The organism is Achromobacter sp. SLBN-14 (assembly GCF_006715415.1).
Lineage (GTDB): Bacteria > Pseudomonadota > Gammaproteobacteria > Burkholderiales > Burkholderiaceae_B > Achromobacter > Achromobacter mucicolens.
On the sequence record NZ_VFNE01000001.1, the window covers coordinates 5,796,001 to 5,906,997 of the forward strand.

A 110,997-nucleotide genomic window follows, 5' to 3' on the forward strand; every position below is an offset into this window, starting at 1 on the left:
GAGTGGCTGAAGGCGATCTGCTGGGCGCGGTCGGGCGAATAGCCCAGGTTGGCCGCCAGGATATCCACACGCCCTTCGTTCAGCTCGGGCACGCGCGCCGCCACCGACAGCAGCTTGTAGTTGACCTTGACGCCCAGCTTGTCGGCGACCAGCTTGCAAACGTCCACGTCATAGCCCACCAGTTGGCGCGTCGCGGCGTCCTGGAAGCTGAAGGGTTGCGACGTGCCCAACGTGCCGCAGACCAGCTCGCCGCGCGCCTTGATGTCGTCAAGCTGGTCGGCGTGGGCGATTCCGCCCGCGGCCAGCGTAGCCAGGCCCAGGCAGGCGGCAAAGAAAGTGTGACGCTTCATGGTTCATTCCCCTTGATTGGTTGTTTGGTGAACAGACTGAATAGGACGTTGAATCTCGGTCTAAGGTATCGAGTGCCGGGTATCAGGCCAGCTTGGCGCACGCCTCGCGGATCGCCGAGCAACCCTGCCGGATATCGTCCAGCGAGGCCGCGAACGACAGCCGGAACGTGCCCGGCGCGCCGTAGGCGTGACCGTCGATGACCGCCACGCCCGCTTCGCGCAGCAGGTAGTGCGTCAGGTCGGTATCGCTGGCGATCACGTCGCCGGCCGGCGTCTTCTTGCCCAAGAGCCCCGAGCAGTCCGGAAAGACGTAGAACGCGCCCTGCGGCACCACGATGTCCAGGCCCGGCGTGCCGGACAATTCGGCGATCGCCAGGTCGCGGCGCTCGCGAAACACCTTGGCAAACTCCACGACGCAGTCCTGCGGGCCCGTCAACGCTTGCAGCGCGGCCGCCTGGCTGACCGACGAGGCGCCCGACGTGCTTTGCGATTGCAGGATCGCCATTGCCTTGATGAGCTCATCGGGACCGGCGCCGTAGCCGATGCGCCAGCCCGTCATGGCGTAGGCCTTGGATACGCCGTTGACCACGAGGGTGCGTTCGGCCAGTTCCGGCGCCACCTGCAGCGGATGCACGGTGGGCTCGCCCGTGAAGTTCAGGCGCGCGTAGATGTCGTCGGTCATCAGCCAGACGTGCGGATGACGCGCAAGGACCTCGGTCAGGCCGCGCAGTTCTTCCGCGGTGTAGACCGATCCGGTCGGGTTGCTGGGCGCGTTCATCATCAGCCACTTGGTGCGCGGCGTGATGGCGCGTTCCAGGGCGTCGGGGGTGACCTTGTAGTCGCTTGCGGGCGACGTTTCCACCGTCACCGGCACGCCGCCGTTGACCAGGACCATGTCCGGATAGGACACCCAGAACGGCGCGGGAATCAGCACTTCGTCGCCATCGTTCAGCGTGGCGGCCAGGCCGTTGAAGATCACCTGTTTGGCGCCGGTGCTGACGATGACGCGCGAAGCCGGGTACGTCACGCCAGTCGCTTCCAGCAGGTGCGCGGCCGCGGCCTTGCGCAGGGCGAGCGTGCCCTGGGCCGGCGGATACTTGGTTTCGCCGCGGTTCATGGCGGCCGTCGCGGCCTGCCGGATGTGTTCGGGCGTCGAGAAATCGGGTTCGCCGATGGTCAGGTCGATGATGCGGCGGCCCTGTTCGCGCAGTTCGGCGATGATGGCGCGCGCGGCGACGCTGGGCGAAAGCTTGATGCGCTTGATGCGGTCGGCGACGATGCTCATTTGGCCGCTCCCATCTTTTCGGCCAGGGTCTTTTCCAGCCACGGCTTGGTGTACGTGCCGGCACGCAGCTTTTCCTTGGACACGGCTTCGTCGGCTTCCTTCTTGAGTGCCAGCGCCAGCACGGCGCCGGCATGCTCGGCCGGAATCACCACCACGCCATCGGCGTCGCCCACGACCACGTCGCCGGGGTTGACCACCTGGCCGCCCACCGACACGGGCACGTTGATCTCACCCGGACCGTCCTTGTAAGGCCCCTTGTGCGAAACATCACGCGCAAAGCAGCCGAATTCGCCCTGCGCGAATACGTCGGCATCGCGCACGGCGCCGTCGATCACGAATCCTTCGATCCCGCGCGACTGCGCGTCCATCATCATCAGTTCGCCCACCAGCGCGTTGCTGGTATCGCCCGCGCCGTCCACGACGATCACGTCGCCCGCCCCGCCCAGCGAAATCGCCTTGTGGATCATCAGGTTGTCGCCCGGACGAGTCTTGACGGTCAGCGCCACGCCGACCGTGCGGCGTGCGCCGTTATGCAGCGGACGCAGGCCCGACACGCCGTACAGACGATTCATGCAGTCGCTGATCTGGGCCGAGCCGATGGTGGCAAAGCCGGCCAGCACGTCGGCGGCGACGGCCGGCGCGGTACGGGAAAGAATGCGATATCCGATGGGATTCATAAGGAAAGTCAGTGTGAATGCAAGGAGCGTTGAAGCGAACCTGCATTACAAAGCCGCGCAAGCCTTTCCTCAAAACGATATAAATTCCCAGCGATCCACGAATATTTTTCGTGGATTACGCCGATTAAGGGTTATCCCTTATTCGTGCATCCGTGCTCAGTCGTCGCCGGCGCCCGACGCGCTGCGCGCCTCGGACAACGCCACCGTCAGGTGCATGACCTTCTTCTTGAGCTGGTCACGCTCGTCGGTCAGCTTGGCCAGCAACTGGCGCAGCCGAGCGATCTCGGCCGGCATGTCGGCGATGTTCTCGATGGGCTCCTCGGGCGGCGCCTCGCGGGGTGGCGGGGCCTTGGCCTGCCGCACTTCCCGGGCGGCCTGCTGCAATTCCTTGCGGCCGCCGGCAACCGCGGCAGCCTGCCGTTCCGCCGGCAGCGACGCGACGGCCGCCGCGGCGTTGATGGAGATGGCGCCTTCCTTGACCGCGCGCACCAATTCCGGCGCCGCGGACTTCTGGATCTTTTCGATCTGGCCCAGGGTGTTGCTGCTGATGCGGGCGGCGCGCGCCAGGGCCTGCCGGCTGGGCACGGCCGGCTTCCAGTCCGGATTGGCGTGGCCACGCATCGGCGCGGCAGCAGTCCCGGGCGCGTCTTCATCCCACGGCGGGGAGTCGTCGGGCGGCGATCCGTCGGGCGGCGATCCGTCGGAGCCAGCGCCTTCTGTCGCCCCCTCGCCAGACGCCGCGCCGGCCTCAGGCCCGGTGCGCGCCAGCAGGATCTCCTTCTTGCGCAGCGCCAGCACCCCCCGCTGGAAGTCCGACACGCTGCGCCGGCCCAGGTGGTTCTCGATCATCCACAGATGCACGTCCTCGATGGACTTGAAGTGCGGATGCTGGATGGTCTTGAAGGGAATGTCGTGCTTGACGCAGATGGCATAGCGGTTGTGGCCGTCGACCAGCAGATCGCCCCACAGCACGAGGGCGTCGCGGCACCCTTCGGCCAGCAGGCTGCGCTCCAGCGCGGCGTGTTCGTCCTCGGTCAGCGGGTCTATATAGGCGCGCAGGCCTTCGTCTACTCTGATTTCCATGGTGTCCAAATAAAGTCGGGCCGCGCGCTACGCCAGCCCCTGTCCGCGCAGCACGTCCTGGATCGCCGCCAGCCGCGAGACCGGATCGGTCAGCGCCAGCAGGGTCGCCTTGTCGTCCGGCGGCAAAGGCAAGAGTTCGCACCAGCGGTTCGCCACCCAGCCGCAGTCATCCAGCCGGAACGGCGGCGCAAGCGGCATACGTTCGGCGGGCACGCCGTCCCGCTGCCACTGCGCCACCAGCCGGCCCAGCGCATCGGCACTGGCCTGCATGGTTGCCGGCACGGGCGTGGGCGGATCGTCCGCGATGGGCTCGGCCTCGCCCATCCAAAGGCCGTATTTTGCCACCTCGCTGGACCGCAGCCGAAAGCGTTCCCCGCCGCGGCACCGGATTTCCAGCAAGGCCGGCATGGGCGCCTCCCAGCGTTCAACCCGGGCCATCGTGCCGACCGGCGACAGCGTCTCCTCGCCTTCCGGGGAACGGACCTCGCTACCGGCCAGCAGGCCCACGATGCCGAATTCGGTGTTCTCGGCGATGCTGCGGCGGATCATGTCCAGGTAGCGCACCTCGAAGATGCGCAGTTGCACCACGCCGTCGGGAAACAGCGCGTTGGACAATGGAAACAAGGGAATCAGCGACATGGCCGCCTCCTGTTCATGTCACGTGGAACGCTTCGTCCACCGGCACCTGCAGCGCCGTCGCCAGCGCGTTGGTCTGCGACGCCATCGCGATCACCGCCAGCAATTCCGCATGCTGGCCGTCGGTCATGCCCTTGGCGCGGGCCGAGGCCGTGTGGGAATGAACACAATACGAGCACCCATTGGCCGTGGACACCGCGATGTAGATCAGCTCGCGCACCAGCGGCGAGAGCTCGCCCTCGGTCATCATTACCGTCTTGAGCTGCTCCCAGACGCTGCGCATCCGCGGCGGATCGTTGGCCAGCGCCCGCCAGAAATTGTTGACGAAGTCCGATTTACGCGTGGCGCGGATGTCTTCCAACACCGCCCAGGCCTCGGGACTTCTACGGATCTCGTCATCGCTCAGCAGCCTTACCGTGCTCATTGCACCGCTCCATCGTGAAAAAATCGTGACGCCGCCGCCCTTTCGCGGCAGCCCTGTTCCGATCCGTCGGGGGCCGGGGCCGCCAATCAGGTATTGCGGCCATCGTAGGGAATGCGGGTCAGCGCATTCAAGTCCACATTTTCCAGGCAGCGCACGTTGACGGCCGCGGTCTCCTTGCCTTCGGCGCCCACGCCGAAACCGAATGGCGCGCAGCCGCAATTGGCGCAGAAATGGTGCGAAATCACGTGCTTGTTGAAGGTGTACGTGGATAGCGTCTGCGTCGAGGACGTGATGCGCAACGCGGCGCGCGGCACGAACCACAGCAGATAGCCCTTGCGGCTGCAGTGCGAGCAATTGCATTCCAGCACCTGGGACACATCGCCATCGACTTCATAGGCGATCTGTCCGCAGTGGCAGCTTCCTTGTTGCATGGATTGTCTCCCGGCCGTTATCGGATCAGACTCCCATCATAGGCCTGTGCCGCCCGCCTTGCCCATGCGGACCCGCCGCACTTCACCCCGCCCGGAGCCATCATGCCCCAGTTATCCGCCTATCTCAGTTTCGACGGCAATTGCGCCGAAGCCATGCGCTTTTACGAACGCGTGCTGGGAGGCCGCCTTGACGCGCTGGTCCGTTATGCCGATGCGCCCGCCGATGCCGTCATGCCCATTCTGTCCGACGAGGACGCCGGACGCGTCATGTACGCCCGCCTGACGCTGGATGAGCAGACCTTGCTGGGCAGCGACGCCACCGCCGGACACCCCTACCCCGGCAACCGGGGAGTGGCGCTGGCGCTCGTGTATCCCACCGTGTCGGACGCGCATCGGGTATTCGACCTTCTGGCCGAAGGCGGCAGCGTCACGATGCCGCTGCAAAAGACGTTCTGGGCAGAAGCCTACGGCGCGCTGGTCGACCGGTATGGCACGCGCTGGATGGTGAGCGGGGGCCGCATGACCCACTGATGGCCCGGACGGCTGTGCCCGGCGCCAGGTTCAACCGCCCGGCCGGTGCGCCGCCAGCACCTCGTGCAGCGACTGCGCCGCGCGCTGCAGCACCGGCACGGCGCGCAGCAGATCGTCCAGCATCACGCGCGCCGTGGGCGCATGGCAAGCCACCGCCGCGACCACGCGGTCTTCGCCGTCGCGCACCGGGACCGCCACCGCGCTCATGCCGCGCACGAATTCCTCGTTGTCGATGCCGATGCCGCGCACGGCCAGCCGCTCCAGCTCGGCCTCAAGCCGGGCCGGGTCGGTCAGCGTGCGCGGCGTGTTGCGCGTGAGCGGCAGGCGGGCCAGCACGCGGCTGCGCTCCAGACGGTTCATCGAGGCCAGGAACAGCTTGCCGCTTGCCGTGCAGTGCATGGGCACGTGGCTGCCCACCGCAAAAAAGAGCCGCAACGGCTCATTGGTCTCGACGCGCTCCATGTAGACGACGCGGTCGCCGTCGGGCGCGGTCAGGTTGCAGGTTTCGCCCAGCGTGCCCACCAGTTGGGTCAGCACGGCGCGGCACGCGCGGGTGAAGGCGCAGGCGCGCAGCGTGGCCAGCGCCAGCGAGGTGGCCTGCGGCCCCGGCACGAAACCGTTTTCGGTAGGCGTGGCGGCCACGAAGCCGGCGCGCTGCATGGCCGCCAAGAGGCGCATCAACGTGGTCTTGGGCATGTCGAGCCGCTGCGCAAGCTGCGCCAGCGTGGGCGGATGCTGCGCCCGCGCCAGATGATCCAGCACCAGCAACGCCCGCAACGAACGGGCGGCCTCCTGCTGTCCGCCCGCGTCATCGGACCGGCCATCGGCCGGCTCCTGCGATGCTGCACTGCGATTTTGAAACCGAAGCCGCATGTTCTGTTCCATTTCTCCGCCCCAGCGCGTGTTGTGCTTTGTTCTGTGCGCGCGCTTCCTAGAATCGCCTCAGATGCCGGCCTGGTCCGCATTGCGGAGCCTGCACCGGCCGGTCATGCCGAACAAATATAAGGGAGACCGCGCGGAAATGTCCGATACCGTCGATTACATCGTGGTGGGCGCCGGCTCGGCCGGATGCGTGATGGCCAACCGGTTGAGCGCGGACGGCGCGCATTCGGTCTGCCTGCTGGAGGCCGGTCCGAAGGACACCTATCCGTGGATCCATATTCCCATCGGCTACGGCAAGACGATGTTCCACAAGGTGGTGAACTGGGGCTACTACACCGACCCGGATCCCAACATGCTGGACCGGCGCATCTACTGGCCGCGCGGCCGCACGCTGGGCGGCTCCAGTTCCATCAATGGCCTGATCTACATCCGCGGCCAGCGCGACGACTACGACGCCTGGGCCGAAGCCGGCAACCCGGGCTGGGGCTGGGACGACTGCCTGCCCTGGTTCCGCAAGCTGGAAAACAACGATCTGGGCCCGGGCCCCACCCGCGGCACCGAGGGCCCGCTGAACGCCACGTCCATCAAGACGCCGCATCCGCTGGTGGAAGCGCTGATCGGCGCCGCCGGCAAGCTGGGGGTGCCGCGCGTCCGTGACTTCAATTCGGGCGACCAGGAAGGCGTGGGTTACTACCAGCTCACCACGCGCAACGGGCGACGATGCTCCACGGCCGTCGCCTACCTGCGGCCCGCGCAGGACCGCCCCAACCTGCGCATCGAAACCGATGCGCACGCGATGGCCGTGCTGTTCGAAGGCAGCCGCGCCTGCGGCGTGCGCTACCGCCGCGATGGCCAGATCCGAACGCTGCGCGCCCGGCGCGAGGTGGTGCTTTGCGCGGGCGCGCTGCAATCGCCGCAACTGCTTCAGCTGTCCGGCATCGGCCCGGCCAGCCTGCTGCGCGAGTTCGGCATCGGCATCGTGCGCGACCTGCCCGGCGTGGGCGAAAACCTGCAGGACCATCTGCAGATCCGCCTGATCTACCAGACCACGCGCCCGATCACCACCAACGACCAGTTGCGCACGCTGCACGGCCGCCTGCGCATGGGACTGCAATGGCTGCTGCTGCGCAGCGGTCCGCTGGCCGTGGGCATCAACCAGGGCGGCTTGTTCTGCCGGGTCGATCCGGCCAGCCGCACGCCCGACACCCAGTTCCATTTCGCCACGCTGTCGGCCGACATGGCGGGCGGCAAGGTGCATCCCTTCTCGGGTTGCACCTATTCGGTCTGCCAGCTGCGCCCCAGCTCGCGCGGCCGCGTGCGGCTGCGCAGCACGGACCCGTTCGAGGCGCCGTCCATGCTGCCGAATTACCTGTCGACGGAGCTGGACCGCCGCATGGCCGTGGCCGCTGTCCGGTACGCGCGCCGGGTCGCCGCGACCGAGCCGCTGGCCGGCCTGATGAAACGCGAATTCCGCCCCGGCCCGGACGTGCAGACAGACGACGAGATCCTGCACTTCTGCCGCGAGTACGGCGCCACCATCTTCCACCCTTCGGGCACCGCGAAGATGGGTCCGCGCAGCGACCCCATGGCCGTGGTCGACGAGCGCCTGCGCGTGCACGGCGTGTCGGCGCTGCGCGTGGTCGATTGCTCGATCATGCCCACGCTGGTCTCGGGCAACACCAACGCGCCGGTCGTGATGCTGGCCGAGCGCGCGGCGGATTTCATGCTGCAGGACGTGCGGCAGGCGCGCGCGCAGACCGTGCGCACGCCCGCGCGGATGGAGATGACGGACCCCGGTTAGGAAACGCATATCGCGGACAGACCCGGCCGCGGCAGCGCAGATTGTCCGGCCGACCCACCAAAGGAGACTGGACATGGCCAAGCAAAACGAAGCGGCGGTGCGCAAAGTCGTCACCGCCTCGCTGATCGGCGCCACCATCGAGTGGTACGACTTTTTCCTGTATGGCGTCGTCGCCGGCATCGTATTCAACAAGCTGTACTTTCCCACCGGCGATCCGCTGGTCTCGACCATGCTGGCCTACACGACGTTCGCCGTCGGCTTCGTGACCCGGCCGCTGGGCGGGCTGATCTTCGGTCACTTCGGTGATCGCATCGGCCGAAAGAGCATGCTGGTGATGACGCTGATGATCATGGGCATCGCCACCTTCCTGATCGGCCTGGTGCCCACGTACGAGATGATCGGCATCTGGGCGCCCATCCTGCTGCTGCTCTTGCGTGTGTTCCAGGGCATCGGGCTGGGCGGCGAATGGGGCGGCGCGGTGCTCATGGCCTATGAATATGCCCCGCCCGACAAGAAAGGCTTCTACGCGTCGCTGCCGCAGATCGGGCTGGCGATCGGACTTTGCCTGGCCTCGGGCACGGTGGCGCTGCTGTCCGTGCTGCTGACCGACGAGCAGTTCATGGCGTGGGGCTGGCGCGTCGCCTTCCTGGCGTCCGCCGCGATGGTGGCCGTGGGCATGTACATCCGGCTCAACATCAAGGAAACGCCGGAGTTCACGGCGGTCAAGGCCCAGAACGCCGAAAGCCGCATCCCGTTCATGGACATGATGCGCCGCTATCCGGGCAACGTCGTCAAGGGGATGGGCGCGCGCTATATCGACGGCGTGTTCTTTAACGTCTTTGGCGTGTTCTCGATCTCGTTCCTGACGCAATCGGTGCAGATTACCCGGACCGAGGCGCTGATCGGGGTGATGGCGGCGGCGCTGGTGATGTGCTTCTTCATCCCCTTCTTCGGCCGGCTGTCCGACCGCATCGGCCGCACGCGTGTGTACTTCTGGGGGTCGCTCATCACCGCCGCGGCGTCGTTCCCCGGCTTCTGGATGATGATCAACAGCGGCGGCAACGTGATGCTGATCTGGCTGGCCATCATCATTCCGTTCGGGATCCTGTACGCCGCCGTGTACGGTCCGGAGGCCGCACTGTTCTGCGAACTTTTCGATGCCAAGGTGCGCTACACCGGCATCTCGTTCGTCTACCAGTTCTCGGGCATCTTCGCGTCCGGTATCACGCCGATCATCGCCACCGCACTGCTCAAGACGGGCGGCGGGCAGCCGTGGCTGATCTGCCTGTACGTGATGTTTGCGGGGGTCGTGTCGGCCTTCTGCGCGTGGCTGATCGGGCGCGGCAGGCAGCCGGTGGAAGTGGCCGACGCAAGCCAGCCGTCCATGCAGCGGGCCGGGCTGCGCAAGGCGTAGGCGGCGGGCGGCCCGTGCGCAGCGGATCCGCACGGGTCACAACCGGGGGTCCGTACGGCGCCCCCCCGCCGCTCAGTCCCGTGCCGCCTGCGGCGGCTGCTGGGCCGGCCACCCGCCGCCCAGCGCCTTGAACAAGGTCGCCAGCGCCGCCTGGCGCTGCGCGCTAACGTCGATGTAAGCGATCTGGTCCGTGTAGGCGCTGCGCTGCGCATCCAGATAGCGCAGATGGCTGTCCACGCCGCCGCGGTAGCGCGCCTCGGACAGCTGCAGGGCCACCTGGCTGGACTGCGCCAGCGCAAGCCGGGACGCCTCTTCACGCCGCAGCGTCTCGGTGGCCACCAGCGCGTCCGACACCTCGCGGAACGCCGTCTGGATCGTGCGCTCGTACTGGGCCACGGCGATGTCCTTGCGCACGGTGGCCAGATCCAGGTTGGCCACGTTGCGCCCGCCGGCAAAGATCGGCAGCGTGATCTGCGGGGTGAACGACCAGGCGCGCTGGCCGGCTTCGAACAGGCCCGACAGGTCCGCGCTGGAACTGCCGAACAGGCCGGTCAGCGAAATGCTGGGAAAGAACGCGGCCCGCGCCGCGCCGATGCTGGCGTTGCGCGCCTGCAGCGCATGTTCGGCGGCCAGGATGTCCGGCCGGTTTTCCAGCAGCGCGGATGGCGCGCCCGCCGCGATCTCCTGCACCAGCATCGGGGCATCGGCCGTGCGCGCCGGCAGATACGGCGACAGGTCGCTGATGCCCACCAGCAGGCCGAGCGCGTTGCCGGCCTGGCGGACCTCGCGATCCGTGCGCTCGAGCTCGGCGCGTGACTGCTCGGTCAGGCCCAGCGCTTCCTGATAGTCGAGCGCGGTGGCCGCGCCCACCTGCCGGCGCTTGGCGGTCAGCGCCAGCGACGCCTCGCGGCTGGCCAACGTCTGGCGCGTCACATCCAGGCGCCGCTGCGCGCTATCGCGCGCCACATACGCCTGGATCACCTCGGCCACCAGGCTGATCTGCGCGCTGCGCGCGGTCGCCTCGGTCGCCAGGTACTCCTGCAAGGCGGCATCCGACAGGCTGCGCACGCGGCCGAACAGGTCCAGTTCGAAGGCGGTCAAGCCCAGGCCGGCCTGATAGCTGCTTTGGACCGACGAGGCGCCCGTGCTGCTCAGGTCTGCCGGCACACGCTGGCGCGTGCCCGTGCCCTGCGCGTCGATGCCGGGCAGCCGGTCCGCGCGGGTGATCTGGTACTGCGCCCGGGCCGCCTCGATGTCGAGCAGCGTCTGGCGCAGGTCGCGGTTGTTGGCCAGCGCCAATTCCACCAGCTTGCGCAAGGCGTCGTCGGTGATGAAGGACTGCCAGTCCAGCGTCGCCGCCGCCGACTCGCCGGGGCCGGACGCCGCCAGGCTCCAGTGGTCGCCCACGGGAGACGCCGGACGTTCATAGACAGGCGCGAGCGAGCAACCCGCCAGCGCCGCCGTCAGCAGCAAGGCGGACAGCCGCAAGGGAAACAAGGTCTGCATCATGGCGTTACTCCTGCACGGTGCGCGGCGCGGCGTTGGCGGCGGGCGAGGACTTGCCCCGCTTGCGCTGCACCAGCGACAGTACCCACACGAAGAAGATGGGAACGAAGATCACGCCCAGCAGCGTGGCGGTCAGCATGCCGCCGATCACCCCCACGCCCAGCGCGCGCTGGCTGGCCGCGCCCGCACCGGAGGCCAACGCCAGCGGCACCACTCCCAGGATGAACGCCAGCGACGTCATCACGATGGGACGGAAGCGCAGCTTGGCGGCCTGGATGGCGGCGTCGGCAAGGCTGTGGCCCTGTTCGCGCAGGCTCTTGGCAAACTCCACGATCAGGATGGCGTTCTTGGCCGCAAGGCCGATGATGGTGATGAGGCCAACCTTGAAGTACACGTCGTTCGGCATGCCCAGCACCGTCACCGCCAGCACCGACCCCAGCGCGCCAATCGGCACGATCAGCATCACGGACGCCGGAATCGACCAGCTTTCATATAGGGCGACCATCAGCAGGAACACCACCAGGAAGGCTAGCGCGAACAGCATCGGCGCCTGCGACCCCGCGAACTTCTCCTGGTACGACAGGCCGGTCCATTCGTAACCAATGCCCTCCGGCAAGCCGGCCACGATGCGCTCGATCTCGGCCATGGCCTGGCCGGTACTGCTGCCGGGCATGGCGTCGCCCGCAATCTTGAATGCCGGATAGCCGTTGTAGCGGGAGATCTGCACGGGGCCGTTCTCCCAGTCCGTCTTCACGAACGCGCTGAGCGGCACCATGCCGCCGGTCTTGTTCGGCACGTTCAGCTTCAGGATGCTCTCGGGCGTCATGCGGTCGCGCACGTCGGCCTGCACCACCACGCGCTGCAGGCGGCCGGCGTTGGCAAAGTCGTTGACCGTGGCCGACCCGTAGGCCGATGAAATCGCGGTGCTGATCACGTCAAAGCCCACGCCCAGCGCCTCGGCCTTTTCGCGGTCGATGTCCAGCCGCAGCTGCGGCGCGTCGGCCAGGCCTTCCATCATGGCGTAGGCGATCACGGGCGAACTGTTGGCCTGCGCCAGCAGCTGGTCGCGCGCTTCGGTCAGCGCCGCGCGGCCCACGCCGCCGCGGTCCTGCAGCCGCAGCGCGAAGCCGCCCGAGTTGCCCAATCCGTCGATGGGCGGCGGGTTGACGGCCATGACCGCGCCGTCGTCGATCACCGCGAAACGCGCGTTGACGCTGTCGGCCACGTCGGCGGCCGATTGACCCTTGCCCCGCTCGGACCAGTCCTTGAGCGTCGGGAACGCGATGCCCGCGTTCTGACCCGTGCCCGAGAAGCTGAAACCCATGACGGTGAAGGCATCGCCCATGGCGTCCAGCGACAGCAGGTGCTGCTCGACGTCGGCCACGACCTTGTCGGTGCGGACGTGCGTCGCGCCCGGCGGCAGTTGCACGTCGACGATGACGTAGCCCTGGTCTTCCGGCGGCACGAAGGATTCCGGCACGCGCATGTACAGCACGGCCAGCACGGCAACGATGGCCGCGTAGATCACCATGTAGCGGCCGGTGCGGCGCACCAGGCGGGAATTGAGCGCCTCGAAGCGGCCCGTCAGGCGGTTGAACGCGCGGTTGAATCCGCCGAAAAAGCCCTTCTTTTCGTCGTGGTGGCCCTTCGGAATGGGCTTGAGAAACGTGGCGCACAGGGCCGGCGTGAAGGTCAGCGCCAAAAAGCCCGAGAACAGGATCGACACCGCCAGCGACAGCGAGAACTGCTGGTAAATGACGCCCACCGAACCGCTCATGAACGCCAGCGGCAAAAACACCGCCGACAGCACCAGCGTGATGCCGACGATGGCGCCGGACACCTGTTCCATCGCCTTCACGGTAGCTTCGCGCGGCGACAGGCCTTCCTCGGCCATGATGCGCTCGACGTTTTCAACCACCACGATGGCGTCGTCCACGAGGATGCCGATGGCCAGCACCATGCCGAACATGGTCATCATGTTGACTGAGAAGCCCAGCACCGACATCACCGCGAACGTGCCCAGCAGGCACACCGGCACGACGATGGTCGGAATCAGCGTGTAGCGGAAGTTCTGCAGGAACAGGTACATCACCAGGAAGACCAGCACCATCGCTTCCAGCAGCGTGTGCACCACCTTCGTGATGGCCACGCTGACGAACTTGGAAGTGTCGAACGGCACCGAGTACGCAATGTCTTCGGGGAACGAGGCCGACAGTTCCTTCAGGCGGGCATTCACGGCCTTGACGGTGTCGATGGCGTTGGCGCCCGGCGCAAGCTGCACCGCCGCCCCAACCGCCTTCTTGCCGTTCAGGCGCGTTTCGAAGTCATAGCTCTGGCGGCCGACTTCCAGGCGCGCCACGTCGGCCAGGCGCACGGACGAACCATCCGGATTGGCGCGCAGGACGATGCGCCCGAATTCCTCGGGGTTGTCCAGCGTGCCCTTGACGGCCAGCGTCGCGGTCAGCTCCTGCTCGGGCGCGCCGGGACGGCTGCCGAAGCTGCCGGCCGGCACCTGCACGTTCTGCGCGGCAATGGCCGCGTTGACGTCCGCCACGGACAGGCCAAGACCCAGCAGCTTCTGCGGGTCGATCCAGACGCGCATCGCGGCTTCGGCGCCGAAGAACTGCACCTTGCCCACGCCATTGACGCGGCGGATCTCGTTGTTGATGTGGCGCGCGGCGTAGTCGGACAGCCCGACCACATCCTTGTGCGCATCGTCGCCCTTGTAGGTCAGGGCGTAGATCATCAGGAAGTTCGAACTGGCCTGCTCAACCTGCAGACCTTGCTGCGTCACAGCGGTGGGCAGGCGCGCTTCGGCCTTCTTGATCCGGTTCTGCACGTCGACCTGCGCCAGGTCGGGATCGGTGCCGGGCTGGAACGTGACGGTGATTTCCGCGCTGCCGCTGGAACTGCTGGACGACTCGTAGTACAGCATGTTCTTCGCGCCGTTCAGCTCTTCCTCGATGACGCTGGTAACCGAATCGACCAGCACGGTCGCGGAGGCGCCCGGATAGGTGGCGGCAATGGTCACCTGCGGCGGCGCGACCACCGGAAACTGCGACACCGGCAGCGACGGAATCGCCAGCAGCCCCGCGAGCGAGATGAAGATGGCCACCACCCAGGCGAAATTGGGGCGGCCAATGAAAAACTTGGACATGGTCTAACCTCGGATTTGCGCGCGATGCATGGGGGCCGCTTATTGCTTGGCGGCAGCCGCGGCATCGCCGGCGGCGGCCACCTTCGGCTCGTTCACGGGCGTCACGCTGACTTTCTGGCCGGGCACGGCGGCGCTGACGCCGCCCACGATCACCCGGTCGCCGGGCGCAAGGCCCTCGGTGATGTGCCAATCGCCGCCGCGCATGGTGCCGGTCTGCACGGCGCGGGTTTCGACAACGTCATCGGCCCCCACCACCAGCACCTGCGGCTTGCCATCGGTGCTGCGGGTGACGGCGCGCTGCGGGACCAGGATCGCATCCGGATCCACGCCCTGATGCGTGCGCACCCGCACGTACATGCCGGGCAACAGCAGCACGTCCGGATTGGCGAATTCACCACGCAGGGCCACCTGGCCGGTGCTGCGGTCCACGGCGATGTCCGAGAACAAGAGGCGCCCTTCGCGCTGCTTGTCGGTGCCATCGATCGTGATGGAGATGCGCGCGCCCTCGCCTTCGCCCAGGCTGCCATCCTGCATGGCCGCGCGCATGCGCAGCATGTCGGCGACCGGCTGGTTGAAGTCCACATAGACCGGATCCAGCTGCTGGATCGTCGCCATCACGGTGGCTTCGTTCTGGCCCACGAGCGCGCCTTCGGTCACCTGCGCACGCCCGATGCGGCCCGAGATGGGCGCTTTGACCGTGGCGTAGTCCAGGTTCAGCTGCGCGGTCTCGACGTCGGCCTGGGCCGACCGGCGGGCGGCCAGCGCGCTCTTGAGCGTGGTGTTGGCCGTGTCGAAATCCTGCTGGCTGACGGCTTCGATCTTGACCAGCGGCGTGTAGCGCTTGACGACGGCCTGGGCATCGGCCACGGCGGCCTGGGCCTTGGCCAGCTCGCCCTGTGCGCGCGACAAGGCGGCCTTGAACGGCGCGGGGTCGATGCGGAACAGCACGTCGCCCGCCTTGACGTCGGCGCCTTCGACGAAATCGCGGCTGAGCACGATGCCGGCCACGCGGGCGCGGACTTCGGCCACGCGCATGGGCTCGACGCGCCCGGGCAGTTCGCTTGTCAACGTGTAGCGCTGCGGCTGCACGGCCAGCGCCTGCACGGGACGCGGCCCTGCCGCCTGGGGCTCACCGCCGTCAGAGCCGCCGCAACCGGCCAAGAGGGTTGCCGTCGACAACACCGCCAGGGGCAACTGCCATGCTTTATTCCACTTCATTCATTACCCCCGCGCCGCGCGTCTTGAATCCAAAGAGACGCCGATGCTACCTTAAAGACCGTTTTGAATCAATATTGATTCATTTGTCTCTTTTCGACTTGATTTTGCGGACCAACAAGTCCTTACTTGAAAAATTCGCCAAAGTTTGTACAAAGTGAATCGGCCATGATCCAATACCGGCCCAGGGATATCCAAAATGGGGAGGAGGCAATGTCTGAAGAGGCAGGCCACGAGCGGCTGCTTGTCGCATTGGCGCTTGCGATGGTGGACCAGCCGCGCGCCACGCTGCAGGAACTGGCCAAGGCGGTGGGCGTCAGCAAGGCGACCTTGTACCGGTTCTGTAAGACGCGAGACCAGCTGGTGCTGCGCCTGATGACGCATTGCGCGCAGGTCATGAAGCAGGCGCTGGCGGACTCGCACCTGGACACCGCCCCGCCCCGCGCGGCGCTGCGCAACCTGATCGAACAGCACCTGGCACACAAGGAGCTGACGGCGTTCCTGATCTACAACTGGAAGCCCGACACCGAGCTTGAGCCCGACATCATGAACAGCTGGTCGGGCTACCAGGAAACGCTGGACGCATTTTTTCTGCGCGGACAACGCGAAGGCGCATTCCGCGTGGACATGACCGCCGCCGCGCTGAGCGAACTATTGATCGCGATCATCACCAGCATGGTGGATGCCGAGCGCCGCGGCCGGATTGCCCGCATGGGCATCGCGCAGGTGGCCGAGCAGATGATGCTGCACGGCATCTCGGCCGAGCCGGCCGCTGGCCGCTGAACGGGGCGTCCGGATCGTTGCACCCGTGCGCGCACGGGTGCAACGGGCACAAGCCCGACTTCCGCGCCCGCTCAGGCCGCCGTCACCGGGCGGCCGTAAAACGGATAGTTCGGATCGTTGTAGCCATGCGCGGAGGCGTGACCGGGCACCACCCACTCGTTCACGACCGTTTCGTCTTCAGGCGAGATCGTCACGTCCAGCGCCGCGTAGTAATCGTCCATTTGCGCCAGCGTGCGCGGACCGGCGATGACGGCGGTGATGACAGGATTGGCCAGCACCCACGCGGTCGCGAAGTGGCCCGGCTGAACCCCGCGCGCGGCGCTGTGCTGCACAAGCTTCTGCGCGATCTGCAGGGATTCTTCGCGGAATTCCGTGGCCAGGATGCGGCGGTCGCCCCGTCCGGCACGGGTATCCGGCGCCGGCGCCTGGCCCGGCAGGTACTTGCCCGTCAGCACGCCGCGCGCGATCGGGCTGTACGGCACGACGCCCAGGCCGTAATGCTTGCACGCCGGCAGGATCTCGACCTCTGGGCCGCGGTTCAGCATGTTGTAGTACGGCTGACACACCACCGGTTGCGGCACACCCAGCTTTTCGCACAGGCGCATCACCTCGGCAATGCGCCATCCGCGGAAATTCGACAGGCCGAAGCTGCGCAGCTTGCCCGCGCGGATCAGGTCGCCCAGCGCCCACAGCGCCTCTTCCAGATTTTCTTCGTGGTAGTCGCGGTGCAGGTACAGGATGTCCATGAAATCCGTATCCATGCGCGAGAGGCTCTGCTCCACCCCGCGGATCAGCCACTGGCGCGAGTAATGCGCCAGGTTCGGTCCCTTGCCGACCGGATTGCCGATCTTGCTGGCCAGCACCCAGTCGTGGCGTTGCCCCTTGAGCAGCTTGCCCACCACTTCTTCCGACCGGCCCTCGTTGTAGACGTCCGCGGTGTCGATGAAATTGACCCCATGATCGCGCGCCGACGCAACGATGCGCGCGGCCTCGTCATCGGGCGTCTGCTCTCCGAACATCATGGTGCCCAGGCAGAGCGGCGATACCCGGAGATTGCTGGTTCCCAGTCGGCGGTAGTTCATGGCGTGGTTCCTTGATCGGATGAAAAGATGCGGCGTGGCCACGCGGCAACGCGCGGCCGAACGCGATATCTTGCCCGAAAAAACCTGACATGCCGCAAAACCCCGGCTGGGATGAGGGTGTCAGGCACCGGCCTCGTTGCGCAGGTGTCAGTCGCCCGCGTCCACCGCCGCCAGGATCTTCCCGAACAGCGCGTCGGCATGGGCCGAATTCAGCCAGCGCACGATCACGACCATCTTGCGCTCTGGCTCCACCCACGTGAACGAGCTGCCCGCCCCTACCCCGAAGAAGCTGGAGGACGGCACGCTGGGAAAGACCTTGCCTTCGTGGTTCAGCCAGATCAAATAGCCGTAGTACGGCGCGATGTCGCAGGGGGTGCGCATGGCCTGCAGCCATTCGCGCGACAGGATCTGGCGGCCGTTCGCCTGGCCGTCGTTCAACAGCATCTGGCCAATCAGCGCCTGGTCGTTGGCGCTGATGGACATGCCGCCGCCCCAGTGCGAACCGCCGGGCACCGACGGCATGCGCTGGCCGTCGATCTCGACCCAGGCGTTGTCGTAGCCGACCCACTGCCAGTTCTCGCTGCAGCCGATGGGCCGCGTGACGGCCTCGCGGAACACCTCCGGCAGCGGTTTGCGGAACAGATGCAGCAGCGCATAAGACAGCTGATTGATGCGCACGTCGTTGTATTCCCAATACGTGCCGGGTTCCTGCAACGGACGCGCATCGCCCTTCTTGCCATCCGGCGGCACGCCAAAGGTGACGGCGCGGTAGCGGTCCGCCTGATCCGACACGCCGAAGCGTTCGCCTTCCCATTCGCTGGTCTGCTGCAACAGGTGGCGCCACGTGATGGACGCGTTGCGGCCTTCGTCAAAGCCGATGCCCGGCACGCGCTTGCCCACGGGCTCGTCCACATCCGGCAGCAGGCCGCGGTCATGCGCGACGCCCGCCAAAATGGCCAGGTAAAGCTTGGCGACGCTGAACGTCAGGTCGGCCCGGTCCGGCTCGCCCCACGAGGCTACGGTCTTGCCGTCCACCACCACCACGCCGGACACCGGCCCGCGATCGTGGATGGGACCCAGCAGACGGTTCCACGGCGGCGGGTCGTTCAGGTGCACGCCAAAATTGCCTTTGACGCTGCGATCCCAGGTCGATTCGTGATCGTTGGCGAACTGGATCGCCTGCTGCATGAGCGTATTCATCGGTTCCCTCGTTGTTGTGTGTTCATCCCGCCACGCGTTCGGGCGCGCGGGTCAGATATTCCATGGCGGCTTGCAATCCGCCCGAGCGGTGCGGGACGCCGGCCGCGGCCAGCCCCATCTCCACGCCAGCCAGCGTGCCGCATAGCGTCAGGTCGTTGAAGTGGCCCAGATGGCCGATGCGGAAGATGCGGTCGGAAAGCTTGCCCAGGCCCTGCCCCAGCGACATATCGAAGCGATCCAGAATGACCTTGCGCAGCGCGTCGGCGCTGTGGCCGTCGGGCATCAGCACCGCGGTCAACGCCGGGCTGTGCGCGGCCGCGTCCAGGCTCAGCAGCTCCAACCCCCACCCGGCCACCGCCAGCCGGGTGGCGCGGGCGTGGCGCTCGTGGCGCGCAAACACCTGCGGCAGGCCTTCGGCCGCCAGCATGGCCAGCGCTTCATGAAGGCCATACAGCAGGTTGGTCGACGGGGTGTACGGGAAATAACCCTTTGCGTTGGGCCCCAGCATTTCGCGCCAATCCCAATAGGAGCGCGGCAGGCGCGCGGTCTCGGCCGCGGCCAGCGCGCGCGGCCCCACCGCGTTGAACGACAGGCCCGGCGGCAGCATCAGTCCCTTCTGCGATCCGGCCACCGTGACGTCCACGCCCCATTCGTCGTGGCGGTAGTCGATGGAGCCCAGCGAGGAAATCGTGTCGACCATCAGCAGCGCCGGGTGCCCGGCCTGGTCGATGGCGGCGCGCACCGCGGCGATGTCGCTGGTGACGCCGGTTGAGGTCTCGTTGTGCACCACGCACACCGCCTTGATGCGGTGCTGGGCATCGTCGGCCAGGCGCGCGCCGATGACGCCGGCATCGACGGGGCGACGCCAGTCGCCTTCGATGCAATCAACATCCAGCCCCAGCCGCCCGGCAAGCTTGCGCCACAGGCTGGCAAAGTGGCCGGTCTCGACCATCAGCACGCGGTCGCCCGGCGATAGCGTGTTGACCAGCGCCGCTTCCCAGGCCCCGGTGCCCGAAGCCGGAAAGATCACGACAGGCGATTCGGTCCGGAAGACCTGCTTGATGCCCGCCAGCACCGCTTTGCCAAGCTCGCCGAATTCCGGTCCCCGATGATCGATGGTGGCCTGGTCGATGGCGCGCAGGACGCGGTCGGGGACGTTGGTCGGTCCGGGAATCTGCAGGAAATGCCGGCCGGACGGGTGGGAGTTCAGCGTGAGCATGCGGGGCCCCAATATGGACGGTTTGTATACCAGTACGGCCTGCGCGCATCCTGATGCGACACGCGCCAGCCTGGCGGACTTGCGGCTTGCGCCACTCTATCCCATTGTTTTTACGTCGATAACCTAGGGTATACACCCATCAAAACCGCAGCAAAGACAGGTTTATAGTCTGCGAAAACAAGGGGAATTTTTGTATACCAATGAGCAGCGATCCTAGCTTCTTGCCGGATCACGCCGGGGCCGTGGCCTCGCCCGATCTTGCGCCCGCCCCAGTCCCAGCGGCCGTTCGCGCCGCCGGCGACGGGCGCACGCTGGCGGGATCGGCGGCCGGATCGCTGCGCGAACGCATCATCCAGGGCGAATTCCCGCCCGGCACCCGCTTGAACGAACGCGCGCTGTGCGACCTGCTGGGCGTGTCGCGCACCCCGCTGCGCGAGGCGTTCCGCCTGCTGGCCGCCGAAGGCCTGGTGCAGATCGAACCGAACCGCGGCGCGCAGGTGGTGGCGCTGTCCGAAGCGAACATCCGCGAAGCCTTCGAAGTGATCGGCGGGCTGGAAGCGATGTCGTGCCGGTTTGCCTGCGAGCGCGCGACCGACGTCGAGATCGCGGAAATCCGCGCGCTGACCTACGAAATGATGGCCAGCCATGCGCGGCATGACCTGCCGACGTACTTTCGCGTCAACCGCGAGATCCACGAACGCATCAGCCTGGCCGCGCACAACAGCCTGCTCAAGCAGCTTTACGACGCGCAGAACGCGCGGATCCAGAACCTGCGCTTCGTCTCGAACGAGAACCGGCAGAAATGGGATCTGGCGATGCGTGAACACATAGAAATGGCGGAGGCCCTTGCCGCGCGCGACGCGGACCGGCTGGCAGCCATCATGCGGCAGCACCTGCAGCGCAAATGCGAGGCGGCGCTCAAGAGCCGGAGCGAGACGATAGATACGCAACACATGTAGTGTCATCAAGAGGAGCCTTCACCATGGCTGATAGTCGCTTCACACCTTGCTGCATCACGCTTTCTCGCTTCACCCCCGCCGCGTCCGCGCTGTCCTTGCGCCGCGTCACGCCATTGAAGGCACTGGCCGCCGCGCTGGTGGCCTGCGCCGCACTGGCATCCCAGCCCGCGCTTGCCGGCAAGAAGGACGACACCTTGCGCATGGCCTACGACCAGGCCCCGGAAAGTGTCGACCCGTACTTCAACAACGTGCGCATCGGCGTCATCATCGCGGCCAACGTGTGGGACACCCTGCTCTACCGCGACCCGGTCACCAACGAGTACAAGGGCCAGCTCGCCAAGAGCTGGAAGCAGATCGATGACAAGACCATGGAATTCGAGCTGCGCGAGGGCGTCAAATTCCACAACGGCGAGGAGTTCGACGCCGACTCGGTGGTCTACACGCTGAACTTCGTGGCCGACCCGAAGAACAAGGCGGTCACGCAGCAGAACGTGTCCTGGATCGACAAGGTCGAGAAGATCGACAAGTACAAGGTGCGCCTGACCACCAAGGAGCCCTTCCCCGGCGCCAAGGAATACCTGTCCACCACGGCCGCCATCCACCCCGCCAAGTACTACCAGGAAGTCGGCCCCAAGGGCATGAACGCCAAGCCCGTGGGCTCCGGTCCGTACAAGGTCGTGGACTATCAGCCCGGCAAGTCCATCACGCTGGAACGCAATGCCGACTATTTCAAGGATTCGCCCAAGGCGCAGCCCAAGATCGGCAAGGTGGTCATCCGCTTCATCCCCGACCGCCAGACGCAGATGGCCGAGGTGATCTCCGGCGGCGAAGACCTGATCATGAGCGTGCCCAAGGACCAGGCCGAGCAGCTGGGCGGCATGCCGAACCTGCAGATGGTGACCGGCAACACCATGCGCATCGTGTTCATGCAGATGAACATCCTGGAAGGCACCCCCGCGCCGCAACTGAAGGACGAGCGCGTGCGCCGCGCCATCATCCACGCAATCGACCGCGAGTCGATGCTCAAGAACATCGTGGGCGAAGGCGGCGGGCTCATCAACACCATCTGCACCCCGTCGCAGGTGGGCTGCACGCAGGAAGGCGCGCCGACCTACAAGTACGACCCTGCGCAGGCCAAGAAGCTGCTGGCCGAGGCGGGCTATCCCAACGGCTTTGACATCGACATCGTTGCGTACCGCGAACGCAACCAGACCGAAGCCATCATCAACTACCTGCAGGCCGTCGGCATCCGCGCCAAGCTGAATTTCCTGCAGTACGCCGCGATGCGCGACATGATCCGCGCCAACAAGGCCTCGCTCACGCACCAGACCTGGGGCTCGAACCTGGTGAACGACGTGTCGGCATCCACGCCGGTGTACTTCGCCTTCGGCAGCGACGACATCACGCGCGACCCGAAGGTGCGCGACCTCCTGAAAAAGGGCGATACCACCATCGACAGCGATGCGCGCAAAGCGGCCTACAAGGAGGCGCTGGACATCATCGCGGAAAAGGCCTACGCGGTGCCGCTCTGGACACTGCCCGCCTACTACGTCGCCACCAAGGACGTGAACTTCAAGCCCTACTCGGATGAGCTGGTGCGCTTCTGGGACATGAGCTGGAAGTAAGGCGCGCCCCGCGCCGGGCCGGCCCCGCGGCCCGCCCGGCGCTGCTGAACAGAGAGGAAGTCCTATGCTTTATTTCACGCTGAGGCGCCTGGGCCTGGCGGCGCTGGTGGCGCTGACCGTGTCCATTCTGGCGTTCCTGCTGCTGCACCTGTCGGGCGACCCGGCGCTGGCGCTGGCCGGCGAAGGCGCGCGCCAGGCCGACATCGACATGATCCGCAAAACCTACGGGCTGGACCGCCCGATCATCGTCCAGTACGCCGACTGGCTCTGGCACATCCTGCAAGGCGACTTCGGCACCTCGGTGTACTTCAAGACCGAGGCCGGGCCACTCATCCTGTCCAAGCTGGCGACGACGCTCAAGCTGGGCATGGCCGCGCTGGCCTTCGCGCTGTTCATCTCGATTCCGCTGGGCGTGCTGGCCGCCCTGTACAAGGGCAGCCTGATCGACCGCGTCTGTCTGGCGATTGCCGTGCTGGGACAGGCGCTGCCGAACTTCTTCTTCGCGCTGATCCTGATCATGCTGTTCTCGATATCCCTGCGCATCCTGCCGGTGTCGGGCAGCGGCACGTGGCAGCACTTCGTCATGCCCGCGATCGCGCTGGGGTATTACGTGGCGCCTGCGTTCATGCGGCTGATCCGCGCTGGCATGATCGAGGTGCTGGGCGCCGATTACATCCGCACCGCGCGCGCCAAGGGGCTGCCGGCCGGCAAGGTGATCTTCAAGCACGCGCTGCGCAACGCGATCGTGCCGGTGGTGGCGCTGGCCGCCGTGCAGCTAGGCTACCTGCTGGGCGGCTCGGTGGTCATCGAAACCATCTTTGCGCTGGACGGGCTGGGTTACCTGGCCTACCAGAGCATCACGTACAAGGACTATCCGGTCATGCAGCTGATCGTGCTGCTGCTGTCGGTGCTGTACGTGCTGCTGACGCTTGCCGCCGACGTGGCCAACGCGTGGCTCGATCCGCGCATCCGGGTGTCCTGACATGAATACGCCTACGATCACCCCCGCCACGTCCGCGGCGCCCCCGCTGGAACTGTCCGCGGCCACGCTGCGCTGGCGCCGCCTGCGGCGCAACAAGGCGCTTTTGGCCGGCGGCGGCATTCTGCTCGTCATCGTGCTGATCGCGCTGCTGGCCCCGTGGATCTCGCCGCACGATCCCTATTTCCAGGATCTGGCCTACCGTACCGCGCCGCCCGTCTGGTACGAGAAAGGCACCTGGCTACACCCATTGGGCACCGACCAGCTGGGACGCGATTACATGTCGCGCCTTTTCTACGGGGCGCGCATTTCGCTCCTGATCGGCATTAGCGTCGCGCTCATCTCCGGCCTCATCGGCACGGCGATGGGCATGGCGGCCGGCTACTTCGGCGGCAAGGTCGACATGGCCGTGTCGTTTCTCATCACCACGCGGCTCTCCATGCCGGTGATCCTGGTGGCGCTGGCCACCGTGGCCATCGTCGGCGGCTCGCTGTGGGTGGTGATCCTGGTGCTGGGTTTGCTCAAGTGGGACCGCTACGCGGTGGTGATGCGCAGCGCCACGCAGCAGGTTCGTTCGCTGGAATACGTGGCCGCGGCGCAGGCAGCCGGCGCCAGCACCTGGCGCATCGTCTGGGGCGAGGTCCTGCCCAACGTCGTGCCGCAACTGATCGTGATCGCCACGCTGGAAGCGGCCAGCGCCATCCTGCTGGAAGCCTCGCTGTCGTTCCTGGGCCTGGGCGTACAACCGCCGCTGCCGTCCTGGGGATTGATGATCTCCGAAGCCAAGGCCTACATGTTCTTCTCGTTCTGGCTGATCGCCATTCCCGGATCGGCGCTGGCGCTGCTGATCTTCGCGATCAACCTGGCCGGCGACGGATTGCATCAACTCCTGACGCCTGAAGAGAGGGCCTGAGCATGAATGGCACCGATATCGTCCTGGACGTGCAGGGCCTGACCGTCGACATCGCCACGCCACGCGGCCCGCTGCACGCGGTGCGCGACGTGTCCTTTCAGGTCCGGCGCGGTGAAACGCTGTGCCTGGTCGGGGAATCGGGCTGCGGCAAGTCGATGACCTCGCTGGCCATCATGGGCCTGTTGCCCAAGGCCGCCCGGCGCAGCACGCGCCGGCTGGCCGTGCTGGGCGAGGACCTGTCCAAGGCGCGCGGCCGGCGCGTCAATGCCCTGCGCGGCAGCAAGATGGCGATGATCTTTCAAGAGCCCATGACGGCGCTCAACCCCGCCTACGCCATCGGCGAACAGCTCACCGAACACTACATCCACCATTGCAAGGCGAGCAGCCAGCAGGCGCGCGACCGCGCCGTGGAACTGCTGGAGAAGGTCGGCATCGCGTCGGCCGGCCAGCGTCTGGGCCAGTATCCGCACCAGTTGTCCGGCGGGCTGCGCCAGCGGGTGATGATCGCGATGGCGCTCATGTGTGGTCCCGAGCTGCTGATTGCCGACGAACCCAGCACCGCGCTGGACGTCACGATTCAAGCGCAGATCCTGCGGCTGCTGGCGGACCTGCAGGCCGAACTGGGCATTGCCATGGTGCTGATCACGCACGACCTGGGCGTGGTGGCGCGCATCGCCCGCCAAGTGGCGGTGATGTACGCCGGCCAGATCGTGGAAGAAGGCCCCGTGGCCGACATTTTCGCCACCCCGCACCATCCCTACACGCAAGGGCTGCTTGGCTGTATCCCCGTGCCCGGCCGCACGGCCCCGGGCGAGGCGCTGGGCACCATCCCGGGCGTCGTGCCGTCGCTGGTGGGCGAGCTGCGCGGCTGCGCCTTCGCCGATCGCTGCCGTTATGCGCAACCGCAGTGCCGGCAGGCCGTTCCCATCCATGGCCAGGCCGCTGGCCAGCAATGGCGCTGCATTCTCAGCGCCGAAGGAGTCCCCGCATGAGCGCGCTGCTGCAAGCCGATGCCGTCAGCCGCCAATTCACGGTGCGCGCCGGCATGTTCCGCCCGCGGGCCACGCTGCACGCGGTCAATGGCGTGGACCTGGCCGTCGACCGGGGCGCGGTGCTGGGCATCGTTGGCGAGTCGGGCTGCGGCAAGTCCACGCTGGCGCGCATGCTGCTGGGTCTGACGCCGCCCACCGAGGGCAGCATCCGCCTTGAAGGCCAAGACATCCGCAAGATGGACCGGCGCGCCCTCGCCCGCCGCGTGCAACCCATCTTCCAGGACCCGTATTCGTCCTTGAACCCGCGCCGCTCCATCGCTTCCATCGTGTCGCTGCCGCTGGAGGTGCACGGCATCCCCAACCCGAAGATGCACAAGGCCATCGACATGCTGGAACGCGTGGGCCTGCCGCCGCGGCTGGCCCACAACACGCCCGGGCAGCTGTCGGGCGGCCAGCGCCAGCGCGTGGCCATCGCGCGCGCGCTGGTGATGCAGCCCGAGATCGTGATCTGCGACGAGCCGACCTCCGCGCTGGACGTGTCGGTGCAGGCGCAGATCATGAACCTGCTGATGGACCTGCGGCGCGACTTCAACCTGACCTATGTCTTCATCAGCCACAATCTGGCCGTGGTCGAACACATCGCCACCCACGTGGCCGTGATGTACCTGGGCCGCGTGGTCGAATCCGCGCCCACCGCCCGCCTCTTTCACGACCCGCGCCATCCCTACACGCAGGCGCTGCTGGCGTCGGTGCTCACCCCCGAGCCGGGGCTGGGCATCCCCGACATGGGCCTGGGCCTGTCGTTTCCCGACCCCCTGCATCCACCGTCCGGCTGCCCCTTCCATCCGCGCTGCCAGCACGCCATGCCGCAATGCAAGACCGAACGGCCCGCGCTGACGCTGCGCGATGGGGCGCTCGTTGCCTGCCACCTCTACCCGACCCATTCCTCGACGTCCACCGGAGCTTCCCAGCCATGACCCGCGCACAAGCCATCGCCCAGGCCGAGCAGTGCTTTGATTCCGGCGCCTTCCGCACGCTTCTGGCGCGCCGGCTGGCGCTGCCCACGGAAAGCCAGAACCCCGAGCGCGCCGCCGTGCTGGCGGACTACCTGGAAGCGGAAATCCGGCCGGCGTTCGAAGCGCTGGGCTTTACCTGCCGCACCCTCACGCATCCGAAGGCGCAGGCCCCTTTCCTGTACGCCGAGCGCATCGAGGACCCGGACCTGCCCACCGTGCTGGGCTACGGCCACGGCGACGTGATCCGCGGATTGGAACGGGAATGGAAGGAAGGCCTGTCGCCCTGGGCGCTGACCGAGGCCGAAGGCCGCTGGTATGGCCGCGGCATCGCCGACAACAAGGGTCAGCACAGCATCAACATGGAGGCGCTGCGGCTGGTCCTGGAAACGCGCGGCAAGCTGGGCTTCAACGCCAAATACCTGATCGAGATGGGCGAGGAAACGGGTTCGATGGGCCTGCGCGAACTGTGCACCGAACATCGCGACCTCATGGCGGCCGACCTGCTGATCGCCTCCGACGGCCCGCGCCTGAGCGCCAACCGCCCTACCATCTTCCTCGGTGCGCGCGGCAGCCTGAACTTCGACCTCACCATCGAGGCGCGCGCCGGCGGCCATCATTCCGGCAACTGGGGCGGACTGATCTCCAACCCCGGCCTGCAACTGGCGCATGCGATCGCCAGCATCGCCACGCCCAACGGCCAGATCCGCATCCCGGAATGGGTGCCCAAGGAACTGCCGCCGGCCGTGCGCCGCGCGCTGGCCGACTGCGAAGTCGATGGCGGCGCGGACGGGCCTGAGATCGAACCCGACTGGGGCGAGCCCGGCCTGTCACCCGCCGAACGCGTCTTCGGCTGGTGTTCGTTCGAGGTGCTGGCCTACAAGACCGGCAACCCGGACACGCCCGTCAACGCCATCCCGCCGCGCGCGTGGGCGCGCTGCCAGCTGCGCTTCGTGGTGGGTGTGGACCCGGACGACCTCATCCCGGCCCTGCGCCGTCATCTGGACAGCCACGGCTTTCCGATGGTGCAGATATCCCTGACGCGCGAAACCATGTTCCGCGCGACCCGCATCGACCCGGATGACGCCTGGGTGCGCTGGGCGGTTGCGTCGCTGGAACGCACCTCCGGCCAGAAGACCGCACTGCTGCCCAACCTGGGCGGCTCGCTGCCCAACGACATCTTCACCGACGTGCTGGGCCTCAAGACGATCTGGGTGCCCCACTCGTACCCCGGCTGCTCGCAGCACGCGCCCAATGAACACCTGCCGCCCGAACTGCTGCGGCAGGGGCTCAGCCTGATGACGGGGTTGTACTGGGACCTGGGCGCGGGCGACACGCCCGAGATCAGAAATCCCAGATAACCGGCACCCAGCGGAACGCATCGCCTTCCTTCGCCACCCGGCCCACCGACGGGAACGGCAGATGCGCCGCCACGAGCAGCCCCTTGTTCTGGGCCAGCTCGTTGAACAGGGCAAGGCGAACCCGGGCCGACTCCACCGGATCGTGCTCGAAGCCGTTGTGCCATTCGGGATGATCGAACGCCACCGGGAACACGGCGTCGCCCGCAAACGTCAGGCGGTCGCCGTCCGAGATCAGATCGACGACACAGTGGCCGGGCGTGTGGCCGCCGGTCAGTCGCACGATCACGCCCGGGGCCACTTCCTTGCGATCCTCGAAGACCTGGATCTGGTCGCGGTAGGTTTCATAGAAGCTGGTCGCGGTCGAGCGCAACACGGCGGGCACCGGCTTGGGCATGACCGTCTGCGTAAAGTCCGGTGATGTCCAGAACGCCACTTCGGTGGCGTTGACATGGATGCGCACGTCCTTGCGCAGGCGCTCCTTCACGCCGGGGACCAGCAGACCGCCCACGTGGTCCATGTGCATGTGCGTGACGATCACGTCCGTCACGGATTCGAGCGCAATGCCCGCCGATTGCAGGCGTTGCGGAAACTGCCCCGCGCGCGGAAAGCCCGGAAACTGCCCGCCCAGCCCGGCGTCGATCAGAATGGTCTGCTCGCCGCTTCGTGCCACCATCACGTTCAGCGGCCAGTCGAATGCGTCCGGCGGCATGTACATGTGGTCGAGCCAGTCGGCCAGATCGGCCGGATCGGCATTCGTGGCCATCGTCGAGGTGGGCAGCGGCAGCACCCCGTCGCTGACCACCAGCGCATCGATGTCGCCGATCTGCACGGCATAGCGGGAAGGAACCAGATCGATGGCGGTCTGGGTGACGGGGTCCAAAGTGTCTGCGGAAAACATGGCGTTATCTCCTGGATGGCAGTCAGGCGGCGGCGCAGCGGGCAAGCGGCGCGCGCCAGGCGGGGTGGTACGAGTCGATCGACAGTGAAGGCATCGTAGGACCACCACCGCAGCCGCGGTAGACACGGCGCGGGAAGCACGATGTTGTGCGATGCGCACCAATGCGGATGGCGCATTGGCCCGCCGCGCAAACCTGCTCAATTCAACTCGGCGCCAATCTCCGAGTCCCGGTACGCCACGGCGGTCATCGCCGTCAGCACAAAGATCACGCCAACGCACCCCACCGCGGCCAGCACACCCTGCAGGGCCTGAACGCCCACGTAGTCGTACAGCATCGGACGCAAGTCGTTGCTGGCGTGCGCGCCCAGGACCAGTAACGTGAGGAATGCCAGCATCAACGGCCACCGCGGATAGCGCATCGCGCCACGCACCGCGCCAAACCCATACGTGCCCGTGACCGCAGCGCGCGGCAGGCTCAGGCCGTACACGGCCAATCCGTACAGCACGGGCAGCCACACCAATGCCAGCAATGCCATCAGCATGCCGTAGAACAATTCATCGTTGCCGCCGCCGATCAGCATGTAGAGGACATACGGAAGATCGCCCGTGGCGCGCGCGATCGCCATGCCGCCAACCGCCAGTGCACCCAGCAACACGAAGTGCCGGGCCTCCGGGTTGCCGCCCCGCGCGTCGGCCGTGCGCGCGGTCTCGCCCAGCAATATCACCCGATGCCACGCGTACGTCGTGCGCGCGAAGGCGATCAGGCAGACGAGCGCCAGCGCAAGGATCAGCCAATCCTGAAGCCGATACAAGGGAGATACGACCAGCGCGAACGGCAGCGTCAGCACGAACACCGCCAACGACCAGGGGGCTGCGGCCAGCATCGTGCGGCCCTGTTGCCGGATGACGCTGGCGGTCGCCGCGACGAGGCGGCCTGCTCCGAGTTTGCTGGACACGAGACTCCCTTGCTCTGACATGGTGGGTCTCGTTTATACCGCACGCGGCGTGGTCAAACCGGGACAGGCGGCGCCTATCTCGGTTACCCTCGCGGACCATTCCTTTACGCCCTATCTTCATGAAGACGATTCCCCTTGCATTCGCCGCCGCTGCGGCCGCCCTGCTGCCTACGCTGGCCAGCGCCGCCTACACGCCCACCGACATTGAGCGCGCCGTTCTGGAATATGGCATCCGCGAAGAGCATGATGCGCTGCTTGCCGCCGATTGGCGCCTGCTGGGCCGGGTGATGGATTACTCGCGTGTGGACGCCCAAAAGATCTCGGACATCTACGCCAAGGGTCCGAACGACAAAGTGCCGCCCGTGATCGACGATTCCTTCGTGATCAAGACAACCATCGACGCTGCCGCCGCGAAAGCCGGCGTCGTCACCTTCGCCGGCACGCGCGGGGCCACCGTCCGCGCCATGCTGCCGGCCGGCGCCAAGCCCGCCGACGCCCTGCTGCTCAATTGCACCAAGCTGGCGTGGGCCGATGGCGTTGCCACGTTCTCGCAATGCCAGGACTGGGCGCCGATCGCCGAGAAGACCGTCGCCACGTTTCGCGCCGACATTGCCGCATTCCTTCAAGGCAAGCCGGTCAAGAAATACGTGGCAAAGTTCGTCGTCGACTACTTCGTCGTCGCGGGCGACATGCCGGACAAGTCCGGCTGCCCTGACGACCGCAAGGCCTGCGACCAGGCGATCCGCAAGACCGACATGACGAGCGCCGGCTACCAGGCCGTCAACGAGCGCTTGCAGGCCGCAGGCGTGCAGACCGGACGGTAGGCCCCCAAGGCCCGGACCAATCGCAAAGCCAGGCTGGCGCGAATTCACGCTTCCAACGGAACGGGAATCTGATCCCGTTCCAACGCGCGCATCAGCCTGGCCCATTCCTGCGGCGTCAGGTGCGGCTGGATGGCCTGCAACACGGCCTCGAAGACCGGCGCCGGAACGGCCATCTGCAGGCCGCCCAGCAACGCGGCCCGCTCGCCGGGCGTCATGGCCGGAATCATCCACCGCAGCACGCACAGATTCTCGGCCGGCGGCAGCGAGGCCACGATGGCGCCCTCCAGCGCACGCAGTTCGTCGTCGCTGTAGCAGGACCACAGCGCCTGATTATGCTGGGACTCCTCCACGTGCATGTGCACGAAATTTTCCCCCACGAACAACGCCAGCCCGCGGTACAGCCGCAGCGCGGCGTCCGTTCGAGCGGCGGCATGCTGCGCGGCGCCCAGGCACGCCACCGCCTCGCGCAACGCCGTGATCGCGGCCAGGTGCTCGGCATGCTCGCCAGCGACGCGTGCGCTGGAACCCGGACGCCGTGCTTCCATGGCGGGATGAACGAAGTCGTTCTCGTGACCCAGATGGCTGGCGCACAGGTCCGCCAGCGCAAGCACGCGTTCACAGACCGCCCGCGTGGCGGCGGGGTCATGCACGTCGATCCGGCCGACGGCCAAGAGCGTATCCATCATCATGGCGCGCAGCGCCTTGTGGATGCCAACATAGATGTCCACGCGCGGCGCATCGGCGCCGGACGGCGGAAAGGACGGGGAAGCAATCAGGCAGTTCATGGAGTAGACCTTTTGTGCGGTGAAAAAGCGGGATTCGCGCGTTGAACAGTGGCGCGAATGCCGGCCGCGGCGCCGGTCCAATCCCGAGTGCCAGCCAGCGAAGACAGTCTAGGAAAAGCCCGGGCCGCGCGTTGCTAAAAGTCTGTTAAGCAGCCTATGATTTCCGGCACGCCGACGTCCAACCGTCTTGAGGCCTCGCGCCGTGCCCAGACTGCCCGCCGAATGGAGCCTTAGCCTGCCCGCCCTGCCTTCGCTGCGGCTGGGCAGTTGCGATCTGGACGGCAATCCGCATGTCGGCCGCGCCCTGGCCGTTGACGCGCTGCCCGACGGCCGTCTGCTGGTGCTGATTGCCGAATGCGCCGCGCCCCGGGTGGTGGCCGCGGTGCGAGAAACCGCCCAGGTCGCCCTGCTGGCCACCTCTCCGCGCAGCAACCGCACCCTGCACGTCAAAGGGCATGACGCGCGCGTCGCGCCTGCGCAGCGATCCCACGACGCCCTGCTGATGCTGCGGCGCGACACGCTGGCCCGCGAACTGGCCGACGTCGACGGCTTTGCCGGCGCGCCCTTCCTGGACCACTGGTACGGCATTGCGGCACACGCGATGACGGCCATCACCTTCAGCGTGGCGGGTGCGTGGAACCAGACGCCCGGGCCCGACGCCGGCCAGGCCATCGCGCTGGAGCCTGACGCATGAGCGCCCTGACACTGCTTGGGGTGCGCCGCATTCTGGACGGCGGCATTCCGCCCACGCTTTGCAGCGTGTCTGCCGACGGCATTCCCCACGTCAATCTGCTGTCGCACGTCGAGTACGTGGACACGAACCACGTCGCGCTGACGTTCCAGTTTTTCAACCAAAGCCGCAAGAACATTCTTGTCACGCGGCGAGCCAGCCTGATGGTCGAGGATCCCCGCTCCGGCGGCGGCTTGGGCCTGCAATTGCGCTATGTGCGCACCGAAACCGAAGGGCCGGTCTTCGAGCGGTTGCGGGCCAAGCTGGCGGGCATCGCCGCGCATTCGGGCATGGAGGACGTGTTCCGGCTGCGCGGCGCGGATATCTATGCGGTGCTGGACATCGCTCCCCTGCACCCGGGCGCGCCGCTAGCCACGCTGCAGCCGCGCTGCGATCTGGCGGCGGGTGCGCGCGCCGTTTCGGCCCGCCTGGCCGAATGCGGCGAACTTGCCCAACTGCCGCAGGTCGCTTTGGACGGACTGCGCCAGGATCTGGCTGTCCGGCACGCCATCCTGTGGCTGCTGGATGGGGATCGCCAGACGCTGTATGCGCTTGCCAGCATGGGCTACCCGCAGCAGGGAATCGGCGCCGAACTGCCGCTGGCCGAAGCGAGCCTGGTTGGCGTGGCCGTGCGCGAAGGCGTGGCGCTACGGATCGGCCATATGGCGCGCATGTACCGCTATGGCCGCACGCTGCACCAGATCGCCGTGGACAAGCACTGGACGGGCGGCCAGCCGATCGCCCTGCCGGGCCTGGCCACGCCATGCAGCCAGCTGGCCGTTCCGCTGCGTGCGCGCGGGCGGACCGTGGGCGCGCTGCTGGTCGAAAGCGAAAGCGATCAGTTCTTTGGCTACGACGACGAGGACGCGCTGGCGGTGCTGGGCGCGCAGCTTGCGCAGACGCTGGTGGCGTTGCAACGCGCGGAACTGGACGCGGCGCCGCCCATGCCGGCGCAGGACCGCGACGATCCGCCCGGGCACGCATTCGGGAAGGGAGACCTGGGTGCAGGCAGGGATACGGGGCCCGCCCTGCATCTGCGCTATTTTCCCCGCGATGGCACGATCTTCATCGACGACCAATACCTCATCAAGGGCGTGGCAGGCGCCATCCTCTGGAAGATCGCCAACGACGCCCAGCGCACGGGGCGCTGGGCATTTTCGACGCGGCAATTGCGGCTGGCGGGTAGCTCGCTCGGCCTGCCCGACATCCAGGACAACCTGGGCGTGCGCCTGCTGCTGTTGCAACGCCGCCTGGCCGACTGGGGCGGCCCCCTGCAGATCAGCAAGGTGCGGCGCGGCTGCTATACGCTGACGGCGGCACGCGCGCTGCGGCTGGAATCCGCCGACGACGCGGCGGCATGATTCACGGGCAACGGCACCCGCCAGAGGTGTCGTTGCCCGTGCCGCGAAGGCCTTTCGATGGCCTTAGCTGCGCGCCGGCTCCGTGCGCGCGGGATCGGCTTCGGCCTCTTCGCGGGCCTCCAGTTCGTTGCCCAGCACCTCTGCCGAATCGGCGTTGGCCGCTTCCGGCTTCAAGCGGCGGCGCGTATGGCCCGCGGCGCGCGCGTCCCCGCCCTCGTCGGGCCGTTCGGCCTGCAGGTGCACGTTGGCGGGCGGCGCAAAGCCGCGCTTGTCCTGCCCGAAGTACACCACCGTGTGCGGGTACGGCAGCTCGATGCCGGCGGCGTCGAAGTGCTTCTTGAGCAGCCGGTTGTAGCCGCGCTGCACCGCCCACTGCATGCCGGGGGTGGTCTTGATGAGGATGCGGATGGTCACGCCCTTGTCGTTGACCGCCGTGACGCCCGCCACGGTCATTTCTTCCAGGATCTCCGGTCCCAGCACCGAATCCGTCATCAGTTCGGCGAAGGCCGCGCGCAGATGCTCGATCGCGTCATCCACGCTTTCGCGGTGCGCAATGGTGTATTCGCCCAGGTGATACGAGAAGTCACGCATGTGGTTGGCCACCACGTCCACCGACGAGAACGGCACCAGATGGTAGCCGCCGTCCAGCGTGCGGATGCCGACCGAACGGATGGTCATCTTCTCGACCGTGCCGAAAACGCCTGCCACCTGCACCACGTCGTTCTCGTTCATCCCGTTCTCAAGCTGGATGAAGACCCCGGTGATGATGTCCTGCACCAGCTTCTGCGCGCCAAAACCGATGGCCAGGCCCACCACGCCGGCGCCCGCGATCAGCGGACCGACGTCGATGCCGATCTGCGAGAGCAGCACCATCAGCGTCATGGTCACGATGACGATCAGCGCGGCGTTGCGGAACAGCGCCAGCAGCGTGCGCTCGCGCGCGCTCGGCATGCCCCGCTCTTCGCTCTGGCTCAGGCGGTGCTCGATGATGCTGGCGATCACCGTCCACGCCAGCATGGCGATCAGGAGGACGATGACGATGTTCAGCACCACCTTGATCGCGGCGGCGCCGGCGTCCGACGCCAGCCAGCGCGACAGGTCAAAGGCCCGCCACGCGTCCAGGATCAGCAGCACGATGATGATGCGGATGATCCAGCCCACCACCTTCAGCGCGGCCGGCACGTAGGCGTTGACGCGCGCTTCCAGCAGCGGCAGCCGCCGGCGCAGGTCGTCCGACAGGCGGATCGGCTTGGACAGCATGGCATTGAGCAGCAGGATCAGCAGGCTGCCCACGCCGATGACCACCAGCGTCTGCGCCGTGGCGCGGGCCATGAAGGGCAACGCGTCCGTCGGGTCGACCTGGCTGACCACCAGCAGGATGGTGAAGTAGACGATGCCCAGCACGTGCCAGATGCGTGACAGCAGGCGCAGGCGCGATCCCATGAAGGTGGCGGCGCCAGCCGCCCGGCGGTCCAGGCGTTCGCGAACGGCGTGCCGGTTCTGCCAGATGACGCGCACGGCGTAGATGTACACCGCCAGCATGATGAGCATGGTCGTCAGCCGACCCAGCGCGGGCGACAGCGCAGCCGCCATCACGGGGCCGACCACCAGCGTGCCGTAACCGGCCGCCGCCACGATGCGCACGAGCCACGCGTTCCAGTACTTGGCCAGGTCGTCCGACATGGGCAACAGGCGCAGATGCGGATGCCGCACGGCAAACACCGTGCGGATCAGCACCTTGACGATCTCCACCGCCACGAACGCCTGCAGGAACAGCGAGGCCAGCCCGTCCAGCGTGCCGCGCCCCGGCGTGGTCCAAAGCGCCGCCGCGCCGCCCGCCATGGCGGCCAGCAGGACGACGGCCACGTCGATGGCCAGCGCGCCGATGATCGCGCCTGCGCGGCGCGCCAGCACCTTCATGGACGCCGGCTTGCCGCGCGGGGGCGGCGTGCCGGTTTCGCAACCCTGCTCGGCAACCCAATGGTCGATCCGCGTATAGATGCGCATGGCGATCATGCGCAGCAGGATGAAGGCGATGATGGTGGCGATGGCGGCCATCGCCAGCGGCAGCAAGGCGCTACGCGCCTCGCCGCTGTCCATGCGCAGGTTCTGGCCCGACGCCAGCGCGCGCAGGTCGTCGGCACCCTGCCCCATGTCGGCCGCAATGCCGGTCAGGAAACGCTGGACGCCGTCGGCCATGCGCTCTTGCAGGCTGGGTTCGGCCGGCGTGGCGGGAACTGGCTTGGCGGGCGCCGCGCGCGATGGCGCGTTGCCCGCCGGCGCCTGTTTGTCTCCTGCCGCCTGCGACCGAAGCTGGTCGATCAGGGCCTGGCGGGCTTCGGGGTTGTCCAGCAGATCCGCCAACGCGGCGGGGGTCAGGGTCGAAGGCGTGGCTGCCGGCTCCTGCGCCGACGCAGCCGGCAGCAGCGGGAACGCGGCCACCGCCGGGGCCTGCCACAGGAACGACAAGCAACTGAGCATCGCCGCCAGCAGCCAGGCCGCCAGCCATGGCCTTTCCCGTCTGCGCCGCCAGGAGACGGCGGCATGATGGCGGGTCGGAAGGGAGTGCGATGCTGTCGTTGCGGATCGAACCACTAATAAATCTCCTCTGCGATCAGGGCATGGATGCCAGGGCAAAAAAAAGCGCCGGCGACCGGAGTCGCGGCTTGGTCACTGGCACATGATAAAGCCCATGGTCTGTCCCCTTTGGGAGCGGCGTGCCGATCGGGACCGGGACCCGTGCGCCGGGGCCTATCCCGACGGCCGCGCGGGGGCCGGACGGGCGGCCTTATCGCCGCAGGCAATAAACAAGCGGCGATTAATTCGTTGGTGCGGACGCGCCCATTGATTAGAGTCCAACGCCGCCCTACCCGCGCCGCAATCCGGGCGGCGCGCCCAACCACGAGTCCGCTTCATGCCCCCCCGATTCCAAGCTGCACGCCGCAACACCCTGCTCGCCCTTGCCCTGGCCGCCATCGGCATGGCCACCGCGCACGCCGACCAACGCGTCATCCGCATCGTTGTGCCCTACGGCACCGGCGCGGTCCAGGACACCATCGCCCGCGCCATCGGCGATGAACTGGGCAAGGCCCTGGACGCCTCGATCGTGATTGAAAACCGCGCCGGCGCCGGCGGCACCGTGGGCACCGCCCAGGTCGCCCGCGCCAAGCCCGACGGCAACACCCTGGTCCTGGCCGCCGCCAGCCACAACATCGCCGGATATCTGTACAAGAACCTCAGCTACGACCCCGGCAAGGACTTCACGGGCGTCGCCTACATCGGCAACACCGGCTACATCATCCTTGCGTCCGCATCGCTGAACACCAGGAACACGGCCGAATTCATCCAGGCCGTCAAGGCCAAGCCCGGCGCCTACGACTACGCGTCCGCAGGCAACGGCAGCGCCTCGCACCTGGGCATGGCGTCGTTCCTGACGGCCGCCGGCGCGCAGATGCAGCACATCCCCATGAAGTCCACGGGCGACGCCGTGACCGAACTGCTGGCCGGCCGCGTCCAGGCCGTCACCGCCGCAACCATCGGCGTCACCGCCTACCGCAACGACCCGCGCGTCACGTTCCTGGCCTACACCGGCAAAACCCGCTCACGCTTTGCCCCCGACCTGCCCACCGTGGCCGAAAGCGGCCTGCCCGGCTACGCCTTCGACTCCTGGCTCGGCCTGCTGGCCCCGGCGGGCATCTCCGCCGCCGACCGCGACCAGATCAACGCCGCCGTGAACAAGGTGCTGGCTGACCCCAAGGTGCAGGCCCGCCTGGCCTCGCTGGGCGTCGAAGCCGAAGCGAAGTCGGCGGCGCAGTTTCAGGAATTGCTGAAGGCGGATTTTGAAGCGGCCGGGAAGGTGGTGGCGGCGTCGGGGGCTCGGGTGGAGTAAACCCCGCGAGACTCACCTTCTGCGCATCCCGTCCAGCAGCAGATCCGTCATGAACTCGGCCAGCGCTTTCTGCGTGGCGGCGTCGGGGAGCTGGCGGGTGAAGCGTTCGATGATGCCCATGAGGGACTGGCCGAACCACTCGGGCGAGATTTCCGGGCGGAACAGGCCTGCCTGCTGCTCTGAGCGGACGTTGTCGGCGATCAGGGCCACCAGTTCGTCCTTGAGCGCTTCGGCGGCGTCGGCCTGGAAAAAGCCGATTCGCGTGAGGTTGGGGTCTTCCTGCAAGATGGCAAGCAGCGTGCCGATGCCTTGCCGGATGCGCGCAACGAGTGCCGCACCTTGCAGGTCGCCGGGCAAGCGGGCCTGGCTGATGGCCTGGCGGAGCCGTTGGGCAAACAGGCCCACCAGCTCGTCATAGGCGGCCTGCTTGCTGGTGAAGTATTGATAGAACACGGGCTGGGTCACCCCGGCGCGGGCGACGATATCGCTGACGCGGGTGTGCTGGAATCCCCGCTCGGCGAATTCCGCTGCGGCGACGGTCAACAGTTGCCGCCGCGTGCGTTCACCCTTGGTAAGACGCTTGTCCTGCGGTGCCGAATCGGGTATTGCCGTGATCATCGCGGAAAAGTACTACCGATCCCTGCTTTGCGCTACCGAAGGCGACGCAGACTGGCCGCGCGCTGGCCATTTCGGCTTGCAGCCGTGCCGCCGTGAGACGCCTGAAATCACTTGAAATTCCCGTAGCGATTCTGGACATACCGCCGAGGCGCCGGCGCAGTACAGTACGGCTATCGTCCGGCCTGATGGCAATCTGCCCATGCCGGACGGCCTTGGAGCAAGATCATGAAGCGGTTTGTGGGCCGGGCGGTTGTTGTGGGATTGGCGCTGGCGGTTGCCAGCGCCCCAGCAATGGCTGGCGGGCGTGGCGGGAATTGGGGCGGTTATGGTGGTGGCTACGGCGGCGGTCATGGTGGCGGCTACCACCATCACCACGGCGGCGGTGGCAGCAGTTCCAGCGGCTGGTGGATTGGCGGCGCCTTTGCGCTGGCGTCGATCGGGCTGCTGCTGGCAGCCAATTCAGGGCCTTCCTACGTGCAGACCGGGGTTTATTCCTCTGGGGTCGGCTATACGAGCCCGCCGCTGTATGCCGCGCCCGTATATGGGACGACGGTCTATGAAGCCGCGCCGGTCTACACCGCCCCGGTTTACGAAGCACCGCCGGTTGCGTATTCCACGCCGGTCCCGCAGTACGCGCCGGTGCAATACGAGCCCGCGCCCCCGTTCGATGCCGCCCAGGCGAACGCCACCACGGACTGCCAGCGTTGGGCCATGAACCAGAGCGGTTACGATCCCGCCACCATCACCCAATGGACCACCCAGATCATGGTGGACACCTACAACCGCGCGCTGGATTCTTGCATGACTAGCCGCGGATATCGCGCAAACTGACAGGCGCGGTGTCGGGGATACCGGCCGGCGCGCTCGAAGGGCACGCTTCAGCGGCGCCAACCGCGCCAGGCAAATATCAAGCCGACGGCCAAGAGCGCACCCGCCGGCAGCACCCAGACGAACCCCGAGTCCGTGTAGACGACCTGTTCGATCGGATCGTAGTAGCGGCCCAACTCGTTGAACTCCCACCGCAAATACTGCGTGTACCAGGCGTAAAAGAAGACGGCGGACAGGATCAGGCTTGCCATCGCGGCCACGCGGGCGAACGCGACGCCGCGATGGGTGCGAACGATGCCCTTCCAGGCCAGGTAGCCGCATCCGGCTACCCCGGCCAGCACCAGCCAGTCGCCCGCCTCAGCCAGCATCGCTTGCCTCCAGTTCGGCCAGGAACGCCGCCGCTTCAGCCCATTGGTGTTCGCTGAACACGTACAAGCCTGCACCGCGCAGCAATTGCGCCGTGACGCCCACGCCGGGCTGCCGGCGGCCTGCAAAGTGGCCGTCGTAGACGTAGCCGCTTCCACAGGACGGACTGCTCTCTTTCAGCACGGCGATGCGGATGCCGTGGGCCTGCGCGGCTGCCAACGCCTCGCGCGCCCCATGCACGAAAGGCGCCGTCACGTCGTCGCCCGTCACGGCGACAACGCGCGCGTGGCCCGCCAGCACCGAGGCCGCGTCCCGGCCCGGCTCGATTTCCGCCGGGGGCCGGGGGATCGGCATGCCGCCGGCTACTTCGGGACAGACCGCCACGACACGCCCTTCTGCCAGCCAGCGGGTCAGGACCGCCCCGCCTTGCGGCACCCCGCGACCGTCGTAGCGCACGGGGTTTCCCAGAAGGCAGGAGCTGACCAGAACGTGTTGCATTTGGGATAGGAGCCAAACGTGGCGGGCGGCAGTCCGGGATGTCGTTGCGGTCAGGCCGAATCGGCCTTCTTTGCGGCCTTGCGCGGCGCGGTCTTGCGAGCCGTTTTGCGCGCCGGCTTGGCAGGGGCAGCAGTGTCGGCGCCGATGTCGGCGGCAGGCGTCGATGACGGCGCCGGCTGGGCAGACTGCGCCGGGGCCGAGGCGTTCGGGCGCTCGGGCGTTCCCTGCGTCTCGGCCGCCGCCTCCGTCTTGGCCGCCGTCTTGCGGGCGCCCCGGGCGGGCTTGGCAGCGGACTTGGCCGCGGATTTCGTGGCGGGCTTGGCGGGCGCGGCATCCGAAGCGGCATCCGAAGTGGCGTCCGAAGCAGCTTCGGAAGCGGACCCGGCCGTTCCTCGGCGCGCCCCGGCGAAGGGATCCGAGGCCTCGCCCCGGCGTTCGCGTTCCGTTTTGGCGGGCGGCGCAACGAACATCCATTCGGAAACGTTCACGACGGGCGGCGGGCCAGAGACAAGCGCCGATTGCGGCAGCGGGGGCATCGGCCGCATCAAGGGGGGCGCCGTGTCGGCGGCTGGCCTCCCTTTGGGGGCCTGTCCTTCTCCCGCAGCCTGCCCTTCCGGGGCCGCTTGGTTTTCAGGCGCAGCCTGCCCGCCGGACGATTCCGTCACCGCGGATGCCCCACGCGCTTCGGACGAACCCTGCAGCCCCGCGCCCGCTTCGGCGTGCCCGGCCTGAACCGATTGCCGCGCATCGTCGCTGCCTCTTGCGCCGCGCCCCCGGCGGCCCGAACGTCCTTGCCGCGCGTTGTCCTTCTGTCCGGCCGTGCGCGCCCGCGGGGATTCTTCCAGAGGCGCTGCGCCCGCCCCCTGACCCGGCGCCTGCGACACGTCCACCTCCGTGCCGCCTTCGGTCTGCTGTGGCGCGTCGGGCTGCTTCCAGGCATCCGCGCCTTCGGCAAGCGCCTCGGGCGCTGCCCCGGTCTCGTCCCGATCGGCGCCCTCGCCCTGCGAACCCGCCGCGCGCCCGCCCTCGGCCTTGCGGCCACCGCGCGACTTGCGGGCATTGCGTCCGCCCGCGGCCGGCGTTTCCCCGTTATCGGTCACAACGTCGGCCGGCCCGGCGCCGTGCGCCTGACCGCCCCGGATCGTAGGCGCGTCGCCCGTGCTGTCGCGATACACGTACGTGCCGGACTTCTCTTCGCGGCCGACTTCCAGGAAGCCGCGCGACTGCGCTTCTTCCAGCAGGTTGCCGAACGCGCGAAAGCCATAGTAGGACTCGTTGAAATCCGGCTTGCGGCGTTTCAAGGCGTCTTTCAGGGCCGACGCCCAGATCTTGCCGCTGTCGCCGCGTTCGGCCATCAGCGCCTCGAAGGTCTCGACCACCATCTCGACGGCGCGCGTCTTGCGCGCGTCCTGCTCTTCCTTGCGGCGGCGCTCCTCGTCGGGCGAGCGGCGCTGGGCGCTGGCGCCCCGGGTGTCGCGCCGTGCCTCGGCGGTACGCTGGCCTTCACGGGCCAGATCGTCATAGAAGATGAATTCGTCGCAGTTGGCGATGAGCAGGTCCGACGTGGACTGCTTGACGCCCACGCCAATGACCTTCTTGTTGTTCTCGCGCAGCTTGGACACCAGCGGCGAAAAATCGGAGTCGCCGCTGATGATGACGAAGGTGTTGACGTGGGACTTGGTGTAGCAGAAGTCCAGCGCATCCACGACCAGGCGGATGTCGGCCGAATTCTTGCCCGACTGCCGCACGTGCGGGATTTCGATCAGTTCGAAATTGGCCTCGTGCATGGGCGCCTTGAATTCCTTGTAGCGCTCCCAGTCGCAATAGGCCTTCTTGACGACGATGCTGCCCTTGAGCAGCAAGCGCTCGAGCACCGGCCGGATGTCGAACTTCTGGAATTTGGTGTCGCGCACACCCAGCGCCACGTTCTCGAAGTCGCAGAAAAGCGCCATGCTGACGTTTTCGTTGGGGTTGTTCATGTTCTCTCCAATGCCACGGTCGCCAGGGCCAAGCCAGGCCTCGGCGACCGCCAGAATCCGCCCATGATATACATATCCGCTTGATCTTCTCGTCCGCCACCCTCTGCCCGCCATGCCAGACGCCCTGCCGCCCGCCGAACTCCTGACCGACCGCCTGGTGCTGCGTCCCCTGTCCCTGGACGACGCGGACGCCATCCAGCGCACGTTTGCCCAGTGGGAGGTCGTGCGCTTTCTGGCCGACAAGGTGCCCTGGCCTTACCCGGCCGACGGGGCACGCCAGTTTCTGGTGAACGCCGCGCTGCCGGCCATGCGCCGCGGATCGCAGTGGCATTGGTCGATCCGCACGCGTGCCCAGCCGGACGAGCTGATCGGCGTCGTCAGCCTGATGGACGATGACCCTGACAACAACCGCGGCTTCTGGCTGGACCCTGCCCACCAGGGGCGTGGTTACATGACCGAAGCCAGCGCCGCCGTCACCGCCTACTGGTTCGGCGTGCTGGGCAAACCCGTTCTGCGCGCGCCCAAGGCCATCGCCAACACCGCCTCGCGGCGGATCTCGTCGCGCAGCGGCATGCGGCTGGTGGGCACGGAAGAGCGCGGCTTCGTCAGCGGCCGCCATCTGGCCGAGATCTGGGAGATCACCCGCGAGGAATGGCTGGCGCAGCAGGATGCCGTGACCAAGCCGTAGACCGTCCCCGTTTTGAGCCCGGCGGCTGCGTTCGGTTAGTCGGACGGCCGCCAGCCAGCCGCAAGCAAATCGCCCGCCTGACTGGCGGATTAAGCCGGCGCTTACCGCCTATTTCGCCCCGCTTTCCGGCGAATTGATCGGGGCGTTCGCTGGCTAGAATTCCCGACAATCCGGCTTTCCGCGCGTGGAATGCCATGTTCTCGGGCAAGATCCATGAATCCGTCTACCGTCATCGGCGCCGTTGTCGGCCTGCTCACGCTCATCATCGTCGTGGCGCTGTCCGCCAACGACGCCAGCATGTATTTCAACCTGCCCGGCCTGGCGATCGTGCTGGGCGGCACCTGCGCCGCGCTGTTCATCGCCTACCCGCTGCAGGAAGTCGTGCGCGTCTTCAAGCTGGTGCGCACGGTGTTCCGCAACGACCAGCACGACCAGCAGCGCGACATCGAGGAGCTGGTGTCGATGGCGCAGCTCTGGATGAACGCCGACGTGCATAAGGTCGAGCACGAGCTCAAGAAGGTGTCGAACCCCTTCCTGCGCACGGGCGTGCAGCTGATCATCGACAACACGCCCGAAGACCAGATCATCGAACTCCTGAAGTGGCGCGTGGCCCGCCTGCGCGCCCGCGAACAGGCCGAAGCCCAGATGTTCCGTGTGATGGCCACCTTTGCCCCGGCCTTCGGGATGCTGGGCACGCTGGTCGGCCTGATCAACCTGATGGGCGTCCTGGGCGACGGCAGCATGCAGACCATCGGCCAGCAACTGGCCATCGGCCTGATGACCACGTTCTACGGCATCCTTCTGGCCAACCTGGTCTGCAAGCCGATCGCGCTGAAGCTGGAACGCCGCACGGCGCGCCGCGTCGAGTCCATGAACATGGTGCTGCAAGGCATCTCGATGATGTGCGAGAAGCGCGGTCCGGCCATGGTGCGCGAGACCCTGAATTCCTTCGTCATGCACGTCGAAGACGAAATCTATGACGGCGGCGCCGACGCCAAGCCCAAGGCCAAGGCCAAGACCGAAGGCCAGGTCAAGCCGGCTGCAACCGCCCCCGGCGCCACGGCCGCCGCCCCGGTGTCCATCGCCCGTCCCGCTGCCGCGCGTCAATGAGCCTGATTTCCCCTTCCCTTGCGCAGCGGATCGAGCAGGCCCGCCAGGCGCAGCTGCGCGCGCAAAAGGCGGCCGCCGCCAGCGGCTGGCGGCCCAGCGACAGCGATCGCCAGGACCGCTATGCGCGCTGGCACGTCGAGGATGCCGTCGAGCAGGATTCCGAGAACTGGCTGCTGAGCTACCTTGACCTCATCACGCTGCTGCTGGCGATGCTGGTTGTGATGCTGGCGGTTGCACTGAACGGCGGCGGCTACGCCAAGTCCGAAGCGCCCGTGGAGCTGGTGGGCACGCTGGCCGCAAGCGGCTTGCCCAAGTACGACGGCGAGTATGCCGAGTTCGAGACCGTGCAGATCCCGGCCAGCTGGACCGAAGCACCCGCAGCCGCCACGGCCACCGCGGCAGCCGCGCCCGCCCCGGCCGATGACGAGGTCGTGGTGGCCGAGGCCGCCAAGCCGCTGACCGCCCCGTCCAAGGAATCGCTGGGCCTGGCGGATCTGGGCAATTCGGTGGATGTGATCGTCAATGAACAGTCGGTCAGCTTTCGCATCAGCAACGAGCTGCTGTTCGCCTCGGGCCAGGCCACCCTCAGCAACGAGGGCCTGAACGTGATCAAGCGCCTGGCCGGCATCCTCAACAAGAACGACTACCAGGTGTCGGTCGAAGGCCACAGCGACCCGGTGCCCATCCTGACCAAGCAGTTCGCCTCGAACTGGGAGCTGTCCAGCAGCCGCGCGACCAGCGTGTTGCGCGAACTGGTGCGCGACGGCGTGGCGCCGCAACGGCTGCGCGCGGTGGGCTACGCAGAGACGCGCCCGATCGAGTCCAACGACACGGCCGCCGGCCGCGCCGCGAACCGCCGCGTCGAGCTGATCATGGACATCGCGCCGCCGCAGGCCAAGACCGCCACCGCCCCTCAGGCGCCCGCCGCGGGCAAGGCGGCCGAAACGTCCCAGGCCGCCGCGCCTGCGGTTAACGCGGCATCGCCGGTCGCCAAGACGGCGGGCGGCAAGACGTCGGCCACGAACGCAAAGCCCGCCGGGAATGCCGCGAAGGCCCCGGCGTCCGCCGCGCCGGCCCAGTCTTGATCGCGTCTGCGATCCCTTTTCAGAAACCGGCGCAAGCCGGTTTTTTATTGGCCCGCCGCCGTTCGCGAACGAGGTGAAGGACGAGCGATGTAAAGGACACTTGATGTAAAGGACGCTTGACACACCACCCGCGCCCCGCCAGAATGTCAAGCACGCTTTACATCAACAAGGGCTTTTCATGAATCAACACCAGGCAAAGCGCCGCTATTTCAAGGAACTGGGCATCGCGCTGGCGCTGTACGTCTTGCTGCTGGCGGGCGCACTGCGGCTCAGTCTGGACATGCCGTCCGGCATGCTGCGCACCGTCGTGCTGCTGACCCCCATGCTGGCGTTCCTGCTGGCGCTGCGCGCCGTGGTGCGCGCCGTTCGCCGGTCCGACGAATTCATCCGCAAGACCACGCTGGAACACCTGGCAATCGCCGCTGCCGTCACGGCGGGGGTCACGTTCACGTATGGCTTTCTGGAGATCGCGGGCTTTCCCAAACTGAGCATGTTTGTGGTCTGGCCGCTGATGGGCGGGGTCTGGGCATTCACGACCATCGTCGACACGCTGCGCCATCGATGAAAAACCGCATCCGCGAATTGCGCGCCGAACGCGGCTGGAGCCAGGCGGCGCTGGCCGAACGCCTGGACGTGTCGCGCCAGACCGTGAACGCCATCGAGACGGGGCGATACGATCCGAGCCTGCCGCTCGCCTTCGCCATTGCCCGGGTTTTTCAGGCCTCGATCGAATCGATCTTCCAGGAAGACTGAGCCCCGCCGCCATGGCGCGCGCGCGGGGTCGGCGGTAACCTAGCAGGCCCGCCGTTCGCGGCGTCTGCAGTTTGCTCCGGGAGTCCCCATGTCTTTCCTGCTGCTGATCGTAGAACCGGTGGGCCAACGCGCCCAGCGCACGCCCGACGAAGGCCGCGAGGCCTACGCGCAAATGGTGCGATACGCCGAATCGCTGCAGTCGCGCGGCCTGCTGACACGCGCCGAATCCCTGAAGTCAGATGCCGAAGGGGTGCGACTGAGCATCCGCGACGGCGAACGCCAGTTGATGGACGGTCCCTACGCCGAAGCCAAGGAAATGATCGGCGGATTTTTCCTGCTGACCTGCGAGACCCGCGAAGAAGCGCTGGCGCTGGCGGCCGAGTGTCCGGCCGCCCAGTGGGCCACGGTCGAGGTCAGGGAACTGGGGCCCTGCTTCATGTGACGCAGCACCGGCCCGGCAGTCTGGCGCGGGCCGGCATCGGCATCAGCAATTGCCCTTCTTGGCCTGTCCGGGCGGACAGAAGCCGCCCCGGCCGCCGCCATCGTGCGGATCGACGACCACGGAACCTTGCGGCGTGTACACGGCACAGCCGGTCAGCAGGGTGGCGACAAGGGCAAGACTGAACAGGACTTTCATCGTTGTGCTTCAAAGGGTTGGGGACGGAAGCGAGTGTATGAGAGGCGCGTGCAACAAGGGCTGGACCTTCGTAACGAGGTGCTAGGACGGCAGCGACGACCCATCGGCTAGGGGTTATCCCTGAATTTGCAAGGTTGATGTCGATCCGGGGCATTCGCGTTCGTCGTACCTGTACAAGCGCCCCTCCGGCCCTTGCCTACCCAGGAGATTCAGATGCGATTCATGATCATCGTCCGGGCCACGCCCGATAGCGAAGCCGGCATGATGCCGGACGACAGCCTGCTCGCCTCGATGGCGACCTATCACGAAGCCTTGGTCAAGGCGGGCGTGTTGCTGGATGCCAACGGATTGCAGCCAACCTCCAAGGGCTGGCGCGTGCGCTATGACGGCAGCGGCGAACGCAAGCTGATCGACGGGCCGTTCGCCGAAACCAAGGAATTGATCGCCGGCTACACGATGATCCAGGTGCGCTCGCGCGAAGAGGCGATGCAGTGGGCGATGCGCTTTCCGTCGCCCTTCCCCGGCCAGCCCTGCGAGATCGAGGTGCGCCAGGTGTTCGAACTGGATGACTTCGAACCCAGCCAGGAAGTCGAGCGCTTCCGCCAGATGCCTGCTCCCAGCCTCTGAGCCCCCAAACCCACCCCGACCTTGCAACGAGACACGCCATGCACAAGCAGATCTTCGTCAACCTTCCCATCAACGACATGCAGAAGTCCCAGGCATTCTTCAAGAAACTGGGCTACAGCTTCAATCCCGATTTCACCAACGACCAGGGCGCCTGCATGGTCGCGGGCGACAACCTGTACGTCATGCTGCTGGTGAAGGACTTCTTCAAGGGCTTTACCGGCAAACCGGTGGCCGATGCCACCCAGACGACGGAAGTGCTGGTCTGCCTGTCGTGCGAGAGCCGGGCCGAGGTCGACGACCTGGTGGCGCGCGCCGTGGCAGCGGGAGGCTCGGCGCCGCGGGCGCCGCAGGATCACGGCTTCATGTACGCGCACGGGTACGAGGACCTGGACGGGCATATCTGGGAACTCGTTTACATGGTTCCCGGCGACGCGGCCGGCGCATGACGATCGCGGCCACGCATCGCGCCATCGAAGCGGTCTGGCGGATCGAATCCGCCAGCGTCATCGCGGGCGTGGCGCGCCTGGTGCGCGACGTGGGACTGGCCGAAGAACTGGCGCAGGATGCGCTGGTCGCCGCGCTGGAACGCTGGCCCCAGACTGGCGTGCCGGACAATCCCGGAGCATGGCTGATGACCACTGCGAAGAACCGTGCGCGCGACCGGCTGCGGCTCGATGCGCTGCATACCCGCAAGCACGAGCAGATCGGCCATGAACTCGAGGCGTTGCAGGCCGACGTGGAGCCCGACTTCGTCGACGCGCTGGACGCGGCGCGCCAGGACGACATCGGCGACGACCTGCTGCGCCTGGTCTTCACGGCCTGCCATCCGCTCTTGTCCACCGAGGCGCGCGTGGCGCTGACGCTGCGCCTGCTGGGCGGACTAACTACGGCGGAAATTGCGCGAGCCTTCCTGGCATCGGAATCGGCGATTGCGCAGCGCATCGTGCGCGCCAAACGCACCCTGTCCGCGGCCAACGTGCCGTTCGAGGTGCCGTCGGCGGCAGACCGGGCGCCGCGTTTGGCGTCCGTGCTGGAGGTCATCTACCTGATCTTCAACGAGGGGTACTCCGCAACCTCGGGCGACGACTGGATGCGGCCGGGCCTGTGCGACGAAGCGCTGCGCCTGGCGCGTATCCTGGCCGAACTGACGCCGGCCGAAGGCGAAGTGCACGGCCTGGCCGCGCTGATGGAATTGCAGGCATCTCGCCTACACGCGCGCACCGATGGCCAGGGCCGGCCCGTGCTGTTGATGGACCAGGACCGGCGGCGCTGGGATCCGCTGCTGATCCGCCGCGGACTGGCGGCGCTGGCGCGCGCCGATGCGCTGGGCGGCGCGCGCGGTCCCTATGCGCTGCAGGCCGCGCTGGCCGCCTGCCACGCCCAGGCCCGCACGCCCGCGGAAACCGACTGGCCGCGCATCGTGGCCTTGTACGACGCGCTCGCCCAGGCTGCGCCGTCGCCGGTGGTGGAACTGAACCGCGCGGTCGCCATCGGCATGGCGTTCGGCCCGCAGGCCGCGCTGGACCTCGTCGACCAGCTGGCCTCGGACCCGTCGCTGGCGAACTACCACTGGCTGCCCAGCGTGCGCGCCGACCTGCTGGCCAAACTGGGCCGAGGCGCCGAAGCCCGGGCCGAATTCGAACGCGCGGCGGCGATGACGCGCAACGCCCGCGAACGCGCGTTGCTGCTGGCGCGCGCGCAGGAGATGCCGCAGGAGTCGGACGGCGGCCCTGCGAATTGAGGTGCGGAATCCGAGGGGCGGGGTCTGAGGCACGGGGTCTGCGGCGCGGGGTCTGCGGCGCGGGGTGGAAGACCGCCGTGACGGCGTGCTTAAATCCCAGGCATGCAACCCCTCGACGCCGCCCCACCCGATATGGCCGCGCCCCCGATCATGGGCGTGCCGGCGGCGTTCGACCATCCCAATGACCGCGCGCAGTTCCGCCGGCCGGCCCACCAGCCCGGCGTCGAGCTCTACCGCGCGCACATCGTCCGTCACGCGTTCGAACCGCATACGCACGAGGCCTTCGGACTGGGCGCCATCGAATCCGGCGTCGAACGATTCCGTTATCGCGGCGCCGACCATCTGGCGCCGTCCGGCTCGCTGGTGCTGATGAACCCGGACGAGCTGCACACCGGGCGCGCCGAAACCGAAGGCGGCTGGCGCTACCGCATGGTCTACGTCGACCCGGACGTTGCCGCGCGGGTCACGGGGGAATCGGGCTGGTGGTTCGGCGCGGCGGTCGGACACGATGCCCCGGCAGCGCAACGCGTGACGGCTTTGCTGGATACGCTGTGGCACGCGTCCGAACCGCTGGCGTTCGACAGCGCGCTGCACGCGCTGCTGGTCCAGTTCCGGCCGCATGCCCGCGTGCCGCGCCCGGCCGCCGCCCAGGGCGCGCCGCGATTCGCCCACGTCATCGAGTACCTGCGCGCGAACCTGTCGCGGCGTCTGACGCTGGAAGAACTGGCGGCGCAAGCCGGATTGAGCCCCTTCCATTTCCTGCGCAGCTTCCAGGCGCACCATCACGCCACCCCGCAGCAGATGCTGATGGCGCTGCGGCTGTACGAAGCCAAGCGCCTGCTGGCTGCGGGCATGCCGCCGGCCCAGGTCGCCCTTGCGGCCGGCCTGACCGACCAGGCCCATCTGACCCGCGCGTTCTCGCGCCGCTACGGCGTCACCCCCGCGCGCTATCAAAGGCAGGGGCACGCCTAGTGACGCACGGTTAGTGGCGCACGGCGAGTGACGCACGGCGAGTGGCCCCACACCGCAATCTCGTACAAGATCTGCCCCGCGCCGCTGGCTAGACTGCCCGCATTCACGACCTGGAGCAACGTATGTGGGCTGGAACCCTTTACGCCCTGGCCGCGGGCCTGATGTGGGGGCTGGTCTTCATCGGGCCGCTGCTGCTGCCGGAATACCCCGCCGCCCTGCAATCCGTGGCCCGCTATCTTGCCTTCGGCCTGATCGCCCTTCCGCTCGCCTGGCTGGACCGGCGCAACCTGCGCCGCCTGACCCGCAGTGACTGGATCGAGGCGGTCAAGCTCGCCGCCATCGGCAACCTGCTGTACTACCTGTGCCTGGCCAGCGCCATCCAGCGCGCCGGCGGCCCGGTCCCGACCATGATCATCGGCACGCTGCCCGTGGTCATCGCCATCAGCGCCAACCTGCGCAATGCCCGGCGCGACGGCCGGCTGCCGTGGAAGCGGCTGGCGCCGTCGCTGGCCCTGATCGCAATCGGCATCGGCTGCGTCAATCAGGTGGAGCTGCAGGCGCTGCGCCAGGCGCCGGACGCCGACCTGTCGCGCTACGCGATCGGCGCCGTGCTGGCGCTGGGCGCGGTCGTCTGCTGGACTTGGTATCCGCTGCGCAACGCCGACTGGCTGCGCGACCATCCCGGCCGAAGTCCTCGCACGTGGGCCACCGCGCAGGGCGTGGCCACGCTGCCGCTGGCGCTGGCGGGCTACGCGCTACTGTGGATCGGCATGTCGGCCGCCGGCAGCCGTTTCGACATGCCGCTGGGTCCGCGGCCCGACGTGTTTCTGGGGCTCATGATCGCCATCGGGCTGTTCGCGTCCTGGCTTGGCACGCTGTGCTGGAACGAAGCGAGCCAACGCCTGCCCACGGCGCTGGCCGGTCAGCTCATCGTGTTTGAAACACTGGCCGCGCTGGCGTACGCCTTTATCCTGCGCGGCGCCATGCCGGCGCCATTGACGCTTGTCGGCATCGGCTGCCTGATGGTCGGCATTCTGCGGGCGGTACGCGTGAAACCCGAGCCCGCCGCGGCGGAGGCCTGACGCCTCTTGCCGACCGCCAGCACAAATAATTAGACGTCGTATAATTTTCAACGTCGTCTAATTATTGAATCCGCCATGCCCTTCTCTTCTTTTCTTTCGCCCGCCGCCGACGCTGCCGACGCCGGCCGCCGCGAACGCAAGCGCCAGCAGACGCTGGACCATCTGACGCAGACCGCATGGCGGCTCTTCGAGGCCCTGGGGTACGACGCGATCACGATGGAGCAGATCGCCGCGCAGGCGGACGTGTCCAAAGGCACGCTCTACAACCACTTTCCCGTCAAGGAAGCGCTGCTGGCGCACCGCTTTCACGCCGAGTTGGCGGCGTCCCTGGCCGAATTGTGGCCGGCGCTGAAGGCGCTGCCCACGCTTGCCGCGCGGCTGACGCGCCTGCTGCATGCCTCGGCACACTGGTCCGAATCGCACCGCGCCTATCTTGGCCCTTACCTGCGCTACCGCTTCGCCAGCATGCAGACCACCGGACGCGACGACGAACGCCATCCGCGCAGCGGCCTGCAGCGTGTGTTCGCGACGTTGATCCAGGACGCGCAAGCGGCAAACCAGGCCCGGTCAGACCTGGACGCGGACCTCTTGGCGCACCACCTTCAGTTTCTTTACCTGGGCGCGTTGCTGCGCTGGCTGGACCAGCCAGGCGCATCGCTCAAGCAGGAATTTGACGCCGCCATCACCCTTTTCGTGGACGGCGTCGGCGGTAGCGCGGCATGAGCGCCCTGGTGCTGGACTGGGCGGCGGCGGCCGAATCCGGACCGCAAGCCGCGGGCGGCAAGGGTTGGCAACTGGGCCGCCTGGCGCAGTTCGGCGTGCCGGTGCCGGACGGCTTCGTGCTGGCCGCGCAGGCCAGCCACGCCCATCAGCCGGGCCGGGACGTGCCCGACGCCGTGTTGAACACGCTGCATGAGGCCTTGTGCGAACGCGGCTGGCTTGATCGTCCTCTGGCGCTGCGCTCGTCCGCGCCGCAGGAGGACTCCGCGCGCGCCTCGTTTGCCGGCATCCACTTGTCCTGCCTGAACGTGCGGGGGCCCGAGGCGGTTCGCCAGGCGCTGCGGCGCATCTGGGATTCGCTATTTACGCCCCAGGCTAAGGCTTACCGTCAGCGTCTTGACCTGCCGGCGGACGGCGCGGGCGGCATGGCAGTGGTGGTGATGCCGATGATCGACGCGGTGGCCTCGGGCATCGCCTTCACCATCGATCCCGCGACGGGCCGCCACGACGAGATGGTCATCCATGCGAACTGGGGCTTGGGAGAGTCGCTGGTGAACGGCGAGGCGGACGGCGACGCCTACCACCTGCGCGAGGATTACCTGCGCCAGGCATGGCCCGTCGCGCGGCGGCGCATCGGCGCCAAGCGCCTCGCCACGACGCCGGCCGCGAACGGAGGAACGCGGCTCAGCGACACGTCCGCCGCGCGCGCCGCGCAGGCCGTGCTGACGGATGCCCAGGCCGAAACGCTGGGCGACATGGCTCGCGACGCCGCCCGCGCGCTGGACTACAGCGGCGCCGGCTACGACATCGAGTGGGCGTGGGACGGCGAGAGATTCTGGATCGTGCAGGCCCGGCCCGTCACCGCGTCCGCGCGCCACACCTATCCCGCATTGCAAGGCCAGCCCGACTATTGGTCGCGCGGCAACACGCGCGAAGTGTTGCCGCAGGTGATGTCGGCAATGGAATGGGATGCGGGGCGCGTCATGGCCCAGCGCATGCTGACCTGCGGATTCGAACTGAGCGGCTACGAAACCCTGCCCGGCGTGCGGCTGGCCGCGTTGCTGCATGGCCGTGCCTATCTCAATGCCTCGGTCATCCAGTGGGTCGGCTACGACGCGCTGGGGGTCAAGCCCCGCGACATGAACGCGCTGCTGGGCGGCGCACAGCCCGAGATCCACGTGAAGCCGCTGTCCCTGGGCCAGCGCGTGCGGCACGGCCTGCGCATCGTGCGCTATCTGCGGCGCGCCGCGCCCCTGCGCCGTCACGCCGCCGACAACCTGCCCCGTCTGCTGGCCCGCGCGCAGCAATGGCTCAGGGCGCCCTTGCCGGCGTCCAACCCCGCGCTGGGCGCCAGCTTGCGCCAACAGTTCGAAACCGTGCTGGCCGCGGATGAACTGTTCTTTTTGCAGGGCTCGGGGGGCGGCGCGCTTTCCAAGCTGCTGGAACTGGTCGAGAAAGCGGTGCCCGGCGAAGGCCATGCGCTGACCGCCGCCCTGATGGCAGGCGGCGACCCCAGCGTCACCGCGCAGCAGGGCTACGCCCTGATGACGCTGGCCCAGCTGGCGGCCGAGGACGCGCAGGCGCTTGCCTGGCTTCGCGCGCCGGACCGCGACGACGCCGCGTGGGCTGAGGCGTTGCCAGGCGTCAGCCCCTTCAAGACGGTCTTTGCCGAATTCCTGGACCGCTACGGCCATCGCGCCGTGTACGAAACCTACCTGCGCAACCCGCGTTGGCGCGAGGCGCCGGGCTATTTGCTGAATAGTGTGCTGAACCTGATCGGCGCCGATCCGGCCGCCCTGCGCGCGCGGCAACGCGAGGCCGCGCAAGAGGCATGGCGCCGCGTGCGCCGTGCCTTGCCCTTCTGGCAGCGGCCGCTGGCGGCCAAGCTGCTGGCCGCCTCCCGCCTGGAAGGCAACCAGCGCGAGGCGGCGCGCAGCGTGCTCGTGGCTTACCTGGCCGCGGCCCGCCGAAGCGCGCTGGAACTGGGTCGCCGCACCGCCGGTCCGCACGGGCTGGCCGCGCCCGACGACGTCTTCCACCTGAATGCGGCCGAGATCTTCGCGCTGGCGGACGGCCGGATCGGCGCGGCGGCGCTGGGCCGGCGCGCCACGGCCCGGCGGGCGCAATTGCAGGCCTGGTCGGCCCTGCCCGATCTGGATGTCATCACCGATCACGCCGGCGCCACCCCGCAAGCCCGCGAACAGGAAGCGCGCGCGCCTGCGGCCGGCGCAATGAACGCCTGGCGCGGCACGCCGGTGGCCGGGGGCCGCGCGCGTGGGCGCGCGTTCGTGGCGCGCACGCCCGACGAGGGCCTGGCGATGCCGGCCGGCGGCATCCTGGTCGCGGCGTCTTCCGACCCGGCGTGGACGCCCCTCTTTTTGCGCGCGGGCGCGGTGGTGATGGAAGTCGGCGGTTATCTGTCGCACGCCGCCATCGTGGCGCGCGAATTTGGCATCCCCGCCGTGGTCAGCGTCCACGGCATCCTGCAAGACGTCGCCACCGGCGATGTGCTGGAGGTGGACGCGGTGCGCGGCATCATCCACCGCGTGACGGGCGAAGCGCCCGGCTGATATGTCGTTCAGGCGGGCGTTGCCGCCGCCAATTCGAACTGAAACACCGCCCCGCCTTCGGCGTCGTCGACCAGCCGGATCTCGCTCTGGTGCAGTTGCAGGATGCGTTGCACGATGACCAGCCCCAACCCGCCGCCCTCGCTAGGCCCCCGGTTCAACGCCGAAGCGCGCGTGAACAGCCCGGCGCGCAGTTCATCCGGGATGCCCGCGCCGGAATCGCTGACCTGCACGCGCACGCGGTTGCGCGCCAGACCCAGCTGCAGCTCGATCCGGCCGCCCGGCGGACTATGGCGGATCGCGTTGTCCAACAGGTTCGTCAGTACGCGCTCGATCAGGCCCAGGTCCGCACGCACGGGCGGCAGCGCCTGCGCAATATCCGTGGATAGCCGCTGCTGGCGCGCCTCGGCGGCCAGTTCAAATTTCTGCATCACGTCCTGCACCAGTTCAAGCAGCGAAAACGTCTCGGGCTCCAGCCGCACCAATCCGGATTCCAGCCGCGCCAGTTCAAACAGTTCCTGCGCCAGCCGTCCCACCTTGCGGCTTTGCGCCAGCGCGATGTCCAGATAGCGGCGGCGCTCGGCCGGCGCTAGCGTCTCGTCCTTGAATCGCAGCGTTTCCAGATACCCGTGCAGCGATGTCAGCGGCGTGCGCAGATCGTGCGAAATATTGGCGACCAGATCCCGGCGCTGCTGGTCCTGGCGCGTCAGTTCCCGCCACTGTTCCGAGATGCGCCGCCCCATCTGCGCAAACGTGCGCCGCAGCACCGCGATCTCGTCGCCATTGCGGGCGGACGCGTCGCCCGGCTGCTCCAGCGCGGCCAGCGCCTGGCCGTCGTCGCCCTCGAACGCGCGCACCGCGCGTGTCAGCCCCCGCAGCGGCCGCGTGATGAGCGCAAACGCGGCCAGCCCCGCCACCAATCCCAGCAAGGCCACCAGCGCGATCGACCAGAGCGTGGTGCGCAGCACCGAACTGCGCGACACATCCATCGCCAGCGCATCATGCGCCTGCCCCTGCAGCACCACGTACACATAGCCCTGTTCGCGCCCATCCACGCGCACGGGCGCGGCGCTGAACACCTTTTGCGCATCGGCGCTGCGCGGATCGTCGCCCGTGATGGGCAGCATCCCCCCGGCCAGCAGACGCTTGACCGGACCGAGGTCCACGCGTTCGCGCTTGATCTGCCCGGGCGGCGCGGCATCGCCCACGATGCGGCCATCGCTCGACAGCAGGTAGACCTCAACCGCCGGATTCACGGTCATCAGCATGTCGAACATCGACCGGACCGCGCCCGGCTTCCAGCCGCTGGCGTCCATCAGTTCGGTGGAACCGGCGATATGTTGCGCCAGTCCGCTGGACAGCCGCTGCACGACCTCCTGTTCATAGCGCGAGTTGGCCGCGATCTGCAGCCAGGCGGACGCGCCGCAGCAGGCAAGCAAGAGCAGAGCAAACACGCCCGACAGGCGCTGGGTCAGGGTGAAGCGTTTCATGGCTGTCCCCCCGGCGCGGCCGCGAACTTGTAGCCCCGGCCCCAGACCGTCAGGATGCGCTGCGGGTCGGACGGGTCGGCCTCGATCTTGGTGCGCAGCCGGTTGATGTGGGTGTTGACCGTGTGCTCGTATCCTTCGTGCTGGTAGCCCCACACCTGGTTCAGCAGGTCCATGCGCGAGAACACCTTGTCCGGATGCCGCGCAAAAAAGTGCAGCAGGTCGAACTCGCGGGGCGTGAGGTCCAGGCGGCGCGCATCCACGTCCACCGTCCTGGCGATGGGGTCGATCGACACGCCATGGACGGACAGGCTGCCGGCCTCCTGGCGCGCGTTGCGTTCGATGGCATCGCTGCGGCGCAGCAGCGCACGCACGCGCGCCACCAGTTCCAGCATCGAGAACGGCTTGGCCAGGTAGTCGTCCGCGCCCAGTTCCAGCCCCAGGATGCGGTGCACCTCGCTGGACCGTGCGCTGGTGATGATGATGGGGGTGTAGCGCGCCATCGCGCGTGCCCTCTTGCAGATTTCCAGGCCGTCGATGCCCGGCAGCATCAGATCCAGCACCAGCGCATCCCAGCCGCCTTCTTCAAGCAGGCGCATGCCCTCGTTGCCGTCGGCCGCATGCTCGACCGCGTAGCCCTCGTCGCGCAGGTGCAGGCGCAGCAGTTCGGCAATGTGGGCGTCGTCTTCAACTATCAGTACGCGGCGGGGCGTATCCATTGGGCAACCTGGGGCGTGAGCGATGCGCCTATTGTCGCCAATCGGCGGGGGCCAAAGTTCACATTTAATTTAACTTTGCGTGAGGACTTCGGTATTGGCGCCGGGGAAGAATGCGTCCAACGACATTCACCGGAGACCGCCATGATGGCTCCACCCGCGTTAGATCAGGGGCCGGCCGCACCTCAGCCGGCCATACACCCCCGCTGGTTGCGGGTGACGCATTGGCTGAACGCCCTTGCCGTGGTCATCATGGCCATGAGCGGCTGGCGCATCTACAACGCCGCGCCCTTCTTTGATTTCACCTTTCCCAACGGCATCACGTTGGGCGGCTGGCTGGGCGGGGCCTTGCAGTGGCACTTTGCCGGCATGTGGCTGCTGGTTGCCAATGGCCTCATCTATCTGGCGTTGAACGCCGCCAGCGGCCGTCTGTGGCGCAAATTCCTGCCCGTCAGCCCGGGCGGCGTCGTGCGCGACCTGCTGGCCGCGCTGCGGGGCCGGCTGTCGCACGCCGACCCGCGCCGCTACAACCAGGTGCAGCGTCTGGCGTACCTCTTTGTGATGGTGGACATCGCCGTGCTGGTGTTGTCCGGCCTGGTGCTGTGGAAGTCCGTGCAGTTCGGCCTGTTGCGCGACCTGATGGGCGGCTACGAGGCCGCGCGGCGCGTGCACTTTTTTGCAATGGCGCTTTTGGCGGGGTTTGTCGCCGTGCACCTGGCAATGGTGGCGCTGGTGCCCCGCAGCCTGCTCACCATGATCCGCGGCAAATAGGGAGAGCCTGCCATGACCGATAAACGACGCCTTCCGCCGGGCCTGGACGCCCCGGCCATCCTGCGCGAAGCCGGGAAACTGCTGGACAAGCGCGTCGAGCAGCCGTCCCGCCGCGCCTTCCTGCGCCGCGGCCTGACATTAGGCGGCCTGGCCATGCTGTCGGGGTGCTCGCTGTCCGACGACGAGAGCGTCGAACAGGCACTGTCGGCCGTCTCACGCTTCAACGACCGCGTGCAGGGCTGGATCTTCGATCCCGCCAAACTTGCGCCGACCTATCCCGAATCCATGATCACCCGGCCGTTTCCCTTCAATGCCTTTTACGGCATCGACGAGGTGCCGCAGGTGGACGAGGCGTCGTTCCGGCTGGAAGTCACCGGCCTGGTGGCCGACAAGCGCCGCTGGCGGCTGGACGAGCTGCGCGCGATGGCGCAGGTGGACCAGGTCACCCGGCACATCTGCGTCGAAGGCTGGAGCGCCATCGGCAAATGGGGCGGCGTGCCGTTCGCGGATTTCTTGAAACGCGTCGGCGCCGACCTGTCGGCCAAGTATGTCGGCTTCAAGTGCGCCGACGACTACTACACCAGCATCGACATGCCCACCGCGCTGCATCCGCAGACGATCCTGGCCCTGACCTACGACGGCCGGACGCTGCCCCCCGAGTACGGCTTCCCCATGAAGCTGCGCATGCCTACCAAGCTTGGCTACAAGAACCCCAAGCACATCCAGGCAATTTTCGTCACCAACACCTACCCGGGCGGTTACTGGGAGGACCAGGGCTACAACTGGTTCGGCGGAAGCTAGGTGAATTCCCTTCTTTTTTCCCCTGAACAAAGGAACGCATCATGAGCAAACTGACCACCGCCGCCCTGTCCCTGTGCCTGGCCTTTGGCGCCACGGCCGCCCACGCCGCCGACGCCATGGGCAAGGAAGGCATGAGCAAGAGCGGCATGTCCAAGGAGACGCCGTCCCAGGACGGCATGAAGAAGGACTCGATGTCTCGCGATGGCATGTCGAAGGGCTCGATGTCCAAGGACTCCATGTCCAAGGACTCCATGTCGAAGGATTCGATGTCCAAGAACTCGATGTCCAAGGATTCCATGTCCAAGAATTCAATGTCCAAGGACGCGATGGGCAAGGACGGCATGTCCAAGGACGGCATGCAGAAGTAAACCCGCGCGGGGACCGCGTGAACCGGTCCCCGCCTGAACGAACCCGCACGGAATTCGCCATGAACCTCAAACGCAGACACTTTCTGGGGCTGGGCGGCGCGGCAGCCGCCGCCGCGGGCCTTGCCCCCTTGCTGGCCGCGCGCGGCGTCAGCGCGCAGGCGGCCCCGGCCACGGCATCGTTTCCCTACACGCTGACGGACGCGCAATGGCGCGAACGCCTGACGCGCGAGCAGTATCAGGTGCTGCGCCGCGACGGCACCGAGCGCCCCTACTCCAGCCCGCTCAACGACGAACACCGCAAGGGCACCTTCGCCTGCGCCGGCTGCGAACACCCCTTGTTCTCCTCCTCGACCAAGTTCGACAGCGGCACGGGCTGGCCCAGCTTCTGGCAGCCCCTGCCCCGCGCCGTCGGCGAAACGCGCGACCGCAGCTTCGGCATGATCCGCACGGCCGTCCACTGCGCCAATTGCGGCGGCCATCTGGGCCACGTGTTCGACGACGGCCCGCGCCCCACCGGCCTGCGCTACTGCATGAACGGCGTGGCGATGACCTTCGCCCCGCAAGCCTGATACGCGATCTGCATTCCTGAAAGGACCCGACATCATGTCCAAGCATCCCTCCCTGCGCCGGCTCTGCGCCGCGCTCGCCACCGCCGGCGGCCTCCTCATTTCAAGCGCCACGCCAGCCGCCGAACGGGCCTTCATCATCCCGCCGCCTGCCGCGGACCAGGCAGCCAGTGCGGCGGCAACCGCCACGCAGGAAAAAGCCGTCATCGCGGGCGGCTGCTTCTGGGGCGTGCAGGCCGTGTTCCAGCACGTGAAAGGCGTAAGCAACGCCGTATCGGGATATGCCGGCGGGCAGGCCGGCACGGCCAACTACAACGCCGTCGGCAGCGGCCGCACCGGCCACGCGGAAGCCGTGGAAATCACTTACGATCCGCGGCAGATCAGCTACGGCCAGCTGTTGCAGATCTATTTTTCGGTCGCTCACGATCCCACCCAGCTCAACCGCCAGGGCCCCGACCACGGCACGCAGTACCGGTCCGCTGTATTTCCCGCCAATGACAGCCAGCGCAAGGTGGCCGAGGCGTACATCGCGCAGCTCAACAAGACAGGGGTGTATCCCAAAGCGCTGGCCACCACCATTGAACCGCTGCAGGCCTTCTATCCCGCCGAGGACTATCACCAGGATTATCTGGTGCGCAATCCGAACAGCCTGTACATCGTGATCAATGACGTGCCCAAGGTGGAGAACCTGGCAAAGACGTTTCCGGATTGGTGGCGGGACAAGCCGGTGCTGGTGGGTGCGAAGCATTAAATTGGGGACGCCTGAGCGCCTGACAGCGAGCAACGTAAAATGTCAGGATTCCAGCCTCAATATGCTTCTCATATGAACCTTGATCGCCTGCGTCGCGAGTTTCCCGACTTCGACATCACCACCCTGCCGCCCCTTCCCGAAGGGTATTCAGACTCGTCGAGCTATATCGACGCAGCGCCTTCATTCACGAACGAGGCGCGTGGACTGAAGGTGTACGTCGACTACGCCAACTATGCCGACCGCGAATCCGGCCGGAGCCAGCGCTTCTGTGTGTCGCGCTACGACGAGGAAGCTGACGACTACGAGGATCTCGCCCTGTCGACCAACGATTGGGACGAGGTCACGCGCTTCCTGGCCACCTGAGCGTCCTGGCCGCGCCGCCACGTCACCCGAGGACCCGATGGCAGGTTCGCAAGTCCGAGTAACGCTGTCGCTGATCGCGCCCGCGCTGCTATTGATCTTCGGCGTTACCTTCCTCGCCATCTGGTTCTTCTTCCATCGCAAACGTTTCCTGCTGCACCTCGCCGCAGGCTGCGCGACGTTTGCGTGCGGAGCGATTTCACAAGTTCTGTACGTGCCCCGCGACACGGGGCTCAACGCGCTGGTTTCGGGTTTTCTGTACACGGCGGCGGCTTGCCTGGTCGTGCAGGGCGTGCTTGGACGCGCACGCGTTCGCGTGCCCTGGACCGCGTATGGCCTCTATGGCGCGGCGATCATGGCCGCGCTTTGGTACTTCTTCTACGTCGATCGCAACCTGCTCGTGCGCGTTTACGTGCTTAATGCAGGCTTCGGATTGCTGTTCTGCTATGCCGCGTGGCGCCTGCGGCGCGCTTCGTGTCAGCGCCCGATCGACAAGGCGCTTTTCCTTGTGGTGCTGCTTTTCGGCCTGCACTTTGTTCCGCGCACATTGCTGAGCATGGGCAGGCTGGCGCCACAGGGCGCGCTTGCGTTTGCCGACTCGGCATTCTGGCAAACGTTGCAGCTTTCTCTAGCGGTGTTCAGCGTTGCGCTGGCGCTCACGCTGCTGATTGCGATTGCAGCCGACGCCATCGACGAGGTCCGCAAGGAAGGCGACAAGGATTGGCTGACGGGCGTCTACAACCGGCGCGGCTTCGAAACACGCGTGCGCGCGCTCCAATCGAACGGACACGCCCCGGTGGCGCTCATCGTCTGCGATGTGGACAATTTCAAGCGCATCAATGATCTGCATGGGCACCAGAGCGGGGACCAGGTGCTCACGCAGGTGGCCAAGGTTCTTGAGCAAGCGGTGCGTAAGCACGACGTGCTTGGGCGCATCGGCGGCGAGGAATTCGGCATCTTCCTGCCGGACACCGATCTGCCCGAGGCCCTGCGCTGCGCGGAACGCCTGCGTGCCGCGGTGGAGCAAACCGTGCGGGATCCGGGCGGCGAGGCACCGGTCACGATCAGCGCGGGCGTGGCGCACACGGATCGCTTCGAATCCTGGGAAGCGATGTATCAAGAGGCTGACGCCAAGCTCTATCAAGCCAAGCGGGCCGGCCGGAACCGGATCATGGGCTGACGGGGTTTGCCTGCCCCTTCAGCCACCCCGCCACCGCCTGAACCGCCCCCGACGCCTCCCGCCCGGCGAACATCGCCAGGTGATACGTGTGCCCGTCGATCTCGGGCCCGAACGGCTGCGCCAGGTGCCCCGCCCGCAACTCATCATCCACCAGCGCCAAGCTGACCAACGCGATCCCGTGCCCGGCCACCGCAGCCTGTATCGCATGGCCTTCATCCGAGAACCGCAACTGCCCGGCTTCCGGCGGCAGCGGACGCCCGGCGATCGCGAACCAGCGCTCCCATGTCGGGTTGTCGGGTTGCGCGCGCTTCCAGTCAAAGCGGATCAGCGGCACCCGCGCCAGATCGTCGGGCGAGACGACGCCCAGGCGGGGATTGGCCACCGGTGCGAACCGGTCGGTGAACAAGGGCTGCACCGCCAGCCCGGGGTACGGCCCCCGGCCATAGCGGATGGCGATGTCGACGGCGGACGAGCGCAGATCGACAAGGTCGTCGCTGGCCTGCAGCTGCAGATCGATATCCGGATGCCGGCGCCGGAAATCGGCCATGCGCGGCACCAGCCACTTCACGGTGAAGGCGTTGGTTGCGGAAATGCTGACCTGCGCGCGCGTGCGCTGCTGCGTCAGGCGCGCCAGTGTCGCCTCGAATTTGTCGAAGCCATCCCGCAGCACCGGGTAAAGCTGCGCCCCGGCGTCGGTCAGCGTCACCTTGCGCACCTGGCGATCGAACAGCGCCAGGCCCGTTCCCGCTTCCAGCGCGCGGATCTGATGGCTGACGGCCGTCGGGGTGACGGCAAGTTCCTCGGCGGCGGCCTTGAAGCTGCCCAGGCGCGCGGCGGCCTCGAAGGCGCGCAGCGCGGAAAGCGGAAGGGACCGGCGTTGCATGGGCGGGGCTCACATAGATGAATTTTTCTCGTCTTATAGCTGACAAACGAACCTTTGTCACGGCCAGGCCGGAATTCTAAAGTTCAGTCACTGGGCGGCGCATCAACCGACAACCCCCGTCCGGATATAGATGAAGGAATTCGCATCATGCTCAAACAGGTCATCACCCAGCCCGACAACTACGCGCCCTTCCTGCTGTCGCAGGGCATCCAGTTCGGCAATCTGCTTTTCATCTCGGGCCAGGCCGGCGCCGCCGACGATGGGAGGATCGTGAAAGGCGGATTCCTGGCACAGGGCGAACAGGCGTTCAGTAATCTGCGCCGCGCGCTGGAAGCCGGCGGCTCGCGCCTGGAGGACGTCATCAAGGTCACCATCTTCGTGACCGACATGGGACATTTCGACGACGTGGTTGCCCTGCGCCGCAAGTTCTTTTCGGCGCCCTACCCGGCCGACACGATTGCCGAGATCAAGGCGCTGTACGATCCGGCCGCGATGATCGAGATCGAGGCCATCGCCGCGGTCCGCCCCACGGAGGGCCGCTGACATGACCGCCGCTACCGATCCACGGCAAGACGCGCAGCCCGCGCCCGCCGGCCTGTTCACGCCGCTGCGGGTGGGCCGCGTGGGCCTGCCCAACCGGCTGGCCGTCGCGCCCATGACCCGGGTCAGCGCCACCGCCGATGGCCTTGCCACGGCGCAGATGGCGGGCTACTACGAAGCGTTTGCGCGCGGCGGGTTCGGGTTGGTCATCACCGAAGGCATCTACACGGACAAGGCCCATGCGCAGGGGTACCTGTTCCAGCCCGGCCTGGCCGACGACGCGCAGCGCGATGCGTGGCGGCCCGTGGTGGACCGCGTGCATGCGCAAGGCGGGCGGATCTTTGCCCAGCTCATGCACGCCGGTGCGCTGTCGCAAGGCAATCCGCATCGTCCCGGGACAAAAGGCCCATCGGCCGTGTTGCCGGCCGGGCAGCAGATGACCTTCTATCGCGGCCAGGGTCCGTACCGGATGCCGCACGCGATGAACCTGGACGACATCGCCGAGGTGGTCGAAGGCTTTGCGCAGGCGGCCCGCCGCGCGCAGGAAGCGGGATTTGACGGCGTCGAGATACACGGGGCCAACGGATACCTGCTGGACCAGTTCCTTACGCGCCATACGAATCGGCGCGAGGACGGCTACGGCGGCAGTCTGGAGAACCGGCTACGGCTGACGGTGGACGTCATCCAGGCGGCGCGCCAATCGACATCGGGAACCTTCGTGGTCGGCGTGCGCACCTCGCAGGGCAAGGTGAATGACTTCACGCACAAGTGGGAAGGCGGCCAGGACGACGCGGCGCGGATCTTCGGCGCGCTGGGCGCGGCGCCCATCGATTACGTGCACACCACTGAGTTCGAGGCCTGGCGACCCGCCTTTGGCGACAGTGGCGCGAGCCTTGCGGCATTGGCGCGCCGCCATGTCCGGGTACCCGTGCTGGCAAACGGATCCCTGCACGATCCGCGCCAGGCCGAGGCCCTGCTGGCGCGCCAGGACGCGGATTTCGTGTCGCTGGGCCGCGGGGCGCTCACGCACGCCGACTGGCCTGCCCGGCTGCGCGCGGGCGCGCCGCACGAGGGCTTTGACCGGGGACTGCTGGCGCCGATTGCAGACCTGGACAACGCGGCGCGTCACCGGGCGGCGGCTGCGCCTGGCGCAGGCCGCGTTGAAAGCGCGGCCGCCGGGCACGCCTGAACGCCCCAGCGCGCCGGGTCAGCCGGGATGCCGCAACGCCTGGAAAATCCAGGTGCCGATGCCGGTAATCGCGGCGTCGCCATGCGGCAATCCCATCACCTGCAGCCCCAGCGGCAGGCCATCGACGGCCATCAACGGCACGTTGATCGCGGGCGCGCCCAGCAATGACGACGCGCAGGCAAACGAGACGTCGCCCGTCGGATACCGGGTGTCGCGGATGTCCGCCGCAATGGGCGCCGCGCCGCATGCATTCAGGCTGACCAGCGCGTCGCATTGCGTGGCCAGGGCCGCCAGGCATTGGCGCGCATGTTCGCGCAGCAGCAGGCATTCGCGGTAGTCCGCCAGCGTCATGGCGCGCCCGCTTTCCAGTTGCCGCACCAGGCTTGGGCCGAGCGTGTCGGGATGATTGGCGACCAGGTTGGCCAGCGACCAGCGCTGTTCCCAGGAAATGAGCCGCAACGACAAGGGCGCCGCTTGCGAGATGGCGCGCTCCAGCGCATCGACGAGCGCCGAATCGCCGCGCCGGATGATCGACACGCCTTGCCGCGAGAGCGCATCCAGGGTGGCCTCGAAAGCCTCGCGGGCCTGCGGTTCGGCGCGTGTCCACCCCTCGGTTTCCAGCGCAACGAGCCGCGCCGGCTTGCGTGCGGCCGGCGCCCGCAGCGGACCATAGAGGCCGGGGTGGCCGGGATCGCCGCCCGCCCGCAGGGCAATTTCCGCCGCCGCCGTCCACATGTCTTCGACGGAATTGGCATGGATGCCGATATGCGCCTGGCTCAACCCCAACCGCTCGCCACGATTGAGCGCGCCGAACGTCGGCTTCAAGGCCCAGTTGGCGTTGTAGCTGGCCGGCCGCAATACCGACCCCACCAGTTGCGAACCAATGGCCATGGGCACCATGTTGGCGCCCACCACGGCGGCCGACCCGCTGGACGATCCGCCCGGCGTGCGCCGCGGATCGAACGGATTGGTCGTCGGGCCGGGGTCCAGAAACCCCAGCGCCGTGGTGACCGTCTTGCCCAGGATGATCGCGCCGGCATCGCGCAGCGCACGGACCACGGCGCTGTCGTTCTTGGGGAAGTTGCCGTCAAAAGCGGCGCAGCCCATCTGCGTGGGCATGTCGCGCGTTTCGATCAGGTCCTTGATGCCGACGGGCATGCCGTCCATGGCGGACAGCGGCCGGCCGTCACGATAGCGCTGGGCGCTGGCGTCGGCGGCGGCCCGGGCGCCCGCCTCGTTCAGGACGACCCAGCCCTTGAGCTGGCCCTCTCGCGCGGCAATCACTTCCAGGCAGCGTTCCAGATAGTCGCGGGGCGTGTCGCGGCGGTCGGCAAACGCAGCGCGGGCGTCATGAAAAGTCAGGGCGGCGTGGGTGCTGGGATCGTAGGTCAAGGCGTGGCTCCGGTGGTCTTATTCACTGCTTTTGATGCCGAGGGTGCGAATCAGCGCGCTCCAGCGGGCATATTCGGCGCGGAAGAACGTATCGAATTCAGCGGGCGTGCCCGGCTGCACCTGCAGATTGATGCCCTTCAGGCGCTCCAGGATCGCGGGCTCGGCCAGGACCTCATTCAGGTCACGGTTGATCTTCTGCTTGATGTCGTCCGGCAGGCCGGCGGGCGCGAACAGGCCATACCAGGCTTCCAGGCGCAGTCCGGGCAGGCCGGCCTCGGCGGCGGTCGGCACGTCGGGCAAGGCTTCCAGGCGCTGCGGCGACGCCAGGGCATAGGCCTTGAGCTTTCCACCCTTCACATGATTGATGACGTTGCCCGACGCAAACTGCACCAGCAGGTCGACCTCGCCGCCGATGGCCGCCATCGAGGCCTCCAGCGCGCCCCGGTACGGCACGTGCATCACGTCCACCTGGGCCTCGCGCTTGAAGATTTCGGTAAACAGCTGCAGCGACGACCCCGAGCCGTTCGAGGCGTAGGTGTACTTGCCCGGCTCGGCGCGAAAGCGCTTGATCAGCGCGGACAGATCGGCATCGTCGATGCCCGGACGGGTCAGGACCAGGACGGGCAGGCTGCCGATCTTGCCGATGCGCGCGAGCCCGTTCTCGACATCGATCTTGGCATTGGGATTGAGGGCCGGCAGCGTGGCCAGCTCATTGAAGGTCAGCATCAGCGTGTAGCCGTCGGGCTTGGCCCGGGCCACGTAGTCGGCGCCGATAAGCGTGCCCGCGCCCGGCTTGTTCTCCACCACGACGGCCTGCCCCCAGCGCTGCGCGAGCCGGGGGCCGATCAACCGGGCAAGAATATCGGCGGTCCCGCCCGGCGTGGTCGGCACCACGATGCTGACGGGACGCTGCGGATAGTCGGCTGCCGACGCGGTCCCGGCCAGCACCGCGGCGCCGCAGAAGGCGGCAATTCCGATCCGTCGAACCAACGTTCTGAACATGGATTTCCCCTTATGGCTGTTCTTGGCCGCAAAGTCAGGCGGCTGTGCCATCTTGGGCGTTCGCGCGGCGGGGTTCAAACGACTTTATCTATGGCACACTTAACTTTTTGTTAACTGAACCACCGCGATGACCGCCCTGCCTCCGCTCAACGCGCTGCGCTGTTTCGAGGTCGCCGGCCGCCTGGGCAGCATCACCAGCGCGGCCGAGGAACTCAGCGTGACGCCCGCCGCCATCAGCCGCCAGATTCGTCTGCTGGAGGAACACCTGGGGCTCAAGCTGTTCCTGCGCCAGCACCGCCGCATCGTGCTCACCTCCATGGGTGCGGCGTATCACGCCGACATCGCGCGCTGCTTTGGCGGGCTGCAGCGCGCCACGTCCGAACTGGGCGAACGCTCTCGCCGCCGCCAATTCGTCATCAAGGCGCCACACAGCGTCGCCATGCGCTGGCTGCTGCCCCGGCTGTCGGGGTTTCACCGGCAGTATCCCGATATCGACGTCAAGCTCCACACGGCCGTGGACGCGCCCGACTTCGAACGCGAGGAAGTCGACGCCGGCATCTGCATGGGCGATGGCCGCTGGCGCGGCCTGCTGAGCTACAAGCTGATGGTCAATGAACTGCTGCCGGTCTGCGTGCCCGGCAAATGCGCGCGGCTGCGCACGCCCGCCGACCTGAAGAAAGAGATCCTGCTGCATACGCTGGCGCGCCCCGACTATTGGGAAATATGGCTGCAGGCCGCCGGACTGACCGGGATCGACGTCACGCGCGGCCTGCGCTATGAATCGTCCGCGCTGGCCTACGAGGCCGCGCTGGAGGGCTACGGCGTGGCCATCGCACAAAAGCCCCTGGTGCAGAAGGAGCTGGACGAAGGCCGGCTGGTGGCGCCCTTCGACCTGACCGTGGACCTGGGCGCGCAAAGCTATTATTTTGTCCTTCCCCCCGAAGACTACCGGCGGCCATCGCCCGAACTGACGCAGTTCCGCGCGTGGGCAGCCTCCTGCGCGATCTAGCGCTGGCGGACTTTCGCCGAAAGCGGATCCCGATGTCCCGGTCCGCCTGCCGCGTTAGGCTACATTGCAGGGTCGCCAACCCGGCCCGCAGCCCCCTACAAGCTGCGCATCACCCCTTGCAGGAGCCGTACCGCAGTGAATGACACCTCCACGCCGGACACCGACCTTTCCGACGCGCCCAAAGAACAGCAAGCCACGCTTTGGCGCGACGACGGCTGGACCGCGCGCATCATCAAGAACGAAGACGACGACGGCTGGGCCGTCGAAATGACGCTGGACGGCCAGGCCGAGCCCGCGTTGGTCGGGCCCTGGACCATGGGCCGCGACAAGAAGAACCCCAAGCCGCTCGACGCGCCGGCCTTCCACACGTTGGTCAAGACGGCCAACGAAGTCCTGCGCCGCCACGAACAGCAATTGCACGCCACGCTGCACAAGAGCGTGAAGATCGACGCCGCCGAAGGCCGCCTGACCGTCAAGCTGGACATCGTGCCCGACGAGGACGAACCCTACGCCACGCTCAGCGCCTACGACGAATTGGGCGAGCAGCTCGCCCAGATCCGCGTGCCGCCGACGTACAAGCTGAACGTGCAGCGGGCGTCGGATTGGGCAGCGGGCGGGTTTGGCCGCGAGGGCTGAGCCCCGGCCCTTGCGTGCGCGGCGGCGCTAGCCCTGCTCCGCTTCCGCGTCCCACTCGTCATCGCCGGCGTGCACGGCGCGCAGCAGCCGTCCCAGATGCCCGCTGCTGGAAAATCCCAGGTCGGCGCTGACGCTTGCGACGGATTCGCCAAGCGCAAGCCGCCGGCGCGCCGTCTGCGCCAGCACGAAGCGGCGCAGCGTGATGGGAGAGCGCCCATAGGTCTCGATGCAGGCGCGCTGCAAGCTGCGCGTGGTCGCGCCCAGCATGCTGGCCGACTCCGCAATCGCAGGCAGCGGCAGCCCCGCGTCCAGGCGATCGCGCAGCAGCGCCAGCCATTGCCGGGCGAGCGGCAGCGGCGGCTGCGGTGCGCGCGTGCGGGCCTGCAGGCGGGAGCCGGCGTCAAGCTGCGCAATTAGCGCCTGAACCAGCATCGGCAGCGCTGACGCCGACATCGCCGGCATCCATAGCGCATCAAGCATGGCTTGCGCCGCGCCATCCAGTTGCAGCACGCCGTCCGCCCCGCAGCTTCGCAGCAATTCGGGCGCCAGATAGAGCTCGCCATGCTGCTGCGTCACGCTTTCTGCGCGCGTGCTGTGCTGGACATGGGATGGCAGCAGCAAGGCCTGTCCGCGCACCAGCCGGCAACGCCGGCGCGCGCCCTCCTCGTCGCGCCAGGCGCTATCCAGGGCGCCGGCGCGCGGCCACAGCAACATGGCGCAATCGTGTTCATGCCATTGAAACGCGTAGCGCGGCTGCCGGCTGGCCGCGAGCGCGAAGCCGGTCTGGGCAATCAGGCCTTGTTTGGAAGATAGCGGGATGGAACGCATCATGACGGCGGGCAAGACAAGCGCCGAGTCAGGCCACGCTGGCAACGGCGGAATGGGGCGTTCGGCCAGTATCGGCGCGTGGCGGCTTTCCCGCAAGCGCGGCGGGGCGCCAACACCCGCCCCTGTCGCGTACGGGATCATTCCATGTCGCACCGCGGTTCGCTGCCGTCCGGACGTCTTGCTTACGATCTGGGTCATTCAAACCAGCACAAGGGGAAGTAGATGATCCGCGCACTGCCCGCCGCATTGCTATCGGCCGCCGTCTTGGCCTTGCCGGCCACCGGCGCCCTGGCCGAGTCCGCATGGCCCGACAAACCCATTACCCTGATCGTTCCTTTCCCGCCGGGCGGGGGCACGGACCTGGTCGTGCGCACCTTGCAGCCCGCGTTGTCGCGCGAGCTGGGCCAGAACGTGATCATCCAGAACACCGGCGGCGCCGGCGGCACGGTGGGTTCCGGGCAGGCTGCCCGCGCGCGGCCGGACGGCTACACGGCCCTGGCGGTGACGACCAGCACCACCGCGCTCAGCGCCAGCCTGTACAAGAAGCTGCCCTACAACCCGGAAAAGGATTTCGACTACATCGGCTTCATCGGCACCTCGCCTTATGTGCTGGCGGTGCAACCGGCCTTGAAGGCGGCCACGGTCGACACGCTGACCGACGCCTTGAAGGCGCGCCGCACCGGCACGTTCGCGTCGGTGGGCGCGGGCACCGTGTCGCATCTGCTTGGCGAAATGTTCACGAAGGACAAGAAGCTGGACCTCACGCACGTGCCGTATCGCGGCGCGGCCCCCGCGTATACCGACCTGATCGGCGGGCAGGTGGACATCATGTTCGACAATCCGGTGGGGCTGGCGCCGTTCGTGCAGAGCGGCAAGCTGGTGGCCGTGGCCACCACAAGTCCCACGCCGATCCTGCCGGGCGTGCCGACCTTTGCCTCCCAAGGCATGCCGGCCTATACGCAGGTGCTGTGGTATGGCCTGGCCTTTCCCAAGCAGACGCCCGATGCGATCGTGCAAAAGATGAATGCCGCACTCAACGCGGCACTGCGAGATCCGGCCGTGGCCTCGGACCTGGCCGCCAAGGGCGTGGACGGGCGTCCGGGCACGTCCGAAGCCCTGACGCAAGCCGTTTCACACGACCTTGCCTTCTGGGGCGACCTCATCACCAAGACCGGAGTCCAGTTTGACTAAGCCCGCCTTCCCTACCGCGCCCGCCGAGCCGCCCCCCCGCCAGGCGATCCTGCTGCGCGTATTCGTCGATACGTCCCAGCCCCGCCAAGGCGGAAACCCGGTGCCGCTGGTGCTTGACGCGCAGGGCATGACCGCCAGCGACATGCAGGCCCTGGCCGCGCACCACGGCCACGAGTCGTCCTTCGTTGTGCCGGCCGATGGCGATGACCATCTGTGCCAATTGCGATTCTTCGTGCCCGGCCACGAAATGGAGATGTGTGGACACGCAACCGTGGGCACGCTCTGGGCCCTGCGGCAGTGGGGACGCTGGACGACGCCGCGCACACGTGTTCAGACCCTGAGCGGCAGCGTGGACATCGAATGGGACGACGCTGGCAATCGCGCCTGGGTGTCGCAGCCTGCCGTGGCCACCTCAGCGCTCACACCGGCGCAATGCCGCGCGATCGCCGAGGTGCTGCGCATCGATCCGGACTTGCCCGGCCTGCACATGATCAATGCCAGCACCAGCCGCGTGAAGACGTTGGTACGGCTGCCGGGCATGGCCGAGCTGAACGCCCTGACGCCCGACTTCGAAGCGATGCGGGACCTCTGCGAGGCCATCGGCTCGACCGGTCTCTACCCCTATGCGCTGATGACGGACGGCGCCAGCGCGCGGCAATTTCCCAAGGCTTCTGGCTACCCCGAGGATGCGGCCACCGGCATCGCGGCCGCCGCCTTGTGGGGCTACCTGAACGAGACGGGCAGCGTGCCGGCGGATGGGGTGTACACGGTCCGCCAGGGCGTGGCCATGGGATCGCCCTCGGCAATCCAGTTGCGCCGGCGCGGCGACGCCGCCGGGTGTTGGCTGAGCGGCGAAACGCAATGGATGCGGTGACCCGCCTCTGTACGGCCGAGTCGCGGCTGGCGGCAGCCGGCTGGCGCCTGCCCGCCGCGCCGGTTCCGCGTGGCGCCTATGCGCCCTACCACCTGGCGGCACTGTCAGGCGCAACACTGATCTGCGTCAGCGGCCAGGCCAGCCGGCGGGACGGCACACCCATCGTCGGAACATGCCGGCCGGGCGCCGACCTGGACGCGGCCCGGGCGGCCTGCGCGCACGCGGCGCTGAGCGCGCTGAGCGCCCTGCGCGAGGCCAGCGGCGGCAACCTGGACCGCGTACGCGCCATCGTGCAGCTGCGCGGCTATCTGCGCAGCGAGGCGGAATTCGAACACCACAGCGCGGTGCTGGACGGCGCGTCACAGGTGCTTGAGGCCGCATTCCCGCATATGCCGCGCCCGGCGCGCAGCGCGGTGGGCGTGACCAGCCTGCCGGGCCGCAGCTGGGCCGAGATCGAAATCAGCGCGCTGCTGGACGACCGCGGCTGATCCCCCGGCGCCGACCCGCCCGCTTTCTGGCGGGCGGCATTGACGCGACGATACCGGTACGACTGAACCACCGCCCCCCCCGGGCGACTGGGTCAGTGCCCGGTCGAATCGCCCTGACGGCTGGCCTCGAACAAGAACCACGTGCGCCGCTCGGTCTCGTCGATCCAGTTTTCGATCAGGCTGGAACTGGCGATGTCGCGATGCTCGTCGGTGACGTTGTGCGCCTCGCGCAGCGTTGCCGCCAGCACCTTGTTGTCTTCCCGCAGCTCGGCCAGCATGTCCAGCGGCTGCACGAAGTCGGCGTCGTTGTCCGAGATGCGCTGCGAGCGCGAGATGTGGCCGATGGACCGCAGCGTCGTGCCTCCAATCTTGCGGATGCGCTCGGCGATGGGGTCCGTCATGGCGAACAGCTGGTCGCCCTGCTCGTCCAGCAACAGGTGGTAGTCCCGGAAGTGGGGCCCACTGACGTGCCAATGAAAGTTCTTGGTCTTCAGGTACAGGGCGAACACGTCGGCCAGCACCTGATTCAGCACGGCGGAGATGTCGCGGGTAGCGTCGGCCGCCAGGTCGGTGGGCGTCGCCAGCGGCGCCTTGCGGCGCACCTTCAGCGCCTTGGTGGTCTTCTCATTCAGTTTCTTGGCCATGAATCGAACCTTTAGGAGATGAATTGGAAAACACGGTCGCGGCGCGGTTGCAACCGCCCGCGAGGCACAGCGTAAATCTCCGGATGCGCTTTGCCAATGCCCGGCGCAGCGAAGGAGTATGCTACGCCGCTTCGCATCCCCCTGATCCCTTCCCACCATGCGCGGCAATCCCGACGCCAGGCAAGGCGCCATCGCGTTGCACGGGTTCTATTTCCTGTATTACGGCCTGCAGGGCGTCAGCATTCCCTTCCTGCCCTTGTGGTTCGCCAGCCGGGGATTGGACCCGGCCCTGATCGGGCTGATCGTCGCCACGTCGTTCCTGCCCAAGATCGTGTCGACGCCGATCGTGGCGCACATCGCGGACCAGACGGGCCGCGCCCACGCGCTGATCGCGTCGGCGCTCGCGGCGTCCCTGGTTCTTTTCGTGTGCTATCCGTTCAGCCAGACTTCAGCCTGGCTGCTGGCCATCACGCTGTTGCTGAACGCGGTGTTCCCGGCCGTGCTGCCGCTGATGGACCGCATGGCCATCGCGAGCGGGCGCGGACAGGGCAATTCCTACACGGTGATGCGCGCCTGCGGCTCGCTGGGCTTTGCCACGGTGACGGTGGCGGGCGGCTATCTGATCAAGACGTTCGACGCAGATTGGGTGATGTGGCTGTCGATCCTGCTGATCGTCGCGTGCCTGGCCTGCGTGCGTCTGCTGCCGCGGGCGGCGCGGCCGGCGCCTCAGGAATCCCAGGCGGACCGCGTCCGGGTGCCGATGCGCGAAGTGCTGCGCGACCGCCCCTTGCTGCTGTGCATCGCCGCGGCCTCGCTGGTGCAGGCAAGCAACGGCTTCCTGTATTCCTATTCGACGCTGTACTGGACCGCGAGCGGCCTGTCGACGGCGATGATTTCGCTGTTGTGGGTAGTGGGCGTGGCAAGCGAGGTCCTGTTCTTCTTTCTGGCGCCGCGCATCCTGGCGCGCACGGGTGCGCAGTGGCTGATCCTGGCCTCGGCCGTCATGACGGCGATCCGTTGGGCGGGCCTGTCCGCCACCACCGACCCCACGCTGATCGCGGGCTTGCAGTTGCTGCAGTGCTTCACCTTGGCCGGCAACAATGCCGCCATCATGTGGTACATCACCCGCCGCGCGCCCGCCGCCTGCAAGACTTCGGCAATCGCGCTGTACGCCATGCTGTCGGGCGGCGTGTTCATGTTCGCCAGCATTCAGCTCGGCGGCGCGCTGTACCGCAGCTTCGCCCCGGGCGGCTTTCTGGTGATGGCGCTGTGCGCGGCCGCGGCCGCACCATTGGTGATGGTCTCGGAGAAACTGCGGCGGCGCGAGGCGAGCTGAACGTGGCGTTGGCGTTCAGCGCGTGCGCGGGGCGGCGATGACATCGCGCGATTCGCCGCTGACGCCAGAACCGCGCTTGAATGCTGCCGCGTTATGGCCAAACTGTTCGCGGTAGGCGGCCGGACTGGTCAGCACGATACGCCGGAAGTGCCGGCGCATGGACTCCTCGGAGCCAAACCCGGCCAGCTCGGCAATGCGGCCCACGGACAAACGCGCCTGCGATTCAAGCATTTCACGGGCGGCGGCCACGCGTTCGCGGATCAGCCATTCATAGGGAGCCATGCCGGTGGCCTCTTGGAATTGCCGTTGCAGCGTGCGCGGACTCATCGCGGCGCGGTCCGCCAGCGACCGCAACGTATGCGGCGACGTGCAATGCTGCCGCATCCAGTCCATCAACTTGGCCAGGCGCCCGCTTTCGTCGGAAGGCATGGGCCGCGGCACGAACTGCGCCTGCCCTCCTTCGCGGTGCGGCGCCACCACGAGCCGCTGCGCGACCCGATTGGCCACCGCCCCACCGTAGTCGCGGCGCACCAGGTGAAGCAGCATGTCCAGCCCGGCCGCGGACCCAGCCGACGTGATGATCTGTCCGTCATCCACATACAACGCATCGGGTTGAACCCGCACCTGCGGGTAACGCTGCTGCAGCTTTGCGGCATATCGCCAGTGGGTGGTCACGGTCTTCCCGTCGAGCACGCCGGCGGCGGCCAGAACAAAAACGCCGGAACAGATCGAACAGAGCCTTGCCCCGCGCTGATACGCCGCGCGAAGCTTCTTTAGCAACGGCGCGGGCGGCAATTCGTCGGCATCGCGCCAACCGGGCACGACGATGGTGTCGGCACGATCAAGCAACTTGAGGGTATAAGGCGCGGCCACGGTAATGCCGCCGGCGGCGCGCAGCGGGCCAGGCTCGCTGGCGCACACGGCGAATCGATACCAATCGACGTCAAGCTCTGGACGCTCGAGCGCGAACAACTCGGTCACGCAGCCGAATTCGAAAGTACAGAGCCGGTCGTAAGCCAGCGCGACAACGAGGTGATTTCTCATGGCGTAATATTACCGGCAAATGTCATTTACGCCACTTATCGGCGAGGCGGCGCGACGCCAGAATGGGGCTTCTGGATCTTGCTTCCAGATGCCACTAATCCTCCTTTTAAGAGTTCCAACATGCCCACGACCAACGCCGTCACCGCCATCCCCGCCGCCGACAGCGCAACCGCCCTCGCCCACTTTCACGCGTCGCTGCAATTCGAGACCGATTGCGCCGACGTGGCAGGCGCCCTCGCCTCGGGCACCCCGGGCTTCGTGCTGCTGGACGTGCGCAGCCCGGCGCTATTCGCCCAGAGCCATGTCCCGGGCGCGCTGAACCTGCCGCACGGCAAGATCGTCGAATCGAAACTGGTCAACTATCCGGCCGACACGCTCTTTGTCACGTACTGCGCGGGTCCACACTGCAACGGGGCCACACGAGGCGCACTGCGGTTGGCGCAGTTAAGCCGTCCCGTGAAGGTGATGACTGGCGGCATCACCGGCTGGGTCGACGAAGGGTTGCCGCTTGAGGGCTGCGTGGCAGGCCGGATTGAGGGTGAGCGCAGAAGTGCCTGAGATGGGCGTTGAATTGTGAGTTGGCTGATGCTGGTGTTTAACGGTTGCTGGTTGCTGGTGGCTGGTGCGGGTGCGGGTGCTGGTGCTGGTGCTGGTGCTGGTGCTGGTGCTGGTGCTGGTGCTGGTGCTGGTGGTCGGGCGGGGTTCTTGAGACGCCCGGTGCGGCGTGGGCCTGGGGCGGGCGGGGCTCCGATTGCGGTCCGGAGCCTTCGCTCCGGACTCCCCCATCCTCATCCTCGTTGCCGCCTCCGGCGGCTGCCTTCGGATTCCGTCGGGCGCATCTAAACGCCCCGCCCACCCCAGGCCCACGCCACACCGGGCTTTGCAGTTGAATCTTCTCGGGCGGCGGGGGGATTCGGGTTCTTGAGGTTCTTGCACACAGTTGTGTGGAAGAGAGAGATCTTGCGGGGCCCGCCCCCGGGCGGCCGCGCGGGCAGCCTTCGTGGGCTTACGCGGCGTCTTGCGTCGAGGTGATGACGCTTCGCGTGTGGCGGCTTCTTCTTCAAGGTGTCTGACACCCTGGTGAGATGCCCTTCATACCAAGTTCACCTCCCGAGGGTGTCAGACACCGGCAGCAGCAACTACTGGCACGTTCGTAAGCCTGATTCAGGTGCCCGACACCCAGGCAAGATCGCGACATACCAATTGCATTCAGACGTGCAAGACACCATTGGCAATTACCCTTCGCGCATGGCTGCTGATGGTTCAGATATCAAGCGCCCACACGCCGCGCTCGCCACTAATCGTCAGGTCAACTCCAGTGCCCGATGGGCGGCGCGCGTACTGGTCGGCAAGCTGCCATTGTCCGTGGACGCGCGCCGCCCATCACCGCCCCCCCCCGCGTTGGAGCGCCCACCAGAAAACGACCTTCCGCCAGCGCGCAAGCGCACACCGCACCGACGACCCACGGCTCCGATGCCGATTGCCGCCGCCCGGGCGGCAGCAATTCGGCGGCCCCGCAGATCCCCTTCCCTGCATACAGGTCTTACAGCGCGACATACCAAAGACCCTCGCAGCACGGCGTCGCGGGCACCGTGGGTGCGAGCGCCGTCGATGCGCCCGAGGGAATCTGAAGGGAGCCGAAGGCGGACGAAGATGACAACGGGGCAGTCCGGAGCGAAGGCTCCGGACCGCAATCGTGGGCGATCGTGCCCACGGTGACCGCGGCGTCGGGCGACCTACGAAGATCGTGCCCCCGCGAAGATCCTGCCGCCTACGAAGTACCGACCACCTAAGAAAACCGCACCCCAGCCAAAGACAGCAAAGACACACAAAAAAAGGCCCTGCATCAGCAAGGCCTTCCATCCACCCAATCAGCAGCACCCAATCCGCTTCTTCCCCCCGTATCGCGCCTCCTGGCGCTCCCGGAAGAAATCCTCGTAGCTCATTGGCTCCTGCTCAGGATGCGTGCGCCGCATATGCTCGACATACGTCTCGTAATCCGGCACGCCGACCATCAGCCGGAGCGTTTGCCCCAGGTAGCGGCCGGCGGCGCCGGCCGCGGAAGTCATGTTGCTGAACAGCATGCGGCTTCTCTGGGTTGCGGTCAGTCGGCGCCGGCGGCTGCGGGCAGCGTCTCGTACGGCGTTTCGCGGGACGTCGGCTTGTTTTCGTTGCGGGCGCGCTGCACCGACTTCAAGCCGAACACCACGATGCTCACCACCACGAAGATGAAGATCGCGCACAGGCCTGCGTTGATGTAGTCGTTCATCACCACGCGCGACATCTCGCCCAGCGACTTCGCCGGCGCCAGCACCTTGCCTTCGGCAATCGCGGCGTTGTACTTGTCGGCGTGGGCCAGGAAGCTTACGCGCGGGTCCGAGTGGAACAGCTTTTGCAGACCGGCGGTCAGCGTGCATGCCAGCAGCCAGAGCGTGGGCAGCACCGTGACCCAGGCGTAGCGGTCGCGCTTCATCTTGAACAGGACGACCGTGCCCAGCGTCAGCGCAATCGCGGCCAGCATCTGGTTGGCGATGCCGAAGAGCGGCCACAGGGTGTTGATGCCGCCCAGCGGATCAACCACGCCCTGATACAGGAAGTAGCCCCACGCCGCCACGCACAGGCCGGTGGCGATCAGGTTGGCGGGCAGCGAATCCGTGCGCTTGAGCGACGGGGCGAACGTGCCCAGCAGATCCTGCAGCATGAAGCGGCCTGCACGGGTGCCGGCGTCCACGGCGGTCAGGATGAAGAGCGCCTCGAACAGGATGGCGAAGTGGTACCAGAACGCCATCATGCCCGGGCCGCCCAGCGCCTGATGCAGGATGTGGGCCATGCCCACGGCCAGCGTCGGCGCGCCGCCGGCGCGCGAGATGATCGTGCTTTCGCCCACGTCCTTGGCCGTCTGCACCAGCTCGGCCGGCGTGATCACGAAGCCCCAGCTCGACACCACCTGGGCGACCTGGTCCGGCGTCGTGCCGATGACGGCTGCCGGGCTGTTCATGGCGTAGTAGATGCCGGGCTCGATCACGCAAGCCGCCACCAGCGCCATGATGGCCACGAAGGATTCCATCAGCATGCCGCCGTAACCGATGTAGCGGGCCTGGGTTTCGTTTTCGATCAGCTTGGGCGTGGTGCCCGAGGAGATCAAGGCGTGAAAACCGGACACCGCGCCGCAGGCGATGGTGATGAAAAGGAACGGGAACAGGTTGCCCGACCACACCGGACCGGTGCCATCGATGAACTGGGTCAGCGCGGGCATCTTCAGTTCGGGGGCCACGACCACGATGCCGATCGCCAGACCCACGATGGTGCCGATCTTCAGGAAGGTCGACAGGTAGTCACGAGGCGCCAGCAGCAGCCACACGGGCAGCACCGAGGCGATGAAGCCGTAGACGATCAGGATCCAGGTCAGGCCCTTGCCGTCAAAGTCGAACATCGGGCCGATGACCGGATGCGCGGCCACGTCTTGACCGAACGTGATGGCCGCCATCAGGCCCAGGAAGCCGATGATGGACACCTCGCCGATCTTGCCCGGGCGGATGTAGCGCAGGTAGACACCCATGAAGAGCGCGATGGGGATCGTCGCGGCCACCGTGAAGGTGCCCCACGGCGAATGCGTCAGCGCCTTCACGACGATCAGCGCCAGCACGGCCAGGATGATGACCATGATCATGAACGCGCCGAACAGCGCGATCACGCCGGGGATCTTGCCCAGTTCCGACTTGACCAGGTCGCCCAGCGAGCGGCCGTCGCGGCGGGTGGAGATGAAGAGGATCGTGAAGTCCTGCACGGCGCCGGCGAACACGACGCCGGCCAGGATCCACAGCATGCCGGGCAGATAGCCCATTTGCGCAGCCAGCACCGGTCCGACCAGGGGACCCGCGCCGGCGATGGCGGCAAAGTGGTGGCCGAACAGCACGTGCTTGTTGGTGGGCACGTAGTCCAGGCCGTCGTTGTACTTCCAGGCCGGCGTCATGCGCGTGGGGTCAAGCTGGAAGACCTTGCGTGCGATGAAGCGGCTGTAGTAACGGTAGGCGATGAGATAGACGCAGACGGCGGCGATCACCACCCATAGCGCGTTGATGGTCTCCCCTCTGGCCAGCGCCACGGTGCCCAGCGCAAACGCGCCCAGTACCGCAACCGCCAGCCAGACCAGGTGCTGACCCAGTCCCTTACTGCTGGTGTGCATAAGTGCTCCTCTTGCCTCCCGCCATGCTCTTGGCGTGAAACGCTTTTTTCGTCCCGCGGAAGGCAGACTCATTGTTGTGGGGTGGCGGACGCACGCGTCCACGCTTGCGTCGGGTCGACGCGGGCGCCAGTATTGCCGCCCGCCCACGGCGCCAACAAGCGCGGAACTACGCAAGCGGGCTACGTGTTACTACGCCATGCGCCGCAGCAAAATTCCGTGGAAATCGTAAAATCCCCCGAACTTTCCGCGTTCCTGCCTCGGCGCCCCGTCGGTTGATGCGTCGCAGCAAAGCCGTCCCGGGCTGATACAAATCCTTATGAAGCTGCGTCTCAAAATTTTGCTGCTTGCGGCAGTCCCGCTGCTGGTGGCCGTCGCCGCCATCACGGTCGCCGTGTACGTGCAGGGACTGCAACTGGCGCAGCGCGAAAAGCAGGTGGTTGAAACCGCCTGGCTTGCCAGCAAGGAAGGCGAACTGCGCCACTACGTGAACCTGGCCTACAGCGCCATCGCGCCCCTGCAGGCCGCGGGCGACGACGAGGCCACGCGCCAGCGCGCGCTTGAACTCCTGTCGCAGATGGAGTTCGGGCACGACGGCTACTTTTTCGTCTACGACCTGAACGGCAGGAACCTGATGCACCCGCGGCAGCCGGAACTGGTCGGGCAAGACCTCTGGAACCTGCGCGACACGCAGGGTCAGCCCGTCATCCAGAACCTGCTGACGGCGGCGCGGCGCGGCGGGCAGCAGGGCGAGGTGGTGCATTACCTCTGGGAGAAGCCGTCCACCAACCAGACCGTCGAAAAGCTTGGCTATGTCGTGGTGCTGGAGCGCTGGGGCTGGATGCTGGGCACCGGCATCTATCTGGACGACGTGCAGCAGGCGCTGGTGCGGATCGACGCCGCGGCGCAGGCCAATATCCGGGACATGTTTGCGTGGGTGGCGGGCATCGCGGCCGTGTCGATCCTGGGGGTGGCGGCCTGCGGCCTGGCGCTCAATATCAGCGACCATCGCCAGTCCGACGCCAAGCTGCGCCTGATGGCCCGCCAGATCGTGCGTTCGCAGGAAGACGAGCGCGCGCGCCTGTCGCGCGAGCTGCACGACGGCATCAGCCAGGTGCTGGTGTCGGTCAAGCTGTCGCTGGAGGCCGCCCGCGAACGGCTGCGGCAGTCGCACCCGGACGATCCTCGCGTGCTTGCGCACATCGACACGCCGCTGGGCGGCGCGCTCGACCGGCTGAACACGGCCGTCGGCGAAGTCCGCCGCATCTCGCACAACCTGCGCCCCACCCTGCTGGACGACATGGGCCTGCCCGCGGCGCTGGAGCACCTGGGCCGGGAATTCGCCATCCGCGCCGAGGATGGCGCGCCGCCGCTGACCGTGGACCTGCATACCGTCGGGCAGCCGGTGAAGCTGCCCGACGCCTACGCGACCGCGCTGTTTCGCGTGACGCAAGAAGCGCTGACCAACGTGATGCGCCACGCGGGCGCGACGCGCGCGGACCTGACGCTGGCGTACTCGGCGCGCGACCTGCGCCTGACCATCAGCGACGACGGCTGCGGCTTTGACGATGCCGCCGTCCAGCAAGACCCCCATCGCGGCATCGGGCTGCGCAACATGCGCGAACGCATGAGCGCGCTGTCCGGCACCCTGACCTTTCATTCCACCGCGCAAGGCACGACCTTGCAGGCCTGGCTTCCCCTGCCGCCCGCCGGCGCCCCGCTTTCGACCCCTCGCCAAGCATGACCAACAAATCGGACGCTATCCGCCTGCTGCTGATCGACGACCATCCCCTGGTGCGAGACGGCCTGCGCCTGCGCCTGGAAACCGTGCCGCAGCTGCGGGTGGTGGGCGAAGCGGGCAACGCCGCCGCCGCCCAGGCGTTCCTGGCCGCCTGCATGGCCGAAGACCCGCAGGGCGGCACCCTGCCCCATCTGGCGCTGATGGACCTGAACATGCCCGGGGTCGGCGGCCTGGAGCTGACGGCGTTCCTGCACGAGCGCTATCCGCAGATTGCGGTGCTGGTGCTGTCCATGCACGACAACCCCGAATACATGGTGCAGGCCGTGAAGGCCGGCGCCCGCGGCTACCTGCTCAAGGACGAACCGGCGCAGGAGATCATCGCCGCCATCGACGCCGTCATGGCCGGCCGCAGCTACTTCAGCGCCGCGGCGGCGGTGCGGCTGTCGCAGGCCAGCGCGCTGGCGACGCTGCTCACACAGCGCGAGCGCGACGTGCTGCGGCACATCGCGGACGGCCATGCCAACAAGCAGATCGCGCAGATGCTGGGATTGTCCGTGCGCACGGTCGAGACGCACCGCCTGAACATCAAGCGCAAGCTGGGCATCGACGGCCAGGCCGAACTCATCAAGTACGCAGTGGAAAACCGGGGCGTCTGAATGCCGCAAATACCCCCACGCGCCGCGGGCAAGCGCGCATTCCGACTTGGCCGCTGAGGTAGACTTGCGACACGAACGCATCCCCGATGCCGCCCTGCATCAACCCACGCATCACCGCGCGCCAGAGGGCGCGCCGCCAGGAGTCCCCATGTCATTGGAAAAGCACTACACCGCCATTCTCGAAGCACTAGGGGAAGATCCGTCCCGCGAGGGGCTGGCCGACACGCCCGCCCGCGCGGCCAAGGCCATGCGTCACCTGTGCCGGGGCTACGACCAGAACCTCGAAGAGATCGTCAACGGCGCCTTGTTCACCTCGGACACGCGCGAGATCGTCCTGGTCAAGAACATCGAGCTGTACTCGCTGTGCGAGCACCACATGCTGCCCTTCATCGGCAAGGCGCACGTCGCCTACCTGCCGGCCGGCAAGGTCCTGGGCCTGTCCAAGGTCGCGCGCATCGTCGAAATGTATGCGCGCCGCCTGCAGATTCAGGAAAACCTCAGCCGCCAGGTCGCTGAAGCCGTGCAAAGCGTCACCGGCGCAGCCGGCGTGGCCGTCGTCATCGAGGCCCAGCACATGTGCATGATGATGCGCGGCGTCGAAAAGCAGAATTCGTCCATGGTCACCTCGGTGATGCTGGGCGAGTTCCATGAAAACCCCTCTACCCGGGCTGAATTCCTGAGCCTGATTCGCTGAACCGGCGATCTCATCCTTTTGGCGCATATCGCGGGCCCGCCCGCTGCGACGACGATGCCCGTTCGGGCATTGCCGGCGCAGCCGGCGGGCCTGGCCGCTTTTGGCTCCTACTGATCCGGACATCTGGCCCTAGCGTTCTGGTCCCATCCGGGCAAACTGGCACCAGCAAGCCGGTCGCGCCGGGGCGCGGCCGTTCTCTCCCGGAGATCTCCATGAACGCGATATACCGCCTGATTCGCCGCTGCACCCTGGCCGGCCTGGCCGCCGCGCTACTGGCTGCGCCCGCCTACGCGCAGACCAAACTCGTGGTGGGCTATCAGCTCATCGTCGGGCCTTTCCTGTCCTCGATCGCGGACGGCAGTTTCGACAAGGCCCTCAAAGAGGCCGGCTACCAGGTGGACTGGCGCCAGTTCACCTCGGGCGGCGACATCTCGACCGCGCTGGCCTCGGGCAACGTGCCGGTGGGCGTGCTGGGTTCCACGGGCATCACCTCGGCCGCCACGCGCGGCGTGGACATGCAGCTTTTCTGGATCCTGGACAACATCGGCAAATCCGAAGCGCTGGTGGCGCGCAACGGTTCCGGCATCAACAGCACGGCGGACCTGAAAGGCAAGCGTATCGCCACGCCGTTCGTGTCGACGTCGCACTTTCACCTGCTGGTCGGGCTTGAGCAGGTCTGGAAGGTGCCGCCCCGGGATGTGCGCATCCTGAACATGCAGCCGCCGCAGATCGTGGCCGCCTGGCAGCGTGGCGACATCGACGCCGCCTACGTGTGGCCGCCCGCCCTGACCGAGATCGTCAAGACCGGCAAGATCATCGCCGACTCCGAACAGATCGGCGCGGCCAGCGTGCCGACGTTCGACGGCATCGTCGTGGACAAGGCCTGGGCGCAGAAGAATCCGAAGTTCATGGCTGCCTTTACCGGCGTGCTGGCCAAGTCGTATGCCGACTACCGCGCCAACAGCGCCAAGTGGACGGCCGACTCGCCGCAGGTCAAGGGCATCGTCAAGCTCATCGGCGGCAAGCCGGAAGACATCGTCGAGGCGCTGGGCCTGCTGGTGTTCCCGACCGTTGAAGAGCAGGCGTCCAAGACCTGGCTCGGCGGCGGCAAGGACTCGGGCGCGGCGCGCGCCTTCGCGGCCAGCGCCAAGTTCCTGAAGGACCAGAAGCAGATCGACAAGGCGCTGGACGACTACAGCCCGTTCGTCACCGACCAGTACGCGAAGGCGGCGGCCAAGTAATCACCCCGCCCGGCACGGCGCCACCCCGGCGCCGGCCGCCGCGACAGGGCGGACCCGGCAGCCGCCGGCCCCGCCACAACGACCAGGGGGAGCAGCATGACCATGCAGCAGTCCACATCCGCCGCGCAGCGCCTGTGCGCCGAAGGCGTCAGCGTCACCTACCCCGGCCTGCACGACAGCGGCCCGGTGATCGCGCTGCACGACGTCAACCTGACGATCCAGCCGGGCGAATTCGTCGTCGCGCTCGGCGCGTCGGGCTGCGGCAAGACCACCTTGCTCAGCCTCTTGGCGGGATTTCTGTCGCCGACCGAGGGCGAGATCACGCTGGGCGGCAAGCCCATCGTCGGCCCGGGCGCGGACCGCGGCGTGGTGTTCCAGAAGCACGCGCTGCTGCCGTGGCTGAACGTGCTGGAAAACACCGAGTTCGGCCTGAAGCTGCAAGGCGTGGACAAGGAGACCCGCCGCGCCCGCGCCCGCCGCAACCTGGAACTGGTGGGCCTGCAGGATTTTCACCGCCACATGATCTACCAGCTGTCGGGCGGCATGCAGCAGCGCGTGGGCATTGCGCGCGCGCTGACCTGCGACCCCGCCATGCTGCTGATGGACGAGCCCATGGCAGCGCTGGACGCGCTGACCCGGGAAACCATCCAGGAACTGCTGCTGGACATCTGGCGGCAGACCAACAAGATGTTTTTCTTCATCACCCACAGCGTGGAAGAAGCGCTCTTTTGGGATCGCGGCTGATCGTCATGTCGCCGCGCCCGGGCCGGATCACGCACACGTTCGAGCCGGCGTTCAACCGGCGCTACCTGGAGACCCGCGATGGCCGTGGCATCAAATCCAGTCCCGACTTCATCGCCATGCGCGAACAAGTCCTCGGCATCATCTACGGGGACGAGCGCGCCGCCGCCCCGCACGCCCTCCATGCCTAAGCGGCGCACCGGCCACACGCCCGCCGCGCCGGGCAAGGTCTACGGGGCGCCGGGCGCAGGTTATAGCGGGCACATCAGTCTCCTGACCAGCCTGGCGCTGCTCGCGCTGTGGTTTCTGGTGACCAGCGCCGGCTGGGTGCGGCCGCTGTTCCTGCCCTCGCCCATTGCCGTGTACGACAAGTTCGTCTTCGCCATGACCGAGGGCGTGGCCAACTCCACGCTGACCGAGCATGCGCTCGCCAGCCTGGGCCGCGTGTTCGGCGCGTTCTTCCTGGCCTGCGTGACCGCGATCCCGGTCGGCATCCTGATGGGCGTGAACCGGTACGCGCGCGGCGTCTTCGACCCGCCCATCGAGTTCTACCGGCCGCTGCCGCCACTGGCCTACCTGCCGCTCATCATCATCTGGTTCGGCATCGGCGAGTTTCCGAAGATCCTCTTGATCTACCTGGCGATCTTCGCGCCCATGGCGATCGCCGCGCGCGCGGGCGTGCGCTCGGTGTCCATCGAACAGATCCACGCGGCCTACGCCATGGGCGGGACCAGCCGCCAGATCGTCTGGCACGTGATCCTGAAGGCGGCGATGCCCGAGATCTTCACGGGCATGCGCATCGGCATCGGCGTGGGCTGGACGACGCTGGTGGCCGCCGAAATGGTGGCGGCCGACCGGGGCCTGGGCTTCATGGTGCTGAACGCCGCGCAGTTCCTGGCCAGCGACACGGTCATCATGGGCATCATCGTGATCGGCCTTTTTGCCTTCGCGTTCGACCTGCTGGTGCGCTACCTTGAACGCTTCGCCATCCCGTGGAAGGGACGCATCTGACAGGGCAATCCCGCATTCCTTCCCCCATCCGGCTCCTTTATTCTGAGACTCGGACCCACCGGGCGCCGCAGCGCCGCGCCCGGCCGTGCCGAGAGTCAAAAGGAGCCAGCCATGTCCAGCCAGGCCTCGATGCTCAAGCCTGTGTTGTGGGAACGCCTGTTCGAAAAGGCCAGCGCGCCCAACCTCAGCCTGCAGGGGCGCGTGCGCCAGATGCTGGTGTCGGCGATCCTCAGCGGGCACCTGCCGCCCGGCATGCCCGTGCCGTCCAGCCGCTACCTGGCCGACCAGTTGCGCATCGCGCGCAACACCGTCGTGTTTGCGTACCAGCAGTTGGTGTGCGAAGGCTATCTGGTCTCGCGCGAACGCAGCGGCCATTTCGTCAGCGATACCGTCATGGAGGGCCACTCCGGCCCCGCCGCCGACGCCTCGCCCGCGGCACCCGCCCATGCCGGCGGCGTGCGCTGGGACGAGCGCCTGCGCTTTCGCCCCACGCGGCAACGCAACATCACCAAGCCGCGCGACTGGCAGAAGCAGCCCTACCCTTTTGTGTACGGCCAGTTCGACCAGGACCTTTTTCCCACCGCCGAATGGCGCGAGTGCTGCATCAAGGCGCTGTCGGTGCTGGACATCCGCAGTTGGGCGCCGGACCTCATCACGCACGACGACCCGGCGCTCATCGAACAGATCCGCACGCAGGTGCTGCCGCGCCGCGGCGTGTGGGCGGACGCCGAAGAGATCGTCATCACCGTCGGCGCGCAGCATGCCCTTTACTTGCTTGCCGACCTGCTGGTGAACGAAGACACGGTGGTCGGCATGGAAGACCCGGGCTATCCGGACGCGCGCAATATCTTTGCCAGCCACACCCGCCACCTGCTGCCGCTGCCCGTGGACGAACAGGGTCTGCGCACCGGCACGCAGTTGCTGGGATGCGACTACCTGTTCGTCACGCCCGGCCATCAGTGCCCCACCACCGTCACGCTGTCGATGGAGCGTCGCGCCGGCCTTCTGGCGCTGGCGCGGCAGGCCGACAGCCTCATCATCGAAGACGACTTCGAAAGCGAAAGCCGCTGGGGCGAAGGCGCGATCCCCGCGTTAAAGAGCCTGGACCGCGACGGGCGCGTGATCTATGTGGGAAGCCTTGCCAAGTCGTTCGCGCCGGGGCTGCGCATCGGCTACATCGTCGCGCCGCGCGAGCTGGCGGCCGAATTGCGCGCGCTGCGCCGCCTGATGCTGCGCCACCCGTCGGCGTATATCCAGCGCGCGTTCTCGCTGTTCATCTCGCTGGGGCACCACCATTCGCTGCTGCGGCGCCAGTCGCAGGCCTATCAAAAGCGCGGCGCCGAACTGGCCCAGGCGCTGGCGCGCCACCTGCCGGACTTCACGGCCATCCCCATCACGGGATCATCGTCCTGCTGGCTGCAAGGCCCGCCGTGGCTCAATGCCGTGGCGCTGTCCGAAGCCGCGCTGGCCGAAGGCGTGGTGGTCGAGCCGGGCGACGTGTTTTTCATGGACGGCGCGAACGCGCCCCGCAACTTCCTGCGCGTGGGGTTCACATCGATCCGCCCCGAGCACATCGAGCCGGGCATCGCCCGGCTGGCCAAGGTGGTCGACGCACAGCGCCGCGCGGCGCAGGACCTTGTGCTTGACGGTGTCTGACGCCTTCGCACAGTCAGAGCAGTTCGTCGCGCAGGTAGTACCACCGGTACAACAACCCCTGCCCGATCCGGCGGAATGGCGCGAACAGGTGGCCTGGCAACGGCGTGTCGTAGATCGGCAGGTTCCACGCAATGCCGTCCTTGCCCATCATGCGTTGCGCCAGCCGCCTGCCGGCGTGGGCCGAGAAGGCCACGCCGTTGCCGCCGTAGCCGAAGGCGTAATACACCTGCTGCGCGGGATCGGGCTGCGTCACGCGCGGCATCATGTCGTGGCTGACGTCCACCCAGCCCCACCATGAATAGGCCACGTCCACGCCGCGCAGCGCGGGGAACTTGCGCGCCAGGCCTTCGCGCAGCAGCGCCAGGTGCCGGGGGTTCTCGGCATCCGCGCCGCGCAGCGCGCTGCGGCTGCCGATCTGCATGCGGCCGTCGGGCAGCAGGCGGTAGTAAAAGCGCAGCGTGCGCGTGTCGGTGATGAACACCGTGCTCTTCAGTCCCGCCGCCTCGCGTTCGGCCAGCGAGAGCTCGCGCGTGACCATGGAGTTGGACAGCACCGGCATGATGCGATTGTCCAGCAGCCGGTTCACGCCCTGCGCGGTGTAGCCGCCAGTGGCGAACGCCACGCGGCGGGCGCGCACCGTGCCGCCGGGGGTCTGCAGCCGGTACACGCCGTTTTCCACGTGCCAGCCCAGCACGGGGCTGGACGGATGAATGCGCACGCCCAGCGCCCGCGCCTGCCGCAGATAGCCGTACGCCAGCTTGAGCGGATGCACGCCGACGCCATCCGGCTCGTGCATGGCGCCCACGGCCTCGCGGTCGTCGACGTATCGTTCGCGCAGTTCCGCGCTGCTTAGCATCCTGGTGTCGTAGCCGAACACGTCGCGCATCACGCGCGCTTCGTTTTGCAGGAAGGCCATTTTCTTCTGGCGATGCGCCGTGTACAGGTGGCCGCCGGGTTGCGCATCGCAATCGACCTGCGCCACCAGGCTCTTCCAGTACTCGAATCCTTCGCGGATCTCGGCATCCAGGCGCTTGGCGGTGTCCAGTCCCCAGCGTTCGATCCACTGCGAGCGGTACAGGCGTCCGGACGCGTTCTGGCCCTGTCCGCCATTGCGGCTGGTGCAGCCCCAGACCGCGCGGTTGGCTTCCAGCACGACCGCCTTCACGCCGAAGTCGCGCGCCAGCGCCAGCGCGGCCGACAACCCGGTGAAGCCCGAACCGACGATCACCACGTCGGCGTCCACGTCGCCGTTGATCGGCCCATCGTCCTCGGGCGGCGCGCCGGCCGTCGCCACCCAGTAGGTCGGCGCGTAGTCCTGGCCCTGGCCAGGTGGCGACACCAGCGGATCGTAGGCCGGGTTGTAGGCGTTGAGGGCGGCGCCGGACGCGGGCGCCGGGCGGGGAACGCCGACCGACATTTGCGTATCCATGACGGAATCTAGGCCTTTGCCGGCAAGGCCGGACGCTGCTTGCGAAAGGCGTTCTTCACCTGGATCTTGCCGTCCTTGAAGGTGAACACGTCGACCATGTCGGCCTGCACCCGCGAGCCGTCCGCCGCCGTGCCGCAAAACGTCGACTCGGACACGCCGCGGTCGCCGGCCACCCAGTGCCGTCCGTTTTCCCATTGCGCGTCCGGAAAGTTCTTCCAGGCCGCGGCAAAGGCCGCGCGCACCGCCTCCGGACCCGCGTGACGGCTGCCGTATTGCTCCGGGCCGCCCACGGTCTCGAACACGCAGTCTTCGCTCATGAACGACATCAAGGCGTCGATATCGTGCCGGTTCCAGGCGGCCGCAAACTCGGCCAGCATTTCCACGGTGACGGACTTTTGCATTGCCTACCCTCCTTCTCTGGCGCGGCGCGAGATGCGTCCACGCTGAACCCTCAAGGTACGTGCGGGCCATGCACGGGGGTAGGACCAGACCCGGGGAATCGCTTGCACCAGAACTAGCGCAGCGGCTCGGCCCACGACGGTTCCGGTGCGCCGTCGGCGCCAGGCAGCGCCGCCCCGTCCAGCCGCGCCGCGATCGCCGGCATGTCCGTGACGCCGCGCATGCCGATCACCACCAGCGACGGCTCGCGCTGCCCTGCCGGCAGGGGCGCCTGCGTGTCAAAGCGCACGCGCCGTCCCGCAAACTGCACCAGCACCCAGCCATGCCGGCCGGTGCACACCCACCCCTTGGCCCGCAGCACGTGGCGCGGCAGCTGCTTCAGGCGCTCGCCCAGCATGTCGGCATCGACAAGCGCAGGTGCGCGCCACAGCCAGCTGTGGAACGGATGGTCGGGATCAAGCGGCGCATCGCGCCGGCCGTTGTGTCCGGTGTCGACGGCGCCGCCGTGGCCGCAGTCAGCGGCGGCGGTCTGCCCACCGCCGTGTCCGCAGGCGTGGGCCTCGTCATCCGCGTGCCTGGCCGCCAACGCGCCATCCCCGCCGCCAAGCAGCCGCAGGTCCAACTTTCCCTCGCGCGTCTGGACCACAGGCGCCCCGCCGCTCACCTCGCGCAGCCAGTCATGCACGGCCGCCAGGTCAGCTGGCGTGGCCAGATCCGTTTTGTTCAGCACCAGCAGATCGGCCGCGCGCAGCTGCCGCAGCACCGTGTCGGCCAGCAGCGGATCGGCCGCCACGTCGCGGATCGCGCCCGCATCGCCCAGCACCACCACGGCTTCAAGCTGCAACAGCGGGTCGGCCATGCCGACCTGCGCAATGCGTCCCGGATCGGACACGCCGCTCGCCTCGATGACGATCCACTCGGGCAACGGATCCAGCGCCAGCACGCGCGCCAGCGCATCGTCCAGTCCGCCTGCCATCGAGCAGCAGACGCAGCCATTGGACAGCCGGATGACGTTGTCGGCGCGCCCTGCGACAAGGCTGGCGTCGATGTCGACCGGACCGAAGTCGTTGACCAGCACCGCCGCGCGGCGCGGGCTGGCGGTCAGCACATGATTGAGCAAGGTGGTCTTGCCCGCGCCCAGGAAGCCGCCGACCACCGTCAACGGAATGCGCGCCATGTCACGCCTCCAGCGGCAGCGGACGCCCGCCGATGACCGTGCCCAGCACCTTCAGGTCCTTCAGCGACTGCGGCGCGGCGGCGGACGGGTCGTCGGCCAGCACGCAGAAGTCCGCGTATTTGCCAACTTCGATCGAACCGACCAGATGATCCATGTGCAAGGTATACGCCGCGCCCAGCGTGATGGCATGCAGCGCAGCGTCGACGCCGATGCGCTCGGACTCGCCCAGCACGCGGCCCGAGGCCGTCTGCCGGTTCACGGCGCACCAGGCCGTAAAGAGCGGGCCGAGCGGCGTGATGGGCGCGTCGGAATGGATGGCGTAGGGCACGCCCGCCCGAGCCGCCGACGCGCAAGCGTCCATGCGGTTGGCGCGGTCAGGGCCCATCGTCAGCGCATAATGGGCGTCGCCCCAGTAGTAGATGTGGTTGGCAAAGAGGTTCACGCACATGCCCAGGCTGGCCATCTGCCGGAACTGGGCCGCGTCGGCCATCTGGCAGTGCTGCAGCGTGTGGCGGTGGTCGCGCCGCGGCGTGCGCCGAAGCGCGCGGTCAACGGCCTCGATGGCCAGCTGCGTGGCTTCGTCGCCATTGGTGTGGATGTGCAGTTGCGCGCCGGCGTCGTGGTAGGTCTGCACCATCGCATCCAGCTCCGACGGCGCGATGACCCAGATGCCGTTGGGCGCGCCGTTGTAATAGCCGGGCCAGCGCACCCGCGCCGTAAAGCCCTGAATGGATCCGTCCACCACCAGCTTCACCATGCCCAGATGCAGCTTGGCGTGATTCAGGCGGCGGGCGGCCGCCAGCTTTTCCAGGCAGCCAGCCGCGTTGCCGGCGTAGGTCAGCGCCGACGCCGCGGGCACGATGCGCACGGGATAGCCGGATTCCGCCGTCACCCGCGCCAGCGTCGCCAATCCTTCGTCGTTCAGCTCGTTGACCAGGTCCGTCGCGGTGGTCACCCCCGCCCACTGCGCCACCTTGCCGAACATCCGCAGCCCTTCCTCGGTCAGCCCCACCGTGCGGAACGGGCTGCCAATCAGCCGCATGACGGGAAACATGGCCGCAAACTCGCAGAGTTCGCCGCTGGGCCGCCCGTCCGCCAGCCGGGTCACGCCTTCGATGTCGGTATCGCGGTCGATACCGGCGCGCGCCAGCATGGGCGAATTGACGTTCATGAGGTGCATGCTGGCGTGCATCACGACCACGGGGCGCTCGGCCGACACCGCGTCCAGGTCATGGATGCTCATGCGGTCGCCGCCAAAGAAGATGGGATCGAAACCCCAGCCGATCAGCGTCTCGCCCTGTGCGAGCGACCGCTCGGCATCGCGCAGCCGGGCCGCCACGTCCGCAAAGCTCTTCAGGCCCGGCCACAGCTTGCCGTCGGGGCCGCGCCGGTCATAAAAGCCCACGTAGACGAACTTCCACATGCCGCCCTCGGGCAGATGGCAATGGCCTTCGACCAGGCCCGGCATCAGCACGCTGTCTGCGTACCGGTCGTCGACCTGCGCCGGCCCCCAGCCGGCCAGATCCTCCCGCGTTCCCACGCCCAGAATGCGGCCATCGCGCACGGCCACGTGGGTCGCGCGCGGCTGCGCGGGGTTCATGGTGAGGATGGTTCGCGCGACGTAGAGGGTCGTGGCGCCGGAAGGCTGGTTCATCGGGGTTCCTTGTCAGTCGGGAAATATCGGCACGCGCGCATCAGCCCTGCAACGGCGACACCGTCACGCCGCCGCGCGTCTCGACGAAATGGCAGGCCACGTGATGCGCCGGGGCAACCTCGCGCAAGGCGGGTTCCCGGGTCGAGCACAGCGCCTGCGCGGCTGGACAGCGGCCCGCGAAACGGCAGCCGGGCGGCGGGTTGACCGGGCTGGGCGGATCGCCGGACAGCTTGACCCGCCGCGCCGCCGTCTCGCGCCCGCCCTTCACGGTAGGCACGGCGGACATCAGCGCCACGCTGTACGGATGCAGCGGCCGCGAGAAAAACGCGCGCCGCGAGGCCCGTTCGATGATCTTGCCCAGATACATGACGGCGATGTCATCGCACACGTGCTCCACCACCGCCATGTCGTGCGAGATGAAGAGAAACGATTGCCCCTGCTCGCGCTGGATCCGGCGCAGCAGGTTCAGGATCTGCGCGCGGATGGCGATATCCAGCGCGGACACGGGCTCATCGCAGACGATCAGGTCCGGCGCGCTGGCCAGCGCCCGCGCGATGTTCAGCCGCTGGCGCTGCCCGCCGGAGAACTGGTGCGGAAACAGCTGGCGCTGTTCGGGCCGCAGGCCCACCAGTTCGAACATCAACGCCACGCGCGCCTCGCGCCCGCCCGGCGGCTCGATGCCCATCAGGTCCAGCGGCGTGCGCACGATGTCCTCGGCACGCTGGCGCGGGTTGAGCGACGAGTACGGATCCTGGAACACCAGCTGCAACCGCCGCCGCATGCGCCGCAGCGCCGCGCCGCGCATCGCGGTCAGGTCATTGCCATCGAAATGGATGCTGCCGCCGGTGGGGTCCGCCAGGCGCAGCACCGACAGCGCCGTGGTGGTCTTGCCCGAACCGGACTCGCCCACGATGGCAAGCGTGCGGCCGCGCTCAAGCTCGAACGACACGCCGTCCACCGCCCGCACGACCACCGGCTTGCCATCGCGCCCGCGCCCGCCCACCGGGAAATGCACCGACAGGTCTCGCACGGACAGCAGGGACGACGCGTGCGACTGGCTCATTGCGATGCCTCCGGATATAGCCAACAGGACACCCCCTGGCCGCCGTCCAGCAGCGTCATGGGCGGAAACTCGCGGCTGCACCGCGCCATCGCGTGCTTGCAGCGGTCAACGAAGGGGCAGCCGGCGCCGCGCTCCCAGACCGAGGGCACCACGCCAGGAATTTCAGGCAGATCGGGCCGGTCGTCGCCGGGCTCGCGATCCAGTTCCGGCAGGCAGGCGATCAGCCCCTGCGTGTACGGATGGCGGGGCCGGGCCAGGATCTGGCCGACGCTGCCCTGCTCCACCACGCGCCCGCCATACATCACCACCACGCGGTCCGCCATCTCGGACACCGCGCCCATGTCGTGCGTAATCAGCAGCACGGCGGTGCCGCGGCGCGCCTGCTGCTCGCGCAACAGGTCGAAGATCTGCGCCTGCACCGTCACGTCCAGCGCGGTCGTGGGCTCGTCGGCGATGAGCACGTCCGGGTCGCAGGCCAGCGCAATGGCGATCATGACCCGCTGCCGCATGCCGCCGGACAGCTGGTGCGGATAGTCGTCCACGCGGCGCTCGGGCAGCGGGATGCCCACCGACTTGAGCATCTCGATGGCGCGCTCGCGCGCCTGGCGCTTGGAAAGCCCCTGGTGCTGGCGCAACGGCTCGCCGATCTGGTCGCCCACGGTGTAGACCGGATTGAGCGCGGTCATGGGCTCCTGGAAGATCATCGAGATGTTGTTGCCGCGCACCCGGCGCATGGCCTCGTCGTCGTGCATGGCAAGGTCCGCGCCGCGCAGGCGCACGTGCCCCGCGCCGATGCGGGCCAGCGGCGGGATGAGGCGCATGATCGCCAGCGCCGTCATGCTCTTGCCGCAGCCGGACTCGCCGACCAGGCACAGCGTTTCGCCGGGACGCAGGTCAAAGCTCACGTCGCTCAGCACTTCGGCCGCGCGGCCGCGCGTGCGGAATTCCAGGCTCAGGCCGTCCACTTGCAGCACGGGGGTCAGGTCGGCCGCGTTCATGCCCGGCCCCGCGACGTCGGATTGAGCGCATCGTTCAGGCCATCGCCGATCAGGCTGACGGCCAGCACGGTCAGGAAGATGGCAGCGCCCGGCAAGGTCACCGCCCACCACGCGGTCAGGATGTAGGGCCGGTTGCTGCCGATCATCAGGCCCCAGCTCATCACGTTGGGATCGCCCAGGCCCAGGAACGACAGCCCCGCCTCGAACAGGATCGCCGTGCCGATGGCCAGCGTGGCCGACACGATCAGCGGCGCCAGCGCATTGGGCAGGATGACGCGCCAGATGATGCGCGCGTCGCCCGCGCCGATCACCCGCTCGGCCAGCACGTATTCGCGGCGCTTTAACCGCAGGAACTCGCCGCGGGCCAGCCGCGCGGTTCCCGTCCAGCTGACCACCCCGATCGCGACCGCGATGGTGGCCAGCGACGGGCTGAAGAGGGTCACCAGCACCATCGCAAAGAGCAAGGTGGGCAGCACCTGGAAGAATTCCGTGATGCGCATGAGGGTTTCGTCGACCCAGCCGCCGTAATAGCCCGCCAGCGCGCCCACGGTGATGCCGATCGCCATGGACAGCACCGCCGCCACCACGCCCACCAGCAGGGTTGCGCGGCCGCCGTAGATCATGCCGGTCAGCACGTCGCGGCCCAGGTAGTCGGACCCCAGCAGCAGTTCGCCACCAGGCGGTTCCATCGGCGCGGCGGCGATCTCGAAGGGATCGGCCTGCATCATCATCGGACCGAAGATCGTGACCGCCAGGATCGCCGCCAGCAGCAGCACGCCGGCCAGCGCGCTGGGGTTGCGCGCGAACACGCGCAGCGCCTCGTACGACGGCCGGGGCGGCGGTTTGGGACGAGCGTCGGCGCGGGCCTGCCCGGGCAGCGCGATGGGTGCGGGTCTCATGATGTCTTGATCCGGGGATCGATCAGGCGGTACGCCAGATCGGTAAGCTGGTTCATCACCACGACCAGCAACGAGGCAAAGAGCAGGATGCCCAGCAGCGTCGGATAATCACGGCGCAGCACGGAATCGAAGGCCAGGCGTCCCAGTCCCGGCCAGTTGAAGACAGTCTCCACAAGAATCGCCCCGGCCAGCACGTTGCCGAACTGCAGCCCCAGCATGGTCACCACCGGCAGAACGCCGTTGCGCAGCGCGTGCTTGTACAGCACCGTGTTCTCCGGCAGGCCTTTGGCGCGCGCGGTGCGGATGTAGTCGGCCGACAGCGCGTCCATGACGCTGGCGCGCGCCAGCCGGCTGTATTGCGCCAGGTACACGAAGGCGAGCGTGAACGCGGGCAGCACCAGGTGGTGCAGCACGTCCAGCACACCCGCCCAGCCGTCCTCAGGGCCGCCCGCCGACCGCATGTCCGACACCGGAAAGATCGGCAGCACCGAGGCGAACAGGATGATGAGGATGATGCCCGTCCAGAACACCGGCGCCGAATAGCCCACGACCGACAGCAGCGTGATTCCCTGCGACAGCAGGCCGTTGGGCTTTCTGGCGGCCAGCGTGCCCAGCAGCGTGCCCGTCAGGAACGCCACGGTCACCGACGTCACCACCAGCAGCAACGTGGCCGGCACGCGGTCCCAGATCAATTGGGCGACCGGCACGTTGAAGAAGTAGGAATACCCCAGGTCGCCGCGCACGACCTGGCCCAGATAGATGCCCAGCTGCGCGAGGAACGGTTTGTCCAGCCCGTACTGCGCGCGCAGCTGGGCGCGCAGGTCTTCGCTGATGCCGCCCATGGACCCCGCGATGGTCTCCACGGGGTCGCCTGGCGAAATGTGGATGAGCAGGAAGTTCAGCGTCACCACGGCCAGCAGCAGGATCGCGGCGTAGGCCAGGCGGCGCGAGAGATATCGCAGCATGACGGCTCCCGCTACTGCACGGAGGTTTCATCCAGCGGCGACAGAAGTCCCCATATGCCGGACGGCAGGCCCTGCACCTTCTTGGACGAGAGCGTGTGGTACGGAATGACGGTCAGGAAGTCGATCGGCACGTCCTCGGTGACCAGGCGCTGGAACTCCGCATACAGCGCGCGGCGCTTGTCCGCGTCGGTCTCGGTGCCCGCCTGCTCCAGCAGCGCATCGACCTTCGGATTCTTGTAGGACTGCGTGTTGGTCCAGATGATGTCGCGGATGTTGGACGACATGTACGTGCGGTGCACGCCGATGACCGGATCGCCCCAGTTGAAGACGATGTCGGTGGTCATGTCGAAGTCCTTGCCGGCGATGCGCTTGGCCCACGTCGGAAAGTCCGGCGACGCGCGCACCTGCACGTTGATGCCCACCTTCTTCAACTGGCTGCGCAGGTACTCGGCGACGTTCTTGCCCTGCACGTCGCTGCCCGGCATGTAGTCCACCGTGAGCGTCATGCGCTCGCCCTTGCCATCCTTCTTGAACCCGGCCTCGTCCAGCAGCTGTTCGGCGCGCTTGAGGTCCAGCGGATACTTCTTCACGTCGTCGCTGGCAAAGGGGCTGGTGCCCACGATCGGGCCATGCGCCGGCGCGGCAAAGCCCGCATTCAGCGCCTTCGTGATGAAGCCTTTGTCCGTCGCGTAGGCGATGGCCTGGCGCACCCGCACGTCGTCCAGCGGCTTGCGCGCCGTGTTGAACGCCAGCCAGCTGAGCGCGCCGATGCCTTCATAGCCCTTGCTCGTCATGACGATGGACGGATTGTCCTTGGCGCGCCGCAGGATGGTCGGCTCGGTCATGAACGGCAGCGCGCCGATGTCGCCGCGCTCCAGCCCGATCAGCAGATTGGTGGCGTCGGGGTTGATCTTGACCACCACGCGGTCCAGCAGCGGCTTGCCCTTCAAGAAGAACTTGTCGAACCGTTCCAGGACGATCTCCTGTCCCGGCTTGAATTCCTTGAAGATGAACGGGCCCGAGCCCACGACGTTCGCGGAGTTGCGCGGATGCGTTTTCAGGTCCTGGCCGTCGCCGTAGATGTGCTTGGGCAGCACCGGCATCAGCGCCGGCGACAGCGCCAGCAGGATTGCCGGATGCGGCTTGCTCATGCGCAGCACGGCGGTGCGCGCGTCGGGCGTGTCCACGCTTTCGACGGGCGCGAACATCGTCTGGAAGGGATGGTTCTGCTTGACCGCCATGATCGAGAACGCCACGTCCTCGGACGTCACCGGTTTGCCGTCATGAAAGACCGCGTCGCCGCGCAGGTGCAGGGTCAGCGACTTGCCGTCCGGCGCCAGTTCCCACGACTCAGCCAGGTAGGGTTGCGGCTTCCAGTCGGCGTCGTAGCGCAGCGGGCTGGCAAAGAGCTGTGCGCTGGGCAGCGCGGTGGCCGTTCCCGACTGGACCGCGCCGTTCAGGTGCCGCGGCACCTGCGTGGATCCGATGACCAGCGTGCCGCCGGCCTTGGGCGCGTCAGCCGCTCTAGCGCCCCCCGCCATTGCAAACACCGACAGAATCGTGGCCAGGCCTAGTCTTGCGCTGCGCATGTGCTACCCCTTTGATGTTGTGGCATGAACCATTCATGGATGGCTTGCGGTCTAGCGTAGTCATCCCCCGGATGCACGCTTAGTACCAAACCGCCAGACTTGGTGGTGCCAGGCTTGCCCGCGGTCACCGGCCGATGGCGTGCGCGTGCAGCGCCGCGACGGCGCAACTGTTCACGCGCGCTTCCATGGAATCGGACCGGCTCGTCAACAGCACCGGCACCCGCGTGCCCAGCACCAGGCCCGCCGCGCCGGCGCCCGCCAGCCACGTGAGCTCCTTGTAGAGCATGTTGCCGGCCTCGATGTCTGGCACCAGCAGGATGTCGGCGTCGCCCGCCACGCGCGACACGATGCCTTTCTGGTCGGCCGCTTCGCGCGAGATGGCGTTGTCGAAGGCCAGCGGCCCATCGATGTCGCCGCCCCGGATCTGCTGGCGGTCCGCCATCTTGGACAGCGCGGCCGCATCCAGCGTGGCCGGCATCGCCGGGTTGACCGATTCGGTGGCGCACAGCACCGCAACCTTGGGCCGTTCCACGCCGAGGGCGCGCGCCAGATCAATGGCGTTCTGCGCGATGTCCGCCTTTTCCTGCAAGGTGGGCGCGATGTTGACCGCCGCGTCGGTCAGGATCAGCAGCTTCGGGTAGGCCGCCACCGCCATCACGAACGCGTGGCTGATGCGCCGGCCCGTGCGCAGGCCCGATTCGCGCGTCACCACCGCCGACATGAAGTGATCGGTGTGCAGGCTGCCCTTCATCAGCATGCGGACCGCGCCGTCACGCGCCAGCGCCGCGGCCGCGCGTGCGGCCGCAAGCTCATCGTCTGGCGTGTCGACGATTTCCATGGAACCCGCGCGTATGCCTTCCTGCGCCATCAGCGTGGCCATGCGGTCCGCGGGCCCGACCAGCACGGGCTCGATGTAGCCTGCCTCGCTCGCCTCTACGGCGGCGCGCAGGCTGACGGGGCACAGCGGATACGCCACCGCGGTGCGCAGCCGCCCCGCCGCCAGCGCCGCAACGCGCAGCGGCTCGAACAAACGGTCGAATGCCATGTCTTCGCTCCTGCCGCGGCCGCGCGTGCGGCGGCCGGGTGATTGACCGGCGCGGGGCCAGGGCGTGACGGCCTGCCCCTGCCCGCGCCGGGCGCGCCGGTCAGCGTCCCGCCGGCTCGATCGACAGCGGCACCTCGCCGGCCTGGAACGGCTGGTTCACGTACTTGCGATACTTGTCCAGGAACCGCACCGGCTGCTTGAGCGCATCCCGGCGGAACGGATCGCCCAGCTCCTGGCTGACCATCATCTCCAGCACGGTGGTCTTGCCTTCAAGCTGCGCCTGGCATGCGGCCTGCAGCGCGGCGCCGACCTGGTCGGCGTGTTCCACGCGGATGCCTTCGGCCCCCATGGCGCGCGCCAATTCCGAGAAGTTGGGATTGCGCAGGTTGCTGCCCACGAAGCGGCGGCCATAGAAGTCGACCTGGTTCTTTTTCTCGGCGCCCCACTGGCCGTTGTGGAACACGACCGCGGTCACCGGGATCTGCTCGCGCACGCAGGTCAGCAATTCCTGGAAGCTCATGCACCAGGCGCCATCGCCCACATACGCCACCGCCGGGCGGTGGGGCCGGCCAAGCTTGGCGCCGATCAGGGCCGGCAGCGCGTAGCCGCAGTTGCCGAAGCTCATGGCCGCCAGCATGGAGTTGGGCTCGTCGAAACGCAGGTAGCTGTTGGACACCGAGCAGATGTTGCCGATATCGGTGGAGACCATCACGTGCTTGGGCATCGCGCGTTCAAGCTCGCGCAGCATGCGGCGCGGGTGCATGCGCCCGCCGCCCTGCTCGATGATGTCCAGGCTCCAGTCGTCGCGCTCGTGCGACCAGCTGTCCAGTTCCTGTTCCCACTCGGTCTTCTGGGCAGAGATCTCGCTGGCGCGCTGATCCTTGGTGCGCACGCAGGCCACGTCGCGCCCCTGCAGCTTGGCCGTCAGCGCGGCGGCGGCCGGCTTGGCGTCGCCGCAGATGCCCACGGACACCGGACGCACCAGGCCCAGCATGCGATGGTCGGCGTCGACCTGGATGATGCGGGCATTCTGCGGCCAGTATTCCAGCCCGTGTTGCGGCAGCGTGCCGAAGGGCCCCAGGCGAGTGCCCAGCGCCAGCACCACGTCCGCCTGCGACAGAAGCTTCATGCCGGCCTTGGCGCCCTGGTAGCCCAGCGGGCCGCACCACAGCGGATGGCTGGCCGGGAACGCGTCGTTGTGCAGGTAGCTGGTTACCACCGGCGCGCCCAAGAGCTCGGCCAGCGCCACGCATTCCGCCTGCCCGTCCGAGAACAACACGCCGCCGCCCGCCACGATGACCGGGAACTTGGCCTCGGCCAGCATGCGCGCCGCGGCTTCCAGGTCCTCTTCGGAGCCCGGCCCGCGCCGGATGCGGCGCGGCTCGGGGATGGCCACGTCGATTTCGCCGTAGAAATAGTCGCGTGGAATGTTCAGCTGCGCGGGGCCGCGTTCGGCCATCGCATTGTCGAACGCCTTGGCCGTGAACTCGGCCATGCGATCCGGGCGGTTCACGTGCGCCTGGTACTTCGTGATGCGCGAGAAGATCGGCAGCTGCTCGGTCTCCTGGAAGCCGCCCAGCCCCATGCCCGACGTGCCGGTCTCGGGCGTGATCGCCACCACCGGGCTGTGCGCCCAATAGGCCGCCGCCACGCCCGTCACGAAGTTGGTGATGCCGGGGCCGTTTTGTGCAATGCACACGCCGTGCCGGCCGGTCACGCGCGAGTAGCCGTCGGCCATGTGCGCCGCGCCCTGTTCGTGCACCGTCGGCACGAAGCGGATGCCGGCCGCGGGAAACAGGTCCAGCGCGTCCATGAAGGCCGAACCGACGATGCCGAAAACATCCTTGACGCCCTGCGCGACCAGCGTTTCGACAAACGCTTCGCTGGGGGTCATGTGTTGCTTGCTGCTCATGGTCTCTCTCCTGGCATGCCGGCGCTCGTCCGATTGCTAGTTGGCCGGTGTGATCCGATACTGCGCCAGAAATCCCTCCCTTCCCACCCCCGGGCGTTCCATTTTCTGCATTTTCTGTGCGACGATGGGCAGCCGATCGCCAATTCTTCAATTATTGAAAGATGAAAGACGAATCCTCCGCCGCCCTGCGCGCGCTGACGCTGCTGGAACAGGTTGCCCGTTCGTCCCAGCCCGTTTCGCTGGCCGAACTGACCGAGGCCACCGGCCTGCCCAAACCGTCCGTCCTGCGCATCCTGTCGCGCCTGGTCGACGCCGGCATGCTGCTGCGCGAACCGGCCGGCAAAAGCTACGTCAGCGGCCCGCGTCTTGGGGCGCTGGCGCGCGACACCTTGCTCAATTCACCGCTACGCGGCGAGCGCCACCGAATCCTGGACAGCCTGGTCGACGAAATCGGCGAGACCTGCAACTGCACCATGCTCGACGGCGACGAGGTCATTTACCTGGATCGGGTGGAAACCGCCTGGCCGCTGCGCGTCAACCTGCAATCGGGCTCGCGCGTGCCGCTGCATTGTTCGGCAAGCGGCAAGCTGTTCCTGGCATACATGCGCCGCGAAACCCGCCAGCGCATGCTGGCGGCGGCCCAGTTGCCGCGCTATACGCCGAACACGCTCTGCGACGCGGCGGCGCTGGAAGAAGAACTGCGGGCCATCAAGAAAGAAGGCGCCAGTTTCGACCGCGAGGAATTCCTGCTGGGCATCGTCTGCATGGCGGTGCCCATCCTGCATGGATCGCGCGCCATTGCGGCGGTGGCGCTGCATGCGCCGGTGGCAAGGTTGTCGATCGACGGCGCGCGGGCGTGGCTGCCGCGCATGCAGGAAGCGGCCCGGGCGTTGGCGGGAACGTACGAAGCGTCCGCCTAGTCCGGACGATTCACGCGTCCGGGTCGTTCCTGGCCGCGCCGGCCTGCGTCCGCTCCTGGCGGCGGTTTCTCGCGCCTTCGATCTTGGCCAGCAGCGGCTGCTTTTTCTGAATGACGATTTCCAGATACCGGTCGCGCGGCAGGACGAGCCGCACCACGGTCGGCAGCGCCTCGTAGGCGCGCTCCAGCACGTCCTTGACCATGGCGTCGTCCTTGAGCTTTTCGGCCGAGACGCTGAGCAAGCCGTCGACCGTCACGCGCTCGATGGTCTGCCAATGCTGGTCCACCAGCGCGCTGCCCTTTTCGGCGGTCGCGCCCGCCAGTTCGCGGCCCTTTTCCGCGGTGGCCCCGGCCAGCTCGCGGCCTTTCATCGCCGTGGCGCCCGCCAGCGCCAGGCCCTTGGCCCGCGCATTCGCGGCGGCATCGCCCAGCTGGGCTTTTGAATTTTCCAGCGCCCCGGCCGTGCGGCTGGTCAGCGCGCGCGCCTTGACGGCCGCGCCTTCGGACAGCGCCTTGAACTTGTCGAACATGATCCACCCTGACGTCAATTGGCGTTGATGATCGGGACAGGCCCGCCCCGCAGCCGGCCAACCCGTCGGTAGATCATACCGGCTCAGGCTTTACACTACGCCCAACTCAGCTTTTCTCCGATCCCTGACCGGATCCGCCCCCCCGTGACCGACACCGCCTTCTCCACCCTTCCCCTCCTTCCCCCGCTACTCGAAAACCTGAAAACCCTGGGTTTCGAACAGATGACGCCGATCCAGGCGCAGGCGCTGCCGCTCATCCTGGACCGGCGCGACGTGATCGCCCAGGCCAAGACCGGCAGCGGCAAGACGGCGGCGTTCGGGCTGGGCGTGCTTCAGAACCTGGATGTGAACCGCCTGGTTCCGCAAGGACTGGTGGTCTGCCCCACCCGCGAACTGGCCGACCAGGTCGCCCAAGAGCTGCGGCGTCTGGCGCGCCTGATTCCCAACGTGAAGATCCTGACGCTGTGCGGCGGCGCCGCGGCGCGGCCGCAGGCCGAGTCGCTGGCCCGCGGCACGCACCTTGTGGTCGGCACGCCCGGCCGCATCCAGGATCACCTGGCACGCGGCAGCCTGGACCTGTCGGGCCTGAACACGCTGGTCCTGGACGAAGCGGACCGGATGGTGGACATGGGCTTTTATGACGACATCGTCGCCATTGCCTCGCACTGCCCCGCCAAGCGCCAGACGCTGCTGTTTTCGGCCACCTATCCCGACAACATCCGCAAGCTCAGCGCGCGCTTCCTGCGCAATCCCGCCGAGGTCAAGGTCGAGGCGCAACACGACGCCAGCCGCATCGAGCAGATCTTCTACGAGATCGACGAAGGCGAACGCCTGGACGCAGTGGCCAAGCTGCTGGCGCATTTCCGTCCCGCCTCCACGCTGGCATTCTGCAACACCAAGATCCGCAGCCATGATCTGGTGGAACGCCTGCAAGCCGAAGGCATCAGCGCCCAGGCGCTCAATGGCGACCTGGAGCAGCGCGAGCGCGACGAAATCCTGATCCAGTTTGCCAACCAGAGCTGCGCCGTGCTGGTGGCCACCGATGTGGCCGCGCGCGGGCTGGACATCCAGAACCTGGGCGCCGTCATCAACGTGGACGTCACCAAGGACACCGAGGTCCACGTTCACCGCATCGGCCGTAGCGGCCGGGGCGACCAGAAGGGCCTGGCGCTCAGCCTGTGTTCGCCCGAGGAAATGCGCTGGGCCACCCTGATCGAGCAATACCAGGGCTCGCCGCTGAAATGGGGCGACCTCAAATCGCTGCGCCCCAAGGCCGACCGCCCGTTGCGCGCGCCCATGATCACGCTGAGCATCCAGGGCGGCAAGAAGGACAAGCTGCGTCCTGGCGACCTGCTGGGCGCGCTGACCGGCGACGGCGGCCTGACGTTCGAGCAGGTCGGCAAGATCAACATCACCGAATTCACGTCGTATGTGGCGCTGGACCGCCAGATCGCCAAGCAGGCGTTCTCGCGGATTTCCAACAGCAACATCAAGGGCCGCCGGTTCCGGATGCGCTTCCTGGAAGAATTCTGATCCGGCACGGCGGGCGGCAGTCACGCGCGGCAAAAGCTTGTGGGTTTCACACGGGCTTTGCCATAATGGCGCCGCCCGCACGCCGGTATGCTGGTTTTTTCGAAAGGCGCGGCGGGCGCGGAACCAAAGGCAAGCAGTGAGCTCCAACCTGCCCACTGTCCCCCTTAACCATCACAAGAGAAACTCACCATGATCAAGTCCGATGACACCGGCAAGCTGATCCTGCGCCTGACCCTCGGTATCCTGATTCTGCTCCACGGCCTGTTCAAGCTGACCGGCGGCGGCGTCGGCGGCATCAGCGGCATGCTGTCCTCGCATGGCCTGCCCGGCTTCCTGGCCTACGGCGTGTATATTGGCGAAATCGTCGCTCCCGTCCTGCTGATCATCGGCGTCTACACCCGTCTGGCCGGTCTGATCATCGCCATCAACATGGTCGTCGCCATCCTGCTCGCCCACAGCGGCAGTATTGCCAGCATGACCAACAACGGCGGCTGGGCACTGGAACTGCAAGGCATGTACCTGTTCACTGGCCTGGCGATCGCGTTCATGGGCGCTGGCCGTTTCAGCCTGGCTGGCACCGGCGGCCGCTGGAACTGACCGGCTGCCCCAGTCCGCCGCGCCACGCGGCGGACATGCAAGGCAACATCACAAGGGACCGCGCATTCGCGGTCCCTAATGAGATGGTCAGCCCGATCCCCACGAAGCGGTACGCTGAGTGGGGATTGTTCTTTCTGGGAGACCTCTCATGAGCACCGTCACGCTGATTGGCATCGATCTGGGTAAGCATAGCTTCCATCTGCACGGTCAGGATTCTGCCGGCAGGATGGTGTTTCGCAAGAAGTGCTCTCGCCAGCAAGTGTTCACGTTGCTGGGTAATAGCCCGTGCAGCACGGTGGTGATGGAGGCCTGCGCAGGAGCCCATTGGATGGCGCGCCGCATCCAGGCGCTAGGCCACCAACCCAAGCTGATCTCCCCACAGTTCGTGCGCCCTTTCGTGCAGGGCAACAAGAACGACTTTGCCGATGCGCAGGCGATCTGCGAAGCCGCCTCGCGCCCGAGCATGCGGTTCGTGTGCGTGCGCAACGAGGCTCAGCAGACCGTCTCGGCGCTGCACCGCGTCCGAGAGTCGCTGGTGCGCGAGCGCACCGGCGTGATCAACCAAGTCCACGCCTTTTTGCTGGAGTTCGGCATCAGCCTGCCGCGCGGCCAGGCGATCCTGCGGCGCCTGCCAGCGGTGTTGGCCGAGCATGAGCTGCCGCCCCGACTGGCGGCATTGCTTGAACGGCTGCAGGCGCACTTCAAGTATTTGGACGAGCAGATCGGCGAAATCGAACGCGATTTGTGCCAGCAACTGCGCGAGGATGAACGCAGCCAGCGGCTTCTGGAGATCCCCGGCATCGGGCCGATCACCGCGAGCGTGCTGATGACAGAATTGGGCGATGCGCAGCAATTCGGTTCGGCCCGCCAGTTCGCCGCCTCTGTGGGTCTGGTGCCACGCCAATACAGCACTGGCGGTACGCCTAAGCTGCTGGGAATCAGCAAGCGTGGCGACAAGAATCTCAGGCGGCTGTTGGTGCAGGGCGCACGAGCGATCATGCAACGCGTAGAGCGGCGCACGGATCGGCTGGGCGTCTGGGTGCGCGAGCTGCTGGCACGACGCCACTCGAACGTGGTGGCCTGCGCGCTGGCCAATAAATTGGCGAGGATAGCCTGGGCCATCCTCGCCAATGGAACGAACTACCGAAGTGAGCAGGCTGTTAGCGCAACCTGACATTCATCACCGTTTTACGCAGTCACTTCCTGGTTTTGCGACGCGAGTACGTGAAGACATAAACGGCTCAACGGCCTGGCAAGAAACCTGGTAAAAAATTCAGCACCTGGATGCTGAGGCCCTTTTGAGGTTTGCCGGGCGCGACTCTCATCATGGAGCGGGGGACCTGTCCCCAAACGACTCCGAATAGATTTGAGCAAAGCCCAATTTACGCCAACACAAACCCGCTTGCAAAAATCGGGCTGACCATAGATTTTTTTTGCGACGACTATGACGCGTTTACGGGGACATTGATACGAACGTCATCGACCGTCACGCAGGCGCAAACATCCGTCACGCGAAAGCTGTTTCGGAACCATTACAGTCCCCGAACTTGGTCCCGCCGGCATGGCCTAATTTGCATGCGCGCAGTGAAGGCGTATTTCGCGCCTTGCGCCAGGCGGGAGCCGGATGATGAAAAAGACTTTGTTGTTGATGGTAGCGATGACAAGCGCCTTGAGCGGCTGTGTGGTCGTCCCGGCGCGGCCGGCTTACTACCGGCCCGCGCCGGTCTACGCCACGCCGCACTATTACTACTACCCGGCGTACCCCGCCCCGCATTATTACTATCGCGGCTATTGAACATCGGATCTGCTGCGCCAAGGACATTCTCATGAGCCCTTCCTTCCAGATTGCCCGGTTGCGGCCGCTGGCCACCGCGGCACTGCTGGCAGTTACCGCTGCCGCCCCCGCGCTGGCCGGCGCGCAGAACGTCTACTCGACGCAGCAGGTGCCGGTTCCGTCTGCATATCAACAACCCGCATACGACGAGGGCGATCCCGCCAACGCCAATCTTGCGCTGGTTGACCGCAGTCCCGAGCCGCCTCCACCCTTGCCGGTCTACGTGCAGCCGCCCGCCCCCGCGGACGGCTATCTGTGGGTGCCCGGCTACTGGAGCCTCAACCGTTACGGCTTTTTCTGGGTGCCCGGCGCCTGGGTGCTGGCGCCGTATCAGGGCGCTCTCTGGACGCCCGGTTACTGGGGCTTTTCCAATGGCGTTTACCTCTGGAACCCGGGCTACTGGGGGCCGCACGTGGGTTTCTACGGCGGCATCAACTACGGCTTCGGCTATACGGGCCTGGGTTATGTGGGCGGTTACTGGAAGCGCGACCGCTTCTACTACAACCGGTCAGTCACGAACGTGAACATCACCCGCGTGACGAATGTCTACAACCGCAACATCGTCGTCAACAACGTGGACAACCGCCGGGTCAGCTACCACGGCGGGCCGCAAGGCGTGCGCCGCAATGCCGACCCGCGCGAGCTGGCCGCGCGCAATGACCGCCACGCGGGCCCCACCGACGCGCAGCGTGCCTACGTGCGCGATGCGGGCGGCAACCGCGCGCAGTTCTATGAACACAACAAGGGCAAGCCGCCCCAGGCGTATGTGGATCACCCGAACAACGGCAGGCCCGGCCGGGACGCCCGCCCGCAGGGCAACAACCCGTCCGCGCCGCCCGGCGCGCAGCTCGCCGACGATCGTGGACGCGACGGCCGCCCCGGCCCGCGCCCGCGCGACCCGGCCGAGCAGCAGGACCGCCAGCAGCAGGTCCGCGACCAGCAGGCGCGCGATCAGTTGAGAAACGATCAGCAGCGCCAACAGCAGGCTCGCGAACAGCAAAATCGCGACCAGCAGATGCGCGACCGGCAGCAGAACGACGCGCAGGCCCAGCAGCAATTGCGCCAGCAGCAGATGCGTGACCAGCAGGCGCGCCAGCAGCAGCAACGCGATCAGCAGAACCAGCAGGACTTGCGCGAACGCCGGCAACAGGATCAACAGGCCCGCCAGCAGCGGGAACGCGACGACCAGGCACGCCAAATGGCGCGTGACCGTCAGGAGCACGAACAACAGGCACGCCAGAACCGCCAGCAACAGCAACGCGACCAGCAGGCGCAACAGGTCCGTCAGCAGCAGCAACAGCAGCAGCAACGGCAGCAGCGCGATCAGCAACAGCAGCGCGACCAGCAGGCGCAGCAGGCCCGCCAACAACAGCAACAGCAACAACAGCAGCAGCGGGAACAGCAGCAGTCACGCCAGCAACAGCAACGCGACCAGCCGCGCGGCAACAATGGCCGCGGCGGGCCTGACGGCGGTTGAACTGGACCCGTGCGCGCCCCGCCGCTACAGTAGACAGCTTGCCGCGGCGTTTCCGCGGCTCCAACGGGAGACACACATGAAGCGCCTTGCCCCCTGGTTCCTCGTATGCGGCCTGATGGCCGGCACGCCGGCCCTCGCCGCGCTGCCGGTGGGCGCCGCCGCGCCGGACTTCAGCGTGCCGGCCTCGCTGGGCGGCAACGAATACACCTTCAAGCTGAAGGAAGCGCTAAAGCAAGGTCCGGTGGTGCTGTATTTCTTCCCGGCGGCATTCACGCAGGGATGCACCATCGAAGCCCACAACTTCGCCGAGGCCACGGACGAATACAAATCGCTGGGCGCCACGGTCATCGGCGTCTCGACCGACAACATCGACACGCTCAAGAAGTTTTCCGTCAGCGAGTGCCGCAACAAATTCGCCGTCGCGGCCGATGGCGACGGCAAAGTCATGAAGGCGTACGACGCCGTCCACGACAAGCGGCCGGAATATGCGCAGCGCGTGTCCTACGTGATCTCGCCCGAAGGCAAGATCCTGTACGAATACACGAACATGAGCCCCGAGTCGCACGTGGCAAACACGATGCGTGCGCTGCGGGAATGGAAGGCCAGGCAGTAACGCCCTGGTGAAATACCAGCGTTCACAATAAGGCGCGGTCGTAAACGTACTGCTTTACGTACCGCGCCTATCGAAGATCAGTTGAACGGCCAGACTGTCGGGTGCGTGCCGGGCGGACTGGACGGCCGGATCCAGCGCGCCGGGGTCTCCGAGAAGCGCGCCGCATGGCGCACCGCGACCAGCTCGCCAAAACCTGAAGGCGACGTCTCCATCAGGCCGTCAAAGCCCGGCATGGGACAGTCCAGCCCGCCGTCCACCCGCCCCAATCCGCGCAGCCAGTGCGCGGTCTGAGCGAGCGACACGCGCACGTGCCAGCTGCCGCCTTCGGTTGCCTGGCGCGCCAGCGCCACCTGCGCGCCAAACGCCATCAGGTAACCCGACGCGTGATCCAGGATCTGCATCGGCAACGCCTTGGGCGCCTCTTGACCGGCAGCCAGTGCTTCCGCGTGGTTAAAGCCCGTGGCCGTCTGCACCAGGGAATCGAACCCGCGCCGGTTCGCCCACGGCCCCGTCGTGCCGTACGCGGACAAAGACACATAGACAATGCCCGGACGGATGCGAGCCGCGTCCTGCGGACCGAATCCCAGTGCGGACATGCCGCCAGGCCGATAGCCCTGCACAAAGATATGCGCGCTGCGCAGCAGGTTGCCGAGCGCGATGCGGCCATCTGCCGTGTCCAGGTCCGCCAGCACGGACAGCTTGCCGCGGCTGGTGTCGATGATGTTGTCGATATTGGGCAGTTGCGGGCTGTTGACCAGCATGACGTCGGCGCCATAGGCGGCCAGCGCACGGCCGCACACCGGCCCGGCGATGATGCGCGTCAGGTCCAGCACGCGGATGTCCTGCAGCGGCCGCGCATTCTGCGCGTATTTCGGCAGCGGGCGAGGATCGGCTTCACCGATGCGTTCGATGGTCAGCAGCGGTTGCGCGGCGACAGCCTGCCCCTGCGGATGGCGGTCCCATTCCTCGAACGAGCGCATTGCCGACACGACCATGCCGGCATCGGCCGCCACCTGCTCGAAATCCAGCGCCTTCCAGCGGCTCAGCGCGCGTTCCACGGCTTCCCGCGTGGCGCCGTCGCCGGTCGGGCAGCCCAGCAAGGCCAGCGCCCCGTCACGGTGATGCGCGAAGTTGGCGTGAATGCGCACCCAGCCGCCATCGCCGCAGCGATAGACGCCGGTGATGGGATCCCACGGATTGGGCGTGACGCCATTGATGGTGTAGTGGCTGCGGCACTCCTGCGCCGCATGCAGCATGTCCACGCTGACCTGCTGCCGGGCGCCGCCGCGCAGGTGCCAGACCTCCGCGGCAGCCAGGGCCGCGGCAGCCATGCTGGTCTGCGCGGCCGTGCCGACGGCAAATGAGGAAGGGACGACAGGGTCTGCGCCGGTCAGCACGACGTGCTCAAGCGACGCGTCCGGTAAATCGACCGAACGCCAGAGCTTCTGCAAGACATCGCGGGACGTCTTGCCGGCGGGTGTACGTCCCTTCAGAAAGGACGGGCGGAGGTCCATCAGATTTCCCATAGCGTTTGCCTGCTTTAGTCGTTTACTTGCATTACATGGCGGCGTCCACACGTGCGTCAATACACGCCACGCGCCAGCGTGTTTCATGGTTTGACGGCCAATGCCGGGCGTTTTGGCGTTCGGGGGCCGTCTGGCCCCTGCCCCTGCCAACCAGGCGCCGCAACGGGTTGCAGTGCAACACCGGTCACATCTCCTCGTAGTTTTTACATCGTCTTCCAGGCGCTTTCGCCCCGGGCCGCGCGCGTGCTCGGGATAGAATCGCAGCCTCGCCGGCGCGCCGCCCGGCCCCCTGTCCCTGGAGCCTCCCCATGAACACGCTGCTCTGGCTGCGCACCGACCTGCGCATGCACGACAACGCCGCGCTGGCCGCGGCGGCCGAGGCCGGCACGGTCACCGCGCTTTTCCTGGCCGCGCCCGGACAATGGCGCCAGCATGGCGACGCCCCGGCCAAGGTGGATTTCTGGCTGCGCAACCTGCGCGAGCTGTCCCAGGACCTGGGACAGGCCGGGATTCCGCTCAAGCTGCTGACCGTTGACGACTGGCGCGACGCACCGCGGGCCGTGGCCGCGTTCTGCCAGGAACACGCCATCGAAGCGGTCCACGTCAACGCCGAGTGGGGCGTCAACGAACGCCGCCGGGACGACGCCGTCGCGGCCGCGCTGGCCGGCATCGGTATCGAGTGGACGGTGCACCACGGCGCGACGCTGCTGCGCCCCGGCACCGTGCTGACCGGCAAGGGCGATTGCTATCGCGTCTACACGCCCTATGCACGCACCTGCCGCGAGCGCCTGCGCAGCGCGCCGGTGCGGCCCATTCCCGCGCCCCGCGCCCAGACGCCGCCGCGCTGGAAGTCCGATCCGCTGCCGGACTCGTTCGACGGGTTCGACGCGCCCAGCGACGCCGTCCGGGCGCTCTGGCCCGCCGGTGAAGCGGCCGCGAGCGACCGGCTGGCCGCCTTTGCCGACGAGGCCATCTTCGCCTACAAGGACCAGCGCGATTTCCCCTCGCTGCCCGCCACCAGTTGCCTGTCGCCTTACTTTGCCGCGGGCGTCCTGTCTCCCGGCCAGGCCCTGCGCGCCGCGCTGGCGGCCAACCAGGGCGAGATCGACAGCGGCAAGGCCGGCGCCGCCACGTGGATCAACGAACTGCTGTGGCGCGAGTTCTACCTGCACCTGCTGGCGGCCTACCCCGCCCTGTCCATGCACCAGCCCATGAAGCCGGAGACGGCGGCCGTGCCCTGGCGCGACGCGCCCGACGACCTGGCAGCCTGGCAGCAGGGCAAGACCGGCATCCCCATCGTGGACGCCGCCATGCGCCAGTTGCAGGCGCTGGGCTGGATGCACAACCGGCTGCGCATGGTGACGGCGATGTTCCTGTCCAAGAACCTGCTCATCGACTGGCGCCTGGGCGAGGCCTGGTTCATGTCGCAGCTTGTGGACGGCGACCTGGCCGCCAACAACGGCGGCTGGCAATGGAGCGCCTCCACGGGCGCCGACGCGGTGCCCTACTTCCGCGTCTTCAATCCGCTGTCGCAGTCCCGCAAATTCGACCCGCGCGGCGTGTTTTTGCGCGAATGGCTGCCTGAATTGGCGCATCTGGACGACAAGGCCATCCACGATCCGAATCCCATGGAACGAGCCGCCGCGGGCTATCCGGAACCGATCGTGGATCTGGCGCAAAGCCGGCTGCGGGCGCTTGAAGCCTTTGGCAACCTGCCCGCCGCGTAAGCGCGTCGACCTGTGGCGGCGTTGACGTACATCAACGCCGCCGCCGCGCCCGTCCCCGATGATGCCCTCGCCCATCACAGGACGAGCGACGCATGCGCAACAACCAGCCGGTCAACGACACGGAATACGTACTCCGCGACGAGCAATACCTGATCTCCCGCACGGACTCGCGCGGCCGGATCATCTACGCCAATCCGGCGTTTGTTCACGCAAGCGGCTTTTCTCGCGAGGAACTGGTCGGCGCGCCGCACAACATCGTGCGCCATCCCGACATGCCGTCGGCCGCCTTCGAAGACCTCTGGGGCACCATCCAGCGCGGCGAATCGTGGACAGGCATGGTCAAGAACCGCCGCAAGGACGGCGGCTTCTATTGGGTGCTGGCCAACGTCACGCCCATCGTGGAACGCGGCACCACCGTCTGTTATGCCTCGGTACGGGTCAAGCCGACCCGCCAGCAGATCGAAACGGCCGAAGCCGTTTATGCCACCCTGCGTCTGGGCACGGCGCGCGGCATCCGGCTGTGCGGCGGCCAGGTCAAACCGGCCGGGGTGCGCGGCGTCCTGGCGCGGCTCAAACTCTGGCGCCTGACCGGCGTGCGTTCGCGCCTCTTGGCGTGGGCGGTGCTGTCCGCCTCGCTGTTCATCGGCGCGGCCGGCGCGGCCATCTACGGCATGCACGACCGCCTGAGCAGCAGCGCCCTGGCCGCGGCCGTGGCGCTGACCGCGGGCGGCGTCGCACTGATCTTCGCGTCGGGCTGGGGCTTTGCGCGCGCAATCGCCGGGCTGCTGGGCGCGGCCACCGACTTCACGCGCCAGATCGCCGCGGGCAACCTGAGCACACCGCTGCCCGGCGCCCTGACCGGGGACGAGATCGGCGAGCTGAAGTTTTCCCTGGAAGTCATGCGCAAAAGCCTGGTCAGCATCACGCGCGACGTGCACGGCGGCATCGAGAACGCCCTGCAGTCGGCCGCCGACATCGCGCAAGGCAACGCCGACCTCTCGGCCCACACCGGGCGCCAGGCGGCGTCGCTGGAACAGGCGGCGGCCAGCATGGCGCAATTGGCTGTCACCGTGAAGCAAAATGCCGCCAACGCGCAGGATGCCGACGCCATGGCAAACCAGGCCAGCGACCTCGCCCGGCGTGGCGGCAATGTGGTCGACGAGGCCGCGCACGCTATGCAAGGCATCGTCCAAAGCTCATCGCGCATTGCCGAGGTCGTGGGCATCATCGACGGCATCGCCTTCCAGACCAACATACTCGCGCTGAACGCCGCCGTCGAAGCCGCGCGCGCCGGCGAGGCCGGCAAGGGATTTGCGGTGGTGGCCAGCGAAGTACGCAGTCTTGCCCAGAAAAGCGCCACCGCCGCCCGCGAGATCAAGGCGCTGATCGAAAGCTCGGACGCGCGGGTCGGCGAAGGCGTGCGGCATGTCGAGCGGGCTGGCGCCAGCATGCGCGATATCGTGGAATCCGTTCAAAAGGTCACGCGCATCATCAACGAGATCGCCGCCACCTCGACCGACCAGCACGCGGGCATCGACACGGTCAGCCGCACGATCTCTGAAACCGACAGCGCCGCACAGGGCAACGCCGCGCGCGTCGAACAGGCCGCCAAGGCGGTTGCCAACCTGCGCACGGATGGCGCCCGCCTGCGTCACGCCATCGAGGTCTTCCGCGTGGCCAGCGCACCGGCTCCGGCCGCAGCACTGCCAGGGAACCCCGAAAGACTCAGGCGCCCGCGGACGCTTCCTTGTCCAGGCGCTTGATGAACACCTGCAATTCCTTGACGACCTGCTGATCTCCCCGCGCCTGGGCCGCCGCCAGCCCGGACTCCCAGGCGGCGCGGGCGCTGGGCTTGTCATTCAGCCCGAGGCAGGCCTTGCCCAGCCATTTCCAGGCAACC

107 protein-coding genes and 1 pseudogene (2 of these 108 cut by a window edge) are annotated in these 110,997 nt (G+C 67.4%); 61 read left to right on the forward strand and 47 right to left on the reverse strand.

Annotated elements, in window-relative coordinates; translation table 11 throughout:
- The 7 genes from FBY20_RS26585 to FBY20_RS26615 all read right to left on the reverse strand — a co-directional run.
- Nucleotides 1-350: the 5' portion of an ABC transporter substrate-binding protein gene (locus FBY20_RS26585; protein ID WP_056317141.1), read on the reverse strand. Its footprint begins 472 nt before the window's first position; the window shows 350 of its 822 coding nt (coding positions 1-350); the start codon lies at nt 348-350; the stop codon falls past the left edge of the window.
- An 82-nt stretch (nt 351-432) separates the two neighbouring features.
- Nucleotides 433-1,635 (reverse strand): aminotransferase class I/II-fold pyridoxal phosphate-dependent enzyme, encoded by a 1,203-nt coding sequence (locus FBY20_RS26590; RefSeq protein ID WP_056317138.1) that lies wholly within the window; start codon nt 1,633-1,635, stop codon nt 433-435.
- Complete coding sequence (locus FBY20_RS26595) at nt 1,632-2,312, reverse strand: RraA family protein (protein ID WP_142055527.1); 681 nt, start codon at nt 2,310-2,312, stop codon at nt 1,632-1,634. The genes FBY20_RS26590 and FBY20_RS26595 overlap by 4 nt, the downstream gene beginning before the upstream one ends.
- Nucleotides 2,313-2,468: 156 nt before the next feature.
- Nucleotides 2,469-3,395: a hypothetical protein gene (locus FBY20_RS26600; protein ID WP_142055529.1), complete on the reverse strand. Its 927-nt coding sequence runs from the start codon at nt 3,393-3,395 to the stop codon at nt 2,469-2,471.
- A 27-nt stretch (nt 3,396-3,422) separates the two neighbouring features.
- A complete protein-coding gene (locus FBY20_RS26605) occupies nt 3,423-4,034 on the reverse strand; it encodes an LON peptidase substrate-binding domain-containing protein (protein WP_142055531.1) in 612 nt (203 codons plus the stop codon).
- Nucleotides 4,035-4,047: 13 nt separating this feature from the next.
- Entirely contained in the window at nt 4,048-4,455 is a 408-nt protein-coding gene (locus FBY20_RS26610; RefSeq protein WP_142055533.1) for a carboxymuconolactone decarboxylase family protein, read from the reverse strand.
- Nucleotides 4,456-4,541: 86 nt separating this feature from the next.
- On the reverse strand, nt 4,542-4,886 hold the full coding sequence (locus FBY20_RS26615) for a GFA family protein (protein WP_056317126.1): 345 nt from the start codon (nt 4,884-4,886) through the stop codon (nt 4,542-4,544).
- A gap of 102 nt (nt 4,887-4,988) precedes the next feature.
- Between FBY20_RS26615 and FBY20_RS26620 the strand changes: the two genes are divergently transcribed.
- A complete protein-coding gene (locus FBY20_RS26620) occupies nt 4,989-5,417 on the forward strand; it encodes a VOC family protein (RefSeq protein ID WP_056317125.1) in 429 nt (142 codons plus the stop codon).
- Between the two features lie 30 nt (nt 5,418-5,447).
- Here FBY20_RS26620 and FBY20_RS26625 read toward each other — a convergent pair whose 3' ends face one another.
- Nucleotides 5,448-6,302, reverse strand: coding sequence for an IclR family transcriptional regulator (locus tag FBY20_RS26625; protein WP_056317121.1), 855 nt, complete (start codon nt 6,300-6,302; stop codon nt 5,448-5,450).
- A gap of 136 nt (nt 6,303-6,438) precedes the next feature.
- Here FBY20_RS26625 and FBY20_RS26630 point away from each other — a divergent pair, with 136 nt between their 5' ends.
- Nucleotides 6,439-8,100, forward strand: a complete 1,662-nt coding sequence (locus tag FBY20_RS26630; protein ID WP_142055535.1) for a GMC family oxidoreductase — start codon at nt 6,439-6,441, stop codon at nt 8,098-8,100.
- 73 nt (nt 8,101-8,173) lie between these two features.
- The gene (locus FBY20_RS26635) at nt 8,174-9,514 is read left to right on the forward strand and encodes an MFS transporter (RefSeq protein WP_142055537.1); all 1,341 of its coding nucleotides are present in this window, start codon (nt 8,174-8,176) and stop codon (nt 9,512-9,514) included.
- Nucleotides 9,515-9,586: 72 nt separating this feature from the next.
- Here FBY20_RS26635 and FBY20_RS26640 read toward each other — a convergent pair whose 3' ends face one another.
- From FBY20_RS26640 to FBY20_RS26650, 3 genes are read right to left on the reverse strand one after another with little or no spacing between them, the layout of a single operon-like run.
- Nucleotides 9,587-11,023 (reverse strand): efflux transporter outer membrane subunit, encoded by a 1,437-nt coding sequence (locus FBY20_RS26640; protein WP_142055539.1) that lies wholly within the window; start codon nt 11,021-11,023, stop codon nt 9,587-9,589.
- A gap of 4 nt (nt 11,024-11,027) precedes the next feature.
- On the reverse strand, nt 11,028-14,177 hold the full coding sequence (locus tag FBY20_RS26645; RefSeq protein ID WP_142055541.1) for an efflux RND transporter permease subunit: 3,150 nt from the start codon (nt 14,175-14,177) through the stop codon (nt 11,028-11,030).
- Nucleotides 14,178-14,216: 39 nt separating this feature from the next.
- Entirely contained in the window at nt 14,217-15,395 is a 1,179-nt protein-coding gene (locus FBY20_RS26650; protein ID WP_142055543.1) for an efflux RND transporter periplasmic adaptor subunit, read from the reverse strand.
- A 210-nt stretch (nt 15,396-15,605) separates the two neighbouring features.
- Here FBY20_RS26650 and FBY20_RS26655 point away from each other — a divergent pair, with 210 nt between their 5' ends.
- The gene (locus FBY20_RS26655; RefSeq protein WP_142055545.1) at nt 15,606-16,175 is read left to right on the forward strand and encodes a TetR/AcrR family transcriptional regulator; all 570 of its coding nucleotides are present in this window, start codon (nt 15,606-15,608) and stop codon (nt 16,173-16,175) included.
- Nucleotides 16,176-16,246: 71 nt separating this feature from the next.
- On the opposite strand, the gene FBY20_RS26660 is transcribed toward FBY20_RS26655, so the two are convergent.
- From FBY20_RS26660 to FBY20_RS26670, 3 genes are all read right to left on the reverse strand, one after another.
- On the reverse strand, nt 16,247-17,257 hold the full coding sequence (locus tag FBY20_RS26660; RefSeq protein ID WP_142055547.1) for an aldo/keto reductase: 1,011 nt from the start codon (nt 17,255-17,257) through the stop codon (nt 16,247-16,249).
- A gap of 147 nt (nt 17,258-17,404) precedes the next feature.
- Nucleotides 17,405-18,457, reverse strand: a complete 1,053-nt coding sequence (locus FBY20_RS26665) for a serine hydrolase (RefSeq protein ID WP_062841539.1) — start codon at nt 18,455-18,457, stop codon at nt 17,405-17,407.
- A 22-nt stretch (nt 18,458-18,479) separates the two neighbouring features.
- Entirely contained in the window at nt 18,480-19,676 is a 1,197-nt protein-coding gene (locus tag FBY20_RS26670; RefSeq protein WP_056317096.1) for an alanine--glyoxylate aminotransferase family protein, read from the reverse strand.
- Nucleotides 19,677-19,876: 200 nt separating this feature from the next.
- On the opposite strand from FBY20_RS26670, the gene FBY20_RS26675 reads away from it, so the two are divergent.
- The 7 genes from FBY20_RS26675 to FBY20_RS26705 all read left to right on the forward strand — a co-directional run bounded on the left by FBY20_RS26675 (nt 19,877) and on the right by FBY20_RS26705 (nt 27,518).
- Nucleotides 19,877-20,635 (forward strand): GntR family transcriptional regulator, encoded by a 759-nt coding sequence (locus tag FBY20_RS26675; protein WP_223575669.1) that lies wholly within the window; start codon nt 19,877-19,879, stop codon nt 20,633-20,635.
- 23 nt (nt 20,636-20,658) lie between these two features.
- Nucleotides 20,659-22,260: an ABC transporter substrate-binding protein gene (locus tag FBY20_RS26680; RefSeq protein WP_255452512.1), complete on the forward strand. Its 1,602-nt coding sequence runs from the start codon at nt 20,659-20,661 to the stop codon at nt 22,258-22,260.
- Between the two features lie 64 nt (nt 22,261-22,324).
- Complete coding sequence (locus FBY20_RS26685) at nt 22,325-23,242, forward strand: ABC transporter permease (RefSeq protein WP_056317093.1); 918 nt, start codon at nt 22,325-22,327, stop codon at nt 23,240-23,242.
- Nucleotide 23,243: 1 nt separating this feature from the next.
- Nucleotides 23,244-24,152, forward strand: coding sequence for an ABC transporter permease (locus FBY20_RS26690; protein ID WP_081101081.1), 909 nt, complete (start codon nt 23,244-23,246; stop codon nt 24,150-24,152).
- 2 nt (nt 24,153-24,154) lie between these two features.
- Nucleotides 24,155-25,144, forward strand: a complete 990-nt coding sequence (locus FBY20_RS26695) for an ABC transporter ATP-binding protein (RefSeq protein WP_056317090.1) — start codon at nt 24,155-24,157, stop codon at nt 25,142-25,144.
- Nucleotides 25,141-26,121 (forward strand): ABC transporter ATP-binding protein, encoded by a 981-nt coding sequence (locus FBY20_RS26700; protein ID WP_142055550.1) that lies wholly within the window; start codon nt 25,141-25,143, stop codon nt 26,119-26,121. The genes FBY20_RS26695 and FBY20_RS26700 overlap by 4 nt, the downstream gene beginning before the upstream one ends.
- Entirely contained in the window at nt 26,118-27,518 is a 1,401-nt protein-coding gene (locus FBY20_RS26705; protein WP_142055552.1) for a M20 family metallopeptidase, read from the forward strand. Before FBY20_RS26700 ends, FBY20_RS26705 begins: the two co-directional genes overlap by 4 nt.
- On the opposite strand, the gene FBY20_RS26710 is transcribed toward FBY20_RS26705, so the two are convergent.
- Both FBY20_RS26710 and FBY20_RS26715 read right to left on the reverse strand, forming a co-directional pair.
- Nucleotides 27,502-28,416, reverse strand: a complete 915-nt coding sequence (locus FBY20_RS26710; RefSeq protein ID WP_142055554.1) for an MBL fold metallo-hydrolase — start codon at nt 28,414-28,416, stop codon at nt 27,502-27,504. The genes FBY20_RS26705 and FBY20_RS26710 overlap by 17 nt on opposite strands.
- 197 nt (nt 28,417-28,613) lie before the next feature.
- Nucleotides 28,614-29,393: a hypothetical protein gene (locus FBY20_RS26715; protein ID WP_254595347.1), complete on the reverse strand. Its 780-nt coding sequence runs from the start codon at nt 29,391-29,393 to the stop codon at nt 28,614-28,616.
- A 98-nt stretch (nt 29,394-29,491) separates the two neighbouring features.
- Between FBY20_RS26715 and FBY20_RS26720 the strand changes: the two genes are divergently transcribed.
- Nucleotides 29,492-30,196: a hypothetical protein gene (locus FBY20_RS26720; RefSeq protein ID WP_142055556.1), complete on the forward strand. Its 705-nt coding sequence runs from the start codon at nt 29,492-29,494 to the stop codon at nt 30,194-30,196.
- A 44-nt stretch (nt 30,197-30,240) separates the two neighbouring features.
- On the opposite strand, the gene FBY20_RS26725 is transcribed toward FBY20_RS26720, so the two are convergent.
- Entirely contained in the window at nt 30,241-30,981 is a 741-nt protein-coding gene (locus FBY20_RS26725; protein ID WP_142055558.1) for a hemerythrin domain-containing protein, read from the reverse strand.
- A gap of 202 nt (nt 30,982-31,183) precedes the next feature.
- On the opposite strand from FBY20_RS26725, the gene FBY20_RS26730 reads away from it, so the two are divergent.
- A complete protein-coding gene (locus FBY20_RS26730) occupies nt 31,184-31,675 on the forward strand; it encodes a hypothetical protein (RefSeq protein WP_142055560.1) in 492 nt (163 codons plus the stop codon).
- Nucleotides 31,672-33,072, forward strand: a complete 1,401-nt coding sequence (locus tag FBY20_RS26735) for a GAF domain-containing protein (RefSeq protein ID WP_142055562.1) — start codon at nt 31,672-31,674, stop codon at nt 33,070-33,072. The genes FBY20_RS26730 and FBY20_RS26735 overlap by 4 nt, the downstream gene beginning before the upstream one ends.
- Before the next feature lie 63 nt (nt 33,073-33,135).
- On the opposite strand, the gene FBY20_RS26740 is transcribed toward FBY20_RS26735, so the two are convergent.
- A complete protein-coding gene (locus FBY20_RS26740) occupies nt 33,136-35,553 on the reverse strand; it encodes a mechanosensitive ion channel domain-containing protein (RefSeq protein WP_142055564.1) in 2,418 nt (805 codons plus the stop codon).
- A 433-nt stretch (nt 35,554-35,986) separates the two neighbouring features.
- On the opposite strand from FBY20_RS26740, the gene FBY20_RS26745 reads away from it, so the two are divergent.
- On the forward strand, nt 35,987-36,961 hold the full coding sequence (locus FBY20_RS26745) for a tripartite tricarboxylate transporter substrate-binding protein (RefSeq protein ID WP_142055566.1): 975 nt from the start codon (nt 35,987-35,989) through the stop codon (nt 36,959-36,961).
- Between the two features lie 12 nt (nt 36,962-36,973).
- Here the strand turns inward: FBY20_RS26745 and FBY20_RS26750 are convergent, their stop codons facing one another.
- Nucleotides 36,974-37,579 carry a TetR/AcrR family transcriptional regulator gene (locus FBY20_RS26750; RefSeq protein WP_142055568.1) on the reverse strand — a complete coding sequence of 202 codons (606 nt, stop codon included), beginning with the start codon at nt 37,577-37,579 and terminating at the stop codon, nt 36,974-36,976.
- Nucleotides 37,580-37,804: 225 nt separating this feature from the next.
- Between FBY20_RS26750 and FBY20_RS26755 the strand changes: the two genes are divergently transcribed.
- Complete coding sequence (locus FBY20_RS26755; protein ID WP_142055570.1) at nt 37,805-38,410, forward strand: hypothetical protein; 606 nt, start codon at nt 37,805-37,807, stop codon at nt 38,408-38,410.
- A 47-nt stretch (nt 38,411-38,457) separates the two neighbouring features.
- Here the strand turns inward: FBY20_RS26755 and FBY20_RS26760 are convergent, their stop codons facing one another.
- The 3 genes from FBY20_RS26760 to FBY20_RS26770 are packed head-to-tail and all read right to left on the reverse strand — an operon-like array spanning nt 38,458 to nt 41,250.
- A complete protein-coding gene (locus FBY20_RS26760) occupies nt 38,458-38,775 on the reverse strand; it encodes a hypothetical protein (protein WP_142055571.1) in 318 nt (105 codons plus the stop codon).
- Nucleotides 38,765-39,271 carry a DUF523 domain-containing protein gene (locus tag FBY20_RS26765; protein ID WP_142055573.1) on the reverse strand — a complete coding sequence of 169 codons (507 nt, stop codon included), beginning with the start codon at nt 39,269-39,271 and terminating at the stop codon, nt 38,765-38,767. The genes FBY20_RS26760 and FBY20_RS26765 overlap by 11 nt, the downstream gene beginning before the upstream one ends.
- Before the next feature lie 50 nt (nt 39,272-39,321).
- The gene (locus FBY20_RS26770) at nt 39,322-41,250 is read right to left on the reverse strand and encodes an NYN domain-containing protein (RefSeq protein WP_142055575.1); all 1,929 of its coding nucleotides are present in this window, start codon (nt 41,248-41,250) and stop codon (nt 39,322-39,324) included.
- A 112-nt stretch (nt 41,251-41,362) separates the two neighbouring features.
- Here FBY20_RS26770 and FBY20_RS26775 point away from each other — a divergent pair, with 112 nt between their 5' ends.
- The 6 genes from FBY20_RS26775 to FBY20_RS26800 all read left to right on the forward strand — a co-directional run bounded on the left by FBY20_RS26775 (nt 41,363) and on the right by FBY20_RS26800 (nt 45,328).
- Nucleotides 41,363-41,938, forward strand: a complete 576-nt coding sequence (locus tag FBY20_RS26775) for a GNAT family N-acetyltransferase (protein ID WP_142055577.1) — start codon at nt 41,363-41,365, stop codon at nt 41,936-41,938.
- A 213-nt stretch (nt 41,939-42,151) separates the two neighbouring features.
- Nucleotides 42,152-43,048 carry a motility protein A gene (locus tag FBY20_RS26780; RefSeq protein ID WP_063953424.1) on the forward strand — a complete coding sequence of 299 codons (897 nt, stop codon included), beginning with the start codon at nt 42,152-42,154 and terminating at the stop codon, nt 43,046-43,048.
- Nucleotides 43,045-44,133 (forward strand): OmpA family protein, encoded by a 1,089-nt coding sequence (locus FBY20_RS26785; protein WP_142055579.1) that lies wholly within the window; start codon nt 43,045-43,047, stop codon nt 44,131-44,133. Before FBY20_RS26780 ends, FBY20_RS26785 begins: the two co-directional genes overlap by 4 nt.
- Before the next feature lie 178 nt (nt 44,134-44,311).
- A complete protein-coding gene (locus tag FBY20_RS26790; protein ID WP_142055581.1) occupies nt 44,312-44,698 on the forward strand; it encodes a hypothetical protein in 387 nt (128 codons plus the stop codon).
- Nucleotides 44,695-44,886, forward strand: a complete 192-nt coding sequence (locus FBY20_RS26795; protein WP_056317041.1) for a helix-turn-helix transcriptional regulator — start codon at nt 44,695-44,697, stop codon at nt 44,884-44,886. Before FBY20_RS26790 ends, FBY20_RS26795 begins: the two co-directional genes overlap by 4 nt.
- An 88-nt stretch (nt 44,887-44,974) precedes the next feature.
- On the forward strand, nt 44,975-45,328 hold the full coding sequence (locus FBY20_RS26800) for a YciI family protein (RefSeq protein WP_056317040.1): 354 nt from the start codon (nt 44,975-44,977) through the stop codon (nt 45,326-45,328).
- Between the two features lie 42 nt (nt 45,329-45,370).
- Here the strand turns inward: FBY20_RS26800 and FBY20_RS27830 are convergent, their stop codons facing one another.
- Nucleotides 45,371-45,523, reverse strand: a complete 153-nt coding sequence (locus FBY20_RS27830) for a hypothetical protein (RefSeq protein ID WP_172802141.1) — start codon at nt 45,521-45,523, stop codon at nt 45,371-45,373.
- 213 nt (nt 45,524-45,736) lie between these two features.
- Here FBY20_RS27830 and FBY20_RS26805 point away from each other — a divergent pair, with 213 nt between their 5' ends.
- The 7 genes from FBY20_RS26805 to FBY20_RS26835 all read left to right on the forward strand — a co-directional run bounded on the left by FBY20_RS26805 (nt 45,737) and on the right by FBY20_RS26835 (nt 53,235).
- Nucleotides 45,737-46,150, forward strand: coding sequence for a YciI family protein (locus FBY20_RS26805; RefSeq protein ID WP_056317037.1), 414 nt, complete (start codon nt 45,737-45,739; stop codon nt 46,148-46,150).
- 38 nt (nt 46,151-46,188) lie between these two features.
- On the forward strand, nt 46,189-46,596 hold the full coding sequence (locus tag FBY20_RS26810; protein ID WP_142055583.1) for a VOC family protein: 408 nt from the start codon (nt 46,189-46,191) through the stop codon (nt 46,594-46,596).
- Nucleotides 46,593-47,891, forward strand: a complete 1,299-nt coding sequence (locus FBY20_RS26815) for an RNA polymerase sigma factor (RefSeq protein WP_142055585.1) — start codon at nt 46,593-46,595, stop codon at nt 47,889-47,891. The genes FBY20_RS26810 and FBY20_RS26815 overlap by 4 nt, the downstream gene beginning before the upstream one ends.
- 102 nt (nt 47,892-47,993) lie before the next feature.
- Nucleotides 47,994-48,863, forward strand: coding sequence for an AraC family transcriptional regulator (locus FBY20_RS26820; protein WP_255452513.1), 870 nt, complete (start codon nt 47,994-47,996; stop codon nt 48,861-48,863).
- A 122-nt stretch (nt 48,864-48,985) separates the two neighbouring features.
- Nucleotides 48,986-49,945 (forward strand): DMT family transporter, encoded by a 960-nt coding sequence (locus tag FBY20_RS26825; protein WP_056317030.1) that lies wholly within the window; start codon nt 48,986-48,988, stop codon nt 49,943-49,945.
- A gap of 75 nt (nt 49,946-50,020) precedes the next feature.
- Nucleotides 50,021-50,668: a TetR/AcrR family transcriptional regulator gene (locus FBY20_RS26830; RefSeq protein ID WP_056317026.1), complete on the forward strand. Its 648-nt coding sequence runs from the start codon at nt 50,021-50,023 to the stop codon at nt 50,666-50,668.
- Nucleotides 50,665-53,235 carry a PEP/pyruvate-binding domain-containing protein gene (locus tag FBY20_RS26835; protein ID WP_142055587.1) on the forward strand — a complete coding sequence of 857 codons (2,571 nt, stop codon included), beginning with the start codon at nt 50,665-50,667 and terminating at the stop codon, nt 53,233-53,235. Before FBY20_RS26830 ends, FBY20_RS26835 begins: the two co-directional genes overlap by 4 nt.
- An 8-nt stretch (nt 53,236-53,243) precedes the next feature.
- Here FBY20_RS26835 and FBY20_RS26840 read toward each other — a convergent pair whose 3' ends face one another.
- Both FBY20_RS26840 and FBY20_RS26845 read right to left on the reverse strand, forming a co-directional pair.
- The gene (locus tag FBY20_RS26840) at nt 53,244-54,722 is read right to left on the reverse strand and encodes a HAMP domain-containing sensor histidine kinase (protein ID WP_142055589.1); all 1,479 of its coding nucleotides are present in this window, start codon (nt 54,720-54,722) and stop codon (nt 53,244-53,246) included.
- A complete protein-coding gene (locus FBY20_RS26845) occupies nt 54,719-55,438 on the reverse strand; it encodes a response regulator transcription factor (protein WP_062841313.1) in 720 nt (239 codons plus the stop codon). Before FBY20_RS26845 ends, FBY20_RS26840 begins: the two co-directional genes overlap by 4 nt.
- Before the next feature lie 141 nt (nt 55,439-55,579).
- Between FBY20_RS26845 and FBY20_RS26850 the strand changes: the two genes are divergently transcribed.
- From FBY20_RS26850 to FBY20_RS26880, 7 genes are all read left to right on the forward strand, one after another.
- The gene (locus tag FBY20_RS26850; RefSeq protein WP_142055591.1) at nt 55,580-56,206 is read left to right on the forward strand and encodes a cytochrome b/b6 domain-containing protein; all 627 of its coding nucleotides are present in this window, start codon (nt 55,580-55,582) and stop codon (nt 56,204-56,206) included.
- A gap of 12 nt (nt 56,207-56,218) precedes the next feature.
- Nucleotides 56,219-57,007, forward strand: coding sequence for a molybdopterin-dependent oxidoreductase (locus FBY20_RS26855; protein ID WP_142055593.1), 789 nt, complete (start codon nt 56,219-56,221; stop codon nt 57,005-57,007).
- A gap of 41 nt (nt 57,008-57,048) precedes the next feature.
- Complete coding sequence (locus FBY20_RS26860; RefSeq protein WP_142055595.1) at nt 57,049-57,375, forward strand: pentapeptide MXKDX repeat protein; 327 nt, start codon at nt 57,049-57,051, stop codon at nt 57,373-57,375.
- A 59-nt stretch (nt 57,376-57,434) separates the two neighbouring features.
- Nucleotides 57,435-57,944 carry a peptide-methionine (R)-S-oxide reductase MsrB gene (gene msrB / locus FBY20_RS26865; RefSeq protein WP_142055597.1) on the forward strand — a complete coding sequence of 170 codons (510 nt, stop codon included), beginning with the start codon at nt 57,435-57,437 and terminating at the stop codon, nt 57,942-57,944.
- A 34-nt stretch (nt 57,945-57,978) separates the two neighbouring features.
- Nucleotides 57,979-58,692 carry a peptide-methionine (S)-S-oxide reductase MsrA gene (msrA, locus tag FBY20_RS26870; protein ID WP_142055599.1) on the forward strand — a complete coding sequence of 238 codons (714 nt, stop codon included), beginning with the start codon at nt 57,979-57,981 and terminating at the stop codon, nt 58,690-58,692.
- Nucleotides 58,693-58,764: 72 nt separating this feature from the next.
- Nucleotides 58,765-59,055 carry a hypothetical protein gene (locus FBY20_RS26875; protein ID WP_056317005.1) on the forward strand — a complete coding sequence of 97 codons (291 nt, stop codon included), beginning with the start codon at nt 58,765-58,767 and terminating at the stop codon, nt 59,053-59,055.
- A 37-nt stretch (nt 59,056-59,092) separates the two neighbouring features.
- Nucleotides 59,093-60,232, forward strand: a complete 1,140-nt coding sequence (locus FBY20_RS26880; RefSeq protein WP_142055601.1) for a diguanylate cyclase — start codon at nt 59,093-59,095, stop codon at nt 60,230-60,232.
- On the opposite strand, the gene FBY20_RS26885 is transcribed toward FBY20_RS26880, so the two are convergent.
- On the reverse strand, nt 60,222-61,115 hold the full coding sequence (locus FBY20_RS26885) for a LysR substrate-binding domain-containing protein (protein ID WP_142055603.1): 894 nt from the start codon (nt 61,113-61,115) through the stop codon (nt 60,222-60,224). The two genes, FBY20_RS26880 and FBY20_RS26885, sit on opposite strands and share 11 nt — an antisense overlap.
- Nucleotides 61,116-61,262: 147 nt before the next feature.
- Between FBY20_RS26885 and FBY20_RS26890 the strand changes: the two genes are divergently transcribed.
- Nucleotides 61,263-61,658 (forward strand): RidA family protein, encoded by a 396-nt coding sequence (locus tag FBY20_RS26890; protein WP_142055605.1) that lies wholly within the window; start codon nt 61,263-61,265, stop codon nt 61,656-61,658.
- Between the two features lies 1 nt (nt 61,659).
- Nucleotides 61,660-62,844 (forward strand): NADH:flavin oxidoreductase, encoded by a 1,185-nt coding sequence (locus FBY20_RS26895; RefSeq protein WP_142055607.1) that lies wholly within the window; start codon nt 61,660-61,662, stop codon nt 62,842-62,844.
- An 18-nt stretch (nt 62,845-62,862) separates the two neighbouring features.
- Here FBY20_RS26895 and FBY20_RS26900 read toward each other — a convergent pair whose 3' ends face one another.
- Complete coding sequence (locus tag FBY20_RS26900; RefSeq protein ID WP_142055609.1) at nt 62,863-64,236, reverse strand: amidase; 1,374 nt, start codon at nt 64,234-64,236, stop codon at nt 62,863-62,865.
- A gap of 18 nt (nt 64,237-64,254) precedes the next feature.
- Nucleotides 64,255-65,238 carry a tripartite tricarboxylate transporter substrate binding protein gene (locus FBY20_RS26905; RefSeq protein ID WP_056316992.1) on the reverse strand — a complete coding sequence of 328 codons (984 nt, stop codon included), beginning with the start codon at nt 65,236-65,238 and terminating at the stop codon, nt 64,255-64,257.
- Nucleotides 65,239-65,365: 127 nt separating this feature from the next.
- On the opposite strand from FBY20_RS26905, the gene gcvA reads away from it, so the two are divergent.
- Entirely contained in the window at nt 65,366-66,247 is an 882-nt protein-coding gene (gene gcvA / locus FBY20_RS26910) for a transcriptional regulator GcvA (RefSeq protein ID WP_142055611.1), read from the forward strand.
- A 135-nt stretch (nt 66,248-66,382) separates the two neighbouring features.
- On the forward strand, nt 66,383-66,883 hold the full coding sequence (locus FBY20_RS26915; protein WP_056316987.1) for a hypothetical protein: 501 nt from the start codon (nt 66,383-66,385) through the stop codon (nt 66,881-66,883).
- A 27-nt stretch (nt 66,884-66,910) separates the two neighbouring features.
- Here FBY20_RS26915 and FBY20_RS26920 read toward each other — a convergent pair whose 3' ends face one another.
- The gene (locus FBY20_RS26920) at nt 66,911-67,714 is read right to left on the reverse strand and encodes a helix-turn-helix transcriptional regulator (protein ID WP_142055613.1); all 804 of its coding nucleotides are present in this window, start codon (nt 67,712-67,714) and stop codon (nt 66,911-66,913) included.
- 219 nt (nt 67,715-67,933) lie between these two features.
- Here FBY20_RS26920 and FBY20_RS26925 point away from each other — a divergent pair, with 219 nt between their 5' ends.
- Genes FBY20_RS26925 through FBY20_RS26935 form a run of 3 tightly spaced genes read left to right on the forward strand, consistent with a single transcriptional unit; the run spans nt 67,934 to nt 70,264 of the window.
- Complete coding sequence (locus FBY20_RS26925) at nt 67,934-68,902, forward strand: tripartite tricarboxylate transporter substrate binding protein (RefSeq protein WP_142055615.1); 969 nt, start codon at nt 67,934-67,936, stop codon at nt 68,900-68,902.
- Entirely contained in the window at nt 68,895-69,776 is an 882-nt protein-coding gene (locus tag FBY20_RS26930; protein ID WP_142055617.1) for a PhzF family phenazine biosynthesis protein, read from the forward strand. Before FBY20_RS26925 ends, FBY20_RS26930 begins: the two co-directional genes overlap by 8 nt.
- Nucleotides 69,764-70,264, forward strand: a complete 501-nt coding sequence (locus FBY20_RS26935; RefSeq protein WP_142055619.1) for a RidA family protein — start codon at nt 69,764-69,766, stop codon at nt 70,262-70,264. The genes FBY20_RS26930 and FBY20_RS26935 overlap by 13 nt, the downstream gene beginning before the upstream one ends.
- A 92-nt stretch (nt 70,265-70,356) precedes the next feature.
- Here FBY20_RS26935 and FBY20_RS26940 read toward each other — a convergent pair whose 3' ends face one another.
- Nucleotides 70,357-70,908, reverse strand: a complete 552-nt coding sequence (locus FBY20_RS26940; RefSeq protein WP_056316975.1) for a Dps family protein — start codon at nt 70,906-70,908, stop codon at nt 70,357-70,359.
- A gap of 157 nt (nt 70,909-71,065) precedes the next feature.
- Between FBY20_RS26940 and FBY20_RS26945 the strand changes: the two genes are divergently transcribed.
- Nucleotides 71,066-72,244, forward strand: a complete 1,179-nt coding sequence (locus tag FBY20_RS26945) for an MFS transporter (RefSeq protein ID WP_142055621.1) — start codon at nt 71,066-71,068, stop codon at nt 72,242-72,244.
- A 15-nt stretch (nt 72,245-72,259) separates the two neighbouring features.
- Here the strand turns inward: FBY20_RS26945 and ftrA are convergent, their stop codons facing one another.
- Nucleotides 72,260-73,288 carry a transcriptional regulator FtrA gene (ftrA, locus tag FBY20_RS26950; protein ID WP_142055623.1) on the reverse strand — a complete coding sequence of 343 codons (1,029 nt, stop codon included), beginning with the start codon at nt 73,286-73,288 and terminating at the stop codon, nt 72,260-72,262.
- Between the two features lie 120 nt (nt 73,289-73,408).
- On the opposite strand from ftrA, the gene FBY20_RS26955 reads away from it, so the two are divergent.
- Nucleotides 73,409-73,846, forward strand: a complete 438-nt coding sequence (locus tag FBY20_RS26955) for a rhodanese-like domain-containing protein (protein WP_142055625.1) — start codon at nt 73,409-73,411, stop codon at nt 73,844-73,846.
- A gap of 1,313 nt (nt 73,847-75,159) precedes the next feature.
- Here the strand turns inward: FBY20_RS26955 and FBY20_RS26965 are convergent.
- Nucleotides 75,160-75,372 carry a YbdD/YjiX family protein gene (locus tag FBY20_RS26965; protein ID WP_105238611.1) on the reverse strand — a complete coding sequence of 71 codons (213 nt, stop codon included), beginning with the start codon at nt 75,370-75,372 and terminating at the stop codon, nt 75,160-75,162.
- 20 nt (nt 75,373-75,392) lie between these two features.
- The gene (locus FBY20_RS26970; RefSeq protein WP_056316965.1) at nt 75,393-77,474 is read right to left on the reverse strand and encodes a carbon starvation CstA family protein; all 2,082 of its coding nucleotides are present in this window, start codon (nt 77,472-77,474) and stop codon (nt 75,393-75,395) included.
- 316 nt (nt 77,475-77,790) lie between these two features.
- Here FBY20_RS26970 and FBY20_RS26975 point away from each other — a divergent pair, with 316 nt between their 5' ends.
- The 7 genes and pseudogenes from FBY20_RS26975 (at nt 77,791) to FBY20_RS27005 (ending at nt 85,211) form a co-directional block, all read left to right on the forward strand.
- Complete coding sequence (locus FBY20_RS26975; RefSeq protein ID WP_056316962.1) at nt 77,791-79,215, forward strand: cache domain-containing protein; 1,425 nt, start codon at nt 77,791-77,793, stop codon at nt 79,213-79,215.
- Nucleotides 79,212-79,868, forward strand: coding sequence for a response regulator transcription factor (locus tag FBY20_RS26980; protein ID WP_056316960.1), 657 nt, complete (start codon nt 79,212-79,214; stop codon nt 79,866-79,868). The genes FBY20_RS26975 and FBY20_RS26980 overlap by 4 nt, the downstream gene beginning before the upstream one ends.
- Before the next feature lie 148 nt (nt 79,869-80,016).
- Nucleotides 80,017-80,562, forward strand: a complete 546-nt coding sequence (gene folE, locus FBY20_RS26985; RefSeq protein ID WP_056316955.1) for a GTP cyclohydrolase I FolE — start codon at nt 80,017-80,019, stop codon at nt 80,560-80,562.
- Nucleotides 80,563-80,774: 212 nt separating this feature from the next.
- Entirely contained in the window at nt 80,775-81,803 is a 1,029-nt protein-coding gene (tauA, locus tag FBY20_RS26990) for a taurine ABC transporter substrate-binding protein (protein ID WP_142055629.1), read from the forward strand.
- A 96-nt stretch (nt 81,804-81,899) separates the two neighbouring features.
- Nucleotides 81,900-82,735, forward strand: a pseudogene (locus FBY20_RS26995) (taurine ABC transporter ATP-binding protein).
- Nucleotides 82,728-83,555: an ABC transporter permease subunit gene (locus FBY20_RS27000; protein WP_056316945.1), complete on the forward strand. Its 828-nt coding sequence runs from the start codon at nt 82,728-82,730 to the stop codon at nt 83,553-83,555. The pseudogene FBY20_RS26995 and the gene FBY20_RS27000 overlap by 8 nt, the downstream one beginning before the upstream one ends.
- Nucleotides 83,556-83,666: 111 nt before the next feature.
- Nucleotides 83,667-85,211 (forward strand): PLP-dependent aminotransferase family protein, encoded by a 1,545-nt coding sequence (locus FBY20_RS27005; RefSeq protein ID WP_142055631.1) that lies wholly within the window; start codon nt 83,667-83,669, stop codon nt 85,209-85,211.
- A 13-nt stretch (nt 85,212-85,224) separates the two neighbouring features.
- Here FBY20_RS27005 and FBY20_RS27010 read toward each other — a convergent pair whose 3' ends face one another.
- The 11 genes from FBY20_RS27010 to xsc form a co-directional block, all read right to left on the reverse strand.
- On the reverse strand, nt 85,225-86,640 hold the full coding sequence (locus tag FBY20_RS27010) for an FAD-binding oxidoreductase (RefSeq protein ID WP_142055633.1): 1,416 nt from the start codon (nt 86,638-86,640) through the stop codon (nt 85,225-85,227).
- An 8-nt stretch (nt 86,641-86,648) separates the two neighbouring features.
- Nucleotides 86,649-87,041, reverse strand: a complete 393-nt coding sequence (locus tag FBY20_RS27015; RefSeq protein ID WP_142055635.1) for a nuclear transport factor 2 family protein — start codon at nt 87,039-87,041, stop codon at nt 86,649-86,651.
- Between the two features lie 113 nt (nt 87,042-87,154).
- Nucleotides 87,155-88,216 (reverse strand): GTP-binding protein, encoded by a 1,062-nt coding sequence (locus tag FBY20_RS27020; RefSeq protein ID WP_142055637.1) that lies wholly within the window; start codon nt 88,214-88,216, stop codon nt 87,155-87,157.
- 1 nt (nt 88,217) lies between these two features.
- Nucleotides 88,218-89,870 (reverse strand): amidohydrolase, encoded by a 1,653-nt coding sequence (locus FBY20_RS27025; RefSeq protein ID WP_056316930.1) that lies wholly within the window; start codon nt 89,868-89,870, stop codon nt 88,218-88,220.
- Nucleotides 89,871-89,910: 40 nt separating this feature from the next.
- On the reverse strand, nt 89,911-90,933 hold the full coding sequence (locus tag FBY20_RS27030) for an ABC transporter ATP-binding protein (RefSeq protein ID WP_063956113.1): 1,023 nt from the start codon (nt 90,931-90,933) through the stop codon (nt 89,911-89,913).
- The gene (locus FBY20_RS27035) at nt 90,930-91,931 is read right to left on the reverse strand and encodes an ABC transporter ATP-binding protein (RefSeq protein WP_142055639.1); all 1,002 of its coding nucleotides are present in this window, start codon (nt 91,929-91,931) and stop codon (nt 90,930-90,932) included. Before FBY20_RS27035 ends, FBY20_RS27030 begins: the two co-directional genes overlap by 4 nt.
- A complete protein-coding gene (locus FBY20_RS27040) occupies nt 91,928-92,830 on the reverse strand; it encodes an ABC transporter permease (RefSeq protein WP_062841338.1) in 903 nt (300 codons plus the stop codon). Before FBY20_RS27040 ends, FBY20_RS27035 begins: the two co-directional genes overlap by 4 nt.
- Nucleotides 92,827-93,795, reverse strand: a complete 969-nt coding sequence (locus FBY20_RS27045) for an ABC transporter permease (RefSeq protein WP_056316920.1) — start codon at nt 93,793-93,795, stop codon at nt 92,827-92,829. The genes FBY20_RS27040 and FBY20_RS27045 overlap by 4 nt, the downstream gene beginning before the upstream one ends.
- 11 nt (nt 93,796-93,806) lie before the next feature.
- Nucleotides 93,807-95,384 (reverse strand): ABC transporter substrate-binding protein, encoded by a 1,578-nt coding sequence (locus FBY20_RS27050; RefSeq protein ID WP_142055641.1) that lies wholly within the window; start codon nt 95,382-95,384, stop codon nt 93,807-93,809.
- Nucleotides 95,385-95,508: 124 nt separating this feature from the next.
- Nucleotides 95,509-96,429 carry a bifunctional enoyl-CoA hydratase/phosphate acetyltransferase gene (locus FBY20_RS27055; RefSeq protein WP_056316916.1) on the reverse strand — a complete coding sequence of 307 codons (921 nt, stop codon included), beginning with the start codon at nt 96,427-96,429 and terminating at the stop codon, nt 95,509-95,511.
- 100 nt (nt 96,430-96,529) lie between these two features.
- Entirely contained in the window at nt 96,530-98,341 is a 1,812-nt protein-coding gene (xsc, locus tag FBY20_RS27060) for a sulfoacetaldehyde acetyltransferase (protein WP_142055643.1), read from the reverse strand.
- 161 nt (nt 98,342-98,502) lie between these two features.
- Here xsc and FBY20_RS27065 point away from each other — a divergent pair, with 161 nt between their 5' ends.
- Entirely contained in the window at nt 98,503-99,261 is a 759-nt protein-coding gene (locus FBY20_RS27065; protein WP_142055645.1) for an IclR family transcriptional regulator, read from the forward strand.
- A gap of 10 nt (nt 99,262-99,271) precedes the next feature.
- Here FBY20_RS27065 and FBY20_RS27070 read toward each other — a convergent pair whose 3' ends face one another.
- Entirely contained in the window at nt 99,272-99,790 is a 519-nt protein-coding gene (locus FBY20_RS27070) for a hypothetical protein (protein ID WP_142055647.1), read from the reverse strand.
- Between the two features lie 144 nt (nt 99,791-99,934).
- Between FBY20_RS27070 and dbpA the strand changes: the two genes are divergently transcribed.
- From dbpA to FBY20_RS27095, 6 genes are all read left to right on the forward strand, one after another.
- Nucleotides 99,935-101,323, forward strand: coding sequence for an ATP-dependent RNA helicase DbpA (dbpA, locus tag FBY20_RS27075; RefSeq protein ID WP_142055649.1), 1,389 nt, complete (start codon nt 99,935-99,937; stop codon nt 101,321-101,323).
- Between the two features lie 189 nt (nt 101,324-101,512).
- Nucleotides 101,513-101,920, forward strand: a complete 408-nt coding sequence (locus FBY20_RS27080) for a DoxX family protein (RefSeq protein ID WP_056316902.1) — start codon at nt 101,513-101,515, stop codon at nt 101,918-101,920.
- 148 nt (nt 101,921-102,068) lie between these two features.
- Nucleotides 102,069-103,094, forward strand: a complete 1,026-nt coding sequence (locus FBY20_RS27085) for an IS110 family transposase (RefSeq protein WP_142049788.1) — start codon at nt 102,069-102,071, stop codon at nt 103,092-103,094.
- Nucleotides 103,095-103,547: 453 nt separating this feature from the next.
- On the forward strand, nt 103,548-103,715 hold the full coding sequence (locus FBY20_RS27840; protein ID WP_174245455.1) for a hypothetical protein: 168 nt from the start codon (nt 103,548-103,550) through the stop codon (nt 103,713-103,715).
- A gap of 31 nt (nt 103,716-103,746) precedes the next feature.
- Nucleotides 103,747-105,231 (forward strand): YXWGXW repeat-containing protein, encoded by a 1,485-nt coding sequence (locus FBY20_RS27090; protein ID WP_142055651.1) that lies wholly within the window; start codon nt 103,747-103,749, stop codon nt 105,229-105,231.
- 76 nt (nt 105,232-105,307) lie between these two features.
- Nucleotides 105,308-105,844 (forward strand): peroxiredoxin, encoded by a 537-nt coding sequence (locus tag FBY20_RS27095; protein ID WP_056316897.1) that lies wholly within the window; start codon nt 105,308-105,310, stop codon nt 105,842-105,844.
- A 77-nt stretch (nt 105,845-105,921) separates the two neighbouring features.
- Here the strand turns inward: FBY20_RS27095 and FBY20_RS27100 are convergent, their stop codons facing one another.
- Nucleotides 105,922-107,370 carry a CoA transferase gene (locus FBY20_RS27100; RefSeq protein WP_062841347.1) on the reverse strand — a complete coding sequence of 483 codons (1,449 nt, stop codon included), beginning with the start codon at nt 107,368-107,370 and terminating at the stop codon, nt 105,922-105,924.
- A 308-nt stretch (nt 107,371-107,678) separates the two neighbouring features.
- Here FBY20_RS27100 and phrB point away from each other — a divergent pair, with 308 nt between their 5' ends.
- Nucleotides 107,679-109,097, forward strand: a complete 1,419-nt coding sequence (gene phrB, locus FBY20_RS27105; RefSeq protein ID WP_142055653.1) for a deoxyribodipyrimidine photo-lyase — start codon at nt 107,679-107,681, stop codon at nt 109,095-109,097.
- A gap of 92 nt (nt 109,098-109,189) precedes the next feature.
- Nucleotides 109,190-110,860, forward strand: coding sequence for a PAS domain-containing methyl-accepting chemotaxis protein (locus FBY20_RS27110; RefSeq protein ID WP_142055655.1), 1,671 nt, complete (start codon nt 109,190-109,192; stop codon nt 110,858-110,860).
- On the opposite strand, the gene FBY20_RS27115 is transcribed toward FBY20_RS27110, so the two are convergent.
- On the reverse strand, nt 110,823-110,997 hold the 3' portion of the coding sequence (locus FBY20_RS27115) for a tetratricopeptide repeat protein (RefSeq protein ID WP_082586181.1). The gene runs 158 nt beyond the window's last position; the window shows 175 of its 333 coding nt (coding positions 159-333); the start codon falls outside the window, past its right edge; the stop codon is at nt 110,823-110,825. The genes FBY20_RS27110 and FBY20_RS27115 overlap by 38 nt on opposite strands.

Bases quoted from the DNA above. Each gene is read 5' to 3' on its own strand.
- FBY20_RS26940 (WP_056316975.1), bottom strand. From the start codon at position 70,908: ATGGCCAAGAAACTGAATGAGAAGACCACCAAGGCGCTGAAGGTGCGC.
- FBY20_RS26670 (WP_056317096.1), bottom strand. From the start codon at position 19,676: ATGCTCACGCTGAACTCCCACCCGTCCGGCCGGCATTTCCTGCAGATT.
- FBY20_RS26620 (WP_056317125.1), top strand. From the start codon at position 4,989: ATGCCCCAGTTATCCGCCTATCTCAGTTTCGACGGCAATTGCGCCGAA.
- tauA (WP_142055629.1), top strand. From the start codon at position 80,775: ATGAACGCGATATACCGCCTGATTCGCCGCTGCACCCTGGCCGGCCTG.
- FBY20_RS26640 (WP_142055539.1), bottom strand. From the start codon at position 11,023: ATGATGCAGACCTTGTTTCCCTTGCGGCTGTCCGCCTTGCTGCTGACG.
- FBY20_RS26835 (WP_142055587.1), top strand. From the start codon at position 50,665: ATGAGCGCCCTGGTGCTGGACTGGGCGGCGGCGGCCGAATCCGGACCG.
- FBY20_RS26700 (WP_142055550.1), top strand. From the start codon at position 25,141: ATGAGCGCGCTGCTGCAAGCCGATGCCGTCAGCCGCCAATTCACGGTG.
- FBY20_RS27010 (WP_142055633.1), bottom strand. From the start codon at position 86,640: ATGGATACGCAAATGTCGGTCGGCGTTCCCCGCCCGGCGCCCGCGTCC.
- FBY20_RS27085 (WP_142049788.1), top strand. From the start codon at position 102,069: ATGAGCACCGTCACGCTGATTGGCATCGATCTGGGTAAGCATAGCTTC.
- FBY20_RS26750 (WP_142055568.1), bottom strand. From the start codon at position 37,579: ATGATCACGGCAATACCCGATTCGGCACCGCAGGACAAGCGTCTTACC.
- FBY20_RS26840 (WP_142055589.1), bottom strand. From the start codon at position 54,722: ATGAAACGCTTCACCCTGACCCAGCGCCTGTCGGGCGTGTTTGCTCTG.
- FBY20_RS26595 (WP_142055527.1), bottom strand. From the start codon at position 2,312: ATGAATCCCATCGGATATCGCATTCTTTCCCGTACCGCGCCGGCCGTC.
- FBY20_RS27015 (WP_142055635.1), bottom strand. From the start codon at position 87,041: ATGCAAAAGTCCGTCACCGTGGAAATGCTGGCCGAGTTTGCGGCCGCC.
- FBY20_RS26745 (WP_142055566.1), top strand. From the start codon at position 35,987: ATGCCCCCCCGATTCCAAGCTGCACGCCGCAACACCCTGCTCGCCCTT.
- FBY20_RS27840 (WP_174245455.1), top strand. From the start codon at position 103,548: ATGAAAAAGACTTTGTTGTTGATGGTAGCGATGACAAGCGCCTTGAGC.
- FBY20_RS26755 (WP_142055570.1), top strand. From the start codon at position 37,805: ATGAAGCGGTTTGTGGGCCGGGCGGTTGTTGTGGGATTGGCGCTGGCG.
- FBY20_RS26660 (WP_142055547.1), bottom strand. From the start codon at position 17,257: ATGAACTACCGCCGACTGGGAACCAGCAATCTCCGGGTATCGCCGCTC.
- FBY20_RS26815 (WP_142055585.1), top strand. From the start codon at position 46,593: ATGACGATCGCGGCCACGCATCGCGCCATCGAAGCGGTCTGGCGGATC.
- FBY20_RS26735 (WP_142055562.1), top strand. From the start codon at position 31,672: ATGAGCGCCCTGACACTGCTTGGGGTGCGCCGCATTCTGGACGGCGGC.
- FBY20_RS27065 (WP_142055645.1), top strand. From the start codon at position 98,503: ATGAAAGACGAATCCTCCGCCGCCCTGCGCGCGCTGACGCTGCTGGAA.
- FBY20_RS27000 (WP_056316945.1), top strand. From the start codon at position 82,728: ATGCCTAAGCGGCGCACCGGCCACACGCCCGCCGCGCCGGGCAAGGTC.
- msrB (WP_142055597.1), top strand. From the start codon at position 57,435: ATGAACCTCAAACGCAGACACTTTCTGGGGCTGGGCGGCGCGGCAGCC.
- FBY20_RS26680 (WP_255452512.1), top strand. From the start codon at position 20,659: ATGGCTGATAGTCGCTTCACACCTTGCTGCATCACGCTTTCTCGCTTC.
- FBY20_RS26890 (WP_142055605.1), top strand. From the start codon at position 61,263: ATGCTCAAACAGGTCATCACCCAGCCCGACAACTACGCGCCCTTCCTG.
- FBY20_RS26935 (WP_142055619.1), top strand. From the start codon at position 69,764: ATGGATGCGGTGACCCGCCTCTGTACGGCCGAGTCGCGGCTGGCGGCA.
- FBY20_RS27035 (WP_142055639.1), bottom strand. From the start codon at position 91,931: ATGAACGCGGCCGACCTGACCCCCGTGCTGCAAGTGGACGGCCTGAGC.
- FBY20_RS26880 (WP_142055601.1), top strand. From the start codon at position 59,093: ATGGCAGGTTCGCAAGTCCGAGTAACGCTGTCGCTGATCGCGCCCGCG.
- FBY20_RS26810 (WP_142055583.1), top strand. From the start codon at position 46,189: ATGCACAAGCAGATCTTCGTCAACCTTCCCATCAACGACATGCAGAAG.
- FBY20_RS27025 (WP_056316930.1), bottom strand. From the start codon at position 89,870: ATGAACCAGCCTTCCGGCGCCACGACCCTCTACGTCGCGCGAACCATC.
- FBY20_RS26800 (WP_056317040.1), top strand. From the start codon at position 44,975: ATGTCTTTCCTGCTGCTGATCGTAGAACCGGTGGGCCAACGCGCCCAG.
- FBY20_RS26830 (WP_056317026.1), top strand. From the start codon at position 50,021: ATGCCCTTCTCTTCTTTTCTTTCGCCCGCCGCCGACGCTGCCGACGCC.
- FBY20_RS26920 (WP_142055613.1), bottom strand. From the start codon at position 67,714: ATGATGCGTTCCATCCCGCTATCTTCCAAACAAGGCCTGATTGCCCAG.
- FBY20_RS26875 (WP_056317005.1), top strand. From the start codon at position 58,765: ATGAACCTTGATCGCCTGCGTCGCGAGTTTCCCGACTTCGACATCACC.
- FBY20_RS26770 (WP_142055575.1), bottom strand. From the start codon at position 41,250: ATGAACAACCCCAACGAAAACGTCAGCATGGCGCTTTTCTGCGACTTC.
- FBY20_RS26760 (WP_142055571.1), bottom strand. From the start codon at position 38,775: ATGCTGGCTGAGGCGGGCGACTGGCTGGTGCTGGCCGGGGTAGCCGGA.
- FBY20_RS27020 (WP_142055637.1), bottom strand. From the start codon at position 88,216: ATGGCGCGCATTCCGTTGACGGTGGTCGGCGGCTTCCTGGGCGCGGGC.
- FBY20_RS26645 (WP_142055541.1), bottom strand. From the start codon at position 14,177: ATGTCCAAGTTTTTCATTGGCCGCCCCAATTTCGCCTGGGTGGTGGCC.
- FBY20_RS26675 (WP_223575669.1), top strand. From the start codon at position 19,877: ATGAGCAGCGATCCTAGCTTCTTGCCGGATCACGCCGGGGCCGTGGCC.
- FBY20_RS26665 (WP_062841539.1), bottom strand. From the start codon at position 18,457: ATGAATACGCTCATGCAGCAGGCGATCCAGTTCGCCAACGATCACGAA.
- FBY20_RS26965 (WP_105238611.1), bottom strand. From the start codon at position 75,372: ATGCTGTTCAGCAACATGACTTCCGCGGCCGGCGCCGCCGGCCGCTAC.
- FBY20_RS26630 (WP_142055535.1), top strand. From the start codon at position 6,439: ATGTCCGATACCGTCGATTACATCGTGGTGGGCGCCGGCTCGGCCGGA.
- FBY20_RS26615 (WP_056317126.1), bottom strand. From the start codon at position 4,886: ATGCAACAAGGAAGCTGCCACTGCGGACAGATCGCCTATGAAGTCGAT.
- FBY20_RS26850 (WP_142055591.1), top strand. From the start codon at position 55,580: ATGATGGCTCCACCCGCGTTAGATCAGGGGCCGGCCGCACCTCAGCCG.
- FBY20_RS27040 (WP_062841338.1), bottom strand. From the start codon at position 92,830: ATGAGACCCGCACCCATCGCGCTGCCCGGGCAGGCCCGCGCCGACGCT.
- FBY20_RS26895 (WP_142055607.1), top strand. From the start codon at position 61,660: ATGACCGCCGCTACCGATCCACGGCAAGACGCGCAGCCCGCGCCCGCC.
- FBY20_RS27100 (WP_062841347.1), bottom strand. From the start codon at position 107,370: ATGGGAAATCTGATGGACCTCCGCCCGTCCTTTCTGAAGGGACGTACA.
- FBY20_RS26775 (WP_142055577.1), top strand. From the start codon at position 41,363: ATGCCAGACGCCCTGCCGCCCGCCGAACTCCTGACCGACCGCCTGGTG.
- FBY20_RS27095 (WP_056316897.1), top strand. From the start codon at position 105,308: ATGAAGCGCCTTGCCCCCTGGTTCCTCGTATGCGGCCTGATGGCCGGC.
- FBY20_RS26955 (WP_142055625.1), top strand. From the start codon at position 73,409: ATGCCCACGACCAACGCCGTCACCGCCATCCCCGCCGCCGACAGCGCA.
- FBY20_RS26825 (WP_056317030.1), top strand. From the start codon at position 48,986: ATGTGGGCTGGAACCCTTTACGCCCTGGCCGCGGGCCTGATGTGGGGG.
- FBY20_RS27070 (WP_142055647.1), bottom strand. From the start codon at position 99,790: ATGTTCGACAAGTTCAAGGCGCTGTCCGAAGGCGCGGCCGTCAAGGCG.
- FBY20_RS26605 (WP_142055531.1), bottom strand. From the start codon at position 4,034: ATGTCGCTGATTCCCTTGTTTCCATTGTCCAACGCGCTGTTTCCCGAC.
- FBY20_RS26695 (WP_056317090.1), top strand. From the start codon at position 24,155: ATGAATGGCACCGATATCGTCCTGGACGTGCAGGGCCTGACCGTCGAC.
- FBY20_RS26945 (WP_142055621.1), top strand. From the start codon at position 71,066: ATGCGCGGCAATCCCGACGCCAGGCAAGGCGCCATCGCGTTGCACGGG.
- FBY20_RS26685 (WP_056317093.1), top strand. From the start codon at position 22,325: ATGCTTTATTTCACGCTGAGGCGCCTGGGCCTGGCGGCGCTGGTGGCG.
- FBY20_RS26720 (WP_142055556.1), top strand. From the start codon at position 29,492: ATGAAGACGATTCCCCTTGCATTCGCCGCCGCTGCGGCCGCCCTGCTG.
- FBY20_RS26715 (WP_254595347.1), bottom strand. From the start codon at position 29,393: ATGTCAGAGCAAGGGAGTCTCGTGTCCAGCAAACTCGGAGCAGGCCGC.
- FBY20_RS26725 (WP_142055558.1), bottom strand. From the start codon at position 30,981: ATGAACTGCCTGATTGCTTCCCCGTCCTTTCCGCCGTCCGGCGCCGAT.
- FBY20_RS26600 (WP_142055529.1), bottom strand. From the start codon at position 3,395: ATGGAAATCAGAGTAGACGAAGGCCTGCGCGCCTATATAGACCCGCTG.
- FBY20_RS26740 (WP_142055564.1), bottom strand. From the start codon at position 35,553: ATGCTCAGTTGCTTGTCGTTCCTGTGGCAGGCCCCGGCGGTGGCCGCG.
- FBY20_RS26820 (WP_255452513.1), top strand. From the start codon at position 47,994: ATGCAACCCCTCGACGCCGCCCCACCCGATATGGCCGCGCCCCCGATC.
- FBY20_RS26855 (WP_142055593.1), top strand. From the start codon at position 56,219: ATGACCGATAAACGACGCCTTCCGCCGGGCCTGGACGCCCCGGCCATC.
- FBY20_RS26705 (WP_142055552.1), top strand. From the start codon at position 26,118: ATGACCCGCGCACAAGCCATCGCCCAGGCCGAGCAGTGCTTTGATTCC.
- FBY20_RS26980 (WP_056316960.1), top strand. From the start codon at position 79,212: ATGACCAACAAATCGGACGCTATCCGCCTGCTGCTGATCGACGACCAT.
- msrA (WP_142055599.1), top strand. From the start codon at position 57,979: ATGTCCAAGCATCCCTCCCTGCGCCGGCTCTGCGCCGCGCTCGCCACC.
- folE (WP_056316955.1), top strand. From the start codon at position 80,017: ATGTCATTGGAAAAGCACTACACCGCCATTCTCGAAGCACTAGGGGAA.
- FBY20_RS27830 (WP_172802141.1), bottom strand. From the start codon at position 45,523: ATGAAAGTCCTGTTCAGTCTTGCCCTTGTCGCCACCCTGCTGACCGGC.
- ftrA (WP_142055623.1), bottom strand. From the start codon at position 73,288: ATGAGAAATCACCTCGTTGTCGCGCTGGCTTACGACCGGCTCTGTACT.
- FBY20_RS26625 (WP_056317121.1), bottom strand. From the start codon at position 6,302: ATGGAACAGAACATGCGGCTTCGGTTTCAAAATCGCAGTGCAGCATCG.
- FBY20_RS26805 (WP_056317037.1), top strand. From the start codon at position 45,737: ATGCGATTCATGATCATCGTCCGGGCCACGCCCGATAGCGAAGCCGGC.
- FBY20_RS27045 (WP_056316920.1), bottom strand. From the start codon at position 93,795: ATGCTGCGATATCTCTCGCGCCGCCTGGCCTACGCCGCGATCCTGCTG.
- FBY20_RS26970 (WP_056316965.1), bottom strand. From the start codon at position 77,474: ATGCACACCAGCAGTAAGGGACTGGGTCAGCACCTGGTCTGGCTGGCG.
- FBY20_RS26785 (WP_142055579.1), top strand. From the start codon at position 43,045: ATGAGCCTGATTTCCCCTTCCCTTGCGCAGCGGATCGAGCAGGCCCGC.
- FBY20_RS26795 (WP_056317041.1), top strand. From the start codon at position 44,695: ATGAAAAACCGCATCCGCGAATTGCGCGCCGAACGCGGCTGGAGCCAG.
- FBY20_RS26780 (WP_063953424.1), top strand. From the start codon at position 42,152: ATGAATCCGTCTACCGTCATCGGCGCCGTTGTCGGCCTGCTCACGCTC.
- FBY20_RS26860 (WP_142055595.1), top strand. From the start codon at position 57,049: ATGAGCAAACTGACCACCGCCGCCCTGTCCCTGTGCCTGGCCTTTGGC.
- FBY20_RS27050 (WP_142055641.1), bottom strand. From the start codon at position 95,384: ATGCGCAGCGCAAGACTAGGCCTGGCCACGATTCTGTCGGTGTTTGCA.
- FBY20_RS26975 (WP_056316962.1), top strand. From the start codon at position 77,791: ATGAAGCTGCGTCTCAAAATTTTGCTGCTTGCGGCAGTCCCGCTGCTG.
- FBY20_RS26885 (WP_142055603.1), bottom strand. From the start codon at position 61,115: ATGCAACGCCGGTCCCTTCCGCTTTCCGCGCTGCGCGCCTTCGAGGCC.
- FBY20_RS26710 (WP_142055554.1), bottom strand. From the start codon at position 28,416: ATGTTTTCCGCAGACACTTTGGACCCCGTCACCCAGACCGCCATCGAT.
- FBY20_RS26925 (WP_142055615.1), top strand. From the start codon at position 67,934: ATGATCCGCGCACTGCCCGCCGCATTGCTATCGGCCGCCGTCTTGGCC.
- FBY20_RS26655 (WP_142055545.1), top strand. From the start codon at position 15,606: ATGTCTGAAGAGGCAGGCCACGAGCGGCTGCTTGTCGCATTGGCGCTT.
- FBY20_RS26650 (WP_142055543.1), bottom strand. From the start codon at position 15,395: ATGAAGTGGAATAAAGCATGGCAGTTGCCCCTGGCGGTGTTGTCGACG.
- FBY20_RS26905 (WP_056316992.1), bottom strand. From the start codon at position 65,238: ATGTTCAGAACGTTGGTTCGACGGATCGGAATTGCCGCCTTCTGCGGC.
- xsc (WP_142055643.1), bottom strand. From the start codon at position 98,341: ATGAGCAGCAAGCAACACATGACCCCCAGCGAAGCGTTTGTCGAAACG.
- FBY20_RS26790 (WP_142055581.1), top strand. From the start codon at position 44,312: ATGAATCAACACCAGGCAAAGCGCCGCTATTTCAAGGAACTGGGCATC.
- FBY20_RS26690 (WP_081101081.1), top strand. From the start codon at position 23,244: ATGAATACGCCTACGATCACCCCCGCCACGTCCGCGGCGCCCCCGCTG.
- FBY20_RS26845 (WP_062841313.1), bottom strand. From the start codon at position 55,438: ATGGATACGCCCCGCCGCGTACTGATAGTTGAAGACGACGCCCACATT.
- FBY20_RS26590 (WP_056317138.1), bottom strand. From the start codon at position 1,635: ATGAGCATCGTCGCCGACCGCATCAAGCGCATCAAGCTTTCGCCCAGC.
- FBY20_RS27005 (WP_142055631.1), top strand. From the start codon at position 83,667: ATGTCCAGCCAGGCCTCGATGCTCAAGCCTGTGTTGTGGGAACGCCTG.
- FBY20_RS27030 (WP_063956113.1), bottom strand. From the start codon at position 90,933: ATGAGCCAGTCGCACGCGTCGTCCCTGCTGTCCGTGCGAGACCTGTCG.
- FBY20_RS26610 (WP_142055533.1), bottom strand. From the start codon at position 4,455: ATGAGCACGGTAAGGCTGCTGAGCGATGACGAGATCCGTAGAAGTCCC.
- FBY20_RS27080 (WP_056316902.1), top strand. From the start codon at position 101,513: ATGATCAAGTCCGATGACACCGGCAAGCTGATCCTGCGCCTGACCCTC.
- FBY20_RS27090 (WP_142055651.1), top strand. From the start codon at position 103,747: ATGAGCCCTTCCTTCCAGATTGCCCGGTTGCGGCCGCTGGCCACCGCG.
- FBY20_RS26635 (WP_142055537.1), top strand. From the start codon at position 8,174: ATGGCCAAGCAAAACGAAGCGGCGGTGCGCAAAGTCGTCACCGCCTCG.
- gcvA (WP_142055611.1), top strand. From the start codon at position 65,366: ATGACCGCCCTGCCTCCGCTCAACGCGCTGCGCTGTTTCGAGGTCGCC.
- FBY20_RS27110 (WP_142055655.1), top strand. From the start codon at position 109,190: ATGCGCAACAACCAGCCGGTCAACGACACGGAATACGTACTCCGCGAC.
- phrB (WP_142055653.1), top strand. From the start codon at position 107,679: ATGAACACGCTGCTCTGGCTGCGCACCGACCTGCGCATGCACGACAAC.
- FBY20_RS27055 (WP_056316916.1), bottom strand. From the start codon at position 96,429: ATGGCATTCGACCGTTTGTTCGAGCCGCTGCGCGTTGCGGCGCTGGCG.
- FBY20_RS26765 (WP_142055573.1), bottom strand. From the start codon at position 39,271: ATGCAACACGTTCTGGTCAGCTCCTGCCTTCTGGGAAACCCCGTGCGC.